The 98,433-nt window shown below is 64.9% G+C and carries 95 protein-coding genes, 1 tRNA gene and 1 pseudogene; 36 read left to right on the forward strand and 61 right to left on the reverse strand.

Translation table 11 applies throughout. From position 1 onward, the window contains the following. Window positions 1–480: 480 nt before the first annotated feature. The gene (locus HMPREF3014_RS28605) at window positions 481–1,077 is read left to right on the forward strand and encodes a hypothetical protein (protein WP_023087044.1); all 597 of its coding nucleotides are present in this window, start codon (window positions 481–483) and stop codon (window positions 1,075–1,077) included. A gap of 97 nt (window positions 1,078–1,174) precedes the next feature. Here HMPREF3014_RS28605 and HMPREF3014_RS28610 read toward each other — a convergent pair whose 3' ends face one another. The 7 genes from HMPREF3014_RS28610 to HMPREF3014_RS28640 form a co-directional block, all read right to left on the reverse strand. Then, window positions 1,175–1,984, reverse strand: coding sequence for a hypothetical protein (locus tag HMPREF3014_RS28610; protein ID WP_033871936.1), 810 nt, complete (start codon window positions 1,982–1,984; stop codon window positions 1,175–1,177). A gap of 83 nt (window positions 1,985–2,067) precedes the next feature. Then, complete coding sequence (locus HMPREF3014_RS28615) at window positions 2,068–4,992, reverse strand: AAA family ATPase (protein WP_023087042.1); 2,925 nt, start codon at window positions 4,990–4,992, stop codon at window positions 2,068–2,070. A gap of 2 nt (window positions 4,993–4,994) precedes the next feature. Then, window positions 4,995–5,744, reverse strand: coding sequence for a condensin complex protein MksE (locus HMPREF3014_RS28620; RefSeq protein WP_023087041.1), 750 nt, complete (start codon window positions 5,742–5,744; stop codon window positions 4,995–4,997). Continuing rightward, window positions 5,737–7,062, reverse strand: a complete 1,326-nt coding sequence (locus HMPREF3014_RS28625) for a hypothetical protein (RefSeq protein WP_023087040.1) — start codon at window positions 7,060–7,062, stop codon at window positions 5,737–5,739. Before HMPREF3014_RS28625 ends, HMPREF3014_RS28620 begins: the two co-directional genes overlap by 8 nt. An 85-nt stretch (window positions 7,063–7,147) precedes the next feature. Beyond that, window positions 7,148–8,218: a ComEC/Rec2 family competence protein gene (locus tag HMPREF3014_RS28630; RefSeq protein ID WP_023087039.1), complete on the reverse strand. Its 1,071-nt coding sequence runs from the start codon at window positions 8,216–8,218 to the stop codon at window positions 7,148–7,150. 45 nt (window positions 8,219–8,263) lie between these two features. Next, window positions 8,264–10,519 (reverse strand): Mov34/MPN/PAD-1 family protein, encoded by a 2,256-nt coding sequence (locus HMPREF3014_RS34130; RefSeq protein WP_086230768.1) that lies wholly within the window; start codon window positions 10,517–10,519, stop codon window positions 8,264–8,266. After that, complete coding sequence (locus HMPREF3014_RS28640; protein WP_023087037.1) at window positions 10,516–11,709, reverse strand: ComEC/Rec2 family competence protein; 1,194 nt, start codon at window positions 11,707–11,709, stop codon at window positions 10,516–10,518. The genes HMPREF3014_RS34130 and HMPREF3014_RS28640 overlap by 4 nt, the downstream gene beginning before the upstream one ends. 81 nt (window positions 11,710–11,790) lie before the next feature. Between HMPREF3014_RS28640 and HMPREF3014_RS28645 the strand changes: the two genes are divergently transcribed. The 3 genes from HMPREF3014_RS28645 (at window position 11,791) to HMPREF3014_RS28655 (ending at window position 14,096) form a co-directional block, all read left to right on the forward strand. After that, a complete protein-coding gene (locus tag HMPREF3014_RS28645; protein ID WP_023087036.1) occupies window positions 11,791–12,702 on the forward strand; it encodes a helix-turn-helix transcriptional regulator in 912 nt (303 codons plus the stop codon). 6 nt (window positions 12,703–12,708) lie between these two features. Next, on the forward strand, window positions 12,709–13,500 hold the full coding sequence (locus HMPREF3014_RS28650; RefSeq protein WP_023087035.1) for a hypothetical protein: 792 nt from the start codon (window positions 12,709–12,711) through the stop codon (window positions 13,498–13,500). A 284-nt stretch (window positions 13,501–13,784) separates the two neighbouring features. Then, window positions 13,785–14,096, forward strand: a complete 312-nt coding sequence (locus HMPREF3014_RS28655; RefSeq protein WP_227343504.1) for a helix-turn-helix transcriptional regulator — start codon at window positions 13,785–13,787, stop codon at window positions 14,094–14,096. A 14-nt stretch (window positions 14,097–14,110) separates the two neighbouring features. Here the strand turns inward: HMPREF3014_RS28655 and HMPREF3014_RS28660 are convergent, their stop codons facing one another. The 5 genes from HMPREF3014_RS28660 to guaB form a co-directional block, all read right to left on the reverse strand. Further along, window positions 14,111–14,635 (reverse strand): helix-turn-helix transcriptional regulator, encoded by a 525-nt coding sequence (locus tag HMPREF3014_RS28660; RefSeq protein ID WP_023087034.1) that lies wholly within the window; start codon window positions 14,633–14,635, stop codon window positions 14,111–14,113. Window positions 14,636–14,639: 4 nt separating this feature from the next. Beyond that, entirely contained in the window at window positions 14,640–14,915 is a 276-nt protein-coding gene (locus HMPREF3014_RS28665; protein WP_023087033.1) for a hypothetical protein, read from the reverse strand. Window positions 14,916–14,975: 60 nt separating this feature from the next. Further along, the gene (locus tag HMPREF3014_RS28670; RefSeq protein WP_009616197.1) at window positions 14,976–16,232 is read right to left on the reverse strand and encodes a tyrosine-type recombinase/integrase; all 1,257 of its coding nucleotides are present in this window, start codon (window positions 16,230–16,232) and stop codon (window positions 14,976–14,978) included. Between the two features lie 301 nt (window positions 16,233–16,533). After that, entirely contained in the window at window positions 16,534–18,111 is a 1,578-nt protein-coding gene (gene guaA, locus HMPREF3014_RS28675; protein ID WP_003105901.1) for a glutamine-hydrolyzing GMP synthase, read from the reverse strand. Window positions 18,112–18,190: 79 nt separating this feature from the next. Further along, window positions 18,191–19,660, reverse strand: coding sequence for an IMP dehydrogenase (gene guaB, locus HMPREF3014_RS28680; protein ID WP_003092702.1), 1,470 nt, complete (start codon window positions 19,658–19,660; stop codon window positions 18,191–18,193). 263 nt (window positions 19,661–19,923) lie between these two features. Between guaB and HMPREF3014_RS28685 the strand changes: the two genes are divergently transcribed. From HMPREF3014_RS28685 to HMPREF3014_RS28700, 4 genes are all read left to right on the forward strand, one after another. Further along, on the forward strand, window positions 19,924–20,901 hold the full coding sequence (locus HMPREF3014_RS28685) for a helix-turn-helix transcriptional regulator (RefSeq protein WP_003119304.1): 978 nt from the start codon (window positions 19,924–19,926) through the stop codon (window positions 20,899–20,901). 134 nt (window positions 20,902–21,035) lie between these two features. Beyond that, window positions 21,036–21,932: a transporter gene (locus HMPREF3014_RS28690; protein ID WP_023087032.1), complete on the forward strand. Its 897-nt coding sequence runs from the start codon at window positions 21,036–21,038 to the stop codon at window positions 21,930–21,932. Window positions 21,933–21,944: 12 nt separating this feature from the next. Next, window positions 21,945–23,102, forward strand: a complete 1,158-nt coding sequence (locus HMPREF3014_RS28695; protein ID WP_019681641.1) for an MFS transporter — start codon at window positions 21,945–21,947, stop codon at window positions 23,100–23,102. A 29-nt stretch (window positions 23,103–23,131) separates the two neighbouring features. Next, entirely contained in the window at window positions 23,132–24,274 is a 1,143-nt protein-coding gene (locus tag HMPREF3014_RS28700; RefSeq protein WP_003113816.1) for a class II histone deacetylase, read from the forward strand. On the opposite strand, the gene HMPREF3014_RS28705 is transcribed toward HMPREF3014_RS28700, so the two are convergent. Beyond that, entirely contained in the window at window positions 24,259–25,041 is a 783-nt protein-coding gene (locus HMPREF3014_RS28705) for a sulfite exporter TauE/SafE family protein (protein WP_003113815.1), read from the reverse strand. The genes HMPREF3014_RS28700 and HMPREF3014_RS28705 overlap by 16 nt on opposite strands. A 107-nt stretch (window positions 25,042–25,148) precedes the next feature. On the opposite strand from HMPREF3014_RS28705, the gene HMPREF3014_RS28710 reads away from it, so the two are divergent. The 7 genes from HMPREF3014_RS28710 to HMPREF3014_RS28740 all read left to right on the forward strand — a co-directional run bounded on the left by HMPREF3014_RS28710 (window position 25,149) and on the right by HMPREF3014_RS28740 (window position 32,219). Next, window positions 25,149–26,057, forward strand: coding sequence for a LysR family transcriptional regulator (locus tag HMPREF3014_RS28710; protein ID WP_023087031.1), 909 nt, complete (start codon window positions 25,149–25,151; stop codon window positions 26,055–26,057). Between the two features lie 36 nt (window positions 26,058–26,093). Continuing rightward, window positions 26,094–27,473 (forward strand): exodeoxyribonuclease VII large subunit, encoded by a 1,380-nt coding sequence (xseA, locus tag HMPREF3014_RS28715; protein WP_003113813.1) that lies wholly within the window; start codon window positions 26,094–26,096, stop codon window positions 27,471–27,473. 6 nt (window positions 27,474–27,479) lie between these two features. Continuing rightward, window positions 27,480–28,415, forward strand: coding sequence for a LysR family transcriptional regulator (locus tag HMPREF3014_RS28720; RefSeq protein ID WP_023087030.1), 936 nt, complete (start codon window positions 27,480–27,482; stop codon window positions 28,413–28,415). A gap of 151 nt (window positions 28,416–28,566) precedes the next feature. Then, a complete protein-coding gene (gene dctP / locus HMPREF3014_RS28725) occupies window positions 28,567–29,607 on the forward strand; it encodes a TRAP transporter substrate-binding protein (RefSeq protein ID WP_003113812.1) in 1,041 nt (346 codons plus the stop codon). A gap of 74 nt (window positions 29,608–29,681) precedes the next feature. Next, window positions 29,682–30,176: a TRAP transporter small permease gene (locus HMPREF3014_RS28730; RefSeq protein ID WP_003113811.1), complete on the forward strand. Its 495-nt coding sequence runs from the start codon at window positions 29,682–29,684 to the stop codon at window positions 30,174–30,176. Further along, entirely contained in the window at window positions 30,173–31,453 is a 1,281-nt protein-coding gene (locus tag HMPREF3014_RS28735; protein ID WP_003113810.1) for a TRAP transporter large permease, read from the forward strand. The genes HMPREF3014_RS28730 and HMPREF3014_RS28735 overlap by 4 nt, the downstream gene beginning before the upstream one ends. Window positions 31,454–31,457: 4 nt before the next feature. Beyond that, the gene (locus HMPREF3014_RS28740; protein ID WP_003105392.1) at window positions 31,458–32,219 is read left to right on the forward strand and encodes a M15 family metallopeptidase; all 762 of its coding nucleotides are present in this window, start codon (window positions 31,458–31,460) and stop codon (window positions 32,217–32,219) included. Here the strand turns inward: HMPREF3014_RS28740 and HMPREF3014_RS28745 are convergent. Continuing rightward, window positions 32,216–33,169: a GlxA family transcriptional regulator gene (locus HMPREF3014_RS28745; RefSeq protein ID WP_003113809.1), complete on the reverse strand. Its 954-nt coding sequence runs from the start codon at window positions 33,167–33,169 to the stop codon at window positions 32,216–32,218. The genes HMPREF3014_RS28740 and HMPREF3014_RS28745 overlap by 4 nt on opposite strands. Before the next feature lie 120 nt (window positions 33,170–33,289). Here HMPREF3014_RS28745 and HMPREF3014_RS28750 point away from each other — a divergent pair, with 120 nt between their 5' ends. Continuing rightward, a complete protein-coding gene (locus HMPREF3014_RS28750; RefSeq protein WP_003113808.1) occupies window positions 33,290–33,919 on the forward strand; it encodes a cysteine hydrolase family protein in 630 nt (209 codons plus the stop codon). A 34-nt stretch (window positions 33,920–33,953) separates the two neighbouring features. Here the strand turns inward: HMPREF3014_RS28750 and HMPREF3014_RS28755 are convergent, their stop codons facing one another. From HMPREF3014_RS28755 to HMPREF3014_RS28765, 3 genes are all read right to left on the reverse strand, one after another. Further along, window positions 33,954–34,526: a putative natural product biosynthesis protein gene (locus HMPREF3014_RS28755; protein WP_023087029.1), complete on the reverse strand. Its 573-nt coding sequence runs from the start codon at window positions 34,524–34,526 to the stop codon at window positions 33,954–33,956. A gap of 56 nt (window positions 34,527–34,582) precedes the next feature. Further along, on the reverse strand, window positions 34,583–35,059 hold the full coding sequence (locus tag HMPREF3014_RS28760; RefSeq protein ID WP_003105385.1) for a copper chaperone PCu(A)C: 477 nt from the start codon (window positions 35,057–35,059) through the stop codon (window positions 34,583–34,585). Between the two features lie 129 nt (window positions 35,060–35,188). Then, entirely contained in the window at window positions 35,189–35,578 is a 390-nt protein-coding gene (locus HMPREF3014_RS28765) for a DUF2946 family protein (protein WP_003105383.1), read from the reverse strand. Window positions 35,579–35,749: 171 nt separating this feature from the next. Here HMPREF3014_RS28765 and HMPREF3014_RS28770 point away from each other — a divergent pair, with 171 nt between their 5' ends. Both HMPREF3014_RS28770 and HMPREF3014_RS28775 read left to right on the forward strand, forming a co-directional pair. Next, a complete protein-coding gene (locus tag HMPREF3014_RS28770) occupies window positions 35,750–36,598 on the forward strand; it encodes a M23 family metallopeptidase (protein WP_003092745.1) in 849 nt (282 codons plus the stop codon). Between the two features lie 85 nt (window positions 36,599–36,683). Further along, window positions 36,684–37,079, forward strand: a complete 396-nt coding sequence (locus HMPREF3014_RS28775; protein WP_003113807.1) for a DUF4345 domain-containing protein — start codon at window positions 36,684–36,686, stop codon at window positions 37,077–37,079. Window positions 37,080–37,096: 17 nt separating this feature from the next. On the opposite strand, the gene HMPREF3014_RS28780 is transcribed toward HMPREF3014_RS28775, so the two are convergent. From HMPREF3014_RS28780 to HMPREF3014_RS28790, 3 genes are all read right to left on the reverse strand, one after another. Further along, on the reverse strand, window positions 37,097–38,512 hold the full coding sequence (locus tag HMPREF3014_RS28780; RefSeq protein ID WP_003113806.1) for a PepSY-associated TM helix domain-containing protein: 1,416 nt from the start codon (window positions 38,510–38,512) through the stop codon (window positions 37,097–37,099). Between the two features lie 64 nt (window positions 38,513–38,576). Beyond that, window positions 38,577–40,748: a TonB-dependent copper receptor gene (locus tag HMPREF3014_RS28785; protein WP_073663887.1), complete on the reverse strand. Its 2,172-nt coding sequence runs from the start codon at window positions 40,746–40,748 to the stop codon at window positions 38,577–38,579. 120 nt (window positions 40,749–40,868) lie between these two features. Continuing rightward, entirely contained in the window at window positions 40,869–41,330 is a 462-nt protein-coding gene (locus HMPREF3014_RS28790) for a DUF2946 domain-containing protein (protein WP_003092760.1), read from the reverse strand. Between the two features lie 479 nt (window positions 41,331–41,809). Here HMPREF3014_RS28790 and leuA point away from each other — a divergent pair, with 479 nt between their 5' ends. Beyond that, window positions 41,810–43,480, forward strand: a complete 1,671-nt coding sequence (gene leuA, locus HMPREF3014_RS28795; protein ID WP_003113805.1) for a 2-isopropylmalate synthase — start codon at window positions 41,810–41,812, stop codon at window positions 43,478–43,480. 68 nt (window positions 43,481–43,548) lie between these two features. Here leuA and HMPREF3014_RS28800 read toward each other — a convergent pair whose 3' ends face one another. Continuing rightward, entirely contained in the window at window positions 43,549–43,881 is a 333-nt protein-coding gene (locus HMPREF3014_RS28800) for a DUF5629 family protein (protein WP_003092770.1), read from the reverse strand. Window positions 43,882–43,934: 53 nt separating this feature from the next. Beyond that, the gene (locus HMPREF3014_RS28805; protein WP_003143130.1) at window positions 43,935–44,390 is read right to left on the reverse strand and encodes a hypothetical protein; all 456 of its coding nucleotides are present in this window, start codon (window positions 44,388–44,390) and stop codon (window positions 43,935–43,937) included. Window positions 44,391–44,570: 180 nt separating this feature from the next. On the opposite strand from HMPREF3014_RS28805, the gene HMPREF3014_RS28810 reads away from it, so the two are divergent. Next, window positions 44,571–45,521, forward strand: a complete 951-nt coding sequence (locus HMPREF3014_RS28810) for an aldo/keto reductase (RefSeq protein ID WP_003107361.1) — start codon at window positions 44,571–44,573, stop codon at window positions 45,519–45,521. Between the two features lie 87 nt (window positions 45,522–45,608). On the opposite strand, the gene HMPREF3014_RS28815 is transcribed toward HMPREF3014_RS28810, so the two are convergent. The 22 genes from HMPREF3014_RS28815 to trmJ all read right to left on the reverse strand — a co-directional run bounded on the left by HMPREF3014_RS28815 (window position 45,609) and on the right by trmJ (window position 65,222). Further along, window positions 45,609–46,196, reverse strand: coding sequence for a YidB family protein (locus HMPREF3014_RS28815; RefSeq protein WP_003113804.1), 588 nt, complete (start codon window positions 46,194–46,196; stop codon window positions 45,609–45,611). Between the two features lie 133 nt (window positions 46,197–46,329). Then, a complete protein-coding gene (locus tag HMPREF3014_RS28820) occupies window positions 46,330–47,124 on the reverse strand; it encodes an amidohydrolase (protein WP_023087027.1) in 795 nt (264 codons plus the stop codon). Next, entirely contained in the window at window positions 47,112–48,260 is a 1,149-nt protein-coding gene (locus HMPREF3014_RS28825; protein WP_003106648.1) for a pyridoxal phosphate-dependent aminotransferase, read from the reverse strand. Before HMPREF3014_RS28825 ends, HMPREF3014_RS28820 begins: the two co-directional genes overlap by 13 nt. A gap of 307 nt (window positions 48,261–48,567) precedes the next feature. Further along, the gene (gene der, locus HMPREF3014_RS28830; protein ID WP_003092786.1) at window positions 48,568–50,049 is read right to left on the reverse strand and encodes a ribosome biogenesis GTPase Der; all 1,482 of its coding nucleotides are present in this window, start codon (window positions 50,047–50,049) and stop codon (window positions 48,568–48,570) included. A 77-nt stretch (window positions 50,050–50,126) separates the two neighbouring features. Beyond that, a complete protein-coding gene (gene bamB / locus HMPREF3014_RS28835; protein WP_003092789.1) occupies window positions 50,127–51,269 on the reverse strand; it encodes an outer membrane protein assembly factor BamB in 1,143 nt (380 codons plus the stop codon). Between the two features lies 1 nt (window position 51,270). After that, on the reverse strand, window positions 51,271–51,915 hold the full coding sequence (locus tag HMPREF3014_RS28840; RefSeq protein ID WP_003106650.1) for a YfgM family protein: 645 nt from the start codon (window positions 51,913–51,915) through the stop codon (window positions 51,271–51,273). Between the two features lie 26 nt (window positions 51,916–51,941). Further along, complete coding sequence (gene hisS, locus HMPREF3014_RS28845) at window positions 51,942–53,231, reverse strand: histidine--tRNA ligase (RefSeq protein ID WP_003092797.1); 1,290 nt, start codon at window positions 53,229–53,231, stop codon at window positions 51,942–51,944. A gap of 18 nt (window positions 53,232–53,249) precedes the next feature. Then, entirely contained in the window at window positions 53,250–54,365 is a 1,116-nt protein-coding gene (ispG, locus tag HMPREF3014_RS28850) for a flavodoxin-dependent (E)-4-hydroxy-3-methylbut-2-enyl-diphosphate synthase (RefSeq protein ID WP_003092800.1), read from the reverse strand. Beyond that, entirely contained in the window at window positions 54,362–55,405 is a 1,044-nt protein-coding gene (locus HMPREF3014_RS28855; RefSeq protein WP_003115257.1) for a RodZ domain-containing protein, read from the reverse strand. The genes ispG and HMPREF3014_RS28855 overlap by 4 nt, the downstream gene beginning before the upstream one ends. Beyond that, window positions 55,402–56,160 carry a type 4a pilus biogenesis protein PilF gene (gene pilF / locus HMPREF3014_RS28860; RefSeq protein ID WP_003092804.1) on the reverse strand — a complete coding sequence of 253 codons (759 nt, stop codon included), beginning with the start codon at window positions 56,158–56,160 and terminating at the stop codon, window positions 55,402–55,404. The genes HMPREF3014_RS28855 and pilF overlap by 4 nt, the downstream gene beginning before the upstream one ends. Before the next feature lie 17 nt (window positions 56,161–56,177). Continuing rightward, entirely contained in the window at window positions 56,178–57,317 is a 1,140-nt protein-coding gene (gene rlmN / locus HMPREF3014_RS28865; protein WP_023087026.1) for a dual-specificity RNA methyltransferase RlmN, read from the reverse strand. Window positions 57,318–57,341: 24 nt separating this feature from the next. Next, window positions 57,342–57,773 (reverse strand): nucleoside-diphosphate kinase, encoded by a 432-nt coding sequence (gene ndk, locus HMPREF3014_RS28870; protein WP_003092811.1) that lies wholly within the window; start codon window positions 57,771–57,773, stop codon window positions 57,342–57,344. 243 nt (window positions 57,774–58,016) lie between these two features. After that, window positions 58,017–58,217, reverse strand: coding sequence for a Fe-S cluster assembly protein IscX (gene iscX, locus HMPREF3014_RS28875; RefSeq protein WP_003092814.1), 201 nt, complete (start codon window positions 58,215–58,217; stop codon window positions 58,017–58,019). A 26-nt stretch (window positions 58,218–58,243) separates the two neighbouring features. Then, window positions 58,244–58,582, reverse strand: coding sequence for an ISC system 2Fe-2S type ferredoxin (gene fdx, locus HMPREF3014_RS28880; RefSeq protein ID WP_003092818.1), 339 nt, complete (start codon window positions 58,580–58,582; stop codon window positions 58,244–58,246). 6 nt (window positions 58,583–58,588) lie between these two features. Beyond that, on the reverse strand, window positions 58,589–60,448 hold the full coding sequence (hscA, locus tag HMPREF3014_RS28885; protein ID WP_003100622.1) for a Fe-S protein assembly chaperone HscA: 1,860 nt from the start codon (window positions 60,446–60,448) through the stop codon (window positions 58,589–58,591). A gap of 42 nt (window positions 60,449–60,490) precedes the next feature. Then, entirely contained in the window at window positions 60,491–61,012 is a 522-nt protein-coding gene (gene hscB / locus HMPREF3014_RS28890) for a co-chaperone HscB (protein WP_003092824.1), read from the reverse strand. Between the two features lie 7 nt (window positions 61,013–61,019). Beyond that, window positions 61,020–61,343, reverse strand: coding sequence for an iron-sulfur cluster assembly protein IscA (gene iscA, locus HMPREF3014_RS28895; RefSeq protein WP_003100617.1), 324 nt, complete (start codon window positions 61,341–61,343; stop codon window positions 61,020–61,022). A gap of 27 nt (window positions 61,344–61,370) precedes the next feature. Then, entirely contained in the window at window positions 61,371–61,757 is a 387-nt protein-coding gene (gene iscU, locus HMPREF3014_RS28900) for a Fe-S cluster assembly scaffold IscU (protein ID WP_003092829.1), read from the reverse strand. 35 nt (window positions 61,758–61,792) lie between these two features. Further along, window positions 61,793–63,007 (reverse strand): IscS subfamily cysteine desulfurase, encoded by a 1,215-nt coding sequence (locus tag HMPREF3014_RS28905; protein ID WP_003092832.1) that lies wholly within the window; start codon window positions 63,005–63,007, stop codon window positions 61,793–61,795. 29 nt (window positions 63,008–63,036) lie between these two features. Next, window positions 63,037–63,528, reverse strand: coding sequence for a Fe-S cluster assembly transcriptional regulator IscR (gene iscR / locus HMPREF3014_RS28910; protein ID WP_003092836.1), 492 nt, complete (start codon window positions 63,526–63,528; stop codon window positions 63,037–63,039). Window positions 63,529–63,672: 144 nt separating this feature from the next. Continuing rightward, window positions 63,673–64,449 carry a serine O-acetyltransferase gene (cysE, locus tag HMPREF3014_RS28915; protein WP_003100615.1) on the reverse strand — a complete coding sequence of 259 codons (777 nt, stop codon included), beginning with the start codon at window positions 64,447–64,449 and terminating at the stop codon, window positions 63,673–63,675. Continuing rightward, on the reverse strand, window positions 64,449–65,222 hold the full coding sequence (trmJ, locus tag HMPREF3014_RS28920) for a tRNA (cytosine(32)/uridine(32)-2'-O)-methyltransferase TrmJ (protein ID WP_003092842.1): 774 nt from the start codon (window positions 65,220–65,222) through the stop codon (window positions 64,449–64,451). Before trmJ ends, cysE begins: the two co-directional genes overlap by 1 nt. 151 nt (window positions 65,223–65,373) lie before the next feature. Here trmJ and suhB point away from each other — a divergent pair, with 151 nt between their 5' ends. Then, window positions 65,374–66,189: a type III secretion system regulator SuhB gene (gene suhB / locus HMPREF3014_RS28925; RefSeq protein WP_003092845.1), complete on the forward strand. Its 816-nt coding sequence runs from the start codon at window positions 65,374–65,376 to the stop codon at window positions 66,187–66,189. 104 nt (window positions 66,190–66,293) lie between these two features. On the opposite strand, the gene HMPREF3014_RS28930 is transcribed toward suhB, so the two are convergent. The 6 genes from HMPREF3014_RS28930 to queA form a co-directional block, all read right to left on the reverse strand. Further along, window positions 66,294–66,842, reverse strand: coding sequence for a glycine zipper 2TM domain-containing protein (locus HMPREF3014_RS28930; protein ID WP_003092848.1), 549 nt, complete (start codon window positions 66,840–66,842; stop codon window positions 66,294–66,296). Between the two features lie 183 nt (window positions 66,843–67,025). Then, the gene (secF, locus tag HMPREF3014_RS28935; protein ID WP_003100612.1) at window positions 67,026–67,946 is read right to left on the reverse strand and encodes a protein translocase subunit SecF; all 921 of its coding nucleotides are present in this window, start codon (window positions 67,944–67,946) and stop codon (window positions 67,026–67,028) included. A gap of 10 nt (window positions 67,947–67,956) precedes the next feature. Beyond that, window positions 67,957–69,819, reverse strand: coding sequence for a protein translocase subunit SecD (gene secD / locus HMPREF3014_RS28940; protein WP_003100609.1), 1,863 nt, complete (start codon window positions 69,817–69,819; stop codon window positions 67,957–67,959). Window positions 69,820–69,878: 59 nt separating this feature from the next. Further along, window positions 69,879–70,217, reverse strand: coding sequence for a preprotein translocase subunit YajC (gene yajC, locus HMPREF3014_RS28945; protein WP_003092856.1), 339 nt, complete (start codon window positions 70,215–70,217; stop codon window positions 69,879–69,881). A 43-nt stretch (window positions 70,218–70,260) separates the two neighbouring features. Beyond that, a complete protein-coding gene (gene tgt, locus HMPREF3014_RS28950; RefSeq protein WP_003100607.1) occupies window positions 70,261–71,379 on the reverse strand; it encodes a tRNA guanosine(34) transglycosylase Tgt in 1,119 nt (372 codons plus the stop codon). 12 nt (window positions 71,380–71,391) lie between these two features. Beyond that, a complete protein-coding gene (gene queA, locus HMPREF3014_RS28955) occupies window positions 71,392–72,435 on the reverse strand; it encodes a tRNA preQ1(34) S-adenosylmethionine ribosyltransferase-isomerase QueA (protein WP_003110922.1) in 1,044 nt (347 codons plus the stop codon). A gap of 102 nt (window positions 72,436–72,537) precedes the next feature. On the opposite strand from queA, the gene HMPREF3014_RS28960 reads away from it, so the two are divergent. Next, a tRNA-Leu gene (locus tag HMPREF3014_RS28960) sits at window positions 72,538–72,624 on the forward strand. Window positions 72,625–72,801: 177 nt separating this feature from the next. Here the strand turns inward: HMPREF3014_RS28960 and HMPREF3014_RS35475 are convergent. Next, on the reverse strand, window positions 72,802–73,014 hold the full coding sequence (locus HMPREF3014_RS35475) for a cold shock domain-containing protein (protein ID WP_078451327.1): 213 nt from the start codon (window positions 73,012–73,014) through the stop codon (window positions 72,802–72,804). Next, window positions 72,959–74,539 carry an EAL domain-containing protein gene (locus HMPREF3014_RS28965; protein ID WP_023087025.1) on the reverse strand — a complete coding sequence of 527 codons (1,581 nt, stop codon included), beginning with the start codon at window positions 74,537–74,539 and terminating at the stop codon, window positions 72,959–72,961. Before HMPREF3014_RS28965 ends, HMPREF3014_RS35475 begins: the two co-directional genes overlap by 56 nt. A 129-nt stretch (window positions 74,540–74,668) precedes the next feature. Between HMPREF3014_RS28965 and HMPREF3014_RS28970 the strand changes: the two genes are divergently transcribed. Further along, complete coding sequence (locus HMPREF3014_RS28970; RefSeq protein WP_023085545.1) at window positions 74,669–75,166, forward strand: RDD family protein; 498 nt, start codon at window positions 74,669–74,671, stop codon at window positions 75,164–75,166. 131 nt (window positions 75,167–75,297) lie between these two features. Here the strand turns inward: HMPREF3014_RS28970 and lptG are convergent, their stop codons facing one another. From lptG to HMPREF3014_RS28990, 4 genes are all read right to left on the reverse strand, one after another. Then, window positions 75,298–76,365 carry an LPS export ABC transporter permease LptG gene (gene lptG, locus HMPREF3014_RS28975; RefSeq protein ID WP_023087024.1) on the reverse strand — a complete coding sequence of 356 codons (1,068 nt, stop codon included), beginning with the start codon at window positions 76,363–76,365 and terminating at the stop codon, window positions 75,298–75,300. Further along, on the reverse strand, window positions 76,358–77,476 hold the full coding sequence (gene lptF / locus HMPREF3014_RS28980; RefSeq protein ID WP_003092864.1) for an LPS export ABC transporter permease LptF: 1,119 nt from the start codon (window positions 77,474–77,476) through the stop codon (window positions 76,358–76,360). Before lptF ends, lptG begins: the two co-directional genes overlap by 8 nt. A gap of 191 nt (window positions 77,477–77,667) precedes the next feature. Beyond that, entirely contained in the window at window positions 77,668–78,591 is a 924-nt protein-coding gene (locus HMPREF3014_RS28985) for an alpha/beta hydrolase (RefSeq protein WP_003129598.1), read from the reverse strand. An 83-nt stretch (window positions 78,592–78,674) separates the two neighbouring features. Then, the gene (locus HMPREF3014_RS28990) at window positions 78,675–79,487 is read right to left on the reverse strand and encodes an AraC family transcriptional regulator (protein WP_003100594.1); all 813 of its coding nucleotides are present in this window, start codon (window positions 79,485–79,487) and stop codon (window positions 78,675–78,677) included. A gap of 336 nt (window positions 79,488–79,823) precedes the next feature. On the opposite strand from HMPREF3014_RS28990, the gene HMPREF3014_RS28995 reads away from it, so the two are divergent. From HMPREF3014_RS28995 to HMPREF3014_RS29010, 4 genes are all read left to right on the forward strand, one after another. Continuing rightward, entirely contained in the window at window positions 79,824–81,311 is a 1,488-nt protein-coding gene (locus tag HMPREF3014_RS28995; protein ID WP_003092867.1) for a leucyl aminopeptidase, read from the forward strand. Beyond that, on the forward strand, window positions 81,308–81,736 hold the full coding sequence (holC, locus tag HMPREF3014_RS29000) for a DNA polymerase III subunit chi (RefSeq protein ID WP_003100593.1): 429 nt from the start codon (window positions 81,308–81,310) through the stop codon (window positions 81,734–81,736). The genes HMPREF3014_RS28995 and holC overlap by 4 nt, the downstream gene beginning before the upstream one ends. A gap of 11 nt (window positions 81,737–81,747) precedes the next feature. Next, window positions 81,748–82,116 (forward strand): hypothetical protein, encoded by a 369-nt coding sequence (locus tag HMPREF3014_RS29005; protein WP_023085547.1) that lies wholly within the window; start codon window positions 81,748–81,750, stop codon window positions 82,114–82,116. Between the two features lie 120 nt (window positions 82,117–82,236). Beyond that, window positions 82,237–85,089 carry a valine--tRNA ligase gene (locus HMPREF3014_RS29010; protein WP_003092872.1) on the forward strand — a complete coding sequence of 951 codons (2,853 nt, stop codon included), beginning with the start codon at window positions 82,237–82,239 and terminating at the stop codon, window positions 85,087–85,089. 37 nt (window positions 85,090–85,126) lie between these two features. Here HMPREF3014_RS29010 and HMPREF3014_RS29015 read toward each other — a convergent pair whose 3' ends face one another. Continuing rightward, the gene (locus HMPREF3014_RS29015; protein ID WP_009876983.1) at window positions 85,127–85,540 is read right to left on the reverse strand and encodes a putative signal transducing protein; all 414 of its coding nucleotides are present in this window, start codon (window positions 85,538–85,540) and stop codon (window positions 85,127–85,129) included. A gap of 194 nt (window positions 85,541–85,734) precedes the next feature. Here HMPREF3014_RS29015 and HMPREF3014_RS29020 point away from each other — a divergent pair, with 194 nt between their 5' ends. The 5 genes from HMPREF3014_RS29020 (at window position 85,735) to rlmF (ending at window position 91,536) form a co-directional block, all read left to right on the forward strand. Next, window positions 85,735–86,712 carry an ABC transporter substrate-binding protein gene (locus tag HMPREF3014_RS29020; protein WP_003100588.1) on the forward strand — a complete coding sequence of 326 codons (978 nt, stop codon included), beginning with the start codon at window positions 85,735–85,737 and terminating at the stop codon, window positions 86,710–86,712. 83 nt (window positions 86,713–86,795) lie between these two features. After that, complete coding sequence (locus HMPREF3014_RS29025) at window positions 86,796–87,686, forward strand: ABC transporter permease (RefSeq protein WP_003092881.1); 891 nt, start codon at window positions 86,796–86,798, stop codon at window positions 87,684–87,686. Window positions 87,687–87,688: 2 nt separating this feature from the next. Next, window positions 87,689–88,483, forward strand: coding sequence for an ABC transporter ATP-binding protein (locus tag HMPREF3014_RS29030; RefSeq protein ID WP_003092883.1), 795 nt, complete (start codon window positions 87,689–87,691; stop codon window positions 88,481–88,483). Between the two features lie 118 nt (window positions 88,484–88,601). Further along, the gene (locus tag HMPREF3014_RS29035) at window positions 88,602–90,434 is read left to right on the forward strand and encodes an SLC13 family permease (RefSeq protein WP_003100585.1); all 1,833 of its coding nucleotides are present in this window, start codon (window positions 88,602–88,604) and stop codon (window positions 90,432–90,434) included. 91 nt (window positions 90,435–90,525) lie between these two features. Beyond that, window positions 90,526–91,536, forward strand: coding sequence for a 23S rRNA (adenine(1618)-N(6))-methyltransferase RlmF (gene rlmF, locus HMPREF3014_RS29040; RefSeq protein WP_023087023.1), 1,011 nt, complete (start codon window positions 90,526–90,528; stop codon window positions 91,534–91,536). Window positions 91,537–91,625: 89 nt separating this feature from the next. Here rlmF and exoS read toward each other — a convergent pair whose 3' ends face one another. Further along, window positions 91,626–92,987, reverse strand: a complete 1,362-nt coding sequence (gene exoS / locus HMPREF3014_RS29045) for a T3SS effector bifunctional cytotoxin exoenzyme S (RefSeq protein ID WP_003113791.1) — start codon at window positions 92,985–92,987, stop codon at window positions 91,626–91,628. Between the two features lie 187 nt (window positions 92,988–93,174). Between exoS and HMPREF3014_RS29050 the strand changes: the two genes are divergently transcribed. Then, window positions 93,175–93,525 (forward strand): CesT family type III secretion system chaperone, encoded by a 351-nt coding sequence (locus tag HMPREF3014_RS29050; RefSeq protein ID WP_003111148.1) that lies wholly within the window; start codon window positions 93,175–93,177, stop codon window positions 93,523–93,525. Window positions 93,526–93,815: 290 nt separating this feature from the next. On the opposite strand, the pseudogene HMPREF3014_RS35480 reads toward HMPREF3014_RS29050, so the two are convergent. Continuing rightward, a pseudogene (locus HMPREF3014_RS35480) lies at window positions 93,816–94,055 on the reverse strand (DUF2165 family protein); the annotation flags it as partial. Between the two features lie 75 nt (window positions 94,056–94,130). Beyond that, entirely contained in the window at window positions 94,131–94,742 is a 612-nt protein-coding gene (locus HMPREF3014_RS29060) for a glutathione S-transferase (RefSeq protein ID WP_019485971.1), read from the reverse strand. 123 nt (window positions 94,743–94,865) lie between these two features. Here HMPREF3014_RS29060 and HMPREF3014_RS29065 point away from each other — a divergent pair, with 123 nt between their 5' ends. Next, the gene (locus HMPREF3014_RS29065; protein ID WP_003100573.1) at window positions 94,866–95,762 is read left to right on the forward strand and encodes a LysR substrate-binding domain-containing protein; all 897 of its coding nucleotides are present in this window, start codon (window positions 94,866–94,868) and stop codon (window positions 95,760–95,762) included. Here the strand turns inward: HMPREF3014_RS29065 and HMPREF3014_RS29070 are convergent. Then, complete coding sequence (locus tag HMPREF3014_RS29070) at window positions 95,752–96,294, reverse strand: hydrolase (protein WP_003100571.1); 543 nt, start codon at window positions 96,292–96,294, stop codon at window positions 95,752–95,754. The two genes, HMPREF3014_RS29065 and HMPREF3014_RS29070, sit on opposite strands and share 11 nt — an antisense overlap. Before the next feature lie 103 nt (window positions 96,295–96,397). Between HMPREF3014_RS29070 and HMPREF3014_RS29075 the strand changes: the two genes are divergently transcribed. Continuing rightward, window positions 96,398–96,868 carry an SRPBCC family protein gene (locus HMPREF3014_RS29075; protein ID WP_003100569.1) on the forward strand — a complete coding sequence of 157 codons (471 nt, stop codon included), beginning with the start codon at window positions 96,398–96,400 and terminating at the stop codon, window positions 96,866–96,868. A 73-nt stretch (window positions 96,869–96,941) separates the two neighbouring features. Further along, window positions 96,942–98,297 carry a TAXI family TRAP transporter solute-binding subunit gene (locus HMPREF3014_RS29080; protein WP_003111143.1) on the forward strand — a complete coding sequence of 452 codons (1,356 nt, stop codon included), beginning with the start codon at window positions 96,942–96,944 and terminating at the stop codon, window positions 98,295–98,297. Window positions 98,298–98,433: the final 136 nt, after the last annotated feature.

Below are 98,433 nucleotides of genomic sequence, written 5' to 3' on the forward strand. Positions count from 1 at the left end.
GTGATACGGTGAAGGGAACAGCAAGACCGCCCCCACTCCACCCATGCCACGGATCGGCAAGCGGAGCGCGCAGGCCCGCAAGGGCCGGAGGTATCAGGGATCAAAGCCGAATGGCCGCGACTCGGCACGAGGCGCGGGGCGCCGCCCGCGAGCCCGACGGCGGAACGCCGAGGCACACCGATGCATAGCGAACACACGAACTTGCAACTTCAAGTCAAAAAGAATGAAGTGATAAAACTCAGCGGCGAAAGATGAACAGTGGCCCATTGAAGGTTTCTCATAAGCACAAGCTGCACGAAGATATTGATCCGTTATAGGGCCGCTGCTAGGATCGAGTCTGGTTCTGGTATCCGCCTTGCTGCCTCGAGGAAAACCAGCTCAAATCGAAGCCCATATTTTTCCCCTTGTGGCCCGCCCGGCAAGCAGCATGCTCAGCAAAGCGAAAGCTTTAACGGCTGCATTTTGTCGAGGAAATTTGTGATGTTCGATTTCGAATGTGTAGCTAACGCGGTTCGAGCCATGGAGCTGGACAGCGTGCCCGCCGACCTTTCCCGCTGTCGTCAGCTGGAGCTCAAAGCAAAGCACCTGGGTTACCAAAACTGGAACCATCTGCTGGACACTTTGAAGAACGAGCCCGCAAAAGATCGCCTTCAAAAAAGCACAATGCGCCTGATGCAGCGGATTTGCCAGATGCGCTTGCCGCTCCGCAACAAAGCTTACGTTCAACTGACTGTCCTGCCTGGTGGCGGAGTTGGCCATTATAGCTACTGGATAGGCTGGGACAAGAAAGGCAATGAGGTTCGCGTACCACGCCCAATTGACGGCAGGGAGCAGGCGCGAAAACTCCGCAAGCTCCAGCCCTCACCAGTTTTTGCTATTGAAACAGAAAGAGAGTTTATAGCTTGGAATCACTTGTGGTTTTCGACTGCCATAGTGCCACCAGACTTAGCCAGAGAATTTTTCCCGGCGCTGTTCAACAAGAAGCACCTTGTGGCAAAAAATCCCCCCATTGATCTCATCAAAGCAAAGTACGAGGCAATGGGTGACATCTACGCTAACAACCTCGAAGAAAACTAAATAAAGCTTCAGCGGCTCTCCTCGGAGCCGCTGAAGCAGCTCATCGAATCGCACCGGACTAATCGGATTGGCCACTGCGACTGGGTAAGTCAGGCGATCAGCCCCTTCTTAGTTCTATGGGTTCAAGTACGGTCGAGGGCACTGCCAGGCAATACTCCTGCTCAACACCTCTACCCTTGCATTTGAGCAGGGCGAACAGATCCCGCAGGGGTGGGTCCTGCTGCTCTAGCCAAGGAAGCAGCGCCGGGACCAGGGCAAAACTCTCCCGCCAGATGGTTTCGTCTCCATACTGATCGACTATTTCGGGACTCAGAAGTGGTACCAGCATACCCGCACAGGGCAAGGCTTCGGCTATGCGCCGGGCGTTGGCTAGGCCAACTGGATCAAGGTCAGGCAGCAGCCAGATCTTCGCGCTCTCCCAAGACACCAACAGCGCCAGCAGCCGCTCAGATAGCCAACCTTCGTAATGAGCCACCAGCGCGCCGCTCAATACTGCCGGCAGCCGTGTCGGCAGATGCAGCAGGGTGTCACGGTTTTCCACTAGCACCACATGGCCGGTTGGCTTGGGGGTCGCGTCGGGTCTGCGCTCGTCGTGCCATAGCAACTTCAGAAACGCCGGTGAAGGCGATTCCCACTGCAGGATATTACCCTGTGCATCCTCCCACCTGACGGCCTCGCCAGCGCTACAACTGATCATGAGCGAGGGCAGTCGCCCCCCGCGCTTGCTCGAGCCGCCGTGGATAATGTTCAAGCCGCGCACCGAACAGCTTTCCAAATCCTTGGGCGGCTGCAACCGGGCAATACGCTGCCCCAGAGAATCGGCATGCTGCACAATCACATGCGGCGATATTCGCCCGGGCACACGGCCCACCGTGACGATGCCGGAGACTCTGAGCTGATCGAGCACAGCCTCAAGTGCCTTCGGCCAACTGCGCACAGGGACAGGCCCTTTGCGCAACCGCTGTAGTATTTCCAGCTCTCTCGACCGACTCATGACTGAGCTACCGTGTCAGCTTTCGCGGTCGCCACCTGCAAGCTATCACTGAACTGCTCGACGTCTACCTCGGACTTCTCGTCTCTCTCACTTCGCTGCGGAGCCTGCCCCAGCTTGACGTCTTCGTGGTGATCGAAGTGCTGCCAGTCCGCCTGGGTCACATAGATACGATTGTCGGCGTTGATACACTCACTGATATTGATGCAATAGCGCACCGTGGTAGTCGGGTCGACGGATGCAAACACAGGGGTGAAACCAAGGTTTTCGCTGAATGCCAAGATAGTGCGCTGGTTGTTCGGATCAACCGAAGCAATCTCGTCCAAGTAGAACGGCAGGAACGGTTCGACCCGAGCGCCACGGTCGGTCAGGTGGCGAATCAGAGAGAAATACAACAAAGGTTTGAGCGTCATGGTCGAGCCATTAGAAGCCAGCTCGTCGAGCGTGTTGCAGACAACGACCTTGCCGTTGACCTCTTCCACGGTGAATCCGATGTCGAATAGGTCGCCGAGCTCGAGGGTACCGTCACGACCATCTTCAACCAGACGAGATAGCCGATCCATAGCGCGCACCAACCCGGCCTGGGATGCGCCCCCGCCTTGCTGACCGAACAGGTCGGTCTCGTTTTCGTCAGCCTGGGCGATATATGAGGACAGGATATTAATGGCTTCAAGTATCGGTTCGTTCCTCTTCAGATCTAACCTGAAGCCACGAAGGTTCGAGACTTTGCGCGCATTGATCCGGCGGTTGAATAGCGATATCTCGTGTTCCAGCGTCACGTAGTTCTCGGAAAGATCGCGCAGAGCTCCCGAGAGCTGGGCAATGCCCTCCTGATGGTAGCGCTTGAGCATCTCACGCATCTGCGGCAGCGTTTCCAACCGCTCGCGTGCATGCTGCACCAGATCGCTCAGATTCGCGTGTCGGGCAAGATCAGGTAGGTCGCCAACGATCGAGTGCTGGTAGTTCTTCATGGTCAGGGATATGCGGTCGAGCGCGTTGCTGATCCACTCCAGCCGATTCAACGTGTCACCGAAGTTGTACCCGGTGAGATCGCGCTCGAAGTCCTCGTTCGGCCCTTCAGCGAGAATGAAAGGACTGTTCTGGATCTGGCGGTGTTGCTGCACGACCTTGAGCTGGCGGGCCTGCTCGAGGGCATCGTTGAGCTTCTGCTCGATAACACTGATGGCCCGGGTGGCCTCCTCGATCCGCTCCTGGTGCCCTTGCAGCCATTCGTCGATCTGGGCGAGACACATCATTACACCCTCGAGCACATGGCGATCAGCGGTCTCGGTGGTTTCCAGAGCCGCGAGCTCGGTCAGTTCCTGCAGGTAGCCCTGCTGGTTGCTCAGCTGCTTTGCCAGCGACTCCAATTCGTTACGCTTGAGCGTCTGGTTCTGGGCAACCTCGAGTTGCCCCTGAAGCTTGGCCAGGTCCTCTTGGTACATGGCGATTGACTGTTGTAGCTGTGCCGGATCATCGCCATGAAAATCCATTGGAGGCAGATCGGTCAGGTCTAACTCGAAACCCTGTAAATTGAGCAGCCCTCCCTTCGACATGAGTTGGGTGCGTACCCAATTGTTGAAACTGCCCGGGTGGATTTCAGTCAGTGCTGCGGCCTCAAGGCTGAACATGTCGCTGCGAAGCAGCCGCGACAGCTCGGCCTTTTCCGCATCGACAAAGCCTTGGGTATCCAACAGTCCGTCTCCATTGCGGACCTGCTCCAGTCGCTTGTTGAGCTTGAGAATTTCATGTTCAGTGTGGCGCAGTCTGCTACTGACGGTTGCCACATCGTAGATGTCAGCCTGGCGCAACTGATCGCTGAGCGTGGCGTGCTGGGCTGCCAGTGTGCGAATCGATTTCTCGACCGTCTCGCGGCAGGTCATCGCATTGCGCTCACGTAACTCGTCGAGGCGGGTCAGCCGGCCGGCCAAGGTGATGCGCTGCTCGACCGCTCGATCGCGTTCTTGCATGCGGCTATTAAGCTGTTCGTTGAGCTTGGCGCGCTTTTCGATTTCTTCCTTGTGAAGCGCGTTGAGCTCCTCAATGCATAGCGGTGCCCGCTCCACCGCCAGGGTCAGGTTTACCCTCAGCTCGCGCGCCAACCAGCCGCCTTCTTCTGAAAGTGCGGCGTATTCGTCGTATTCCTTGCCGAGGGCGAGGATGTCCTCGCGACGGTACGCAAGTCGCTCCACTTCCCGCTCGGCAAGACGGAAGCGCTGGAACGCGCGCTCGCGCACCTCGAGGAAGTTCAAATTGGCATTGCTCAGCTTTTCACTGAAGACGTTGAGGATGAGCTCCTTGATCTCGCGGCTCTTGAGTAGCTGCTGAGTGAGCAGGTTGCGATAGATCTGGCGGAACACCTGGTAGCGCCTTTCGTTGGCGTTCGCCAGAGGCACTATGGTCACATCCCAGTCACCACCTTTGACCCGCCCGCTCTCTCCGTAGAGCATTTGGCGCATCTGTTCGCGGGTCAGGTTACGCACCTCGATGCCCCGTTCGTACCAGTGCCGGAACAGCTCCTTGTAGGGGCGTATGCGGTTGATCGGGTCGACGAAATCACCCATGTCCAGCTCACCTTTAGCCACGAACAGTTCATATTCGTTGCCAGCGGTAGGACCCTTGCCGTGAGCACCGACGATGAACACGCCGTCGGGGGTCAGCACCTCCATCAGTAGGTAGCTGTGGTCGCTGGGAAAGAAGAATGCGCGGCTGGTGTTGGCCTGGTGGGCGCCGAAGTGCATGTGTGCAAGGTGGGTGAAGAAGAGAAACTGCATGCTTTGCAGCGCCTGGGTCTTACCCAAGTTGTTGTGTCCGCAGATGCTCAGCGGCCCGTCCATGGGAAAAACCGACATGATGTGGTTGCCAGAGTTGACCATGGCGTAATGGCGCACGCCCCAGCGGGTCTTGAGTGCTTTGCTGCGCATCGTTACTCCGGGGTCTCGTCGTCTTCGTTGGGCTGGGTATTCAGAAAGTCGTCTGCCAGCTCGTCCACCGAGCGGTCGCTGTAGGAATAGCCTTCCCCGCGCTCTTGGGCCTCGAGCTGTTGCTGATGCTGTTCAGCCAGGTTCCGGCAGATGTCGAGGTAGAAGTAGGCTGGCAGGCCCAAGGTGTAGGCGACCTTGTCTTGGGAGAGACGGCGTTCATTCATCACCCCGACGTCGACCAGCCGGCGAATGCCGTTGTCGATGAATGACTCCACACTGCCCAGTCCAAGGCGGGTGAGCCGGTCGTGGCACTGGCTGAACATCGCTCCCAGGTCGTCGAGGAGGATGGGTTCTTCATGGGTGATCATCGATTCGATCGGCAATCCCTTGTCGCACAGGTGCTCGATCAGGGAGAAGATCGCCGCGGCTGCCATGCGCTCGCGCTGGGGCAACTGGGCCTGACTCATCTCGCGCGGCTGCAGATAGTAAAACCCTGCGGTGTGATGTCGAAGCTCATGCCCCATCATGCGCAACAACACCTCGTAGGTGTCCTGAAAGCGCGACAGCTCGCGATATTCCTTGATCCGGTCGGTGCTGCTGATAAAGCGCCCCGCCTCGAGCGCCTCGACAATCCGGGAGAACAGTCGGAGCTCTCGCTCGAGGCGCTGGGCATAGTGTCTGGCATCGCGCACTCGATCTTCGAGCGACAGCTCGAGATCCTCGGCAGACTCGTCCTGAGGCAGATCATCCATCGGCGGGTTCCCGGGTAGGCAGGGGTTCGTAATGGCTGTAGAAGGCGATCGGGGCCAATCGCCGCGGGGCCGGTTCGGCATTGTATGAGCGCCGGTTCATACGGATTTCGAGGTCCTCGAATCGGTAGTGCTGCATGTCGTCGTGGCGTTGGATGAAAGGCGCAGTCTTATCTTCCATCGTCAAGCGGGTCAGCACGCGCAACACCGAGTCAGGCCGGGCCTTGGGGTACTGAACCATCAGCTTCGCGACGACATCCTCGACAGGCTGCTGACTCTTCAGCCACACGAGCATCTGCGGGGACATCTCCCGCCGCTCGCGGGCCTCGAGCGCTGCGGCCGAGGGGACGCGCACGAGGATCGCGTCGGGAGCAATCGACTGTAGCTCCTTGAGCTGCGCCCACCAGGCCTGCAGCGAATCCTGGTCAGGCTTATGGACGCGTCGCTTGCGCGGCGGCAGGGCCAGAGTGTCGCTGCGCGCCAATTGGCTGTTGTGGTGGCCAAGGTCCTGAAGGCCCAGCGCAGCTCCCTGGGCAATGCGCGCATTAATTTGCGCCTGGCGCACCAGCGGCGCCAGATGGCTCGCCATGTTCTCGATCGAATGATTGAGACTCTCGCGAAAATCGAGCATGCGAAACAGGATGCTGTCGATTTCGTAGCGTGCATCATCCATGCTCAGCAGGTGCAGCGCCGGGTCCTGCTGCCACTCCTGCAGAGTGCGCTTGATGCGCATGAGCGAAAGATCGAACGGCCCACCCATGCTCTTCATCTGTAGTGCCGGTGTTACGTACTCGTCCCAGGCCTTGATCACCTGCTCATAACGCTCGGCCAGCGGCTGGCTCTGATCCGAGCGCTTGGCCTTGTCCACCAGCGCGTAGATAGCACGCGTATTAGATTCGACCATGCGGCGCAACGTCTGAAAGCGCGACTGCATCTCCTGGGACTTGGCGAAAAAACCCGTGCGCCGACCGCTGAGCAGGGCCGCAGCCAGCTCTTCAAGGTGCCCCTCGAGCCTGTTGGCGTTAGCACTGATCTCCTCGATCAAGCCCAGACTCTGCTCATCAAGCAAAAACTGCACAAAGGGCACGATCTGCAGGTTCAGCGAATAGCCCTGCCCACCGCGGGAGAACTCCGAAAGGATACCGATATCGACCATGCGCTTGACTGCAACCTGCTCAGGCTGGTCGGTACCGATAGTGAACGGGCGTACGATATGCAGCAGTTCACGCTCGGTCAGGGTGCGGGTTTCGTATCGAGACCAGATGGTACTTACGATGTCCCAGCAGTCACCAAGCGCACGAATGAAAGACCGTGGTTTCATTGAGCCTCGGACCTACTACAGATAAATGGGCCATAGACTGCCCATGCTCTGGGGCCTAAAAAGCAGGGCCGCGCCTCTACTAGACTCAACTTTCTTGCTCTTCGGGATACGCTGCTTGGGGAATTGATACCCAGCCATCACGGGTAATACCCGCCCCGATGCGTATGTTCTTGCTTTCGGTTGCTGCCCAGTGCCCACCCCTGTGCAGTACAGCGCGAATCACCGACTTCCGTGGATGATCCTCATCCGCCTTAGCGGAGCTGCATATGGCATTCCAGGTATGTTTGTCTGGCATGCTGTCCAACCTTGGGCCAACCAACTGATCCAGAATCTCAGTCGAAACATTGTGTCGCCCGCCATGATGCGGCACCTGGAAATACCGAATGCCGGGCAACGTAAGTCCCGCAAAAGGTGCGTAGTCAATCACCTCTTGCAGCGCTTCACGCCCGGCGTCGCCAGTAAGCATGACGCGATGACCATTCAGGACAGCTGACTGGACTACACTCATTTCATTTTCACGACTAGTTGGCGCAGAGGGAAAATACTCGTCGCCCCACAAGGATTTGATGTAGGAAGTCGCAGCCTTAACTGCCCGAAAAATGCTGCTCAGAGCACTATCCATGGCACCCTCTTCAACAGCCTCAGGTGTCTTCGTGGAATCCACGATTAAGTCCATGTAGCGACCTAGCGTCGGTGCCATCACCGTGAAGGGGCCGATGCTCTGCCCCTGAAGCGGGGCATGAATGGGGATTCCCTTCTCAAGCGCAATGCCCTCAAGCGCTGCAGTGGCATCGTAGACAGAACGTAATTTCCGTCTCAGCGCTTCCACTGACTCATAGGTCTCGAATCGATCTATCAACTGCTCTGCATATATCCACGGCCTATTGATCCAGAGATTCCTGACCGTACATTGCTCCAAGACTTTTCGAAGCCCATTGGCGTGATCGCGATCCGGATGCGTGAGGATCACGTGATCGATAACCGTTGTGCCATAGTAGGTTTTCAGGTGTTCAACGATCTGATCACCGGTATCCAGATACCCACCGTCAACCACGTGTATGCCTTCGGTGCCATTTACCGAGTAGCGCAGCGTGATTGCATCCCCGCTCTTCGCTGTTTCGACGCCAAGAAAATCGATCTCAAAGTAGTCAGCCATACATCCCTCTTGCCTAATACCAACGAAGTGCCGGTGGATCTCCACCTACCAGCGATCCACCGCACATGTGAGTCCTGTCGGAGTCCATACCAACGACACAGCAGGAAGACCACCAGCATCCTCGGCGATGCCGCGCAACGTATGTCGGTCTATACCCGAATGAGCACCGCCTTTCGGGTGGCTGTGCCAAGTGCCGATAAAGGCGAGATATCCCAAAGAGGTCGAATTCGCAGTACGCAAATTTTGAACAAGCCCATCGGTGCCCAAAACAAAGCGTGCGGCCTCTCGAACGCTGTCTGGCGGTGCGTCAACAAGCCCCGCAATGATGATGGTTCGATTTTCAAACGAGATGCGGCCGACCAAGGCACCGCCTGTTTCCAACGCACCCCAGCGCAGCGCATCAGCATGGATCGCTTGCGCGACCGGGTGCAGAATCCGAATGCTCCAACCACCATCGTCCGCCACATCGAGCACAGTGGTAGGACCAAGGCTGGTGCGAGTCCATGCTATGCCGAGGCCTTCGGCATCCGAGATCCCAGCGCAAAGAGTCGCTTCCTTAGGAAGCCCGTCAATGAGCCAGCGTTCCAGTTGCAGCCCAGCCAGTGAAGCAGACCGCGAAACGACGGCATCAGACATTGGCATGGTCAGTGAGCGGCAGTTGTCACCCACAAAGATACGCGTCGGCTCAGAAGTATCACCGGCAATCGACGCACGCAGTTCCGGCACAAATCGGCAGCACTCGAACAAAAATGCCGTGAGGTCATCAACCCGACCGTCGCGGCCAAGTCCTTCGAGCAAAACTGCAACACAGCGGCCCTGACCGTACATCGTGATCCGTACCAGCCGAGCAGGTGATTGATCCAGCGCTGTCGACTGTGTTTCTGCGGCTAACACCTTAAGTGAAGCTGTTGCGTCCACGATAAGCGCTGCATCCTGCGGAACAGCTGTGGCGAACTGTGCTGGATCGACTAGTAGGCTCACTGCGTCGGCGTCGAACGCGCGCGATTGAAGATGTGACAGCTCCTCAAAGGCCGTCTTCATCAGAGAAGCCTTTCGAGGTGGGACCAGCACTGATGCCCGCTCAATGAGTGCATGCCGTGCTGCGTTGTGAGGCGACATGGATTCGTTGTCGACGAAAGCCATTGAACCGAAACCGGCTCGCCCCAGATGCATCGCGATTTTCGACCCTACACTTCCGCAGCCGAGTATGACCAGCGGCTGAGATGTGGTCGCCGCTGGAATGCCGGACGTCCTTGCCAACAGTTCGGGAGACAATGCATGCGCATGAAAGGCTGGGTGAACCGTGGCGCTTCGCTCTAGGAGCGATTGAGCGTTGAGCTCATAGCGCACCACATAGGGCAGTACCTCAATACTTCGCCCTGGTGAGCCCACAAGCGATACAGGCCTTTGCACAGTCAGAATCACAACCGCGTACAAACCATGCACCCAGCCGCGCGAGTCCTGTTGCATATCCAGGATCGAGTGTCCGTAAAAACCATCCAGACTTTTGGCCAAAGCGTCGCGATCAATGCCGAGCTCCGCAGCTCGATCAAGCAACGTCGCGAGATCGAAAACCGTCTCCGGTTGATAACGTTCGATCACATGATGAAGGCCGTCGGTTGTTGGAGCGCGTGCGATGAAGGCCGCCGTATGACCGTTTCCCCATTTACCCAGCTTGTCGTTGTGAGCGTCCTGATAGAACACAGGATCGACTTGGGCGGTCAGTTCGGTATTGATGATGGCGTATAGGCCATCATCAATCGTCACATAGCTTACGGGAACGATCAAAATCGAGCCGTCAGCGGGAGCAGCGGACGCGACCTTCTCGGCGCTGAATACAATGGTCGAAGGACAACTGTCTCGACGCGTCGGCTCCCACCCCTGCTCAAGATTCAGCAACGCCCCAGCTGCAGCCTTGTGCAGCCAATCGATTAATTGATCGATAATCGCGTCCAGACCAAACCGATGCAGCAGCTCGTCCAATGCCCCCTCGAACAGGCAAGGTGAGACCAACTCGCCTTCGCGATGGGGGTTGATGTGCGGCAAGCTGAGTGGAAAGTCCGTACGCAAGAAAGGCTTGGGCGCGGATAGAGGCCAGTCATTGTCGAAGACAAGAATGCATGTCTCGACCGAACGTACGCCGGTCTCAGATACACCATAGCGCCGAGACCGGCTCGGCAGCTCAACAGCAACATCGACTTCGATCTGCGTTAATTCACCGCTTACACTTGGCTCCCCAACGCGGACCAGGCCTCGATGCCGCTGAAGCTGATGCAGTGCATCCGCAATCCTGTCCATCACGATGCGCCGTGCGGCATGGGGGTACGCGCAGAGGTGATCACGGCTGCGGCCTTCGATCCAGCTTCTTTCTTCGAGGGAGGCTGCACCCCCTGAGTAGTGACGGTAAACACGAGAGGCTCAACAGATTTTTCGCTCGGGTATTCGCCCGTGCAGTAAAACTCGCCTTTTGCTTCACCCACGATTGCGACGTACTCACGCTTTGCACGGATGCAGGGAGGATCACTGTCATCGTCTGCAATAGGCTTACAACTAGCAACGATGACGGCACCGTCACGAGTCTGCGAAAGCGCCTTACGAGCGTCGGCGTCGAGCCTGGCCTTTTCGCGATGGGTAGACCAGCTGTCTTCGGACAGCGAATGCCAAGAGCAATGATGCGGCGCCTGCATAATGTCGTACTCAAGCACATCGGCTTCAGCCTTATGGCGCTGCCATTGGCGGTTCCAGATGAACACCTCAGCATCGCCACCTGTAAGAAACTTCGCGCCATCTGGCGTATTTGCGTCAGCGGCCAATGTGATGTTCAAGATCACGCTTGACTGGTTTTTGATCAGATTCTGCTCCTCTTCCTCGTCGTCTTGGGCATCCAGGGGCGCCAGAACAAACGCGGAGAAGTACGCAGAACTCTTGCCATTGATCGACGAGAAGCTCGTGTCCACTCTTCGCACAATCGGAGTGAGATCGTCAGTTTTTCCGTCGATGTCCTCGCCCATGATCTGAATACGATCACCGCTCCCGACAGCGAAATTTTTATCGCGATTAACCTGCACCCGCCGACGCGCCTCCGTGTTGAATGCCTTGGCATCGTCACTCAGGTTGTGCGTCTTGCTGGCGCGTCGAAACACGATGGGGGACGACCACACCTCGCGAATCACGATTTTCTTGTCCTTATCGTCCTTTTTGTCATCCGGGTACTTGTCCAGCGGTCCCAGATAGAAATGCCGCGTCAGCCCCCGGCAATGATCGTGATCCGGGTGGCTCAGCAAGAATGCATCGACATAAGGCCTTCCGTTCTCATCCCGCTTCAAACGATCTCGCAGATCCTTGGCGACATCACGCGACACCCCATCCGGGTCTTCAGCGTCCTGCCTAATGTTTATGTCGATCAGCAGGGTGGTTGCGTCCACATCGCCAAACTTGATGAGGGCCATATCCCCGTTGTCTACGGGAAAGAATGTGATGGTTGTAGGCATCTGGGTCTCCAGGTAGACGACCAAAGCAGCAGTCACGTACACTTAATGTACGGATATTTTTTATATCCGTCTACTTTTTAGATGGTGCCTATGAAAAAAGCCTCGAATACTAATGTCGAACCCTCTGAGCCCAAGAGCTTGAGCTGGGGCCTGGAGAGCAGGTTGCAATTCATCGATTTTCGTCTGCGCTGGGAGCGACGCATCAATCGGATGGATCTCACCGAGCATTTCGCCATATCGGTTCCTCAGGCATCACTGGACATTGCCAAGTACACAGAGCTGGCGCCGAACAATCTGACCTATGACCGTCGCTCCAAGACCTACACCGCCACCTCACACTTTCAACCGCTTTACCAACGAAGCTCGGCTCAACGCTATCTAGCGGAACTACTGGCAACCAAGATGGGCGTTGTCGAACCGAGAGCCAGCTTTATTGGCTCAGCCCCCGAAACAGATTGGGCTCCATCTCCCTGGCGCTCGATCAATGAAGAGACCGTAGAAGCAGTGGTCCGGGCTATTCGCCAGCAGGAAGCTATTCGAGTGAGCTACCAATCCATGACGTCTCTAGACGAATCAATCCGACTGCTTTCGCCGCACGCTCTCGGCAATGATGGTTTTCGCTGGCACGTGCGAGCGTATTGCCATAAGCGTCAGCGCTTCAGCGATTTTGTCCTCGCTCGAATTTTGCACATCGAAGGTTTCGAACCGAGTCATGTGGACTCCAGCCAGGATGCTCATTGGCACACAGTGCTGACGCTAGTACTTGCACCGCATCCCGATTTGCCTGCAGCCAAAAAACGAGTACTGGAACTGGATTACGGCATGGAAGAAGGGCAGGTCAAGCTTCCCTGCCGTCAAGCGTTTCTGTACTACACGCTAAGGCGTTTGGGCTTGCATACCAAGGAAGCGCCAGACCCTCTCGCGCAACAGATCACGCTGAGAAATCGTGATGAAATCCAACCCTACATCGATGCTTTGACAGCCCAGGCCTGACCCCCAATGACAACAATTTTCGAACTAGTTAAAGACCCGTACGAGCGCAAGGCTCGCGTGGTTCCAGGTCTTCTCGTGGCGTTGCCATTGCTCGTCCCTTTGCTATGCGTATACGGAGCAAAGCATCCTGTTCTCACAGGTGTTATCGGTTTACTTGGCGGCTGCGGCGCCATTTACGCGCTTGCGAGCGTGGCACGTGGGCGCGGCAAAAAGCTTGAAGAGCTTTTAGTCAAAAAATGGGGCGGCATGCCTACAACCATAGCCCTGCGGCATCGCGACAATTTTCTCGATAGCGTCAGCAAGCAGAGGTACCACTCTGCGATCACAACTAAACTGGGTATTGACATACCAACGGCAGAAGAAGAATCAGCGAACCCTGACAAAGCGGACGACATCTACATCGGAGCAACCAAGCGACTTCGCGAACTCACGCGTACCAATAAGCAACTCCTACTGAAAGAGAATATTGCCTACGGATTCCACCGCAATATGCTGGCGATGAAGCCCGTCGGCATCCTGTCGAGCCTCCTGGGAATCCTCTACGGATTGCTGATTGCAAAGGTTCTGCAGATAACGCCTCCCCATTTTTACCCCGTGCATTTTGCAGACCCGGGGCTCGCCGCTGGCTTGACGCTGCTTATTTCGATGGCGTTACTCGCGGCCTGGCTGCTGTATTTCGATCAAAGTGCCGTCAGACGTATGGGGTTTGTGTATGCGGAACGTCTGTTTGAGTGCCTGCCGTCGCTGACTTCTTCAGCATCACGAAAAAAGGCACCAAAATCGACACCTACAGAATGATCCCCTCCGGCTGCACTCCCGTGCAGCCGGCTGAGCTGCTGGGATAAGGGAGCAGGATCGAATTAACTGGAGAACTGCCACAACCTCAGCGATGAAATAACATCACTGAGAGCTATCTAGCAGCCAATAATCGCACCAAGTCTGCCCCTGTACGCCGCAGCGGGTTGTCCCGATAAGCACTGAACCGCACGATGCCCCATCCAACCAGACTCACGGAGTCCGAGATGGAACATCTATCGCCTACGCCCGGCGCGTCAATCCCCGAGTCCGTCCAGTCTCTTCCGATGCCTGACACGGAATCCTACGAGACACTGCCGCAGTTTCCGAAGCGAAGCCCCCTTCCCTTCCGGCGCACCATTCGGCGACAAGAGCTGAGGCAGATCATCCCGCTATCTGAGACGACCATCTACGAGATGGAGCGTCGTGGCGAGTTCCCTCGACGTTTCAACCTGACACCGCGTTGTGTAGTGTGGGACTTGGCCGAGGTGGAAGCTTGGATTGAGGAGCGCAAGCAGGCGCCTCGCACGGAGATCAGCAAGCCGGATGTCCACCTACGGAAAACCCGCCCTGTCCGGGCGGGTTCAGATCAGGAATGAGACTGGCTGCCGCCTCAACCAACAAGAGCCCCCAGTTCCTCAGAAGTCGAACGTGGTAGACGCCGACTTTCCTTGGCCAGATTGACCTGCAAAGCCACTCGCGCCACCTCCAGAACATCCCTGGCCAGCGAGTAACTGCCTCTGGTCTGCAACCAGGTCAGCACGTCAGCCAGGTGCCAGATCGACGCACTGCCCTCGTGCACCGGCGCCGGGAAGCTGCCTGGGTTGGCCAGCATCAGCTTGCGCATGTTCTGCCGCGATACCCCGAGCATTTCAGCCACATCGGTAAGACCGACCAGATCCGGGGCGACCTCGATCAGCCTGGCCGAGGGCACGGCACTACGCACATCAGCCAGTGCGCTACGCACAGCCGCATCTGCGCTCTCCGCCTCGCGAATGAACTCCAGCGCCAGCCGCCCCGGCTGACCGATGCCAACCAGGGCATCGTCGCAACCAGCTTCGCCAAGGCGTTCGACCAGCACATCCGGGTTCCGGTCATCATCGGCGAGTTGGTATTTCAGGGTGAAGGTGTATTCCATCGTGCTACTCCTCTGCGCCGTCGGCAGCCTCTTGCGGCTTACGGTGCGTGGTGCAGTTATCCACGACGCGTCGCAAGGCGCGTGCGTGGTTACCAGGGCTCTTCGGCGTGCTCCACACGCTGGTGATGCAGAACTCGCCGCAACGACACTCCTCGTCGTTGTAGGGACAGTAGATCCGTCCCCAGGCGTGACTGCCGCCAACTTCGATGCGCCACCCCTGCCCTTCGGCATGCTTGAGCGCTTCTTCGACCTCTTTCTTCGGATGTGAGGGACGGGCCATTAATGATCTCCAGTATTCCCATGACTCGACAGGTTGTCAACTGACAACCTGTCCATTCCTCTAAACGGCGGCACTCAACACCGGCACGGTCACATTGTCGGGCAGCAGCTTAGGCACATGAGTCCGACCATCGACCCAGGCATCAACCATATCGGCCCACTCTTGCAGCATGTGGCGGCGTTGCTCAGCGTACTCGGCCTTGTTGTAGACCGAGCGCGAGGAACGCCCGTCCTCATGCGCCAAGCACTTCTCGATCCAGTCACCATTGAAGCCCACTTCGTTGAGGAGCGTGGAGCCAGTCCTGCGCAGGTCGTGAACCGTGAACGGCTCCAACGGCAGCCCCGCTTCCTTAGCACGTGATGCAATGAGTTGGGTGATCCGGTTCAAGGTGGCGTGTGACATGCAGCGGTGGATGTCATAGCGCGAGGGCAGCACGAACCTCGAGCCAGCAGCACAAGTGTGCAGCGCCACGAAGATGTCCAGAGCCTGGCGCGACAGGTAAACCACATGGGGATTACGTCCCTTCATCCGCTGTTTGGAGATCGTCCAGGTGGCGTTCTCAAAATCCACTTCATTCCAGGTCGCCTCAATCAGCTCGCTCTTTCGCACCAGGGTCAGAAGCACCAGGCGCAAGGCCAGCCGAATGGTGGGATATGCAGCAATCGACTCCAACTGGTGAAAAGCCAGGCGAATCTCGGTCGGGGTCAGCGCTCGATCCTTCGGCACGAAGGTGGCGATCGACGCAGCCTTCACATCGTCGGCCGGATTCTCGACCTTCTCGCCATGCAGGATTGCGAACGCAAAAACTTGCTTCACGATGTCGCGAATGTGGACGGCCGTGGCCGGCGCACCACGGCCCTTCACCTTGGCACAGAGCGCGCGTAGATCGTCAGGGGTGATTTCGGTCAGGAGCCGGTTCTCGAAGACCGGCAGGATGTCGCGGTCGATGATGCTCTTGCGCATGGACCGCGTGCTGTCGGCCATACGCGCATCAGCCAGCCAACTTTTCAGCATGTCACCAAACGATTTGGCAGCGGTCAGACGGCGCTTGGCTCGTTGCTTCTCCAAGGAAGGGGATATGCCCTGGGCAACCATTCGCTTGGCATCCAGAAGCTTTTCGCGAGCCATGGCCAGCGAAATACCTGCTGGGCCATACCGCCCGATAGTCAGCGTTTCCCGGCGTCCATTGAGACGGTAATCATAGCGAAAGGTGACGGTACCGCCTGGCGATACCGTCACGTACATCCCATCACGATCGGAAGCCTTGTAGGGCTTGGCTTTGGGCTTGAGATTGCGCAGTGCGGTGTCGGTAAGCATCGAGGTTTTTCCTCCTGTTCATGACGGCTTTTACCGTCAAGGGTCAGGAGACCTGCTGATGCCGGGAAAGCCGCATAACAGAAGCTTTCCCAAGGAGAGATTTACCGTCAAAGACCGGTTTGGTCTCGATAGTAAATGAGAGGGTCTTAATCCGGCCTCCGATTCCTACCGTCACCCTTACCGCCAGTCCGTTCTGCTGCCCGGCGATAGTCACCGATAGATGCTGTGACGTATTTTCTTCTAAATCAACACGTTACAACATCTTATCGATAGGTACCGATAGTCCCCGAAGGACCTGATTTCACTCCCACTCGATAGTCGCCGGTGGCTTGCTCGACACGTCGTAGGTGACCCGGGAGATACCGGCGATCTCGTTGATGATGCGGTTCGAGACCTTCTCCAGCAGTTCATAGGGCAGGTGAGCCCAGCGCGCGGTCATGAAGTCGATGGTCTCCACCGCGCGCAGGGCGACGACCCAGGCGTAGCGACGGCCGTCGCCGACCACGCCGACCGATTTCACCGGCTGGAACACCACGAACGCCTGGCTGGTCTTGTGGTACCAGTCGAAGGCGCGCAGTTCCTCGATGAAGATGTGGTCGGCCTGGCGCAGCAGGTCGGCGTACTCCTTCTTCACCTCGCCGAGGATGCGCACGCCCAGGCCCGGGCCGGGGAACGGGTGGCGGTAGACCATGTCGTAGGGCAGGCCCAGCTCCAGGCCGATCTTGCGCACTTCGTCCTTGAACAGTTCGCGCAGCGGCTCGACCAGTTCGAACTGCATGTCCTCCGGCAGGCCGCCGACGTTGTGGTGCGACTTGATCACGTGGGCCTTGCCGGTCTTGGCGCCGGCCGACTCGATCACGTCGGGGTAGATGGTGCCCTGGGCGAGGAACTTCACGTCCTGCAGCTTGGTGGCTTCTTCGTCGAAGACTTCGATGAAGGTGCGGCCGATGATCTTGCGCTTCTCTTCCGGGTCGGCGACGCCGGCCAGGCGGCCGAGGAACTTGTCCTCGGCGTTGGCGCGGATCACCTTCACGCCCATGTTCTCGGCGAACATGGCCATCACCTGGTCGCCTTCGTGCAGGCGCAGCAGGCCGTTGTCGACGAACACGCAGGTCAGTTGGTCGCCGATGGCCTTGTGCAACAGCGCGGCGACCACCGAGGAGTCCACGCCGCCGGAGAGGCCTAGCAGGACCTTGGAGGAACCGACCTGGGCGCGCACGGTGGCGATGGCGTCGTCGACGATGTTCGAGGGGGTCCACAGCGCGGCGCAACCGCAGATGTCGAGGACGAAGCGCGAGAGAATGCGCAGGCCCTGCTTGGTGTGGGTGACTTCCGGGTGGAATTGCACGCCGTAGTAGGCGCGGGCATCGTCGGCCATGGCGGCGATCGGGCAGCTCGGGGTGCTGGCCAGGATGTGGAAGCCGGCCGGCATCTCGGTGACCTTGTCGCCGTGGCTCATCCACACGTCGAGGCCGAGCACGCCGTCGTCGTCCACGTGGTCCTCGATGCCGTCCAGCAGGCGCGCCTTGCCGACCACGTCGACGCGGGCGTAGCCGAACTCGCGCAGGTCGGAGCCCTGCACCTTGCCGCCCATCTGCTCGGCCATGGTCTGCATGCCGTAGCAGATGCCGAACAGCGGCACCTTCAGGTCGAACACCGCCTGCGGCGCGCGCGGGCTGTCGGCTTCGTGTACCGACTCGGGGCCACCGGCGAGGATGATGCCGCGCGGCGCGAAGGCGATGATCGCCTCGTTGCTCATGTCGAAGGGATGGATTTCGCAATACACGCCGATCTCGCGCACGCGGCGGGCGATCAGTTGGGTGTACTGGGAGCCGAAATCGAGGATCAGGATACGGTGGGCGTGAATGTCTTGGGACATGGCCATCTCTCGCTACGGAATTCGAAAACGACACGGGGCTGAATCGAACAGCCCCGTGCAGCACTCATTTCAATCAGCCTCAACCAACCCGGTAGTTGGGGGCTTCCTTGGTGATCTGGACGTCGTGGACATGGGACTCGGCCATGCCCGCGCCGGTGATCCGGACGAACTGCGGCTGCGTGCGCATCTGCTGGATGTCGGCGCTGCCGGTGTAGCCCATGGCGGCGCGCAGGCCGCCCATCAGCTGGTGGACGATGGCGGACAGGGCGCCCTTGTACGGCACGCGACCCTCGATGCCTTCCGGCACCAGCTTCTCGGCGCCGGCGGAGGCGTCCTGGAAGTAGCGGTCGGACGAGCCCTGGGAGCCGGACATGGCGCCCAGCGAACCCATGCCGCGGTAGGACTTGTAGGAACGGCCCTGGAACAGCTCGATCTCGCCCGGCGCTTCCTCGGTACCGGCGAACATCGAGCCCATCATCACACAGTAGGCGCCGGCGACCATGGCCTTGGCCAGGTCGCCGGAGAAGCGGATGCCGCCGTCGGCGATCAGCGGTACGCCGGTGCCTTCGAGGGCGGCGGCAACGTTGGCGATGGCGGAGATCTGCGGCACGCCGACACCGGCGACGATGCGGGTGGTGCAGATCGAGCCCGGGCCGATGCCGACCTTGACCGCGTCGGCGCCAGCCTCGGCGAGGGCCTTGGCGGCCTCGGCGGTGGCGATGTTGCCGCCGATCACCTGGACGTCCGGGAAGGTCTGCTTGACCCAGCGCACACGCTCGATCACGCCCTTGGAGTGGCCGTGGGCGGTGTCCACCACCACCACGTCGACCCCGGCGGCGACCAGCGCGGCAACGCGCTCGCCGGTATCAGCGCCGGTGCCGACGGCGGCGCCGACGCGCAGGCGGCCCTGCTCGTCCTTGGACGCCAGCGGGTAGGTCTTGGCCTTCTCGATGTCACGGAAGGTCACCAGGCCACGCAGGTAGAAGTTCTCGTCGACTACCAGCATCTTCTCGATGCGGTTCTCGTAGAGCTTGGCCTTCATCTCTTCCAGCGGGGTGCCTTCGCGGGCGGTGACCAGCTTGTCCTTCGGGGTCATGATCGCGGCGACGGTATCGCCGGCGTTCGGCTTCACCCGCAGGTCGCGACCGGTGACGATACCGACCAGCTCGCCCTGCTCCACCACCGGGAAACCGGAGAAGCCGTACTCGCGGGCCATCTGCAGCAGTTCGATGATCTTGGTCGAGGGGGTCACGGTGACCGGGTCGCGGACGATGGCCGTTTCGTGCTTCTTGACCTTGCGGACTTCCGCGGCCTGCTGCTCGATGCCCATGTTCTTGTGGATGATGCCGATGCCGCCTTCCTGGGCCATGGCGATGGCCAGGCGGGCTTCGGTCACGGTATCCATCGCGGCGGATACCAGCGGGATGTTCAGTTCGATGCCGCGGGTCAGGCGAGTTTTCAAACTCACGTCCTTGGGCAGGACTTCGGAATAACCGGGGATCAGAAGGACGTCGTCGAAAGTCAGGGCTTCTTGACTGATTCGCAGCATGGCGGGCGCTCCCAGACGGGAAAAATGGAAGCGCGACATTATACCCAGCCACGCGCTTCCGCTCAACGCAGTTGATCGCCGAAAACGGCGAATGGGCAAATATCTTGCAAGGCGCCCGCCAGGCCCCGTTCCGCCTGTCCTATCCCGCATTTGCAGGATGGCAGCGCGGCGGCGGATGGCCGGATACTGCGTACGTCACCCAGCGACCGCCCAGGCGGCGGGACGCCGATTCCAAGAATTATAAAAGTGGGACGGGGGAGAGAATGAAAGGGAGCACTGACCCGCATTCGTCATCCGCAGCCTTGCTCGCGGCGTTCGGCGCCGCCGTGCTGGATATCAACCGGCTGGCGCGCGACAAGACCCTGGAGCGTTTCCATCGCACCGCGCTGGAACGTCTGCAGCAACTGGTGCCGTTCCAGCGTGCCTGGTGGGGCCGCGCGGCGCTGATCGACGGCGTGCCGGTGGAGCACAGCGCACACCTGTTCAACCTCGAAGAGCACTATGTCGAGGACTGGAAATCGATCAGCCACGACGACATCACCGTCGGACTGGTACACGCCCGCCCGGGCACCGCCGTGGCCGTCGACATGCAGGCCACCGCCGGGCTGCGCTGGCTTGGCGCACGTCACGACATCGGTGAGCTGCTCTGCGTGATCCACGTCGATCCGATCACCCGCCTCAGCGACCATGTCGCCCTCTATCGCACGCCTGGCGGCCCGCCCTTCGCGGACCAGGAGAAGCTGCTCCTCGGGCAACTCTCGGCGCACCTGGCCGCGGCCGTCTCGGCCAACCAGATCCGTACCCTGGTGGCCCTGCGCGAATCCCTCGAACGCCAGGCTCTGGCCATGGCGGTATGCGACCGCTACGGCGTGCTGCATTGCGCCGAACGCGGCTTCGTCGACCTGCTGCTCGGCGCCTGGCCGGGCTGGACCGGTCCGCAGTTGCCGGAGGAAACCAGCCCGCAGGGCTATCGCGATGCGCGTCTGGTGATCGACTCGCGGCAGGTCGGCGACCTCTACCTGCTCACCGCGCGGCAACCGAGCGCGATCGAACAGTTGAGCAATCGCGAAGGCGACGTCGCCCTGCTGTTCAGCGAAGGCAAGACCTACAAGCAGATCGCCCGCGACCTCGGCCTGGCGCCGAACACCGTGCGCCATCACATACGCACCATCTATTCCAAGCTCGGCGTCAACGACAAGGCGAGCATCGCCCACCTGCTGCATCAGTTCCCGCCTGGCTGACAGCCCTCCACCCCTGCCATCACCGCTTCGCCCGCCCCGCCATGGGCGGCATGGGCGCCCTTTCGCCTGCGAAAAGGCGCAACCACCACCGGCGCGACGAACGCCGGGCACACAACGACCGGGGAGACCGACACATGACCCACCGCACCGCCTCGATGGCCGCACCGACCGCCAGCGCCCTCGCGCTGCTCGGCATCCCGCTCCTGCTGGGCGCCGAGGCCGGCGCCGCCGACCTCAACGCCCGCGACTTCTTCGGCGCCCCGGCGGGCACCACGCTCGGCGTGCTCTACCTGCCGGCGACCCGCGCCCATGAGTTCCACGGACCGGCCGATCGCAACGGCAAGGCCGAACTCAAGACCAACGCGATGGCCTACCGCCAGGTGTTCTTCAGCGACATCTGCGGCACTCTCTGCACGCCGCAGTTCATCATTCCCTTCGTCGACATCGATGCGCGCCTGCCCGGCAGCGCCGGGCATACCGGCGAGACCGGTTTCGGCGATCCCCAGGTCGGCGGCACCCTGTTCTTCATCAACGACCCGGAACGGCGCCGCTACAGCGGCCTGCTGACCCTGATCACCCTGCCGCTGGGCGAGTACCACGCGAAGAACCCCGATGTCTCGCCCGGCGCCAACCGCTGGGGCGCCACCTTCGTCTACAACTACACCCAGGGCATCGGCCGCGACTGGGTGCTGGAAGCCAACCTGGAAGCGCAGTTCTACGCGAAGAACGACGACTACTTCGGCAGCGACCTGGAACAGAAACCGCTCTATCGCCTGCAAGCCTTCGCCTCCTACGACTTCAGCCAGAGCACCTACGGCGCCCTCAAGCTGGTGCACGCCGATGGCGGCGAACTGAAGCTGCAGGACCATACCCTCGACGACACCCACCAGCGCTACACCCAACTCGGCTTCGAGCTAGGCCACTGGCTGGACCGGCGCAACAGCCTGATGTTCGGTCTCTCGCGCAACGTCGCCACCGACAATGCTTTCCATGGCAGCCAGGCCCTGTTGCGCCTGGTCCATGTGTTCTGAGGAGGCGCAGCCATGAGCGCTTCCGACAAGACTCTCGCCAGCGCCTCTCCGGCGTCCGGCAACCTCGCGCTGCTCGCGGCCATCGTGGTGTTCGCCGCGATCACCCCGACCATCCTGATGACCGCCCCCGCCGTCGCCGCGCAACTGGCGACCCAGTGGCAACTGAGCCCGGCGCGGGTCGGCGACCTGTTTTCGGTGGAGCTGGGCGCCATGAGCCTGGCGACGCTGCCGGCCTTCCATTGGCTGAAACGCGTCGATTGGCGCCACGCGGCGCTGCTCGCCGGCCTGCTGTTCATCGCCGCCAACCTGGCCTCGGCGCTGGCCGGCAGCTACCCGCTGCTGCTCGCCCTGCGTTTCTGCAGCGCCCTCGCCGGCGGCTCGCTGATGATCCTCTGCCTGTCCAGCGCCGCCAGCACCGCCACCCCGAGCCGGGTCTACGGGCTCTGGGTGATGGGCCAACTGGTGGTCGGCGCCGTCGGCCTGGCACTGCTGCCGGCGCTGTTCGAACGCTTCGGCCTGGCCGCCTGCTACCTGTTGCTGGCCGGCCTGATGGGCCTCGCCCTGCCGTTGTCGCGGGCCTTCCCCAGTGGCAGCCCGCCAGCGGAAGCCCGCGCCAGTACCGGCGCGGTTCACTCGCGACTGCGGGTCGGGCTGGGTATCCTCGCCGTGCTCACCTTCTATATCAGCCTCAGCGGCGTCTGGACCTTCATCGGCGCCATCGCCGAAGGCGCGGGGATCGGTGCCGGCGCCAGCGGCGAGGTACTCGCCGTCGCCACCCTGATGGGCATCGCCGGGGCGGCCTGCGCCTCCTTCATCGGCAACCGCCTGCCGCGCGACCTGATGCTGCTCGGCGGCTACATGGCGATGGCCGCGGCGATCCTCCTGCTGATCGGCCAGCCGCCGCTGGCGCGCTTCGCCCTGGCCGCGCTGCTGTTCAAGTTCACCTGGACCTTCGCCCTGCCGTTCATCCTCGCCTGCCTCGCCGACCTGGACCGCTCCGGCCGCCTGATGAACGCCTCCAACCTGGTCATCGGCGGCGGGCTGGCCATCGGCCCGGCGCTGGCAGGACGACTCATCGAAGGCAGCGGCGGTTTCCTCCCGCTGCTGCCGATCGCCGCCGGCCTGGCCGCCCTCTCGCTGCTGCTGGCCCTGGCCTGCCGGCCACGCTGAAACCCTTTCCCGAACCACGGATACCCGCCATGACCCGACGTACCGCTTTCTTCTTCGACGAACTCTGCCTCTGGCACGCCGCCGGCCCGCACGCGCTGACCCTGCCGGTCGGCGGCTGGGTGCAACCGCCTGCCGCCGCCGGACACGCCGAATCACCGGAAACCAAGCGCCGGCTGAAAAGCCTGCTCGACGTGTCCGGCCTGACCGCCCGCCTGCAACTGCGCAGCGCACCGCCGGCGAGCGACGAGGACCTGCTGCGCGTGCATCCGGCGCACTATCTGGAACGCTTCAAGGCGTTGAGCGACGCCGGCGGCGGCAGCCTCGGCCAGGACGCGCCGATCGGCCCGGGCAGCTACGAGATCGCCCGGCTCTCCGCCGGCCTGGCCATCGCCGCGCTGGACGCGGTGCTCGCCGGCGAGGCGGACAACGCCTACTCGCTGTCGCGGCCGCCAGGTCATCACTGCCTGCCGGACCAGGCGATGGGCTTCTGTTTCTTCGCCAACATCGCCGTGGCCATCGAGGCGGCCAAGGCGCGCCACGGCGTCGAGCGGGTCGCGGTGCTGGACTGGGACGTGCACCACGGCAACGGCACCCAGGCGATCTACTACCGGCGCGACGACGTGTTGAGCATTTCCCTGCACCAGGACGGCTGCTTCCCGCCTGGCTACAGCGGCGCCGAAGACATCGGCGAGGATCGCGGTCGTGGCTTCAACCTCAACGTGCCGCTGCTTCCCGGCGGCGGTCACGACGCCTACATGCAGGCCATGCAACGCATCGTGTTGCCGGCGCTGGAGCGCTTCCGCCCGCAATTGATCGTGGTCGCCAGTGGCTTCGACGCCAACGCGGTGGACCCGCTGGCACGCATGCAACTGCACAGCGACAGCTTCCGGGCGATGACCGCGATGGTCCGCGACGCGGCCGAGCGGCATGCCGGCGGACGCCTGGTGGTGGTCCACGAAGGCGGCTACTCGGAAGCCTACGTGCCGTTCTGCGGCTTGGCTGTGATCGAAGAACTCAGCGGCGTGCGCAGCGCGGTGCGCGACCCGCTGCGCGACTTCATCGAGTTGCAGCAGCCCAACGCGGCGTTCCGCGACTTCCAGCGCCAGCGCCTCGAAGAGCTGGCCGCACAGTTCGGCCTGTGCCCGGCGCAGCCGCTTCAAGCGGCCAGGTAGCGCCCGACCAGCGCCAGGCCGCTGCACAGCACCAGCCAGGTGACCAGGCGGACGAAGGCTTCACGCGACAGACGCAGGGTCACCCGACGGCCGATCCACAGGCCCAGCGCCATGCCCGGCAGCAGGCAGGCGGCGAGCAGCCAGGGCTCGCGCGCGGCATACAGCCCGGCGAGCAGGAACAGCCCCAGGCGGACGAAGGTGCTACAACCGATCAGCGCGCTCTGGGTGGCACGCATCTGCTCCTTGCTCGCCAGGCGTCCGTTCAGGTACAGCGAATAAAGGAAGCCGCCGCTGCCGAACAACGCGCCGAACAGCCCGCCGAAGACACCGAAGGGCAACGCCCAGGTCGCCCGCCAGCGCGGCTGGCCGCGTGGCTGGAGGAACAGCGCGTAGAGCGCATAGAGACTGACGAACACGCCGAGGGCCAGCATCAGCAGCTCCGCGCGTAGCGCCAGAAGTCCGTACGCCCCGAGCGCACAGCCCAGCAGCATGCAGGGCAGCAGACGCTTGAGCTCAGTGACGGCGATCTGCCGCCGCGCCGGCAGCCAGTTGCCGAACGACGCGCTGAAATCCAGCAGGACCAGCAGCGGAATGATCTGCGACAGCGGCAGCACCCCGGCCAGCAACGGGCCGGCGACCAGCGCGGTGCCGAAGCCGGCGATGCCGAACACCACATAGGCGAGGACGATGGCCAGTTCGACCAGCAGCCATTGCCATAGGCTGAACGGCAGGGCGGCGAACAGGACTGACGGATCGAGCGAGGACATGGCGACTCCCGGAACGACGACCTGCGCACTCTAGCGAGCGCAACGGCGCGCCAGCCAATACAATCCGAGCCCTGTAGCCATCTCGAAAAGGCATGGGGAATCTTCCGATGATCTCTTTGCGGCAACTCCATTACTTCGTCGAAATCGTCGAGTCCGGCGGCTTCAGCCGTGCCGCCGAACGCCTGTTCGTCGCCCAGTCGGCGCTCAGCCGGCAGGTGCGCGAACTGGAGGACAGCATCGGCACCCCACTGCTCCGCCGCGGTCCGCGCCAGGTAGAGCTGACGCCGGCCGGTCGCGCCTTCCTGCCACGCGCGCAGCGCCTGCTCGGCGACCTGGAGGCCGCCCGGCGCCTGGCTCGCGAGGTCGGCGAAGGCGGCCATGGCCTGCTGCGCCTGGGGCACTCCAGCTCGGTGCCGCTGGTGGGCGGCCTGCAAGCGGCGCTGCGCGGCTACCTCGCGGCGCAGAGCGGCGTCCGCCTGGAACTGACCCAGCAATCCTCCGAGCAGCAACTCGCCGATCTCGCCGAAGGACGCCTGGACCTTGGCCTGCTGCGCCTGCCGGTGCTGCGCCAGCATCCCCGGCTGCACCTGCGCGCCCTGTACCGCGAGCCGTTGCTCCTGGCTCTCGCCGCCGACCATCCGCTGGCCCGCCGTGAAGCCCCCGTGGCCCTGGCCGCCCTGGCCGGAGAAACCTTCGTCTCCATTCCCCACCTGCAACGCGGCGGCCTCAGCTATCGCGCCGCCGAACTCTGCCTCGGCGCCGGTTTCTACCCACGCCCGGCGCGCGCGCTGTCGCGCAAGACCAGCCAGTTGCAACTGATCGAGGCCGGCTTCGGCGTCGCCCTGGTGCCCGCCTCGATGCGCGCCATCGCACCGCCCGCCGTGCGCTTCATGTCTCTGACCGAGGCCGAGGCATACAGCGAGGTGGCGCTGGCCTGGCGACGCGACGATAGCCCCCTGGTGGAAGGCTTCGTCGAATATTTCCTGGAGAATCTGCCGAACGAAGCCAAGGATTGATCGCACATCCCGGTGCGCCGCCTTATCATGCCGCCCATGCGTAACGATCCCTTCCAACGGCTCGGCCTCGATCGCGAGGTGCTGACCGTCAGCCAACTGAACCAGCGCGCCCGCCTGCTGCTGGAAGACGTGTTCCCGCAGGTCTGGGTCGAGGGCGAGCTGTCCAACCTCGCCCGGCCGGCCTCCGGCCATGTCTACTTCACCCTCAAGGACAGCAACGCGCAGATCCGCTGCGCGCTGTTCCGGCAGAACGCCCTGCGCGTACGCCAGGCCTTGCGCGACGGGCTGGCGGTAAAGGTGCGCGGGAAGATCTCGCTGTTCGAGGGACGCGGCGACTACCAGTTGATTGCCGATACCGTCGAGCCGGCCGGCGACGGCGCCCTGCGCCTGGCCTTCGAGGCATTGAAGGAAAAACTCGCCGGCGAAGGCCTGTTCGCCAGCGAACGCAAGCGTCCGCTGCCCGCCCATCCGCGCCGCATCGGTATCGTCAGTTCGCCCAGCGGGGCGGTGATCCGCGACATCATCAGCGTGTTTCGCCGCCGCGCACCGCAGGTCGAGCTGACCCTGGTGCCCACCGCAGTGCAGGGCCGCGAGGCCGTCGCACAGATCGTCCGCGCGCTGCAACTGGCCGACCGGCAAGGCTTCGACGCGCTGATCCTGGCCCGTGGCGGCGGTTCCCTGGAAGACCTCTGGTGCTTCAACGAAGAAGCGGTGGCGCGCGCCGTGGCGGCCTGCGCCACGCCGATCGTCAGCGCGGTCGGCCACGAGACCGACGTATCGATCAGCGACTTCGTCGCCGACGTGCGCGCGCCGACGCCTTCGGCCGCCGCCGAACTGCTGGCGCCCAACGCCGGCGACCTGCAGCAGCGTCTCGACGGCCTGCGCCGGCGCCTGGTGCTGCGCATGCGCGACCAGTTGCTGCGCGAACGCCTGCGCCTGGAAGGCGTCGCCCGCCGCCTGCGCCATCCCGGCGAACGCCTGCGCCAGCAGGCGCAGCGCCTGGACGACCTGGACATGCGCCTGCGCCGTGCCTTCGAGCGCCAGCTGGCGGTCCGCCACGAACGCCTGGTCCGCCTGGAGACACGTCTCGCCGCACAGCATCCGGGCCGCACCCTGGCGCTGCTCCGGCAGAAGCTCGACAGCCTCGCCGCGCGCCTGCCGCGCGCCGCCCGTGAGGTACTGAAGGATCGTCGTCAGCGCCTCGAAGGACTGGCGCAGACGCTCAACGTGGTCAGCCCGCTGGCGACCCTGGGCCGCGGCTACAGCATCCTCCTCGACGAGCGTGGCCGGGCGATCCGCGATGCCGGCCAGACCCAGCCGGGACAGCGCCTGAAGGCGCGCCTCGCGGAAGGCGAACTGGAGGTGCGGGTCGAGGACAACCACCGGACGCCGGTGACCCTGTCGCTGCTGGACTGAGCCGCGATGATCCGCCTCAGCCAGCGCGCCCTGGCCTACCTCAACGAGGTGATCCACCACGGTTCTCTTCGCCGCGCCGCCCAGCACCTGAACATCGACCCCTCGGCCATCAGCCGGCAGCTCGCCAGCCTGGAGGAACATCTCGGCGTGCGCCTCCTGCAACGCACCCCGCAAGGCGTGGCGCCTACCGAGGCCGGCGAGCTGCTGGTGGCGCACTACCGCCAGCAACGGGCCAACGAAGAGGGCGTGCTGTCGCGTCTGTCGGCCCTGCAGGGGCTGCGCCAGGGCAAGGTGCGCCTGGCGGTCGGCGAGGGCTTCATCGCCGACCTGATCTCCCAGCCATTGCAGAGTTTCATCCTGCGCTACCCCGGCATCGAGCTGGAGGTCCGCATGGCCGGGGCCAACGAAGGCGTGGCGCTGGTCAAGGAAGACGCCGTCGACCTGGCCCTGGTCTACGCCCCGGTCGAGGACGGCGAACTGGACGTGCACGTCGACACCTGCCAGCCCCTCGACCTGATCATCCCCGCCAACCATGCCCTCGCCGGACACCGCGGCGCGGTGCCGATGCGCGCGCTGCGCAACGAGTCGCTGGCGTTGATTCACAACAGCACCGGCATGGGCCAACTGGCGGTGATCGCCGCCCAACTGGAGCGCATCGAGCTAAGGCCGAAGCTGCGCACCAACTCGGTGGCGGTGCTGACCAATTTCGTCAAGTCCGGCATCGGCGTGGCCTTCATGCCGGAGTTGACGGTCAGCCACGAGATCGAGGCCGGGCATATCCGTTGCCTGCCGCTGGCCCACCCGGCGCTGCGTGACGCCCGCGCGCGGATCGTCAGCCACAAGGGCCGCGAGCTGACCGTGGCGGCGATCGCCTGCCTGGAACACCTGCGCCGCGGCATGCGCTTCTTCAGTGGCGACGCGCCCGGGCTCTCGCAGCGCTGAGGCGTTGCCTTTTTCGCATCACGTCCGGACTTGAATAGTCAACGAGACAACGGCTAGCGTTGCTTCGCTTTCGTGCGAGCACCCGGCCCCGCGCCCCGACAAGAAGTGCCGCCGATCCCTCGACCGTTCGGACTGCCATAAGGAAAACAACATGCACACGAATCCGCGCCGCGGCCTCGCCCGCCGCTTCGCCGCCGGACTGCTGGCCGCCGCCCTGGGCCTGGGCGGCAGCCTCGCCCAGGCCGCCACCACCCTCAACCTGAGCTATAACGGCGCCGCCGACAGTGAGAAGAACCTGGTGCACCTGTTCGCCAGCAACCTCAAGCGCCTGGCCGAGGAAAAGAGCGGCGGCGAACTGCAGTTCAAGCTCTACCCCAACAGCATGCTCGGCGAAGAGGAGCAGCGCATGGAACAGGTGATGACCGGCCCCGGCCTGAACATCGCCTCCTTCGCCGGGATCGCCCCGCTGTTCCCGGAGATCTACGTCAGCGCCACGCCCTTCATGTTCAAGGACGCCGCCGCGGCCCACGCCTTCTTCGACAGCGGCAGCTACTGGCAGGCCGCCCGCGAGGCCTTCCGCGAGCGCACCGGCACCGAGCTGCTGGCGGTGGTCGAGGAAGGCGGCTTCCTCAACTTCACCAACGGCAAGAAGCCGATCCACGGCCCGGCGGACTTCCAGGGCCTGCGCTTCCGCGCCATGGATCCCAGCCAGGTGGCGCTCTACGAAGCCTTCGGCGCCTCCGGCACGCCGATCCCCTGGACCGAGTTGTACATGGGCCTGCGCACCGGCGTCGCCGACGGCCAGATGAACCCGACCTCCTACATCATCCTCGGCAGCCTCTACCAGGTGCAGAAGTACCTGACCCTGGCCAACATCCAGTACTCCGACCAGTTCCTGGTGGCCAACGGCGATCTGCTCGCCAGCCTCCCGGCAAAGGAGCGCCAGGCCCTGCTCGACGCCGCCGCCGAAGCCTCCCGGCTGAACCGCGAGGCGGTCGCTGCCCAGCAGGAGCGCGACCTGGCGTTCCTCAAGGAAAAGGGCATGCAGATCATCCAGCCGTCCGCCGATGACCTCGCCGCCTTCCGCGAGAAAGGCCAGCCGTCCTACCTGGCCTGGCTGAAGACCCAGGACATCGAGCCGCGCTGGACCGAGATGGCCTTCCGCGACGCCGGTCTCGCCACCGCCCCCTGACCTTCGCGCGTTGCCCCCCCGACGGCCGCTGCCGTCGGCCGGGCGCGCCTGTCCGACTTTCCGGAGTACCTCCCATGCCGTCATTGCTCAAGGGCATGCGCGCCGCGTTGCTGAACCTCGCCACGCTGCTGTTGCTGCTCGACCTGGTCCTGCTCATCTACGGCGTGTTCGCCCGCTACCTGCTCGGCAGCTCGCCGATCTGGATGGACGAACTGGCCCGCTACCTCATCATCGGCGCAGTAATGCTGGCGCTCGGCGCGGTATGGATGGAAGGCGGGCACATGCGCGTCAACCTGCTGGAACAACGCCTGTCGCCGCGCCTGGCGCAGGCCCTCAGGCTCTACCAGTGGCTGCTGGCGCTGGCCTTCTTCGCCTTCGCCGCCTGGGTCAGCACCCGCTACGCGCTGAACGCCGGGCGCTTCCGCAGCCTCGGCCTGGGCGTCAGCCGCACCTGGCCGTTGCTCAGCCTGCCGCTCGGCTTCGGCCTGCTGACCCTCATGCTGTTGCTCCAGGGGCCCTGGCCGCGGCAGCCGGCCAGCACCACCGTCGAGGGAGGGTCGCAGGCATGATGGCCATCGCCATGATCGCAGCCTTCGTGGTCAACCTCCTGCTCGGCCTGCCGCTGTTCCTCTGCCTGCTGCTCACCGCGCTGGTGGGGTTCCTCTTCGTCGACCCGGCGCTGTTCGCCAACACCCTGCCGCAGCGCTTCTTCGGCGGCATGGACATCTTCTCGCTGATGGCGATCCCGCTGTTCGTGCTGGCCGGCAACCTGATGAACCATTCCGGCATGACCCCGCGCCTGATGCGCCTGGCCAACGCCCTGGTCGGCCACTTCCGCGGCGGCCTCGGCCACGTCAACGTGGTCGCCGGGGTGTTCTTCGCCGGGGTCAACGGGTCCGCCGCGGCCGACGCTTCGGCACTCAGCACCCTGCTGGTGCCGGCCATGGAAAAGGAAGGCTACTCGCGGCGCTTCGCCGCCGGGCTGACCGCGGGCAGCTCGCTGATCGGTCCGATCATCCCGCCGAGCATCTTCATGATCCTCTACTCCTCGCTGACCAACACCTCGGTGGGCGAGCTGTTCCTCGCCGGGGTGATTCCCGGCCTGCTGCTGGCCGCCGCCTTCATGCTGCTGAACGCGGTGTACGCCTACCGCAACGGGCTGCAGGCGCGCCATGCGGCTCCGGCCTGGGGCGAGATCCTGGCGGCGCTGTCCGGCGCCCTGACCGCGCTGATCGCGCCGGTGATCATCGTCGCCGGAATCGTCCTGGGACTGGTCACGCCCACCGAGTCGGGCGCCCTGATCGCTCTCTACGTGGCGCTGGTCGGTATGCTGCAGCGCCAACTGAACCTGGTCGGGCTGTGGAACTCGCTGCGCGAGACGGTACGCCTGACCGCCAGCATCTACGTGATCATCGCCGCCGCTTCGGTGGTCAACTGGTTGCTCAACTACGCCCAGGTCGCCAGCGAGTTCGCCCAGTTGCTGGAGCCGTTCGGCCACTCGCCGACCCTGATGCTGTTCATCATCAGCGCAGTGATCTTCGTCTGCGGCATGCTCATGGAAGAAGTCTCGGTACTGATGCTGCTGACGCCGATAGTCGCTCCGGTGGCGCTGGCCGCCGGCGTGGATCCGGTGCACCTGGGGCTGATCTTCACCCTGAACATCACCATCGCCCTGATCACCCCGCCAATGGGCGCCTGCCTGTTCATCGTGGCGACCATCAGCCGCCTCGATATCCTGGAAATGTTCAAGGGTATCTGGCCGTTCATCCTCGTGGCCCTGGGGGTGCTGTCGCTGCTGATCCTGTTCCCGTCCCTGACCCTGTGGCTGCCACGCCTGCTCAATTGACGCCATGACCGACTTCACCCAAGCCATCCCCGTTCTCCCGGAGCCCGACTGGCACGCCGTGGCCGGCATCCCCATCGTCGATGCCGGCACGCCGCTGGAGGCGCTCGGGCTGAGCCGCGAGTTCAGCGTCTGGCCGGCCTACCACAAGCTCGGCATTCCTCACGCGATCCCGGAGTGCCACGCTCGCGGCGAGGTCTTCGAGCGTCTCCTGCGGGTCGCCGCCGCCCTCCCCGGCGGCGTGCGCCTGGTGGTGCTGGACGCCTGGCGGCCGTTCGCCGTGCAGCAGTATCTCTACGACAGCCTGTCCAGCGCCCTGGCCGCGCACTACCCACGGGCCGGCGAGGCCGAGCTGGAACGGCTCACCCGCCAGTTCGTCTCGCCGCCGAGCAGCAGCCGCGAGGCGCCCAGCCCGCATCTCACCGGCGGCGCGGTGGACGTCACCCTGTGCGACGCCCAGGGCCGCTGGCTGGACATGGGCAGCGCCTTCGACGAAGCTGTGCCGGCCTCCTACACCGCCTACTTCGAACGCCTGGCGGAGCCCGACACGCGCCAGCGACGCGTCCGCGATCACCGTCGTCTGCTCTATCACGCGATGCTCGACGCCGGTTTCAGCAACCTGCCCAGCGAATGGTGGCACTACGATTTCGGCGACCAGCTCTGGGCCTGGCACACCGGCGCGACGCAGGCGCTGTTCGGCCCGGTGCAGTTGCAGGCGATGGACGCGCTCTGGCGCCAGCAGTTGCAGAAGCGCCCTCCGGCGGACTAGGAGGCGAAGGCGCGCCGGTAGCCCAGCGGCGGCAGGCCGAACGCGGCGGAGAACTGCTGGCGCAACGACACCGCCGAACCGAAGCCGGCCAGCCCGGCGATCGCCTGCACCGAATGCTCGGTGGTTTCCAGCAGGCGCTGGGCCAGGGCCAGGCGTTCGGCCTGCAGCCACTGGCTGACGGTGGTGCCGGTGAGCTGGCGGAAATGCCGGGTGAAGGTCCGCCGGCTCATCAGCACCCGCTGTGCCAGGCTGTCCAGGCTGTGCGCCTGGTCGAGGTTCTGCCGCAGCCACACCAGCAGCTCGCCGAGACGGCCGTCCTGGGCACTGTCCGGCAGCGGCTGCTCGATGAACTGGGCCTGGCCGCCCTGTCGATGCGGCGCCACCACCAGGCGCCGGGCCAGGTGATTGGTAGTCTGCGCACCGAGCCGCTGGCGGACCAGGTGCAGACAGCAGTCGATGCCGGCGACGGTGCCTGCCGAGGTCAGCAGGCCGTCGTCCTCGATGTACAGCACGTCGGGCTCCACCCGCACCGCAGGGAAGCGCCCGGCGAAATCCTCCGCCCACATCCAGTGGGTGGTGGCGCGGCGACCGTCGAGCAACCCGGCCTCGGCCAGCACGAAGGCCCCCAGGCACAAGCCCACCAGTTGCGCACCGCGTGCACGGGCCGCGATCAACGCATCCAGCAGCGCTTGTGGCGGACGCTCGTGTGGATCGCGCCAGCTCGGCACGATCACGGTCTGCGCCTCGGCCAGCGCTTCCAGCCCGGCCTCGGCCTCGATGGTGAACCCCACCGTGGTTCGCAGCCGGCCCGGCTCGGCGGTGCAGACACGCAGGTCGAAGGCCTGCGCGCAGGGGTCGTAGCACTCCTGGCCGAACACCAGGCAGGGCACCGACAGGTGGAACGGACTGATGCGGTCGAAGGCCACCACGGCCACGGACTGGCGGGACATGCACACCTCGGTGGGTATGAGCGGGTTGGCCCGATTCTAGCGAAAGTTGTCTCTCAGGCCACTCACTCGCTACGCCGCGCCGGGACCAGAATCTGCCTCACCCACTCAGGAGGAAACGCCATGTCCGCACGTCAACCCAAACGCGCCTTGCTGGTCATCGACGTACAGAACGAATACGTCAGCGGCAACCTGCGTATCGAATTTCCCGCCATCCAATCGTCGCTGGAACGCATCGGCGCCGCCATGGATGCCGCCCACGCGGCGGGCATCCCGATCGTCGTGGTGCAGCACCTGGCACCGGCGGACTCGCCGTTGTTCGCGCGCGGCAGCCGGCAGGCCGAGCTGCACGAGGTGGTCGCCTCGCGGCCCTACCAGCACAAGGTGGAAAAGCAACTGGCCAGTTCCTTCGTCGGCACCGGGCTGGCCGACTGGCTGCGCGAGCGCGGTATCGACACCCTCGCCGTGGTCGGCTACATGACCCAGCACTGCGACGACTCGACCATCCGCCAGGCGATCCACGAAGGCTGGCAGGTGGAATACCTGCACGACGCCAGCGGCTCGGTGCCCTACCGCAACCGCGCCGGCCAGGCCAGCGCGGAAGAGATCCACCGGATCTTCGGCATCGTCCTGCAGTCCTCCTTCGCCGCCGTGCTCAGCACCGAGGAGTGGCTGGAAAGCCTCGCCGGCCGGCACGTTCCGGAACGCGACAACATCTACGACTCCAACCAGCGAGCCCTGGCCAACCGCTGAAACGGCGCCGCCCCCCACGCGGGGCGGCGAGCGCTCAGCCGACCAGCGAGCCGCGCGCCGGCAACGGCTTCCAGCCCGGGAACTCGCGCAGCCGCGGGTCGGGCACCGCGCAATAGGCGAATGTCCAGTTCGGCGCCGGCAGGTCCAGGCGCTCCAGCGGCACACGCGTGCCGGCGCCGGCCTGCGGCGCCTTCCAGTCCTGGGTGATGTGCGCACCGCCCTGGCTGGCCAGGAGGATGCCGCGGTTGGCGCTGGTGTCGTCCACCGTCCAGCGCGCGGCGGAGGCGTCCATCAGCACCTCCAGATGCTCGTCGGTCACCTTGGTGCCGAACGGCGACTGCAACAGCCAGCAGTACAGGCGCAGGTGCATCGCCCAGTTCCAGGCGGCCTTCTGCTCGGCCGCCCATTGCAGGAAACCACGGAGGATGGTCAGGCCATCCGGCGGATCGATCTTCAGCAGTTCCGGGCAAAGGTCGTAGAGATGGTGCCAGGCGCTGCTCAGGCGCTTGTTGAGCTGGTCCGGACGCAGGGTGGAGTTCTTCGGCGGCAGGCCGGGAGCCACCACCAGGCCGGTCTGCGCCGGCAAGGGATATCTGTTGCTGTTCATGCTCTGAACCTCGCACGCAAAGGCGGGGCGCCGGGCGCCCCTGCTCGACACGGCGCTCAGTGGCCGTGCTGCTCGTGCCCGCCCTGTTCGGCCGGCGCCTTGGACTCGACGACGATTTCCACCGGCACGTCGCCGGCCTTGCGGAAATGCAGCGTCAGCGGGAAGCGCTCGCCGGCCACCAGTGGCTGCTTCAGGCCCATCAGCATCAGGTGGTAGCCGCCGGGAGCGAAGCGCAGGTCCTTGCCTGGTGCGACGTCGACGCTGTCGACTTTCTGCATGCTCATCATGCCGTTCTTGTGCACATGCTCGTGCACCTCGGCGGAAGCCGCGCGCGGCGTGTCGGCGCCAAGCAGGGTGTCGTTTTCCTTGCCGTGGTTCTGCACCACGAAGTAGGCCGCGCCGTTCGGCGAGGTCGGCGGCAGGGCCAGCGCCCAGGGATGCTCGATGTGCAGTTGGCCGGCGTTGTACTCGTGGGCCTGGGCGAAAGCGGAAACGGCCAGCAGGGCCGCGGCAGCGAAGAAGGATGTGCGCATGGTGACTCTCCAGTAGCGTATGACCGGTCTTTTTCCGTCGGACCGGCGATTCCAGGGGGGAAGCTAGGGTATTGCGCCGCGACCTGCCCCGACCCGAAGGTCCAGGTTGTCGAAGGCGCGGGGGAGGAGTCAGGCGACAGGAGAAGCGCGCGGATTGGCGAGGCGCCAATAGCGCAGGGGAGGCAGGTCGGTGGCGGAGAAGGCGTTACGGGCAGGGCTGGCCAGCGGCGCCAGCGGCAATGCCGGCCAGGAGGCGACCAGTCCGGGCGTGCCGGCGGCGCCGGCGCAGCAGCAGAGGTGCGGGGCCAGGCTCTCGTGGTCGTCGGGAAGATCGATGTCCTTGAGCGCGGCACCCAGCTTCAGGCGCAGCAGCGAATCGGACGAGGTGCTGCAGAAGCCACCGAGCAGCAACGAGGCGCGCTCCTGCGTCGTCAGCGCCTGCGAAAGCGGCACCACGAACAGGTTCATCAGCACGGCCAGGCTGGCCAGCCAGGCCACGGGGCGCCGTGACAGGGGCATCGTCGGTTCTCCGGAGAATGGGCCCTTTATGCCTGAGCGCGGGGCAAAAGTAAAAACGCCGGGCGCGACAGAGTGCCGCAGGTGAAAACGTTTGCAACCCTTGCGGGCTTTCCCCCGCCGCGCTCTTCCGCCAGCATAGACGGCTTTGACGCCCGACGAGTCGAGAAGCCGATGCCCCGCACCCTAGCCTTCGTTTCCACGCTGTTGCTCGCCGCTTTCTGCGCCCTGCCCGCCCAGGCCGACAGCTTCATCATGCGCCTGCTGAACAAGCCGGTGCCCGGCGGGGTGGCGGTGGTCGACCTCGGCGAGGAAGGCCCGCCGCCGCGGGCCTTCTACCAGGGCAAGCCGGTGCTGGTGGTGCGCGAGGAAGGCCGCCGCTGGATCGCCGTGGTCGGCATCCCGCTGAGCACCAAGCCCGGCCCGCAGAAGCTGGAAGTGCGGGCGGCAACCGGCAACCACGAGGAACGCTTCAGCGTCGGCAGCAAGCACTACCGCGAGCAGCGCATCACCCTGAAGAACAAGCGCCAGGTCAATCCGCTGCCGGAAGACCTCAAGCGCATCGAACGCGAACTCGCCGAGCAGACCGCCGCCTACCGCCGCTTCAGTCCCGGCCTGCCCAGCAACCTGATGCTCGACAAGCCGGTCGACGGTCCGCTCTCCAGCCCCTTCGGCCTGCGCCGCTTCTTCAACGGCGAAGAGCGCAACCCGCATTCCGGTCTAGACTTCGCGGTACCGGCCGGTACGCCGATCAAGGCGCCGGCGGCCGGCAAGGTGATCCTCATCGGCGACTACTTCTTCAATGGCAAGACGGTGTTCGTCGACCATGGCCAGGGCTTCATCAGCATGTTCTGCCACCTGTCGAAGATCGACGTGAAGCTCGGCCAGCAGGTGCCGCGCGGCGGCGTACTCGGCAAGGTCGGCGCCACCGGCAGGGCCACCGGACCGCACATGCACTGGAACGTCAGCCTGAACGACGCGCGAGTCGACCCGGCGATCTTCATCGGTGCCTTCCAGCCCTGAGAAGTGAGCAACGCGGCGCCGGCTGAGGTCAGAAGGAACAGGGGGCGCGTCGATGCGCCCCTTTCATGACCAAGGGAGACACCGCATGACTCACCCGCTTCGCCTGCTCTGGCTGTGCTCGACACTGTTCGTGGTCCTCGGCCTGGGCTTCGTCTTCTTCCCCGGCCCGCTCGCCTCCCTGCTCACCAGCGGCGAACCGCTCACCCCCGCCGCCCTCACCGACCTGCGCGCCAGCTACGGCGGCACCAGCTTCGGCATCGGCCTGCTGCTCGGCTATGCCGCCCTGCGCCCCCGCTACCTGGTGCTCGGCCTGCTCGCCGCCCTGGCGGTGATCGCCAGCGGCGGCGCGGCGCGCCTCTACGGTGTGCTGATCGACGCCTCGCCGGCGCTAACCACCTTCCTCTGGCTCGGCGCCGAGGCGCTGCTCTGCGTGCTGTTGCTGGCGGCACTCTGGAAGACCCGCCAGCTCGACCTCGACTGAGCGCCGGGCAGCAGGTCTCAAGCCAGGACCCGGCGAACCGCCGGCAGCCGCGACAGCACCAGCCAGTCCAGCGCCCAGACCAGCAGGAGCGAGGCCCCCACCAACGGGAAGGCCACGCCCAGCGCCAGCATGATGGCGATGCCGGTCTTCCAGCGCGGCAGCTCGTGGCGCAGCGGCGGCACGCCAAGGCGTCCGGCCGGCTTGCGCTTCCACCAGATCCACAGGCCGCTCGCCGAGCTGAGCAGGATCGCCAGGCAGACCGCGAGCATCAGCAACTGGTTGCCGAGGCCGAAGAGCTTGCCTTCGTGCAGCACGACGCCCATCTGCACGCTCCTCGCCACCGCGTTGTAGTCCTGCCAACGCACGTCGGCGAGAACCTTGCCGCTGTACTGGTCGATGTGCAGGGTGGCGTCGTGGCGCGGATCGTCGGGGAACACGGAAATCGTGTAGACCCCCTCCATCCCGCTCGGCAGGGCGATCCCGTAGCCCGCCGCCACGCCGCGCTCGCGGGCGATATCCACCACCCTTTGCAGAGGGATGCCCGCCGGCATCGGCATGTCCATCGGCATCGCGTGCCCGGCCTGGGCGGAATGCCCGCGATGCTCGGCATGGGCGTCGGCCGCCGGCGGCTGCGAGCGCGGCAGCGGAGTGTTCTCCAGCGGCCAGGGCACCTGCTGGCGCGACGCGCTGTTGAGGCTACCGGCCTGCATGTCGGAGGTCGGCACATCGTTCCACATCGCCGCCGGGAAACGGTTCCAGACATCGGCGAACTGCTTGCCCCAGTAGCCGGTCCAGGTCATCCCGCTGAGCAGCATGAAGAGCAACAGCAGGCTGCCCCAGAAACCGGCGAGCACATGTAGCTCGCGCCACAGCGGTCGTCCGCGCAGGTGCAGGCGCGGCCAGAACAGCGCGCTCGCCGCCCGCCCGCGCGGCCACCATAGGTAGAGACCGGAGACCACCAGGACGATGCCCCAGCCGGCGGCCAGCTCGATCAGTCGGTCGCCGACGGTCCCGACCATCAGCTCGCCATGCAGTGCCCGGGCCACCGCCTGGAGATTCAGCTGCGCATCCTGGCGGCCGAGTTCGCGCCCGCTGTAGGGATCGACGAAGAGGTTCCATTGCCTGCCCTCTTCGCCAATCACGAATTGCGCGCTGCGCCCCGCCTCGCTCGGCGGCAGGTACTGGCTGACGGCGGCCTGCGGGTGCGCCTGGCGCACCCCGACGAGCAACTGGTCGGCGCTGCGCATCTGCGCACCGGCCTCGACCCGCAGCAGTTGCGGATAGAGCAGCGCATCCAGTTGCGGCTTGAACAGGTAGACGATTCCGGTCAGCGCCAGCAGGATCATGAAGGGCGCGACGAACAGGCCAGCGTAGAAATGCCAGCGCCAGGCCAGCGCGTAGAAGTCACGGCCGTTCTTTTCGTTCGATTGCATGGATCACCTCATCGGAGCGCACACAGGCAAGGCGGGCCCCGCTGGACGGGGCCTCGTTGAAGGTTCAGAAGCTGAAGTCGACCTTGGTCCAGAAGGTCCGGCCCGGCTCTGGAACCGTTTCGTTGGCGGAGAAACCGAAGCCGGCGTCGCCGGCCTTGTTCAGGTGCTCGGTGTAATCCTTGTCGAACAGGTTATCGACACCGGCGCTCAGCTTGACGTTGCGAGTCACCCGGTAGGCGCCGTTGAGCGAGAAGACGCCGAAGCCGGCGCTCTTGTCGAAGTCCTTGCCGACCACGTTGCCCTGGTCCCTGGCGATGCGATTCTGCGGCGCGACCACCCGCCACAGGCTGCCGGCACTCCAGTCGCCTTCCTCGTAGGTCAGGCCGAAGCGCGCTTCCAGCGGCGGGATCTGCGGCAGCGCGCGGTCGTCCGAGCTGTTCTTGCCCCAGGCATAGGCCAGGCTGGCGTCGGTCTTCCAGTTGCCGGTGAGCTGGTAGGAAGCGCCCAGCTCGCCGCCCATGATCCGCGCGTCGACGTTGGTCGCCTGGGTCGAGGAACCCATCATGCCCTCGCGATAGCTGAACAGGATGAAGTCCTGGACCACCCCGACGTAGCCGGAGGCCCAGGCCTGCAGCTTGTCGCCGTTGTACTGGAGGCCGAAGTCGAGCTGGGTGGTCTTTTCCGGCTTGATCTTGTCGAAGGCGTTGACCGACCCGTTCGGCCCGCGCTTGGGCGAGAACAGCTCCCAGTAGTCGGGGAAGCGCTCGACATGGCCGAGGCCGGCGTAGAGGGTGGTCGGCGAGTCGGCGAGGTCGTGCTCGTAGCGCACGAAGCCGCTGGGCAGGGTATCGGCGCGGGTGTCGTTGGCCGTCGGGTTGGCCATGGCGTGGCCCATGTGCCCGGACTTCAGGGTCTGCCGGTAGTCCTTGACCGAGGCGCGGTCCAGGCGCAACCCGCCGATCAGCCGGTCGCGCTCGGCGGCGAACCAGGTCAGTTCGCCGAAGGCCCCGTAGTTGTGGAACACCGCGTCCTTGCTCCAGGGGAACTGGTCGGCGTCGGTGTAGTAGTCGGTCATCATGTCGTACTTGGAGCCGCGCGCGCGGTGCTCGTTGCGCATGGCGTCGACCCCGGTGACCAGCTTGAAGTCGTCCCAGCGCCAGGTGGCCGCCAGGCGACCGCCGAGGGTGCGTCGGTCCACCTGGGACGCCATCGGCATGGGCATCATGCTGGATGGGTCGGGAGTGCGCAGGCGGAAGTTGTCCATGATGTGGTCGGCGTAGTTGTAGTAGACCTGTGCCTCGACCTTCTCCAGCACATCGCTGACGTTCGATTTGACGAAGCGCAGGCCCAGGCTCTCGCGCTTGAACTGCGAGCCGTCCATGCCGCGCCCGGCGTAGCGTGCCTCGCCGTCGCCCTTGCCGGCGGTGAGTTCGATCAGGGTGTCCTCGTCGGGGGTCCAGCCGACCGCGACGTCGCCGTTCCACTTCTTCCAGCGCGACGGCACGGTATTCCCGGCGCCGTCCTCGTAATCGTCGGACTGCGCGTGGTTGCCGGTGAAGCGCAGGTAGCCGAGCCGGTTGCCGGCGGCGGCGTCCAGCACCTTGTCGAAGCGGCCATTGGAGCCGGCCAGCAGGCTGGCGTTGACCCGCGAGCCGAGTTCGCCGAAGCGCTCCGGCTCACGCTGGAAGAGGATCGTCCCGGCCGACGCGCCCGGCCCCCAGAGCACCGTCTGCGGGCCCTTGATCACGGTGAGCTTGTCGTAGGTTTCCGGCGAGATGTAGGAGGTCGGCGCGTCCATCCGGTTCGGACAGGCACCGAGCATCATGCCGCCGTTGGTGAGGATGTTCAGGCGCGAACCGAACATCCCGCGCAGCACCGGGTCGCCGTTGCTGCCGCCGTTGCGGATCACCGCGAAGCCGGGAATGGTCTTCAGGTAGTCGGCCCCATCGCTGGCCGGCACCGGTTGGCGCGGCTCCTTGGGATTGGTGACGATGGTCAGCGGCGAACTCTGGGCGACTCCGGTGACCACGCTCGGCGCCAGCTCCACGGCGTGATCCTGGTGCTGTGAGTGTTCCTCGGCCAGGAGCGCCGACGGAGACAGGGCCAGGCCGCACAGTGCGGCGAAGGCTCCCGCCCAGCGGCGGCGTTGTGCGAGACGGGCAGGGTCGAAGCTGAAAGCGGCGGTCGGGCAGGCGTTGCCGGCCGCTCGTTGTTGAGTAGACATACGTTTTTCCATGATCTATGTGACTTCCGCCCCGCCCCCACGGCGAGCAGGCACCCGGCCAGGCTCGCGTCACCGGCGCGGCGAAGACGCGCCGGTGCCCCCAGGAAGCGGCGGCTATCGGATTGAAAGAGGTCAGGCGATCAGGAACGGCGGCGCACGGGTACGGGCGCCGGGAAACACCGGCGAGGCGACGAACGCCTCGTTCAGGAAAGCGACGGCGGGCGCCGTCGCGAAGGGAACGGAGAACAGCGCCAGGCAGGCGTCTTCGGTGAGCGGCGGGCTGTGGAACAACAGGCTGCAATAACCGCACTTCTCCCAGAGCACGTCGCTGGCCAGGCGATTGCCTTCCTCGCCGCCCATCCCCGGCATGCCGGCATGGACGACGGAGCGCTGGGCATCGGAACAGCCGGCATGGGCCATGTCGCCATGGTCCATGTTCTCGTGGGACATGCCTTCGTGGCCCATCCCCACGCCCATCGGCATCGGGTGGTCCATCGGCATCGACTGGGAGATCAGCGGCCCGACGAAGATCATCAGCATGGCGAACAGAGCCAGCCATGCACCGATGCCTTGTCGTTTCAGAGTGGTCGCCACCTGCGACTCCCGCCGTCTTGAATGAAGACCACCGCGTAGCGGGCCGGATGGCCGCTCGCGCCGGGTCATGCCGAAAAGAAGAATGCGCCTGTCGTTATACGCCCCAGGCACGGGGAACGAAATGATCGCACAAGGGCGGCTGGCTCTTCTGCGGCATGGGGCCGCAGAATTTTCCGTTGCGGAGAGCGTGCCGGCGGCGCAATCGAGGACAAGCTTTCACCGCAGAGAAAGAATAAAAACCCACAAAAGCCGCACAAATGGGAAATTCTACTAATTTTCCTTTAATGCTTGCCATTCAAATGCAGTCTCACTAGTGTGGTACGCATGAAAACACCACACACCCTCATCCTGCTCCGCCAACACGCCTGCCTGTGCCTGGTCAGCCCGCGACTGCGTGGCTGAGCGACGCTTCTCTTCATCTCGTCACTGCGTTCGCCTGGCCCCGCCGGCCCAGGAACCGACTCCAAAGGATTAGCCCCATGAGCATGTTGAAAGACCCTTCGCAGAAATACCGCCCATTCTCGGCCATCAATCTGCCCGACCGCACCTGGCCGTCGAAGACCATCACCGAGGTGCCGATCTGGTGCAGTTCCGACCTGCGCGACGGCAACCAGTCGCTGATCGAACCGATGGACGCGGCGAAGAAGATGCGATTCTTCAAGACCCTGGTGCAGGTCGGCCTGAAGCAGATCGAAGTGGCCTTCCCGTCGGCTTCCGATACCGACTTCAACTTCGTCCGCGAGTTGATCGAAGGCAACCACATCCCGGACGACGTCACCATCCAGGTGCTGACCCAGGCCCGCGAAGACCTGATCACCCGCACCTTCGAATCCCTGCGCGGGGCGAAGAAGGCCATCGTCCACGTCTACAACGCCACCGCCCCGTCGTTCCGCCGCATCGTCTTCAACCAGGACAAGCAGGGCGTCGTGGACATCGCCACCAACGCCGCGAAACTGATCAAGAAGCTGGCCGCCGAGCAACCGGAGACCCAGTGGTCGTTCCAGTACTCGCCGGAAATCTTCAGCTCTACCGAGCTGGAGTTCTCGGTGGAGGTCTGCAACGCGGTGATCGACGTCTGGCAACCGACCCCGGACAACAAGATCATCCTCAACCTGCCGGCCACCGTGGAGTGCGCCACGCCGAACGTCTACGCCGACCAGATCGAATGGTTCGGCCGCCACGTCGACAAGCGTGACAGCGTGATCATCAGCCTGCACACCCACAACGACCGTGGCACCGGCGTGGCCGCCACCGAGCTGGGCCTGATGGCCGGCGCCGACCGCGTCGAAGGTTGCCTGTTCGGCAACGGCGAGCGCACCGGCAACGTCGACCTGGTGACCCTGGCCTTGAACATGTACACCCAGGGCCTGCATCCGCAACTGGACTTCTCCGACATCGACGCGGTGCGCAAGGTGGTCGAAGAGTGCAACCAGTTGCCGGTCCACCCGCGCCATCCATATGTCGGCGACCTGGTCCATACCGCTTTCTCCGGCTCGCACCAGGATGCCATTCGCAAGGGCTTCGCCCAGCAAAAGGAAGACGCGATCTGGGAAGTGCCGTACCTGCCGATCGATCCGGCCGACATCGGCCGCGACTACGAAGCGGTGATCCGGGTCAACAGCCAGTCCGGCAAGGGCGGCATCACCTTCCTGCTCGAACAGGAGTACGGCATCAGCCTGCCGCGGCGCATGCAGATCGAGTTCAGCCAGGTAGTGCAAGGCGAGACCGACCGTCTCGGCCTGGAAATGACCGCACAACAGATCTACTCGCTGCTGGAAAACGAATACCTCAAGGCGACCTCGCCCTACGTCCTCGCCAGCCATCGCCTGCAGGAAGAGAACGGCACCAGCGCCGTCGACCTGGAAGTCTCCTTCGACGGCGAGAAGCAGCACTGGCGCGGGATCGGCAAGGGACCGCTGGAAGCCTTGGTGGCCGCCCTGCCGGTCAAGGCGGAAATCATGGACTACCATGAGCACGCCATCGGCGCCGGCGCCAATGCCAAGGCCGCGGCCTATATCGAGATCCGCCTGGAGGGCCAGCGCCCGCTGCACGGCATCGGCATCGACGAGAACATCACCACCGCCAGCTTCCGCGCCCTGTTCAGCGCGCTGAACCGCGCGGTGACCCAGGCCGAGGCCAAGGCGGCCTGACCGGCACGGAAGGGAAAAAGGGAGCCAGGCGGCTCCCTTTTTTCATGGGATCTTTCAGCTGAGTCGCTTCACTCATCCTCGCCGCTGGCGCTGACCGCTCCCAGGCAACGGAGCTGGTACGCCCCCTCCCCTGTGGTCAGGCGCCAGGACTCGCCATCGGCCTGGGGCTCGGCTTCCATCACCGCGTTGTAGGAAAAACGCCACTCGCGACGGGTGCGTCCATCCAGGCTTTCCACCGCCAGCACCCAGTCTTCGCTGGCGAACGGCTGGTCGGCTTCCGCCGCCAGGTCCGCCTGGTCCAGCAGGTTCTCGTTGAGTTCGAAGCGCCAGGCGTGCAGACCGTCGATCTCGAGCATGTCGGCGGTTTCCAGTTCATCGAGCAGGTAGCGTTGTGTAGTCATGGCCAGTCATCGCGGATAAAGAACTCATGATAAGGCAAAGCGCGGGCTGCCCCTCACACCATCAGCATCACCACCGGGATCGCTACCGACAGGACCACCAACATGAACAGCAGGCCGATCCCCGCCGCCCGCCAGTTGGAAATGAACGCTCCGCCCGCTGCCTTGTGGCTGTCCAGGGCCGGACCGAAGGCTGATTTGGCGTAGTAGACCATGCCGAATATCTGCGCCACCGTGAAGCCGATCGAGGGGATGTTCTCCGGCAGTATCGCGCCCAGAACTGGCAGCAGGACAAACAGGCAGAGGCCGACCAGCCAGGTTTTCCCGACTTCCTGCGCCCGTCCCAGGCGACGGAGATTCACCGCCGCGAGGAAGGCACCGGCCAGGGGCGTGCCGATGAAGGTACCCAGACCGATCGCGGAAAGCCTGTACAGCGGCTCGCCATGGGTGGCGTCAGGCTCGTCCAGGCGGGCCTCCGGTGGGCGGAACGGATTCTCGGTGTCGCTGTTCATGCGTGTGCTCCCTGCGGATATTTACTGAAGCTTTACCAGGGCCGGCATTGGAAAATCCCGGCAACCGGCAGAGTCTATAGGACGCTGCGCGCCGGCTGAACATTCCGCGCCCGCCGGGAGTCACAGCAAGACGTGCGAACGAAAGCGCCCACACAGGACCGCACTCAGGAGGGATGACGCATGACCACACGCAAACTCGGCAACTCCGGCCTGGAGATACCGGCACTGGTATTCGGCGGCAACGTCTTCGGCTGGACTGCCGACGAAAGCACCTCCTTCAGGCTGCTGGACGCCCTGCTCGACGCCGGCCTGAACTGCATCGACACCGCCGACGTCTATTCGCGCTGGGTTCCCGGGCACCAGGGCGGCGAGTCGGAAACCCTCATCGGCAAGTGGCTGAAACGCACCGGCAAACGCGACCGCATGGTGATCGCCAGCAAGGTCGGGATGGACATGGGCAATGGCCACAAAGGTCTCTCCGCCGCCTATATCGAGCAGGCCCTGGAGCGCTCGCTACGACGCCTGCAGACCGACTACCTGGACCTCTACCAGTCGCACACCGACGATCCCCACACCGACCTGGAGGAAACCCTTTCCACCTATGGCGAACTGATCAAGAAAGGCAAGGTACGGGTCATCGGCGCCTCCAACTACGACGCCCGGCGCCTCCTCGAAGCGCGCCAGGTCAGCGCCCGGCTTAACCTGCCGAGCTACCAGAGCCTGCAACCCGAATACAACCTGTACGATCGCGCCGACTACGAGACCAACCTGGAGCCGACGGTGGAAGAACTCGGTATCGGGGTGATCAGCTACTACTCGCTGGCCAGCGGCTTCCTCAGCGGCAAGTACCGCAACCAGGCCGACACCGCCGGGCGAGCCCGGGGAGAGAAGGTGAAGGGTTATCTCAACGAGCGCGGCGTGGCCATCCTCGCGGCGCTCGACGAAGTGGCCGAGCAGTACAACGCCAACCCGACCCAGGTCGCCCTGGCCTGGCTCATCGCTCGTCCGACGGTGACCGCGCCGATCGCCAGCGCCACCAGCCTGGAACAGCTCGACGACCTGATCGCCGCCACCCACCTGAAGCTCGACGAACAGGCGATCCACCGCCTGGACAGCGCCAGCGCCTATTGACCGACCTGCCGTCGAGGGCGGCCTCGCCCCGTTGAGTGGAGCGGATAACCGTATCGCGGCTATCCGCTCCGCATCGACGGGAAAGCCTTAGCTGAAGCGCGCCAGCAGCGAACCGATGTCCAGGTCGCCCTGCGGCGCCTGGCCGTCCGGCGTCAGCTTGTTGACCAATTCCGGCAGCAGGCTGCTCAGGTGTTCGGCCGCCTCGCCCTGGCTGACTCCGGCGGAGTCCGCCAGTTGCTGCAATTGACCGTCGCCGAAGACCCGGGAAATGTCCGCCGCCGACACCGACTGGTTCGGCCCACCGCCGATCCAGGAATTCAGGGCATCGCCCAAGCCTGCGTTCTGGAGCATCTGGAACAACCCGCCGAGTCCGCCCAGTGAGCCGGCCTCCACGCCCGGCGCCGCCTGCCCGGCACCGCCCGCGGCGCCACCGAGCAGATCGCCGAGGACGCCACCCAGCCCGCCGCTCGCGGCCCCGCCGCCGGCACCACCAAGGATGCTGCCCAGCGAACCGAGCAGACCACCGCCATCGCCACCGCCCTGTGCCGCACCGCCCTGGCGCGACATCAGCATGGTCACCAGCCCGATCAACAGGGCCACTTTCGGATCGCGAGCACCTCCCTGTCCTTCAGAGCCACCCAGCGCCGAACCGAGAATCGAATCGAGCAGTCCCATTGGTCTTCCTCCTGATCTGATGCCCACGGCGCGGCGCCGCGGGATACGGGTAACTCCATTCCCGGCACTGCGCCATCATGCGCAGCGCCGGGTCATGGCCTCGGACATCGACCGGAAGCGGACGTTCCGGCACTCAAGGATGGATTTCGAAGCGATCCGCGTCCATGTAGGCCGGGAAACGCTGGCGATAGGCCGCCAGTGCCGCCGCGTCCAGCCGGACGCGGAACACGCCGTCGGCGTCCGCCGCGTTGAACAGGTTGTCGCCCTGGAAGTCCAGGACCTGGCTATCCCCAGCGTAGCGCAAGGCGTTGCCGTCTTCGCCGATACGGTTCACCGCCACCACGTAGCAAAGGTTCTCGATCGCCCGCGCCGGCAGCAGGCGGTTCCAGTGCTGTCGACGAGGCGCGGGCCAGTTGGCGGTGTAGAGCAACAGGTCGGTGTCGTGCGGGTCGCGGCTCCACACCGGGAAACGCAGGTCGTAGCAGATCAGCGGGCGCACCCGCCAGCCCTTGAGTTCGAACAGTTCCTGGCGTTCGCCGGGACTGTAGTGCTCGTGTTCGCCGGCCATGCGGAACAGATGGCGCTTGTCGTAGTGCAGCATCTCGCCGTCCGGACGCGCCCAGAGCAGGCGGTTGCGATGGCTGCCGTCGGCGAGCTGGACGATCAGGCTGCCGGTGACCACCGCGCCAAGGCGCCGGGCCTGCTCCAGCAGCCAGGCATGGGTCGGCCCCAGTTCGGGCTCGGCCTGCTCGGCCGAAGCCATGCTGAAACCCGTGGTGAACATCTCCGGGAGGACCACCAGGTCGGCACCGGCGGCGCTCTCCAGCAGGGCGGCGAAATGCTCGCGGTTGGCCTGGGCGTCGTGCCAGACCAGGGAGGATTGGACCAGGGCGATGTCCAGGTCCGGCAGAACCGTCAGATCGCGCATAGCTTTTCCGCTGCCTGACGCAGCGTCTCCTCGCGTTTGGCGTAACAGAACCGGACCAGCCGCATGGCGTCCGGAGCCTTTTCATAAAACACCGAAACCGGGATCGCCGCCACTCCGTGTTCGCGGGTCAGCCACTCGGCCATGGCCACGTCGTCCAGGTCCGGACGGATGGCCGAATAGTCCACGCACTGGAAGTAGGTGCCCGGCGCACGGGTAAAACGGAAGCGAGAGTCCAGCAGCAGGTCGCAGAACAGGTCGCGCTTGGCCTGGTAGAAGCCGGGCAATTGCCGCAAGTGCTCCGGATGGCCGGCCATGTAGTCCGCCAATGCCCATTGCAGCGGCGTGACGCCACAGAAGTTGACGTACTGGTGAACCTTGCGCAGCTCCGCGCTGAGCGCCGGCGGCGCGACCACGTAGCCGGTCTTCCAGCCGGTGACGTGGTAGGTCTTGCCGAACGAACTGACCACGAAGGAACGCGGATACAACTCGTCGTGGGACAGCACGCTGGTATGGGCGACACCGTCGAACACCAGGTGCTCGTAGACCTCGTCGCTGATCAGATAGATATCCCGGTCGCGGATCAGCGCGGCCAGGCGGTCCAGTTCCTCGCGGCTGATCAGCGCGCCGCTGGGGTTGTGCGGGGTATTGATGATGACCAGCCGGGTACGCGGCCCGATGGCCTCGGCCATGCGCTGCCAGTCGATGGAGAAGTCCGGCAGCGCCAGCGGCACGTGCACGCAACGCCCGCCGGCGAGTTGCACGGAGGGTTCGTAGCTGTCGTAGGACGGGTCGAGCACCACCACTTCGTCGCCCGGATGGACCAGCGCCTGGATCGCGCTGAAGATCGCCTCGGTCGCCCCCGGCGTGATGGTCACCTCGCTGTCGGCGCTCACCCGGCGTCCATAGAACTGCTCGATCTTCTTCGCCACCTGCTCGCGCAGGGCCGGCAAGCCGGTCATCGGCGCGTACTGGTTGTGCCCGGCGGCGATATGCCTACCTACCGCCTCGCGCAACTCCGGCGGGCCGTCGAAATCGGGAAAGCCCTGGGAGAGGTTGATCGCGCCACACTCGGCGGCCAGTTGCGACATGCGGGTGAAGATGGTGGTGCCGACATTCGGCAGCTTGCTCTGAATCATCGGGACTTCCTGCAGAGACTCGCCGGACGACAGCCCGGCCAGACGGGTGGCAGGGCAGGATAGCCGATCCGGGAGCGACGCTGCAGGGGCACGCCTTAGAAAAAACCGTGACCGCCTCAGGTCAGAGGGGAATATGCGCCAGGCGATGGCGCAGGACGAATAACCACCTCGCGATCATTCGTCGCCACGACAGGGAATCGGCGGTCAACGCCGGCGGCCTGGTTCGTCCCGCGGGCTACAGCCGCGGCCAATGAAAAAGGCCCGACAAGGATCCCTGCCGGGCCTTTCGACGAAGGAAACGCCACCCTCAGCGGCGCTTGTCCTTCTTCTTCTTCTCGGCTTTCTTGTGGTGCGACATCAGCCGGCGCTTCTTGTTGACCTGGCGCGCGGTGAGCGAGTTCTTCTTGCCCTCGTAGGGGTTCTCGCCGCCCTTGTACTCGATGCGGATCGGCGTACCGACCAGCTTCAATACCCGCCGGTAGGTCTTCTCCAGGTAGCGGGTATAGGCCTTCGGCACCGCGTCCACCTGGTTGCCGTGGATCACGATCAGCGGCGGATTGGCGCCGCCCAGGTGGGCGTAGCGCAGCTTGATCCGGCGACCGTTGACCATCGGCGGCTGGTGCACCTGCACGGCGTCCTCGAGGATGCTGGTCAGGCGGCTGGTCGGCCAGCGGGTCACCGCCGAACGGAAGGACTCCTGGACCGACTTGTAGAGATGGCCGACGCCGGTGCCATGCAGGGCCGAAATGAAATGGATGTCGGCGAAGTCGACGAACAGCAGGCGCCGCTCCAGTTCGGTCTTCACGTAGTCACGCTCGGCCGCCTCCATGCCATCCCACTTGTTCAGGGCGATGACCAGGGCACGGCCGGTCTCGAGGACGAAGCCGAGCAGGTTGAGGTCGTGCTCGACCACCCCTTCGCGGGCGTCCATGACGAAGATCACCACGTTGGCGTCCTGGATCGCCTGGAGGGTCTTCACCACCGAGAACTTTTCCACCGCCTCGAAGATCTTGCCGCGACGCCGCACGCCAGCGGTGTCGATCAGGGTGTACTTCTCCTCGTTGCGCTCGAACGGGATGTAGATGCTGTCGCGGGTGGTGCCGGCCTGGTCGTAGACGATCACCCGCTCTTCGCCGAGCATGCGGTTGACCAGGGTCGACTTGCCCACGTTGGGCCGGCCGATGATGGCAATCTTGATCCCGTCCTTCTCGCTGGGACCGGGAATCCGGGTCGGTTCCTCGCCTTCGGCGACCTCTTCGCTCGCCGGCTCGCCCTCGCCCTCTTCCTCCGCGTTGTCCTTGGGGAAGATCCCCAGGGCTTCCTGCAGCATATGGTTGATGCCGCGACCGTGGGCGGCGGCGATCGGCAGCGCATCGCCCAGGCCCAGCGGGCTGAACTCGGCGCGAGCGAGATCGGGATCGATGGTGTCGACCTTGTTGGCGATCAGGAAGCTGCGCTTGTTCCGCTTGCGCAGGTGCTCGGCGATCATCTGGTCGGCGGCGGTCATGCCGGCGCGCGAATCGACCAGGAACAGGACGGCATCCGCCTCCTCGATGGCCTGCAACGATTGCTCGGCCATTTTCGCATCAATGCCTTCCTCATCGCCGGAGATGCCTCCGGTATCGATGACGATATAGGTGCGGCCCTGCCAGCGCGCCTCGCCGTACTGGCGATCGCGAGTCAGGCCTGCGTACTCCGCCACGATGGCGTCGCGCGACTTGGTCAGGCGGTTGAACAGAGTGGACTTGCCGACGTTCGGGCGACCCACCAGGGCAATAACGGGAACCATGCGGCTCTCCACGAGAATTCAGAAAACACAAAGGCCGCTGACGTCGGACGGCAGCGGCCGGACACTTGAAACCCAGTCTAGCGGATGGTGTAGGCGACGAGCTTGCCACCGTTGCCGAACACGTACATCCAGCTCCCGACCACCAGCGGACGAACCCGCACGCCATCGCTGTCGACCCGCTCGCGACCGACGAAGCGACCGTCCACCTGGCTCAGCAGATGCACGTAGCCTTCCAGGTCGCCGACCACCACGTTGCTGGAGAACACCGCCGGAGCCGACAGTTGGCGACGCGCCAGGGCGTCGTTGTTCCACAGCGAAGAAGCGCCGCGCGAATCCAGGCCTTCCACCGAACCGCTGGCCTGGCTGACGTAGATATTGCCGAAGCCTTCGGCGACGCCGACGTAGCTCGACGCTTCGCGCTGCCAGAGCAGGCGGCCGCTGTTCACGTCCAGCGCCGCGGCACGGCCCTGGTAGCTGACCACGTAGAGGGTGTCGCCGGACAGCAGGAGGCCGCCGTCGATGTCCACCACGCGATCCAGTTCGGAACGCCCCTGGGGAATCGCTACCCGCTGCTCCCAGATCGGCAGGCCGCGCTGTACGTCGACCGCCACCACCTTGCCGCTGGCCAGGCCAGCCAGGGCCATGTTGCCGGCGATCAGCGGCGCGCCGGTGCCGCGCAGGGTCAGCACCGGCACGGTGCTTTCGTAGATCCAGCGCTGGTCGCCGCTGGCCGCATCGAGGCCGATCAGCTTGTCGTCCTGGGTCTGCACCACCACCACGTCGCCATTGGTGGCCGGCGCCGACAGCACTTCGCTGTTGACTCGCTTGGTCCACTTCTTCTTGCCGGTGGCTTCGTCGAGGGCGATCACGTCACCGCGCAGGGTACCCACCAGCACCAGGCCGTAGCCAACGCCGACACCGCCGGAAACCGGACGTTCCAGGTCCTTCTTCCAGAGCACGTCGCCGGTCTCGCGCTGGATCGCCATCACCCGCCCTTCGGCGGACGCGGCGTAGATGGTGGAACCATCGACGGCCGGTTCGAGCAGGTTGTACAGGTCACCCTGGCCATCACCGACCGAGCGGCTCCACTGCTTGCTCAACACGACTTCCTCTTTGAAGTCGGTCAGTTCGGCGGGCGGGAGTTCCTTCTTGCTGTTGCTGCTGCAACCCACGACCGCCAGGGCCAGGGCGAGCAGCGCCGCGTGTTTCCATTGCACCATCTCAGGCCTCTCCCTTGGACAGGTCGTCGAGCTTGATCTGCAGGGCATCGCCGGCACCGTCTTCGGGCAGCGACTGCTTGGCTTTCTCGTAGGCCGCGCGCGCCTCGTCGGTGCGCTTGAGCTGCACCAGCAGGTCGCCCCTGAGCTCCTCGCGGGTCGAGACGTAGGCCTTGTCGGCATCGCCATCGAGCAGCTTCAGGCCTTCCTCGACCTTGCCCTGGGCCGCCAGGACCCGGGCCAGGCGCTGCCGCGCCAGTTCGCCGAGGGTGGCGTCGGCCGGCTTGTCCATGACCGCCTTCAGCTCGGCAACGGCGTCATCCAGCTTGCCGCTGTCGACCGCGACCTTGGCCACGAACAGGCTGCCGTACTGGGCATAATGGGTGCCGCCGAACTCGCTCTTCAGCTTGCCAGCCAGCTCCGCCACCTTCGCCGGATCCGGCTGGCCGGCCGGATTCAGCGCGGTTTCGATCAGTTGCTGGTAGACGATCGAGGCGCCCTGCGCCTGGTTGGTCTGGTACTTCTGCCAGGCCTGCCAGCCGAATACCACTGCCAGCGCGAGGATGCCGCCGGTGACCAGGGGCTTGCCGTTGCGCTGCCACCAGTCCTTGATCTGCGCCAGGTCTTCGTCTTCGGTACGCGATGTCACCCCAATCACTCCTATTCTTTATGTTCTCAAGCCTGTGCCAGACAGGCTGCCAGGTGCTCGGGCAGAGCATCCCAGGCAATGCTTTGTTGCTCGCCCTCGTCACGCAGGGGCTTGAAACCTACCACGCGATTGGCCACCTCGTCCTCCCCGAGGATCAGGGCAAAGCGCGCGCCGCTCTTGTCGGCCTTCTTGAACTGGCTCTTGAAGCTACCGGCGCCGGCGTTGACCAGCAGGCGTATGCCGGGAATGGCGCTGCGCAACTGTTCGGCCAGGGTCAGGGCGGCCAGCTCGGCCGGTTCGCCGAAGGCGCAGACGTAGAGGTCGGCCGGACGGTTCAGTTCGGCGGGGATCACCCCCAAGGTTTCCAGCAGCAGCACCAGGCGTTCCACGCCCATGGCGAAACCGACGCCCGGGGTCGGCTTGCCGCCGAACTGGCTGACCAGCCCGTCGTAGCGGCCACCGCCGCAAACGGTGCCCTGGGCGCCAAGCTTGTCGGTGACCCATTCGAAAGCCGTGCGGCAGTAATAGTCCAGGCCGCGCACCAGCTTCTGGTTGATTTCGTAGCGCAGTCCGACAGCATCCAGGCGGGCCTTGAGACCCTCGAAGTGGGCGATCGATTCTTCGTCGAGATAGTCGTGCAGGGTCGGCGCGCCAACCAGCAACGCCTGGGTGCTCTCCACCTTGCTGTCGAGGATTCGCAGCGGATTGGTGGTCATGCGCCGCTGGCTGTCTTCGTCGAGTTGCTCGAAGCGCTCCTGCAGATAGGCCACCAGGGCCTCGCGATAGCGTGCGCGGGCCTCGCTGGAGCCGAGGGTGTTGAGCTGCAGGGTCACCGCGTCGGCCATGCCGAGCTTCTGCCACAGGCGCCAGGTGAGGATGATCAACTCGGCGTCGATGTCCGGACCGGGCAGGTTGAAGACTTCCACGCCGATCTGGTGGAACTGCCGGTAGCGACCTTTCTGCGGTTTCTCGTAACGGAACATCGGCCCGGTGTACCAGAGCTTCTGCACCTGGCCACCGCCGCTCAGGCCGTGCTCCAGCACGGCGCGCACGCAACCGGCGGTACCTTCCGGACGCATGGTCAGGGATTCGCCGTTGCGGTCGAGGAAGGTGTACATCTCCTTGTCGACCACATCGGTGCCTTCGCCGATGCCGCGGGCGAAGAGTTCGGTGAACTCAAGGATGGGCAGGCGGATCTCGCTGTAGCCGTAGCCGTCCAGCAGGCCGGCGAAGGTGCGTTCCAGATAGCGCCAGGCCGGAGTCTGCTCCGGCAGGATGTCGTTCATGCCACGAATGGCTTGCAGGGACTTGCTCACGTAGGGTCCTTAAACGGGTCAGCCGCGGGCGATCAGGCTCGCATCGGCCTCGGCCTTCTCGGCCGCCTTCTGGCGGATCAGCCGTTCCAGCTCGTCCACCAGGTTGTCGTTGGTCAGTTTCTGCGACGGCTTGCCGTCGATATACACCAGGTTCGGAGTGCCGCCGGTGAGGCCGACATGGGCCTCCTTGGCTTCGCCCGGACCGTTGACGACGCAACCGATCACGGCCACGTCCATCGGCACCAGCAGGTCCTCCAGGCGCCCTTCCAGCTCGTTCATGGTCTTCACCACGTCGAAGTTCTGCCGCGAACAGCTCGGGCAGGCGATGAAGTTGATGCCACGGGAGCGCAGGTGCAGGGACTTGAGGATGTCGAAACCGACCTTGATCTCCTCGACCGGATCGGCAGCCAGGGAAATCCGGATGGTGTCGCCGATTCCCTCGGCCAGGAGCATGCCCAGCCCCACCGCCGACTTCACCGTGCCGGAGCGCAGGCCGCCGGCCTCGGTGATGCCCAGGTGCAGGGGCTGCTCGATCTGCCTGGCCAGCAGGCGATAGGCGGCGACGGCCATGAAGACGTCGGAGGCCTTGACGCTGACCTTGAAGTTCTGGAAGTCCAGCTTGTCGAGATGATCGACGTGGCGCATGGCCGATTCGAGCAGGGCTTCCGGGGTCGGTTCGCCGTATTTCTTCTGCAGGTCCTTTTCCAGCGAACCGGCATTGACGCCGATACGGATCGGGATGTTGCGCTCGCGCGCGGCATCGACCACGGCCTTGACCCGGTCCTCGCGACCGATGTTGCCCGGATTGATGCGCAGGCAGTCCACTCCCAGCTCGGCGACGCGCAGGGCTATGCGATAGTCGAAGTGGATGTCGGCGACCAGCGGCACGTTGACCTGCTGCTTGATCTTGCCGAATGCCTCGGCGGCGTCCATGTCGGGGACGGAAACCCGCACGATGTCCGCGCCGGCATCTTCCAGGCGGCGGATCTGCGCGACGGTGGCAGCGACGTCGCAGGTCTCGGTGTTGGTCATGCTCTGCACGGCGATCGGCGCGTCGCCGCCCACCGGGACGTTGCCGACCCAGATTTTCCGAGACTTGCGGCGAATGATCGGAGAAGCGCTATGAATGCTCATTGTCCTACCTTCAGACGGGCCGTTTCGCCGCGGACGAAGGGGGTCACGTCCACCGGCTGGCCGTTGTAGCTGACCTGGGCGCCGCGAGCGAAACCGAGGCGCAGCTCCAGCGGGGCCTTGCCGGCCAGTTCCAGGCTGTCGCCCTTGCGCTTCAGCGCGCTGACCAGGACCTTGCCGTTGGCGTCGGTGACCTGGGTCCAGCAATCGGCGACGAACTGTACCTTGACCACCCCCTGGCCCTCGCCGGCCACCACGGGCGCGGCGGCAGGTTCGCTCGGCGCTGGCGGGGCGGCCGGACTGGCCGTCGCTGGAACGGCTGGAGCAGTACCGGGAGCGGGAGCCGTGCCGGCAGGCGCGGCGGTAACGGGCTGCTGGGGTGCGGCGGGGGTGCCCTGGGCCGGAGCGGCGGGAACCTGCGCGCCCTCGCTCGCCACCGGCGGCGCTCCCTCGGCCTGGGCAGCGACTTCCGGAGAAACCTCGGCGGGCGCTTGCTCGCCTTCCTTCTGCGCTTCGATCACCGCCTGGTCTTCAGGCTCGTCCAGGGTATGGATCTCGGTGGTGCCGTCGGCGCTTTCCACTTCGACATGCTCAAGGCTCAGACCGGCGGTTTCCGGCGTGCGCGCGGAATGCTCCTGCCACCAGAAGTAGCCGAAGCCGATCAGCAGGGCGAGCAGCAACAGGCTGACGATACGCAGCACGTTGCGCGACAGGCGCACCGGCTCGGCGACCCGTCCCAGGCTCTGTACGGTGCTACCGCTGGCATTGGTGCCGGTGAAATGGTCGAAGCTGTTGACCAGCTCGGCCTGGTCGAGGCCCATGAGCTTGGCGTAGGCGCGGATGTAACCGCGCGAGAAGGTGTGTCCCGGCAGCTTGTCGAACGCGCCGTTTTCCAGCTGACGCAGCGAATTCTCGGTCAGGTTCAGTTGCCCGGCCACCTGCGACAGCGACAGGCCCTTCTGCTCGCGCGCCTGGCGCAGGGTTTCCCCGGGGTTCTGACGGGAAGCGGTGGCTACGACTTCGGGCTGCGGCGCTTTCATCATTTTTCCGCCTGGAATTCCTGATATTCGGGAGAGCCTGGGTACAGGCGTTTCAACTGCAGGCCATAGCTGGCGGCCGTGTCGCGGTCTTCGAAGACCTTCGCGAGACGAATGCCCAGCAACAGACTGCGGGCGTTCTGCCCGCCGCCCTGGGCAAAGAGATCATAGTACTGGCGAGCCGGCACGTACTCGCGCTCCTTGTAGAGCAGGTCGGCCATCTCCAGCGCGACGCTGGGCTGGTTACGGTTCAGACGCAGGGATTTCTCGAAGTACTCCTTGGCCTGGGCCGGTTTCTTCATTTGCAGCGAAACCAGGCCGAGGTTCTCGAAGACCCGCGAGCGCTCGGGATAGAGGGTGTCCTGGCTGGCCTCCAGGAGACGCTGGTAGGCCTCCTCGTAGCGCTTCTGCTCGTAGAGGAAACCGCCGTAGTTGTTCAGTACCCGGGCATTGCGGCTATCGCTGGCGAGCGCCTTGCGGTACTCCTCGTCGGCCAGCTTGGGCTCCATCTCGGTCTGGAACACCACCGCCAGCGCGGCATGCGCGTCGGCGCTGGAAGGGTCGATCTCGAGGGCCTTGCGCAGCGGCACCTTGGCCTGCTCGGTGTTCCCCCGCTGGAGATAGCCGAGGCCGAGCTGGATATAGGCATCGCGCGCCTCGTCACGGCCCTTGTCGGTTTTCAGGGGATTCTGATCTCCGCTCGTCACGCAGCCTGTCAGCCCAACTGCCAACAGGAACACCAGCGCGGCGCGTACAGTCATCGGAACCCTCCTCTCACTCAATTTCGATTCGCCGCCGACTCGGACTCGGCCAGTTGGCGCACGGCAATATAACGTTCGCTCCGGCGGGTACGATCCATGACCTGGCCGACCAGCTGGCCACAGGCTGCGTCGATGTCGTCGCCGCGGGTGGTACGCACGGTCACGTTGAAGCCGCCCTTGTGCAACATGTCCTGGAAACGCCGGATGGCATTGTTGCTCGGGCGCTCGTAGCCGGAGTGCGGGAATGGATTAAACGGAATCAGGTTGATCTTGCAAGGCGTGTCTTTCAGCAATGCGATCATCTGCTCAGCATGCTCGGGCTGATCGTTGACATCCTTGAGCAGGGTGTACTCGACGGTCAGCACGCGCTTCTCGCCGAGCAGGGAAATATACCGGCGGCAGGCATCCAGCAGCATGCCCAGCGGATACTTCTTGTTGATCGGCACCAGCTTGTTGCGCAACTCGTCGTTCGGTGCGTGCAGCGACAGGGCCAGGGACACGTCGATCACCTCGCCGAGCTTGTCGATCATCGGCACCACGCCGGAGGTGGACAGGGTCACCTTGCGCTTGGAAATACCGTAGCCGAGGTCGTCCATCATGATGTTCATGGCGGCGACCACGTTGTCGAAGTTCAGCAGCGGCTCGCCCATGCCCATCATCACGACATTGGTGATGGCGCGGTCGATCTTGGCCGGAACGGTACCGAACGACTTGTTGGCGATCCACACCTGGCCGATCACCTCGGCGGCGGTGAGGTCGCTGTTGAAACCCTGCTTGCCGGTGGAGCAGAAACTGCAATCCAGGGCGCAGCCCGCCTGGGAGGACACGCACAGGGTGCCGCGTCCGCCCTGGGGGATGTACACGGTCTCGACGCAACTGCCGGACGCCACCCGGACCACCCACTTGCGGGTGCCGTCGGCGGAAATATCCTGGCTGACGATCTCGGGACCGCGTATCTCGGCTGAGGCCTTGAGCTTTTCGCGCAAGGCCTTGCCGACGTTGGTCATGGCGTCGAAATCGTCGACGCCAAAGTGGTGAATCCACTTCATGACCTGGCCGGCCCGGAAACGCTTCTCGCCGATGGACTCGAAGAACTGTTCCAGCTGCGGCTGGGTCAGGCCCAGCAGGTTCACCTTGCCGGCGGTGGTCGTTGTCATGGTTTCACCCTCACCCACGCTCGATCAGCGAATGCGCTCGCAGACTTCGGTAGCCGCGAAGAAGTAGGCGATCTCGCGAGCGGCGGAAGCTTCGGAATCGGAACCGTGGACGGCGTTCTCGTCGATGGAGACGGCGAAGTCGGCGCGGATGGTACCGGCGTCGGCTTTCTTCGGATCGGTGGCGCCCATCAGCTCGCGGTTCTTGGCGATGGCGTCCTCGCCTTCCAGGACCTGGACTACAACCGGACCGGAAGTCATGAAGGAAACCAGGTCCTTGAAGAACGGACGCTCTTTGTGCTCAGCATAGAAGCCACCGGCTTCACGCTCGGACAGCTGAACCATTTTAGCGGCGACGACGCGCAGGCCGGCTTTCTCGAAGCGGGTCAGGATTTCGCCGATCACGTTCTTGGAAACGGCGTCCGGCTTGATGATGGACAGGGTGCGTTGCAGTGCCATTGGTAAAACTCCGAAACAAGGTTGTCTAGCATGGGCGGCCCCGCCAGCGGGGCGGGACGCCGTGATTCGTTCAGGACGCTGACGAAAACGGCCCGAAAGGGCCGGAATCAGCGTGGCTGCGCCTGGCATCGGGCCCGGCGCGCCTAGCCTGGAATGCGCCCGCGGGCGATTTCAGGCCTTACCTAAAATAAAACCCGCGAATTATACGCGGGTTCCCGGCAAATGCGTAGGGCGGGCCTATGGCTAGTCCCGTTCCTCGATCCAGGCGGCCTGGATGGCCTCCAGGACTTTCTCCCCGCTACGCTGAGGATCGTCGGAGAACTCTGGAAGTTCCACCACCCAGCGCCGCAGATCGACGAAGTTGACGTATCGCGGATCGACCTCCGGCTTGCTTTCGTCGAGCTGGATGGCGATTTCCAGCACATCGGTCCATTTCAGGCTCATTGCACGCTCCTCTACTACCGCCGGGCTCAGTGGCCTTCCGACACCTGGTTGATGGTGTACTTGGGAATCTCGACCACCAGGTCTTCGTCGGCCACCACTGCCTGGCAGGATAGCCGCGAATCGGGCTCCAGGCCCCAGGCCTTGTCCAGCATGTCGTCTTCGAGTTCGTCGGACGGCTCCATGGAGTCGAGGCCTTCGCGGACGATTACGTGGCAGGTCGTGCAGGCGCAGGATTTCTCACAGGCATGCTCGATCTCGATGCCATTGCGCAACGCGGCATCCAGGATGGTTTCGCCGGGCTTCGCCTCGAATACCGCCCCCTCGGGGCAGTGATCGGCATGGGGCAGAATCACGATCTGCGGCATCTTCGCTTATTCCTCGATTTCGTTGAGCCGGCGGCCGGAGAGCGCGGCCTTGACGGTCGCGTCCATCCGCCGTGCGGCGAAAGCGTCGGTCACCTGGGACAGGCGCTTGATCTGGTTCTCGATGGCCGCGGTGTCGCTACCACCGGCCAGTTCACGCAAAGTGTCCATCTGCGCCGCGATGGCCAGGCGCTCCTCTTCGTCCAGGAGCCGCTCGCCGTCGACGTCCAGCGCCGACTGCACGGCCTCCAGCAGCCGCTGCGCCTCGACCTGCTGTTCGCGCAGGGCGCGGGCAGCCTTGTCGTCGCCGGCGTAGTCGAAGGAGTCCTTGAGCATCCGCGCGATCTCGCCGTCGGTCAGCCCATAGGACGGCTTGACCTGGATGCTGGCCTCGACGCCGGAACTCAGTTCGCGTGCGGACACGCCGAGCAAGCCGTCGGCGTCGACCTGGAAGGTCACCCGGATTTTCGCCGCGCCCGCCACCATCGGCGGAATGCCGCGCAGCTCGAAGCGCGCCAGCGAACGACAATCCTTCACCAGCTCGCGCTCGCCCTGCAGCACGTGGATCATCATGGCCGTCTGGCCGTCCTTGTAGGTGGTGAACTCCTGGGCGCGCGCCACCGGGATGGTGGTATTGCGCGGAATCACCTTCTCCATCAGCCCGCCCATGGTTTCCAGGCCGAGCGACAGCGGAATGACGTCCAGCAGCAGCAATTCCTCGCCGCGCTTGTTGCCGGCCAGGGCATCGGCCTGGATGGCCGCGCCGATGGCGACCACCTGGTCCGGATCGATATCGGTCAGCGGCTCGCAGCCGAACAACTCGCCAACCGCCGTGCGCACACGGGGCACGCGGGTCGAGCCACCGACCATCACCACCGAGCGGATTTCTTCCAGATCGACACCGGAGTCGCGCACCGCTCGGCGGCAGGACTTCAGGCTGCGAGCGACGAACGGCTCGATCAACTCGTCGAGCGTCGCCCGGCTCAGCTCGCCGCTCCAGTCGCCGTAGGCGACCCGGACCGACGCCTCGTCGGTAAGACGCTCCTTGGCCGCACAGGCGATTTGCAGCAACTGCCGCTGGCTGCCCGGGTCCAGATCGGCAGAAAGGCCAGCCTGCTCGATCACCCAGCCAGCGATGGCATGGTCGAAGTCGTCGCCGCCCAGGGCCGTATCGCCGCCGGTGGCCAGGACTTCGAAGACACCGCGGGTCAGGCGCAGGATGGAAATGTCGAAGGTTCCGCCACCCAGGTCGTAGATGGCCACCAGGCCTTCCGCGCCCTTGTCCAGGCCGTAGGCCACGGCGGCGGCGGTCGGCTCGTTGAGCAGGCGCAGGACGTTCAGTCCGGCCAGGCGCGCGGCATCCTTGGTAGCCTGGCGCTGGGCGTCGTCGAAATAGGCCGGCACAGTGATCACCGCACCCACCAGCTCGCCACCGAGGGTGGTTTCGGCGCGCTGGCGCAGCTCACGCAGGATGTCCGCCGAGACTTCCACAGGACTCTTCAACCCCTGTACGGTCTCGATGAAGGGCATGTGCGACTCGCCCTGGCGGAAGCGGTAGGGCAATTGCTCGCCCAGTTGCTTGACGTCCTCCAGGCCGCGCCCCATCAGGCGCTTGACCGAAATGACGGTATTGAAGGGATCCTCCGCGGCGGCCGCGCGGGCGCTCTCGCCCACTTCCGCCCGCTCGGCGTGATAACGCACCGCGGAAGGCAGGATCAGGCGTCCCTGCGCATCCGGCAAGGGCTCGGCGACGCCGCTACGCACCGCGGCGACCAGCGAATTGGTGGTACCCAGGTCGATCCCAACCGCCAAGCGACGCTCATGGGGCTTGGGACTCTGACCGGGCTCGGCGATCTGCAGTAGGGCCATGCTCTGTCTTAACTATGGGGTGCGGCCCGGGGGCCGCAGGGATTAATCGTCGAGTCGCTCTTCCAGCTGGCGCACTTCCTGCGCGAGCTTGTCGAGGAACTGCATGCGACGGACCAGGCGTTCGGCCTCTTCGCGGCGCTGCGCATCGTCCCAGCACGCGGCGAACTCACGCTCCAGCTCGGCCTGGGCGGCCTTGAGCCGACGCTTGAAAGTCGCCACGCCGGCCAGGTCGGCGCTGTCCTGCAACTCCTCCAGCTCCTCGCGCAGCTGCATCTGCTGCAGGAGAAACTCCGGATCCTGCACCGTAGCCTCCAAGGGCAACTCGTGACCACTCAGGGTCAACAGGTACAGGGCCCGGCGCGGAGCGCTCTTCAGGGTCTGGTAGGCCTCGTTCAGTTGCGCCGCGCGTTCCAGGGCGAGACGCTGCTCGCGCTCGGGAGCGTCGGCGAAACGGTCAGGATGGACGCTGCGCACCAACTCGCGATAGCGCTGGCCGAGCTCGTCGAGATCGACCAGGAAAGCCGGTTGCAGGTCGAACTGGGCGAAATGACAGGGTTTACCCACGCCGGCCTCAGACGTTGAAGCTTTCGCCGCAGCCGCATTCGCCACGAACGTTGGGATTGTTGAACTTGAAGCCTTCGTTGAGCCCTTCGCGAGTGAAGTCCAGCTCGGTGCCATCGAGATAGACCAGGCTTTTCGGGTCGATGATGACCTTCACGCCATGGCTCTCGAAGACCAGGTCCTCGGCCGCCAGTTCATCGACGAATTCGAGGACATAGGCAAGCCCGGAACAGCCAGTGGTGCGCACGCCAAGACGGATACCCTCGCCCTTGCCGCGCCCCTCGAGGGAGCGCTGCACGTGTTTGGCGGCGGCTTCGGTCATGCTGATGGCCATTGCAACTCCTTACTCGTCACGAGCGGCTTAGAGCAAACCCTTCTTCTGCTTGTAGTCGCGAACGGCGGCCTTGATGGCGTCTTCGGCGAGAACGGAGCAGTGGATCTTCACCGGCGGCAGGGCCAGCTCTTCGGCGATGGTGGTGTTCTTGATGGTTTCCGCCTCGTCCAGGGTCTTGCCCTTCATCCACTCGGTGGCGAGGGAGCTGGAGGCGATCGCGGAACCGCAACCGTAGGTCTTGAACTTGGCGTCTTCGATCACGCCCTGCTCGTTGACCTTGATCTGCAGGCGCATCACGTCGCCGCAGGCCGGCGCGCCGACCATGCCGGTGCCGACGTTGGGATCGGCAGCGTCGAGCTTGCCGACGTTGCGCGGGTTTTCGTAGTGGTCGATGACCTTTTCGCTATATGCCATGGCTAATCCTCACGTTTTTCCGGGGCACGAGGCGCTCAGTGCGCCTGCCATTCGACCTGGGACAGGTCGACGCCCTCTTTGTACATATCCCACAGCGGCGACAGTTCGCGCAGCTTGGAAACGGCCTCGACCACCTTCTTCGCGGCATAGTCGATCTCTTCCTCGGTGGTGAAGCGACCGAAGGTGAAGCGGATGGAGCTATGCGCCAGTTCGTCGTTGCGGCCCAGGGCGCGCAATACGTAGGACGGTTCCAGGGACGCCGAGGTACAGGCCGAACCGGAGGAGACCGCGAGGTCCTTGAGCGCCATGATCAGCGACTCGCCCTCGACGTAGTTGAAGCTGACGTTGAGGTTGTGCGGGACGCGGGAGGTCATGCTGCCGTTGATGTAGAGCTCTTCCAGGCCGTCGATCTGCGCGAAGAAGCGGTCGCGGAGCGCCAGCACGCGGGCGTTCTCCTGGGCCATTTCTTCCTTGGCGATGCGGAACGCCTCGCCCATGCCGACGATCTGGTGGGTGGCCAGGGTGCCGGAACGCATGCCGCGCTCATGGCCGCCACCGTGCATCTGACCCTCGATGCGGACGCGCGGCTTGCGCCGGACGTAGAGCGCGCCAATGCCTTTCGGGCCGTAGGTCTTGTGCGCGGAGAAGGACATCAGGTCGACCTTGAGCTTGTCCAGGTCGATCTCGACCTTGCCGGTCGACTGTGCGGCGTCGACGTGGAACAGCACGCCGCGGGAGCGGGTCAGCTCGCCGATGGCGGCGATGTCGTTGACGGTGCCGATCTCGTTGTTCACGTGCATGACCGAGACCAGGATGGTGTCGTCACGCAGCGCCGCCTCGACCAGAGCCGGAGTGATCAGACCATCTTCTCCCGGCTCCAGGTAGGTCACTTCGAAACCTTCGCGCTCCAGCTGGCGACAGGTGTCGAGGACCGCCTTGTGCTCGATCTTCGAGGTGATGATGTGCTTGCCCTTGCCCGAGTAGAAGTGCGCGACGCCCTTGATCGCCAGGTTGTCGGACTCGGTGGCGCCGGAGGTCCAGACGATCTCGCGGGGATCGGCGTTGACCAGTTCGGCCACCTGGCGACGGGCGTTCTCCACGGCTTCTTCGGCTTTCCAGCCGAACACGTGGGAACGCGAAGCCGGGTTGCCGAAGTTACCGTCCATCAGCAGGCATTCGCTCATTTTCTGGGCGACGCGGGGATCGACGGGAGTGGTCGCGGAGTAATCGAGGTAGATCGGCAATTTCATCAGGTAACTCCTACAGGCTGGCGCCCTGCTCAGTCGATGGCGGACGCTTCAATCTTGTCGAGACGAGGCGTCTTGCCTGAGCAACGGCGTTCGTCCTGGCGCAGCGCGACCTCCTGGACCTCCTGGCGGCTGACCAGATCGGCCAGGCTGATGCCGCTGAGGAACTCATGGATCTGCAAACTGAGGTCGCACCACAGGTGGTGGGTCAGACAGGTATCGCCGGAGTGGCAATCGCCCTGCCCCTGGCAGCGGGTCGCGTCGACGGATTCGTTGACCGCGTCGATCACCTGCGCCACATGGATGCCCGACATATGGCGGGACAGCTGGTAGCCGCCGCCCGGGCCGCGCACGCTGGTCACCAGGTTGCCACGGCGCAACTTGGCGAACAGCTGTTCGAGATAGGACAGGGAAATGCCTTGGCGTTCGGAGATATCGGCCAGCGAGACCGGACCTTGCTGAGCATGCAGCGCCAGGTCGAGCATGGCGGTTACGGCGTAGCGGCCTTTGGTGGTCAGACGCATGGGCTTTTCCCATCGGGATCATTCGGGGTTGACGCGGATTATGCTCTTATCCGAGTAATTAGGTCAACTATAAGACCGATCAAATTACTCAGGATTAGGCAAATTCAGGGCGCTACATGCTAGCAGAAAGCCGCCGGCCGCGCATTACGCGGCCGGATTGCCGTCCTCGTCCTTGACTCCGGCGAAATCTTCCTCGCGCAATACCGGCAGGTCCTTCGCGCAGTAGTCGCTACCCAGGGCGGTGAGCGCCTGGCACATGCCCTCGAGCCGGCCGTCGACGGCCTGCAGGTGATCGAGCAACTGACCAATGGCACGCGCCACCGGGTCCGGCATGTCCTGGCTGACCCCATAGGCATCGAAGCCGAGCTTCTCCGCCATCGCCTGGCGCTTGGCCTGCTGCTCGGAGTCCTCGCGCATGATGATCCGCCCGGGAATGCCGACCACGGTGGCACCCGGCGGGACTTCCTTGGTCACCACGGCGTTGGAGCCGACCTTGGCGCCCTCGCCGACGGTGAACGGGCCGAGCACCTTGGCACCGGCACCGACCACTACGTTGTTGCCGAGGGTGGGGTGGCGCTTGCCCTTGTTCCAGGTGGTGCCGCCCAGGGTAACGCCCTGATAGAGGGTGACGTCGTCGCCGATCTCGGCGGTTTCGCCGATGACGATGCCCATGCCGTGGTCGATGAAGAAGCGCCGGCCGATCCTGGCCCCCGGGTGGATCTCGATGCCGGTCATCCAGCGGCCGAAATTGGACACCAGGCGCGCCAGCCACTTCCAGCCGGACGTCCACAAGCCGTGGGCCAGCCGATGCAGCCAGACGGCGTGCAGGCCCGGATAACAGGTGAGGACCTCGAGTGCGTTGCGAGCCGCCGGATCACGGTGGAATACGCTTTGGATATCTTCACGCACACGTTCGAACATCAGTCGTCACTCCGCTTGTAGGACAGGCCTCGGGCCACCTTCTGGGTTTCGGTCAGGATCCCGCGCAGGATATTCATTTCCAGCTTGCTGATCGCGCTGCGCCCATACAGGCGCCGCAACCGCGACATCAGGTGGCGCGGCTTCTCCGGATCGAGGAAGCCGATATCGATCAGCGTCCTCTCCAGATGCGCGTAATAGAGTTCCAGCTCGTCGGCCGTCACCAGCTCGGTGTTGAGCATCGAGGTGGACTCGAACTTTTCCATCTTGGTCGGCTTGCCCTGGGCCGCCAGCCACGCCATGCGCACCTCGTAGGTGAGCACCTGGACCGCGGCCGCCAGGTTCAGCGAGCCGAACTCGGGATCGGAGGGGATATGCACATGGAACTGGCAGCGCTGCAATTCTTCGTTGGTCAAACCCGCATATTCGCGCCCGAATACCAGGGCCACCTCGCCATTCGCCTCCAGGTGCTCCAGGCAGGTCGTCGCGCACTCGCGCGGATCCAGCAGCGGCCAGGGAATCCGCCGGTCGCGGGCGCTGGTGCCGAGCACCACGCTGCAGCCGCTCAGGGCCTCTTCCAGGGTGTCCACCACCCTTGCGGCGTCGAGGATGTCGGTGGCGCCGGAAGCCCGCGCCACCGCGTCGCCGTGGGGAAAGCTTTCCGGCTGCACCAGCACCAGTTGCGACAGGCCCATGTTCTTCATGGCACGGGCCGCCCCGCCGATGTTGCCGGGATGACTGGTGTTGACCAACACCACACGAATACGGTCGAGCAACGCCGATGCTCTCCAACGCCAAGTTACTGAAGGGTGTGAAATCCTACAGCAGAGGTCAGCTTTATACCATGCGGCCGACAGGTCGCCCTTCAAACGCCATCGGTTTCTGCTAGAATGGCCGGCTTTCTTTAACGACCCAGGTGACCTCTCCATGCAGCCTATGCTGAATATCGCCCTGCGCGCCGCTCGCAGCGCCGGTGAACTGATTTTCCGCTCCATCGAACGCCTGGATGTCATCTCGGTCAACGAGAAGGATGCCAAGGACTACGTGACCGAAGTCGATCGCGCCGCCGAGCAGACCATCGTCGCCGCGCTGCGCAAGGCCTATCCGACTCACGCGATCATGGGCGAGGAAGGCGGCTTCATCGAAGGCAGCGGCGAGGGCGCCGATTACCTCTGGGTGATCGATCCGCTGGACGGCACCACCAACTTCATCCATGGCGTACCGCACTTCGCCGTGAGCATCGCCTGCAAGTACAAGGGCCGCCTGGAGCACGCCGTGGTCCTCGACCCGGTACGCCAGGAAGAATTCACCGCCAGCCGCGGTCGCGGCGCCGCCCTCAACGGTCGCCGCCTGCGCGTCAGCGGCCGCAAGAGCCTGGAAGGCGCCCTGCTCGGCACCGGGTTCCCGTTCCGCGACAACCAGATCGACAATCTCGACAACTACCTGAACATGTTCCGCAGCCTGGTCGGCCAGACCGCCGGCATCCGCCGCGCCGGCGCCGCCAGTCTGGACCTGGCCTACGTCGCCGCCGGACGCTACGACGCCTTCTGGGAATTCGGCCTGTCCGAATGGGACATGGCGGCAGGCGCCCTGCTGGTACAGGAAGCCGGCGGCCTGGTGAGCGACTTCACCGGCAGCCACGAATTCCTCGAGAAGGGTCACATCGTCGCCGGCAACACCAAATGCTTCAAGGCACTGCTGACCACCATCCAGCCGCACCTGCCGCCGTCGCTGAAGCGCTGATCCGCCGCTGACGAAGAACCCGGCCTGGCGCCGGGTTTTTCATCTCCATGAAAATGCACAAGGGCGCCCGCGGGCGCCCTTGTGCATCATTGCGACAGCCAGGCTCAGCGCAGCGTTTCGCCCTGGCTGAGGATCAGCCGGCCATTCTTGTCGACCGGGATCTGGCTGCCCGGATCGCGCTCCATGCGGATCTGCCCGGCCTTGCCGTCGAGCATGTACTTCACGTCATAGCCGACGACCTTCTCGCTGCTGTCGTGCACGGTGCTGCAGCGGGTTTCGGTTGTGGTGTAGGTGTCACGCTCCTGCATGCCTTCCTGCACCTTGTTGCCGGCGTAGCCGCCGCCGACGGCGCCGGCCACGGTGGCGATCTTCTTGCCGGTACCGCCGCCGATCTGGTTGCCCAGCAAGCCGCCGACCACCGCACCGATGGCGGTACCGGCGATCTGGTGCTGGTCCTTGACCGGACGCTGGCGGGTCACGGCCACGTCCTTGCAGACCTGGCGCGGCGTCTTGATGGTTTCCTTGACCGGCTGGACAGCGACGACCTCGGCGTAGTCGGGACCGCGATCCACCAGGCTATAGGTGGCTACCGCGCCACCTGCGGTCACGCCTACGGCACCCAGAACGGCCCCGACGAGCATCGACTTGTTCACATGTACCTCCTGGCTTTCATCCAATGCGGGCTATGTTCGCCCTTTGCCTTGCCTAGGACTGGGCAAAAACCACCAAGTTCCAGGCTCCCGACAAACGTTTCGTTGGCGCAGATACGAAAACTCCCGCCAAAAGCGGGAGTCCTCGAGTGACCGGCAGGCGCCGGAGTGCCGAACCAGAGCGCCTCAGGGGCGATCGTCGACGGTGTCCTTGGCCTGCGGCGGGATCAGGTCCTCGCTGGTCAGGTTCAGCCAGATCAATACCACGTTGGCGATGTAGATCGACGAGTAGGTACCCGCCATTACACCGACGAACAGGGCGATGGAGAAACCGAACAGGTTGTCGCCGCCGAAGAACAGCAGCGCGGCGATAGCCAGCAGCGTGGAAACCGAGGTGGCGATGGTACGCAACAGGGTCTGGCTGGTGGAGATGTTCAGGTTCTCGACCAGATCGGCCTTGCGCAGCACGCGGAAGTTCTCGCGCACCCGGTCGAAGATCACGATGGTGTCGTTCAGCGAGTAACCGACCACCGCCAGCACAGCGGCGAGGACGGTCAGGTCGAAGGTCACCTGGAAGAACGACAGCACGCCCATCACGATGATCGCATCGTGCACCAGCGAGAGGATCGCACCGAGGGCGAACTTCCACTGGAAGCGGAAGCCGACGTACAGCAGGATGCCGCCCAGCGCCAGGAGCATGCCGAGGCCGCCCTGGTCGCGCAGTTCTTCACCCACCTGCGGGCCGACGTACTCGACCCGCTTCAGGTTCGCCGGGTTGCCGGCATCGGCCTGCTGCAAGGCGGTAGCGACCTTCTTGCCCAGTTCCGGGTCCTCGCTGGGCATCCGCACCAGCACGTCGCGGGCGTCGCCGAAGCTCTGCACCACGGCGTCCTCGTAGCCGGCGCCGACCAGTTGACCACGCACCTTGCCGAGATCGGCCGGTTGTTCGTAGGTCAGCTCGATCAGCGTACCGCCGGTGAAGTCGAGGCCGAAGTTGATGCCCTTGGTGAACCAGCTGCCCAGGGCGATGACGGTCAGGATCAGGGTGACGGCAAACGCGACGTTGCGGATGCCCATGAAGTTGATGGTACCGATCTTGATATTCATCTCAGTCCCCTTAGATCCACAGCTTCTTGAAGTCACGCCCGCCGAAGATCAGGTTGACCATTGCGCGGGTGACCATGATGGCCGTGAACATCGAGGTGATGATGCCGAGCGACATGGTCACGGCAAATCCTTTCACCGGGCCGGTGCCCATGGCGTAGAGGATGCCGCCGACCAGCAGCGAGGTCAGGTTGGCGTCGAGGATCGCGGTGAAGGCACGGTTGAAGCCTTCGTGGATCGCCCTCTGGACCGACATGCCATTGGCCAGTTCCTCGCGTATCCGCGAGAAGATCAGCACGTTGGCGTCCACCGCCATGCCCATGGTCAGCACGATACCGGCGATGCCCGGCAGGGTCAGGGTCGCGCCGAGGATCGACATCAGCGCCACCAGCATGACCATGTTGAAGGCCAGCGCAACGGTGGCGATCACGCCGAAGAAACGGTAGATGACGATGATGAACAGCGATACGAAGAGCATGCCCCAGAGCGACGCATCGATACCCTTGGCGATGTTGTCCGCCCCCAGGCTCGGGCCGATGGTGCGTTCTTCGGCGAAGTACATCGGCGCAGCCAGGCCGCCGGCACGCAGCAGCAGGGCCAGCTCGGAGGACTCGCCCGGGCCATCGAGGCCGGTGATACGGAACTGGTTGCCCAGCGGCGACTGGATGGTCGCCAGGCTGATGATCTGCTTCTCTTCCTTGAACGCCGGAACCGCGACCTCCTTCTCGACGCCATCGACCATCTGCTTGGTGTAGCGGGTCACCGGCTTCTGCTCGATGAACACCACCGCCATGCTGCGGCCGACGTTGTTGCGGGTGGCGCGGTTCATCAGCTCGCCGCCATGGCCATCCAGGCGGATGTTCACCTGCGGGCGGCCGTTCTCGTCGAAACTGGCGCTGGCGTCGGTGACCTGGTCGCCGGTGATGATCACCCCGCGCTCCAGCGGCACCGGCGGCCGGCGCGGCTCGCGGAACTCGAAGGTCTCGGTGGCGGACTTCAGGGCGTCCGGCTCGGCGGCCAGGCGGAATTCTAGGTTGGCGGTCTTGCCGAGGATCCGCTTGGCTTCCGCGGTGTCCTGCACGCCCGGCAGCTCGACCACGATGCGATTGGCGCCCTGGCGTTGAACCAGCGGCTCGGATACGCCCAGCTCGTTGACCCGGTTGCGGACGGTGGTGAGGTTCTGCTTGATGGAGTATTCGCGGATTTCCGCCAGTTTGGCCTGGGTCAGGGCGACGCGCAGGACCTGCAGGCCGTTGCGCTCTTCGGGCACGACCTCGAAATCGCGGAAGTCCTTGGCGATCAGGCTGCGCGCCTTGTCCAGGGATTCGCTGTCGGTGAAACCGAGCTGGATCGCGCGATCCTGGATCGGCAGGCTGCGGTAGCGCACGCGCTCCTTGCGCAGCAGGCTCTTCACTTCGCTTTCATAGACCTTCAGGCGGGCATCGACCGCCTTGTCCATGTCCACTTCCAGCAGGAAGTGCACACCGCCGGACAGATCCAGGCCGAGCTTCATCGGGCTGCCGCCCAGCTTGCGCAGCCACTCGGGAGTGGTCTGGGCCAGGTTCAGCGCCACCACGTAGTCGTCGCCCAGGGTCCGGCGCACCACTTCCTTGGCGGGAAGCTGGTCGTCCTGCTTGACCAGGCGGATCAGGCCGCCCTTCTTCGACAGGCTGTCGGCCTTCACCGCGATACCGGCGTCGGTCAGCGCCTTGGCAGCGCGGTCGACATCGGCCTGGGTGACCTGCAGCGCCGTGCTGGCGCCGCTGATCTGCACCGCCGGGTCGTCCGGGTAGAGGTTGGGTGCGGAATAGATGAACCCGACGGCGAGGACCGCCAGGATCAGCAGATATTTCCACAGAGGATACTTGTTGAGCATGACACCGCCCGTTATGACGCGGGGCGCCTTGCGCGCCCCGTCATGTGTTTAGGTGAAAATCAGATCGCTTTCAGGGTGCCTTTCGGCAGGGTCGCGGCAATCGCGGCCTTCTGGAACTTCAGCTCGACGTTGTCGGAAACCTCGACGACGACGAAATCGTCGGCGACCTTGGTCACCTTGCCGGCGATACCACCGGAAGTGACGACTTCGTCACCTTTTTGCAGGTTGCCCAGCAGGTTCTTGTGTTCCTTGGCGCGCTTGGCCTGGGGACGCCAGATCATCAGGTAGAAGATGACCAGGAAACCAACCAGGAAGACCCACTCGAAACCGGTGCCGGCCGGGCCAGCGGCTGCCGGAGCGGCTGCGTCGGCGTAGGCAGCGGGAATTAGAAAGCTCATGTAGCACTCCTGTCACAAAGCAATAGAGTTGGATAAAGGAAAGTCAGGCATCCAGCGGCGGCGTGGGAAGGCCGCGCTTGGCATAGAAGGCATCGACAAAGGCGGCCAATGTACCCTGTTGGATTGCCTCGCGCAAACCAGCCATAACCCGCTGATAATGCCGCAAGTTGTGGATGGTATTGAGCATGCTACCGAGCATTTCCCCGCACTTGTCCAAGTGGTGCAGATAGGCGCGGGAAAAATGTTTGCAGGTGTAACAGTCGCAGGTCGGGTCGAGCGTGGAGTCGTCGTGCTTGTGTACCGAGTTGCGGATCTTGATCACCCCGCTGTCGACGAACAGGTGGCCGTTGCGCGCATTGCGCGTCGGCATCACGCAGTCGAACATGTCCACGCCGCGGCGCACGCCTTCCACCAGGTCTTCCGGCTTGCCCACGCCCATCAGGTAGCGCGGCTTGTCGGCCGGCATCTGCGGCGGCAGGAAATCGAGCACGCGGATCATCTCTTCCTTCGGCTCGCCCACCGACAAACCACCGATGGCCAGGCCGTCGAAGCCGATCTCCTGCAAGCCATCCAGCGAGCGCAGGCGCAGGTCCTCGTGCATACCGCCCTGGACGATGCCGAACAGCGCCGACGGGCTATCGCCATGGGCGATCTTCGAGCGCTTGGCCCAGCGCAGCGACAGCTCCATGGAGCGCTTGGCGACGTCATGGTCGGCCGGGTACGGCGTGCATTCGTCGAAGATCATCACGATGTCCGAGCCCAGGGCGCGTTGCACCGCCATGGACTCCTCCGGCCCCATGAAGACCTTGGCGCCGTCCACCGGCGAGGCGAAGGTCACGCCCTCCTCCTTGATCTTGCGCATGGCTCCCAGGCTGAACACCTGGAAACCGCCGGAATCGGTGAGGATCGGGCCTTTCCACTGCATGAAGTCGTGCAGGTCGCCGTGGCGCTGGATCACCTCGGTGCCCGGGCGCAACCAGAGATGGAAGGTGTTGCCGAGGATGATCTGAGCGCCGATGTCCTCGATGTCGCGCGGCAACATGCCCTTCACCGTGCCGTAGGTGCCCACCGGCATGAAGGCCGGGGTCTCGACCACGCCGCGGGGGAAGGTCAGGCGGCCGCGACGGGCCTTGCCGTCGGTCGCCAGCAGCTCGAAGTTCATGAAGCTCATGGATCAGTCCTCGGGTCCGCGGGGCGCGGGATTGCGGGTGATGAACATGGCATCACCGTAACTGAAGAAGCGATAGCCCTGCGCCACCGCCGCGTCGTAGGCGGCCATGGTCTCCGGGTAGCCGGCGAAGGCCGAGACCAGCATCAGCAGGGTGGATTCGGGCAGGTGGAAGTTGGTGACCAGGGCATCGACCACATGGAACGGCCGGCCCGGGTAGATGAAGATGTCGGTGTCGCCGCTGAAGGGCTTCAGCTCACCGTCGCGTGCCGCGCTTTCCAGCGAGCGCACGCTGGTGGTGCCGACGGCGACTACCCGGCCGCCGCGGGCCCGGCAGGCGGAAACCGCGTCCACCACGTCCTGGCCGACCTCCAGCCATTCGCGGTGCATCACATGGTCCTCGATACGCTCGACACGCACCGGCTGGAAGGTACCGGCGCCGACATGCAGGGTAACGAAGGCGGTATCCACCCCCTTCGCGCGGATCGCCTCGAGCAGCGCCTCATCGAAGTGCAGGCCGGCGGTCGGGGCCGCCACCGCACCGGCGCGCTGGGCGTAGACGGTCTGGTAGCGCTCGCGGTCGGCCGCATCGTCCGGTCGGTCGATATAGGGAGGCAACGGCATGTGCCCGACCCGCTCCAGCAAAGGCAGCACAGGCTCGGCGAAAGCGAGTTCGAACAGAGCGTCGTGGCGTTGCAGCATCTCCGCGCTGCCACCGCCTTCGACGAGGATCCGCGTACCGGGCTTGGGCGCCTTGCTGGCGCGTATGTGGGCAAGCACCCGGTGCTGGTCGAGCACGCGCTCGACCAGGACTTCCAGCTTGCCACCGGACTCCTTCTGGCCGAACAGGCGCGCCGGGATCACCCGGGTATTGTTGAACACCATCAGGTCGCCCGGACGCAGGTAGTCCAGGAGATCGGCGAATTGTCTGTGGGCGAGGGTTCCCGTCGGGCCATCCAGCGCCAACAGGCGGCTTGCGCGGCGTTCAGGCAGGGGATGACGGGCGATCAGGGCCTCGGGCAAGTCGAAATGAAAATCGGCGACACGCATGGGGAGACTCTCGAAAGGCCGCGTAGCTTACCGGAAATGTGTTTTCCCCGCCACGAACCCGATTGACCAACGGTAGGCGCCTCCCTATACTGCGCCGCCATTGCCTCGGTGGCGGAATCGGTAGACGCGGCGGATTCAAAATCCGTTTCTGGCGACAGAGTGAGAGTTCGAGTCTCTCCCGAGGCACCATCCTGACTTCCCAAGCGTTTCCAGGGGGGCCCAGGACAGCAGAGAAACCGGCCTTCGCGCCGGTTTTTTGTTGTCCGCGATCTGGCTGGTCCGGCCTGCAAATAAAAAAAGGCAGCGCTGGAGTCGAGACGCTGCCTTTTACCCGAGCTGCTGTCTTCCCAGCTCGGCGAAAAAAATCTACCACAGCCGAAGCAAAAAAATAGCCCCGCGGATGCGAGGCATTTTGTCGTGCCAGAGGCGATGCAGGGCTTGCACCTGCTCGACCTGCGGGCCTTTTGTCCCATCCGTAACGAAGAAGCTGAGAGGCTGCCCCTCGCCGAGGGACTGGTAGCCGCTAGCCTCGATCTGCCGGCAGTGCGACGACGGAAGCCCCCTGCCCTTCCTGCACAGTCAGGCTGGAAAGCAGACTCTCCAGCGGCATCGGCCGGCCGATCAGGTAGCCCTGCAGGTAATCCACCCCGCGGGCGGCCAGGTAGTCACGCTGCTCGGGGGTCTCCACGCCTTCGGCGACGATATCCAGGTCGAGCTTGGCGGACAGCTCGACGATGCTGTCGAGAATATGCCCGGAAAGGGTATCGATGCCGATGCGGGCGACGAAGCTCTGGTCGATCTTCAGGCAGTCCACCTGGAACTTGCGCAGGTAGGCCAGGCTGGAATGTCCGGTGCCGAAATCGTCGATGGCGATCTTCACTCCCAGGGCATGCAATTCGTCGAACAGGCGGTCGGTGACTTCGCTCGACTCGATCAGCTCGCGCTCGGTCAGTTCCAGGACCAGGGTGATGTGCCCGGGCGGAAACGCCGCCAACAGCTCGCGACAGTCGTCCACCAAGGCCAGATCGTGGCAATGGGTGGCGCTGATGTTGAAACCGATGTGGAAGCCCGGCTCCAGCTTCCCGGCATGCCCGCCGAGGTCTTCCGCGACCTGGCGCATCAGCGCGCGCGTCATCGGTACGATCAGTCCCGAGCGCTCGGCGAAAGGTATGAACAGGTCGGGCCGGATCAGTCCCTCGCGCGGATGACGCCAGCGCATGAGCACCTCGACGCCTATCCAGCGTCCACCCTGGCCGGGACTCAGCGGCTGGTAGTAGGGAATGAACTCGTTGGCCTCCAGGGCCCGGCGCAGTTCGCTGCTGGGCGAGGCGACCCGCCTGGATAGCCAGTAGCACAGAGTGCCGGCCAGCAGTCCGAAGAACAGTAGCAGGCCGAACATCGCCGGGTTCTGCGAGCGGATCGATCGCCATTCCTCGCCCTCGGGGAAGCCCGACAGCACCCGCAACGGATAACGCTGCGAAGCGAGCGATACGGCGGCGACCTCATAGGTGGGCGGCGCGTCGCGGTGAGTGTGGCCCTCGGCATCCAGCCAATTGGGACCGACCACCAGCACCTGGCGGCTGCGTCGGTCAACGAGGTCCAGCACGTAGCTCAAGTAGCGCCCGTCGATCGCCGCCAATACCCCGCGCTTGCCGTCGAAGTCCCGCAGGACCAGCAGCGCGGCGTCCGGCGTGACCTGGTTGCCGGGCATCAGCAGGAGGCGTCCGTCGACATAGTTCTCGATCCGCACCGGCTCGTCGAAGCCGCCGAACAACGACGTGCAATAGATCGTATTGTCGCGCGTCAAATTGACCGAGCGCACGAACGGCATGATCGCCACTTGCTCGCGCAGCGCCAGCTCGGCCTCGGGACAAGGACGCCCCGCCACCGGCATGACCTTGCGCGCCGCCAACGCAGCGTTGTCGAGCATCCGTTCGAACTGCCGCACCGCATTCCCGGCTGCCTGCTCGGACGTCTCCTGGAGGCTTCGCTCGGCCTGCCAGTAGAGGATGAGCAGCCCCAGGACGATCGGCATCACCCCGACCAGCACGGACAACGACAGCCGGAGCGCCTTTCTCCTGGCTCGCTTCACCGGAATCGGCATAGAAAAGACTCGTAATGATTGGGGTCTGCGCAAAGACTAGAACAGCCGGGGAAAAGCGTTGCCCGGGTGGGCGGCGCAAGCTGCGGATGGACGTATAATCCCCGGCTTTGCCCCGCACGGAACACGCCGATGCCGAAACACATGCTTTCTCCCCAGGGCGTCTATGCCCCTGCCGGTCTGATCCGCCGCCTGGCGGCGATGTTCTATGACTTCCTGCTCTGCGTGGCGCTGATGATGGTGGTCACCCTGGTCTACCAGCAAGGCATCCTTCGACTGATCTACGGCAGCGACCATCTGCGCGAACTGGCCGACCGCGGCGCGCTGATCGGCGACCCGCTGCTCTCGACCTTGCTGGTGTTCACCCTGTTCGGCTTCTTCGCCAAATTCTGGACCCACAACGGCCAGACCCTGGGCATGCAGGTCTGGGGACTGCGCGTGCAGAACCGCGACGGCAGCGCCATCAGCCTGCTCCAGGCGCTGCTGCGCTTCATGATCGCCATCGCCTCCTGGCTGTGCCTCGGCCTCGGCTTCCTCTGGATGCTCTGGGACAAGGACAAGCGTACCTGGCACGACCGCTATTCGGAGAGCCAGGTGGTCAGGCTGCCGAAGAACACTCACAAGAAGTGAGCGAAACAGGTCCGCAGAACGCGCTGTTTTGGCCTTTGTCGCGCCGGCGGCCAGGCTCCAGCCCGACGCGACAAGGAAGCACAAAGGCCACCCGTGGGTGGCCTTTTTTCATACCCGGCCTGCCGGGCCTGTCAGCCCGCCCGGCGTAGCAGCCAGACACCCGCCAGTGCGCAGATCGAGGCGGGGATCACCACCGCCAGCAGCGGCGGGAAGTCGAACACCAGGCTGGAGGGTCCGAGCAGGTCCTGGGCGATGCGGAAGACGAAGCCCACCAGCACGCCGGTGAAGATCCGCTGGCCCAGGGTCACCGAGCGCAACGGACCGAAGATGAAGGAAATCGCCATCAGCACCAGCGCGGCGGTCACCAGCGGTTGCAGGACCTTGGTCCAGAACGCCAGCCAGTAGCGGTTGTTGTTCAGGCCCTGGTCGGCGAGATAGTGGATGTACTGCCAGAGACCGCTGATAGACAGCGCCTCGGGCTCCATCACCACAGTGTTCAGCAGTTGCGGGCTGAGCTGGGCATCCCAGCGTTCGGTCGGTAGCTTGATCACCTCGGAACGCTTTTCCCTCGGATGCAGCAAGGTGGTGGTGACCTCTTCCAGTTGCCAGTGATCGGTCTCGAAGCGCGCGCGCTTGGCGAAACTGGCCGATTCCAGGCCACGCTGCTCGTCGAAGCGGTAGCGGGTCACGCCGTACAGCACGCCATTGGGCTGCACCGCGTTGATGTGGATGTACTCGCGCCCCTGGCGATGCCACAGACCGCGCTTGGAGCTTTGCGAATCGCCGCCGCCCTGGGCCAGGGCGCGGCCGCTCTGGGCGATGTTCTCGGTCCAGGGCGCGACGTACTCGCCAACCAGGATGCCGGCCACCATCAGCACCAGCATCGGTTTCATCACCGCCCAGACGATCCGCGACAGGGATACCCCGGCCGCGCGCATGATGGTCAGTTCGCTGTTGCTGGCCAGGGTGCCGAGGCCGACCAGGCAGCCGATCAGCGCCGCCATCGGCAGCATGTCGTAGGCGCGCCGTGGCGCGGTGAGGAAGATGAAGCGCAGGGCGTCGCCGATGCCGTAGCTGGCGCTGATGTCGTTGAGTTCGTCGATGAAGGCGAACAGCAGCGCCAGGCCGAGGATCACCCCGAGCACCGCGAGGATCGCGACGAAGACGGTGACACCGATGTAACGATCGAGCTTAACCATGCGCCACCTCGCGACCGGCACGGGAGGACGCCAGCTTCAGGCGCAAGGGTTCCCAATAGAACAGAAGAAGACCGATCGCCAGGAATAGTCCGTGGACCCACCACAGGCCGATGGCCATGGGGATCTTGCCTTTGTCCAACTGGCCACGGACAGCGATCAGCAGAGCCAGGTAGCCCATATAAAGGAGGATCGCCGGCAGCAGCTTGAGGAAGCGCCCCTGGCGTGGGTTGACCCGCGACAGCGGCACCGCCAGCAGGGTCACCACGAATACCAGCAGCGGTGTCGACAGGCGCCACTGCAATTCGGCCTGGTAGCGTGGGTTGTCGCTGCCGAACAGGTCGGCGGTGGGCACCGCGTCGCGCTCGCTCACCTCGCTGCTGGCCTCGGGCTTGGGCAGCATCACGCCATAGGTGTCGTACTGGATCGCCCGGTAGTTGGCCTGCCCGGGATTACCGTCGTAGCGGTAGCCGTTGTGCAGGATCAGGTAACGGCTGCCATCCGCCTGGATGTTCTGGGTGCCCTTCTCCGCCACCAGGATGGAGATGCCGCGTTCCTGGTTGCTGCTGTTGAGGTCCTTCTGCGAGATGAAGATGCCGGCCAGTTCGCCGCGATCCTTCGACAGTTCCTCGGTATAGGTCACCCGGGTACCGTCGCGCATTGCCTGGAAACGGCCCGGGACCAGGGTGTCGAACTCGGTCAGGGTATCCTGCTTGTTCAACAGCAGGGCGAACTGGTTGATGCCCTGGGGCGCCAGGAACAGGCTCAGCCAGGCCACCAGGATCGCCACCAGCAGCGCCGGGGCCATGGTATAGCCGAGCAGGCGCTTCTGGCTCATGCCGGTCGCCGAGAGCACGGTCATCTCGCTTTCCAGATAGAGCCGCCCGTAGGCCAGCAGGATGCCGAGGAACAGGCCAAGCGGCAGGATCAGCTGCAGGAAGCCGGGAATCCGGAACGCCATGATCAGGAACAGCGAACCGGGGTCGAGCAACCCCTGCGCCGCTTGCGCCAGGTACTTGATGAAACGGCCACTCATGATGATCACCAGCAGCACGGCGCTGACGGCGCTCATGGTGACCAGCACTTCACGGGACAAATAACGGAAAACGATCAATCCGGACACTCCTGGGTTGCCAGGCTCTGACGGGGCCCGTCGGCCCCGTCATCACGCGTTTCCGGCCATGGCGGCATGGCGCGGAGAAAATAGCCGGCATTATCCTGCGATTCGGCGGGCCTGTCACTGCGCAGGCCGAACCAAGAGCCCGATAGACCGTCGAGGCGAACGCTCGTTCAGCGCTTGCCGATTTATTCGACGACCGTCGCTGACTGCTCGCCGCCCTCTCCGAGATGACGGACGAACCAGTCTGCCGCGGCCTGGCTGGTGGCGTCGAAATGCTCGATGTACGGCGTGAAATGGCCGCCGGCGAGCATCAGCAGCCGCTTGGGCGGCAATGCCCGCTGGTAGGCCTCCAGGCAAAGGTCCGTGGGCGTGAGCAGGTCCCGGTCGGCGACGATCATCAGCAGCGGCGTGGGGCTGATCCGCGCCATGTGAATGCCTGGCTCGTTCTCCCGCGCCAGCTCGGCGCTACGCAGGGTCACCCGGTTGCACCAGTTCGGCGCCAGCGCCGCGCTGTCGGTGAAGAACCGGTGGGCGTCCGCGCCGGCCATCGCGCAAGGCTCGTCGGGGCCCGCGGCGACCGCCGGCAACAGCGCCGGCGGCAAGTCCTCGAAGCGCCGCTGGCGGTCCGCGTCGAAGCTTGCCAGCAATGCCGGCAACTGCTCGGCGCGGGTCCGGCGCAACGCCGAGGCGTGGCCGCTGACGGTCGGCACCTGCGCCACCACGCATTTCACCCGCCGATCCAGTGCGGCCACTTCCAGCACATGTCCGCCGCTGTAGCTGGTTCCCCAGATGCCGATGCGCCTCGCGTCGACCCGTGCCTGGGCGCCCAACCAGGTGATCGCGTCGCGATAGCCGCGACGCTGCATCACCGGATCGATTTCCTGGCGCGGCTCGCCGTCGCTGTCGCCGAAGTTCGGATGATCGTAGAGGAGCACGACGAAGCCGGCGGCGGCGAATACCTCGGCGTAACGGTCCAGGTACTGCTCCTTCACCCCGGAAAAACCGTGCGTCATGACGATCGCCGGCCGCTCGGCACGCGCCTCCGGCAAATACAGCCAGCCGCGCAGGGCGACACCCTCGGAGCGGAATTCCACGTTCAGTCGTTGCATGCTTGCCTCCCGGGGCGGTCGTCTGGAAACGGGCCCAGCATAGGAATCCTGCCGCGTCGGCGCCGTCCGCCAACGGACGAAGGCTACGCCGAATCGGACAAGGCGAAGTAGCGGCTCGGCGTGCTCCCGGTCAGGCGTCGGAACATGGCACTGAATGCGCTGGGCGTCTGGTAGCCGAGATCCACGGCGATCCGCGCCACCGCTTCGCCAGCCGCCAGGCGTGGCAGGGCGGCGGCCAGGCGCACCTGGTGGCGCCAATGGACGAAGGTCACTCCCAGTTCGGAGAGAAACAGCCGTGCCAGGGTCCGCGAGGACGCCCCCACGTAGCGCGCCCACTCCTCCAGCCCGCGAGGGTCGGCCGGGTTCTCCAGCAGCGCCTGGCAGACTCTTCCCAGGCGTCGGTCCGCGGGGTCGGGCAAGGCCAGGGGCTGTTCCCGCGACCACTCCAGTTCGTCCAGCAGCACCGCCATCAACCGCCCCTCCCGGCCGCGCTCGTCGTACAACAACGGCAGGCCGGCGGCGCGCACGATCAACTCGCGCAACAATGGGCTGACCATCACTCCGCGCGGCACCCGGGGGAATTCCGGCGGGCAGGACTGCGGCCGGACATAGACAGTGTGCAAGCGGACCTCGCCGCGCGCCAGCATCGCGTGCGCCATCCCCGCCGGCATCCATACCGCGCGCTGCGGCGGGACCAGCCATAGCGTGCGACCGACATGCAGTTCGATCACGCCCGACAGGGCATGGATCAACTGCGCCCGCTCGTGCCGGTGCTCGGCGACCACGAACCCCGCCGGGAAGGTCTTGGCCATGACCCCGAGCGGCCGGCCGACTCGCTGGTAATCGCGCGGATCGGTACTCCGGGCGGGATCCGCGACTGGTTTGCTGGCGGGCACGGTGCGACTCCTGCGGAACGAAACGTTCATTATAGGGACGCGGCATGGCCGCGGGTTCCCATGCGTACACAGTCGTGCCAGACACGCCGCAGTTGTGCGACCATGTGCGGCAACGGCCGGGAGGCACCGCCAACCCGGCTCCGGCGCTGTAGAACCTCGGTTGCCATCCTCGGCATGGAACGACCCCCGCCGCAACGACTAAGCTGTCGCTGCCTGCGTCACCGCCCCGGCGGCGACCGTCAGTCCTCGGGACGAATCGTGCTCGGAACAATCGCTTACCGCTAACGGATGCCGCCCCTTGCGCCATCCCGACTGTCTGTATTGGGGACCTCTTCCATGGAATTCCTTGTTAAAAGCGTACGCCCGGAAACCCTGAAAACCGCCACCCTGGTGCTCGCCGTAGGCGAAGGCCGCAAGCTCGGCGCCAGCGCCAAGGCGGTCGACGACGCCACCGGCGGCGCCATCAGCGCAGTGCTCAAGCGTGGCGACCTGGCCGGCAAGGTCGGCCAGACCCTGCTCCTGCAGAGCCTGCCCAATCTCAAGGCCGAGCGCGTGCTGCTGGTCGGCGCCGGCAAGGAGCGCGAACTGGGCGACCGCCAGTACCGCAAGCTGGCCTCCGCCGTGCTGTCGACCCTCAAGGGCCTGGCCGGCGCCGATGCCGCGCTGGCCCTCGGCGATCTCGCGGTGAAAGGCCGCGATGCCCACGCGAAGGCGCGTCTGCTGGTGGAAACCCTGGCCGATGGCCTGTACGTGTTCGATCGCTACAAGAGCCAGAAAGCCGAGCCGCTGAAACTGAAGAAGCTGACCCTGCTCGCCGACAAGGCCGACAGCGCCGCCGTCGAGCAAGGCAGCAAGGAAGCTCAGGCCATCGCCAATGGCATGGCCCTGACCCGCGATCTCGGCAACCTGCCGCCGAACGTCTGCCATCCGACGTTCCTCGGCGAGCAGGCCAAGGGCCTGGCCAAGGAGTTCAAGGGCCTGAAGGTCGAGGTCCTCGACGAGAAGAAACTGCGCGAGCTGGGCATGGGCTCGTTCCTCGCCGTCGCCCAGGGCAGCGACCAGCCGCCGCGGCTGATCGTCCTGCAATACAACGGCGCGAAGAAGGACCAGGCCCCGCACGTGCTGGTCGGCAAGGGCATCACCTTCGACACCGGCGGCATCAGCCTCAAGCCGGGCCTGGGCATGGACGAGATGAAGTTCGACATGTGCGGCGCCGCCAGCGTCTTCGGCACCTTCCGCGCGGTGCTCGAACTGCAGTTGCCGATCAACCTGGTCGGCCTGCTGGCCTGCGCCGAGAACATGCCCAGCGGCGGAGCCACCCGTCCGGGCGACATCGTCACCACCATGAGCGGGCAGACCGTCGAGATCCTCAACACCGACGCCGAAGGGCGCCTGGTGCTGTGCGATGCACTGACCTACGCCGAGCGCTTCAAGCCTCAGTCGGTGATCGACATCGCCACCCTCACCGGCGCCTGCATCGTCGCCCTGGGCAGCAACACCTCGGGCCTTATGGGCAACAACGAAGCGCTGGTCAGGCAACTGCTCAAGGCCGGCGAGTTCGCCGACGACCGCGCCTGGCAATTGCCGCTGTTCGACGAATACCAGGAACAGCTGGACAGCCCGTTCGCCGACATCGCCAACATCGGCGGGCCGAAGGCCGGCACCATCACCGCCGGCTGCTTCCTCTCGCGCTTCGCCAAGAAATACCACTGGGCGCACCTGGACATCGCCGGCACCGCCTGGATCAGCGGCGGCAAGGACAAAGGCGCCACCGGCCGCCCGGTTCCGTTGTTGACCCAGTACCTGCTGGAACGGGCCAAGTGACCCGGGTCGATTTCTACGTGATCCCCAGCGCCGATCCGTCGGCGCGCCTGCAGGTCGCCTGCCGCCTGGCCGAGAAGGCCTGGCGGCAGGGCATGCAGGTCTACCTGCATTGCGCCGACGAGGCGCAGCGCAGCGAGTTGGACGGCCGCCTGTGGAGCTTCCGCGGCGAGGCCTTCATTCCTCACAGCCTGGCCGAGGAAGACGCCGAGGCGCCCGTCGCCCTGGGCCTGGGCGAGCCCCCGGGGAACCATCGCGACCTGCTGATCAACCTGACCCTCGAGGCCCCCGGCTTCGTCCCGAACTTTTCGCGGGTGGCCGAACTGGTGGTCGAGGAGCCGGCGATCCGCCAGGCGGCACGGGATAAATTCCGCTTCTACCGGGAGCAGGGCTATCCTCTACAGGACCATCGCCTGCCGCGTATCTGAAGTGCACGACCATGGACAGCCACAAACCGACACACCCCCCGGAGCAGTTGCTCGATGACCTGGAGTCGATCCACGACCTGCTCTACGAACGGAACGAGCCGCCCTTGCTGACCGAATCCTTCGAGCCGGACAACATTCCCCTGCTCTCCGACGTCGTCTCCCCCGGTACCGCCCCGCGCGCGCCAGAGCCGCAGACCGCGGCAGCCACCACGGCAGGGCTGGCGCCCGCCGAACAGGAGCGCCTGGACGACGAGTTGCGAGCGTCCGCCGAACTGATCCTGCAGGAAGTCATCGACGACTTCGCCCCGCAGATCGAAGCCGAACTGCGCCGCCGCCTGCAAGCCCGCCTGGGTCGCCTGCTCGGCCAACGCAACAGCTGATCCGGACGCGGCGGGCGCCCGCCGCGGCCCGCGGCCTTACCCCCGGGCTGCCATCCCCGCTATACTCCCGGACTTTCTTCGCATTTTCCCCAGCCATATTCAGCTTTGGTCCCCTTTCGCATGGACAAGACTTACCAGCCGCACGCCATCGAGACTTCCTGGTACGAGACCTGGGAGTCCAACGACTACTTCGCTCCGAGCGGCGAAGGCCAGCCCTACACCATCATGATCCCGCCGCCGAACGTGACCGGCAGCCTGCACATGGGCCATGGCTTCAACAACGCGATCATGGACGCGCTGATCCGCTACCGCCGCATGCAGGGCCGCAACACCCTGTGGCAGCCGGGCACCGATCACGCCGGCATCGCCACCCAGATGGTGGTCGAGCGCCAGCTCGGCGCCCAGGGCGTGAGCCGCCACGACCTCGGCCGGGAGAAGTTCCTGGAGAAAGTCTGGGAATGGAAGGAACAGTCCGGCGGCAACATCACCCGGCAGATTCGTCGCCTGGGCTCCTCGGTGGACTGGTCGCGCGAGCGCTTCACCATGGACGACGGCCTCTCCGAAGCGGTCAAGGAAGCCTTCGTGCGCCTGCATGAAGACGGCCTGATCTACCGCGGCAAACGCCTGGTGAACTGGGACACCAAGCTGCACACCGCGATTTCCGACCTGGAAGTGGAAAACCACGACGAGAAGGGCCACCTCTGGCACCTGCGCTACCCGCTGGTGAACGGCGCGAAGACCAGCGAAGGCCTGGATTACCTGGTGGTCGCCACCACCCGTCCGGAAACCCTGCTGGGCGACGCCGCGGTCGCGGTGCACCCGGAAGACGAGCGCTACGCCAAGCTGATCGGCCAGTTCGCCGAACTGCCGATCGTCGGCCGGCACATCCCGATCATCGCCGACGAGTACGTCGACCGCGAATTCGGCACCGGCTGCGTGAAGATCACCCCGGCCCACGACTTCAACGACTACGAAGTGGGCAAGCGCCACGACCTGCCGCTGATCAACATCTTCGACAAGAACGCCGCGGTGCTGGCCCAGGCCCAGGTGTTCCACCTCGACGGCAGCGTCAACCCGAACCTCGACCCCAGCCTGCCGCAGAGCTACGCCGGCATGGACCGCTTCGCCGCGCGCAAGGCCATCGTCGCCGAGTTCGAGGCCATGGGCTTGCTCGAGAAGGTCGACGACCACGCGCTGAAAGTACCGAAGGGCGACCGCTCCGGCACCGTCATCGAGCCCTGGCTGACCGACCAGTGGTACGTCAGCACCAAGCCGCTGGCCGAAGACGCCATCGCCGCCGTGGAAGACGGCCGTATCCAGTTCGTGCCCAAGCAGTACGAGAACATGTACTTCTCCTGGATGCGCGACATCCAGGACTGGTGCATCAGCCGCCAGCTCTGGTGGGGCCACCGCATCCCGGCCTGGTACGACGAGGCCGGCAACGTCTACGTCGGCCGCGACGAGGTCGAGGTGCGCACCAAGCACAAGCTCGGCAACGAGGTCGAGTTGCGCCAGGACGAAGACGTTCTCGACACCTGGTTCAGCTCCGGCCTGTGGACCTTCTCCACCCTCGGCTGGCCGCAGCAGACCGAGTTCCTCAAGACCTTCCACCCCACCGACGTACTGGTCACCGGCTTCGACATCATCTTCTTCTGGGTCGCGCGGATGATCATGCTCACCATGCACCTGGTGAAGAACCCCGACGGCACCCCGCAGATCCCGTTCAAGACCGTCTATGTCCACGGCCTGGTGCGCGACGGCCAGGGCCAGAAGATGTCCAAGTCCAAGGGCAACGTACTCGACCCGCTGGACATCGTCGACGGCATCGACCTCGATACCCTGCTGCAAAAGCGCACCAGCGGCATGATGCAGCCGAAGCTGGCGGAGAAAATCGCCAAGCAGACCCGCGCCGAATTCCCCGAAGGCATCGCCAGCTACGGCACCGACGCCCTGCGCTTCACCTTCTGCTCGCTGGCCTCCACCGGCCGCGACATCAAGTTCGACATGGGCCGCGTCGAAGGCTTCCGCAACTTCTGCAACAAGATCTGGAACGCCGCCAACTTCGTCATCGAGAACACCGATGGCCAGGACACCGGGGTCAACGGCGAGCCGGTCGAGCTGTCCTCGGTCGACCGCTGGATCATCTCCCAGTTGCAGCGCACCGAGCAGGAAGTCACCCGCCAGCTCGACGCCTTCCGCTTCGACCTGGCCGCCCAGGCCCTCTATGAGTTCATCTGGGACGAGTACTGCGCCTGGTACCTGGAGCTGGTCAAGCCGGTGCTGTGGGACGAGAACGCCCCCATCGAGCGCCAGCGCGGCACTCGTCGCACCCTGATCCGCGTGCTGGAGACGGCCCTGCGCCTAGCGCACCCGTTCATGCCGTTCATCACCGAGGAAATCTGGCAACGCATCAAGGGCCAGGCCGGCAAGGAAGGCCCGACCCTGATGCTGCAACCCTGGCCGGTGGCCGACGAAGGCAGGATCGACGCCGCCGCCGAAGGCGACATCGAGTGGGTCAAGGCGCTGATGCTCGGCGTACGGCAGATCCGCGGCGAGATGAACATCTCCATGGCCAAGCGCATCGACATCATCCTCAGGAACGCCTCGCCCAGCGACCACCGCCGCCTGGCCGACAACGAGCCGCTGCTGATGAAACTGGCCAAGCTGGAAAGCATCCGCGTGCTGGAAGCCGGCGAGGAAGCGCCGATGTCCGCCACCGCCCTGGTCGGCGACATGGAAGTATTGGTGCCGATGGCCGGCCTGATCGACAAGAGCGCCGAACTGGGGCGCCTGGACAAGGAGATCCAGCGCCTGGAAGGCGAGGTCAAGCGCGTCGGCGGCAAGCTGTCCAACGAAGGCTTCGTCGCCAAGGCCCCGGCCGACGTGATCGAGAAGGAACGCGCCAAGCTCGCCGAGGCCGAACAGGCCCTGGCCAAGCTGGCCGAGCAACGGCAGAAGATCGCCGCGCTCTAACTCCAGCGCCCGCCTCCCAGAGGCGGGCGTTTTGCTTTCACTCGCTTAGAGGCATCGGTACTTCGCTGCGGAAACCGCAGACCTCGCACACCAACCGACGCCGGATCGGCCACAGCGGTACGTTGAGCAGCAGGATCCCAAGGAAGGCCAGGCGGCGGCCGTCCACCTTCCAGGCCACCTGGTCGCCGCCACAACGCAAGCACTGGAACTCGCTGCTGCCCTGCTCGGCCCGCAGCGCCTCGCTTTCATCGGTGGCCAGCAGCGCCACCGCGTCTTCGCGACAGACCATGGGCACTTGCAGGCGCACGCCGCCCAGTGCGTTGGAGTACAGCCACTGCATGTTGATGGTGTGCTCGTCGGCGACGAACGCCGGAATTCCAGCGGCCTCCAGGCGGGCGCGAGCGATCTGCGCCTCCAGGGGATGGGAAAAACGGCCGATGGTCGTGAGCATGTCGCCTCCTTTCGGTCACGGTCCGACGCCGACACCTTACCCGGATCACCCCCAGCGGTAATCCCACCGCAAGAAAAAACATCAAACCTGCTGACGACTTGCGCGAAAAATGCGATGTTTCGGCCACGCTGTACCCGCACCGCCCAATCAGAACAATTCGCTACAGCGCGCCAATACAATCAGGAGATCGCCGCATGATGCAGGCCTATAAGAATAAATGGTTGCCCCTCAGTGCCCTGGCCCTTGGCATGGCCCTGTCCTTCGGCGCCAACGCCGACGAGCAGAAGTCGGTGGCGGTGACCGCCATCGTCGAGCACCCGGCGCTGGACGCCGCTCGCGACGGGGTCAAGGAGGCCCTCCAGGAGGCCGGCTACGAAGACGGCAAGAACCTCAAGTGGCAGTACCAGAGCGCCCAGGGCAACACCGGCACCGCCGCGCAGATCGCCCGCAAGTTCATCGGCGACAAGCCCGACGTGATCGTCGGCATCGCCACTCCGTCGGCCCAGGCGCTGGTGGCCGCGACCAAGAGCATCCCGATCGTCTTCAGCACCGTCACCGACCCGGTCGGCGCGCACCTGACGCCGAGCTGGGAAGCCTCCGGCACCAACGTCACCGGGGTTTCCGACATGCTCGCGCTGGACAAGCAGATCGAGCTGATCAAGAAAGTGGTGCCGGGCGCCAAGCGCATCGGCATGGTCTACAACCCGGGCGAAGCCAACTCCGTGGTGGTGGTCAAGGAGCTGAAGGAACTGCTGCCGAAGATGGGCCTGAGCCTGGTCGAAGCCTCGGCACCGCGTTCGGTGGACGTCAGCTCGGCGGCGCGCAGCCTGGTCGGCAAGGTCGACGCGATCTACACCAACACCGACAACAACGTGGTGTCCGCCTACGAGGCGCTGGTCAAGGTCGGCAACGACGCGAAGATCCCGCTGATCGCCTCCGACACCGACAGCGTCAAGCGCGGCGCCATCGCCGCCCTCGGCATCAACTACAAGGAGATGGGCAAGCAGACCGGCCGCATGGTGGTGCGCATCCTCAAGGGCGAGAAGCCGGGCGAGATCAAGCCGGAGACCAGCGACAACCTGCAGCTGTTCGTCAATCCCGGGGCCGCGCAGAAGCAAGGCGTGACCCTGTCCGACGAACTGCTCAAGTCGGCCGCGGAAGTCATCAAGTAAAAAAAGCGGCCGCCGGCCGCGGGCGTTCCGCCCGTGGCCGGACGGCACGATAATCCTGCCTTCACGCACTCGGTTACGAAGTCATGTCTCTGTTTTCCCTGTTCGGTGCCCTGGAGATCGGCCTGATCTTCAGCCTCGTGGCACTCGGCGTGTTCATCTCCTTCCGCCTGCTGCGCTTCCCCGACCTCACGGTGGACGGCAGCTTCCCGCTCGGCGGCGCGGTCTGCGCGACCCTCATCGCCCTTGGCTGGGACCCGTACAGCGCGACCCTGGCGGCCACCGCCGCCGGTGCACTGGCCGGGCTGGCCACCGGCCTGCTCAACGTCAAGCTGAAGATCATGGACCTGCTCGCCAGCATCCTGATGATGATCGCGCTCTACTCGATCAACCTGCGCATCATGGGCAAGCCCAACGTACCGCTGATCGCCGAGCCGACATTGTTCACCCTGCTGCAGCCGGAATGGCTCAGCGACTACGTGTTCCGGCCGCTGCTGCTGGTGTTCATCGTGATCGCCGCGAAGCTGCTGCTGGACTGGTTCTTCACCACCCAGAAAGGCCTGGCGATCCGCGCCACCGGCTCCAACCCGCGGATGGCCCGTGCCCAGGGGGTCAACACCGGCGGCATGATCCTGCTCGGCATGGCCATCTCCAACGCGCTGGTGGCGTTGGCCGGCGCGCTGTTCGCGCAGACCCAGGGCGGCGCCGATATCTCCATGGGTATCGGCACCATCGTCATCGGCCTGGCGGCGGTGATCGTCGGCGAGAGCATCCTGCCCTCGCGCCGGCTGATCCTGGCGACCCTCGCGGTGATCCTCGGTGCCATCGTCTACCGCTTCTTCATCGCCCTGGCGCTGAACAGCGATTTCATCGGCTTGCAGGCCCAGGACCTGAACCTGGTCACCGCGGTGCTGGTCACCGTCGCCCTGGTGATTCCGATGATGAAGAAACGCCTGCTCGGCAAGAAGGGAGCCTGACCATGCTCAGCGCGAAGAACCTGAAGATCACCTTCAACCCCGGCACCCCCATCGAGACCCGCGCCCTGCGCGGCCTGTCGCTGGACATCCCGGCCGGCCAGTTCGTCACCGTGATCGGCTCCAACGGCGCCGGCAAGTCGACCTTCCTCAACGCAGTCTCCGGCGACCTGCCGATCGACAGCGGGCAGATCCTGATCGACGACGAAGACGTCACCCGCAAGCCGGTCTGGGCCCGCGCCAACCGCGTCGCGCGGGTGTTCCAGGACCCCATGGCGGGTACCTGCGAGGACCTCACCATCGAGGAGAACATGGCCCTGGCGCAGCGTCGCGGTGCCGGTCGCGGCCTCGGCAGGGCGGTGCAGGCATCGATGCGCGACGGTTTCCGGGAAAGCCTGGCGACCCTCGGCCTCGGCCTGGAGAACCGCCTCGGCGACCGCATCGGCCTGCTCTCCGGCGGCCAGCGCCAGGCCGTCAGCCTGCTGATGGCGGCGCTGCAGCCGTCGCGTATCCTGTTGCTCGACGAACACACCGCGGCGCTCGACCCGCGCACCGCCGACTTCGTCCTGCATCTCACCGCACGGATCGTCGCCGAGAAGAAACTCACCACCATGATGGTCACCCACAGCATGCGCCAGGCGCTGGACGTGGGCGAGCGCACGGTGATGCTGCACCAGGGCCAGGTGGTGCTGGACGTCTCCGGCGAGCAACGCAAGGGCCTCGACGTACCGGACCTGCTGGCGATGTTCGAGAAGGTGCGCGGCGAGAAGCTCGCCGACGACGCCCTCCTCCTCGGCTGACAGGGCCGCGGCGCCTCTCCGCGGCGAAGCGGGGAGGCGCCGTCGACCTGCAGCAGATCAAGGCGCGATCCGCGTCCGTCTGCCACACTCGCAGGCATCCTCCCGCTCAGATGCCCGCATGAACCTCGAACTGCTCTGGGTGGTCGGCCTGCTCGCCACCACCGTCGCCCTCTTCATCCACAACCGCCTGCGCCTGGACGTGATCGCCCTGCTGGTGATCATGGCCTTCAGCGTCAGCGGAACCCTTACCCTCAACGAAGCCCTGGCCGGCTTCAGCGATCCCAGCGTGATACTGATCGCCGCGCTGTTCGTGATCGGCGAAGGCCTGGTGCGTACCGGGGTGGCCTACCAGGTCGGCGACTGGCTGATCGCCCGCGCCGGCAGCAGCGAAGCGCGCCTGCTGGTACTGCTGATGCTGGCGGTGGCCGGGTTGGGCTCGGTGATGAGTTCCACCGGGGTGGTGGCGATCTTCATCCCGGTGGTCCTGAGCATCGCCGCCAAGCTGAAGATCCCTCCGGGCCGGCTGATGATGCCGCTGGCCTTCGCCGGACTGATCAGCGGCATGATGACCCTGGTCGCCACGCCACCGAACATGGTGGTCAACAGCGAGCTGGCGCGCGAGGGTCATGCCGGCTTCGGCTTCTTCGCCTTCACCCCGATAGGCCTCATGGTGCTCGCCATCGGCGTGGCCTACATGCTGCTCACGCGCAACTGGCTGAACGCCGCCAGCCCGGCGGAAGTCGGCGCGCCGAAGGCACGGCGGACCCTGCGCGACCTGATCCGCGACTATCGCCTGGCCGGCCGCGAACGGCGCCTGCAGGTCCAGCTCGGCTCGCCGTTGATCGGCAGCACCCTGGAAGAACTGCAACTGCGCACCCGCCTGGGCGCCAACGTGGTCGGCCTGGAGCGGGTACGCAAGTTCCACAGCGAGGTGGTCAAGGTCGGCGGCAGCACCGAGCTGAAGGCGGGCGACGTGTTGCTGCTGGACGTCTTCGCCCCTCCGGAGGACATGGACCGGCGCTGCGCCGAGCTGAACCTGGTGCGCCTGCCGTTCCGCGCCAGCTACTTCATCGACCAGTCGCGGGAGGTCGGCATGGCCGAGGTGACTCTGCCGCCGGACTCCACCCTGCTCGGCAAGAGCGTCCTGGAACTGGGCTTCCGTTCGCAGTACGGGCTCAACGTGGTCGGCCTGCGTCGCGACCACGAAGCGCTCACCGACGGCATGCTGGAAGAGAAGCTGCGCCTGGGCGATACCCTGCTGGTGATCGGCGCCTGGAAGGCGATCCGCCAGTTGCAGGGACGCAACCGCGATTTCCTGGTGCTCAGCCTGCCGGCGGAGATCGACGAGGTGGCGCCGGCCCTGAGCAAGGCGCCGCACGCCCTGCTCAGCCTGGCCGTGATGGTGGCGCTGATGGTCAGCGGGGTGGTGCCCAACGTGGTCGCGGCACTGGTCGGCTGCCTGTTGATGGGCCTGTTCCGTTGCATCGACATGGACGGCGCCTACCGCGCCATCCATTGGCAAAGCCTGGTCCTGATCGTCGGCATGCTGCCCTTCGCCCTGGCCCTGCAGAAGACCGGCGGTATCGACCTGGTGGTCTCGCTGCTGGTCGACGCCCTCGGCGACGCCGGCCCGCGCGTGCTGCTGGCCAGCCTGTTCCTGCTCACCGCGGCCATCGGCCTGTTCATCTCCAACACCGCTACCGCGGTGCTGATGGCGCCGATCGCCATCGCCACCGCCAAGCAGATCGGCGCCTCGCCCTACCCCTTCGCCATGGTGGTGGCGGTGGCGGCCTCGGCAGCCTTCATGACGCCGATTTCCTCGCCGGTGAACACCCTGGTGCTGGGCCCTGGCCAATACCGCTTCGGCGACTTCGTCCGGATCGGCGTGCCATTTACCCTGCTGGTGATGTTCGTCTGCGTGCTGGTGATTCCGTGGCTGTTTCCATTGTGACCGGGCCAGGAGCGCGCCGCTCGGCAGAAACACTGGCCAGCCTCCGGCGGATGTGAATAATGCCCGCCTCGCCGTCACGGAAACCGAGAACATGCCCCGCCCGACCAGCCCGCATCCCGACGCCGAGCGCAAGAGCGCCAGCCCGCTGCACCCGCGCAATCGCCACCTGGGACGCTACGACTTTCCGCGCCTGATCGCCGGCAGCCCGGAACTGGAGCGCTTCGTCATCCTCAATCCGTACGGCAGGCAGAGCATCGACTTCGCCGATCCGGCGGCGGTGAAAGCCTTCAACCGCGCGCTGCTGCAACAGTTCTACGACGTACGCGAGTGGGATATACCCGATGGTTACCTGTGCCCGCCCATCCCCGGTCGCGCCGACTACCTGCACTACCTGGCCGACCTGCTCGGCGCCAGCCACGATGGCCTGATTCCACGCGGTCCCGGCCTGCGTGCGCTGGACGTCGGAACCGGAGCCAACTGCATCTACCCGCTGCTCGGCCACCACGAATACGGCTGGCGCTTCGTCGGCGCCGACATCGACCCGCAATCGCTGGCCTCGGCCGCTGCGATCCTCGCCGCCAACCCACGCTTCGCCGCTGCCATCGAGTTGCGCCGGCAGCCTGATCGCAGGCAGATATTCCAGGGCCTGATCGGCTTCGATGAGCGCTTCGACATGACCCTCTGCAACCCGCCCTTCCACGCCTCGCTGGACGAAGCCACGCGCGGCAGCCGGCGCAAGTGGAAGAACCTCGGCAAGCTCGACCCGACCCGTACCCTGCCGCTACTGAACTTTGGCGGCCAGGGCGCCGAGCTGTACTGCGAGGGCGGCGAAGCGGCCTTCCTGGCCGGCATGGCCGAGGAAAGCCGGGCGTTCGCCACGCAGGTGTTCTGGTTCACCACCCTGGTATCCAAGGCGAGCAACCTGCCGAACCTCCAGGAGCGCCTGAAGACGTTGGGCGCCAGCGATATCCGCGTGGTGGACATGGCCCAGGGACAGAAGCAGAGCCGCTTCGTCGCCTGGACCTACCTCGACAAGAAGCAGCGCCGGGCCTGGCGCAAGGAGCGTTGGACAGCAGCCCTCCTGGAACCACTGGGCGAATAGCCAGCACGCCTCTCCACCCGGATCCGCTGCCGAGCCAAGAATCGGACACCCCAAGGTGTCCGTTCGTGACGTCTTTCTTTTACGACCGGTCAGGCCAGATCAAGGCCACGCATCCTCAGGCGTACATCCTGTTCCTGGACCTCGCCTGAACGTTCCGGTTTGCTTGCCAGGTCGAGAGCATCGAGCAGTCCCTGGCTATGGCCACTCTGCTCCCCCAGGGCCGCCTCTTCGAGGACCCGGCGGGTCACTCCCTGCTCATCGCTGGCGCTCAGCAGCACGCGCATGTCGGTCTCTTTGTTATAGAGAATCTCTTTTTCATTCTTGTAGTTCGATATCCCGCTGACATCGATTCCGGACCTGCCGAACACGGTGGATATCGTGCCCTGCCCGAAGCTCCTCGCGACACCGGGGTTCAGGGAGGTGGAGAGATAGCCGTCGTCGTGGCCAACCTTGCCCTCTTCCACCGCGTTGAAGGCATCCCCGCCACGGGTGCCACGGAAAGTCTTCACTACCTGTTCAGCCTGTCCGCTCTTCTCGAAGGCCGCGGACATACCTTGGTCGATCAGCTTTTGTCCCGCATCCAGCTCCTGCCCCTGACGCAGAGCGCGATTCAGGTCCGCGTAGTGAATGCCGGTGTAGAGACCAAGCGCCATCACTTCGGCGTCACTGTGGATGCCACCAGGCTGTCTGCCCAGGTACTTTTCCGCATCCGCCCCGAACCGCTTCACCAGGCCATCCGCCAGCGCCTTGTCGGCCGATACTCTGCTGACCTCGCTCTCTACCGCTTGGCGCAACAGTGCGACCTCGCTCATTACCTGATGCAACTGGTCGGTGATTTCGCGCCGCAGTTCCGGGCTTGCGTCGAGCACCAGTTGACTCGCGGCACCGCCGGTGGTGCCCCACTGCTGCAGCGCGATCCCGCCGATGCTCCGTTCGAGCAGGCGGCCAGCCTGGATACGGGACTCCTCGACCTGGCTGCCGGCACGAATGCCGGCCAAGGCGGTGCTCAGCGAACGCAGCGCCCCATCTCCGCTGGCCAGGCGGGAGTGCTCCCGGGCCAGTCCTTCCGGTGTCAGGGTCGCCAGCTCGCTCGCCTTGTCGAGTCCCTTCAAGGTCATGGGCAATGCCTGCTGCAGCACCATCTGCTTGAACACGACGGCCGAGGACATGACCGCAGGCTGCGCGTCCTGACTGGGCTGCGGCCCGGTGCGGGCGTGGGAGCCCAACAGTTTGCCCAGCCAGTCCATGATCGCCACGAAGGGACGCACGAGCGCCGCGCCCAGGCGAGCGAGCAGCCCCTCACCCTTCGGCGCGTCCTGGCGCTGGGCCAACTGCTGCGCTTCACTGGGGGTGGCGACCTGGCGGGCCTCAATCTGTCCCAAACGCCCACTGGCGGCCTGGTGCAATTCGACGGCGAAAGACGGACTCTGCTGAAGCGATTGAATATGCATGATGGTTGCCTTCTCCTGATGTTTCTCCGCCAGTCTAGGAACGGGAAACCCCATCGCCTATCAGGATTGGCCGCCGTTTTTTCACTGGAATCGGCAGCGGCAAAACCTAAAAAAAGAGAACCACGATTAACAGTCTCTCCGGGCTGGCACTGCTCTAATAGCCGCCTCCAGTGACTCGGAACACGCCATGAATCCACTCTACCGCGCCGCCATCCACCAGCTTTTTCTCGCTCTCGATCTCCCGACGCCCAACGACGAGGAGAGCGTACTCAGCCTGCAGGTGGGCCCGCATCTCTGCCATCTGGCAGAACATCCGACCGATCACCTGTTGATGTTCACCCGCCTGGAAGGACAAGGAGACGCTACGGCCAGCGAGCAGAACCTGTTCAGCCAGGACCCTTGCAAGCCGATCCTGGGCCGCGACCCCGAAAGCGGCGAACGGCTGCTCTGGAACCGCCAGCCCTTGCAGTTGCTGGACAGGGCCCAGATCCACCATCAACTCGAACAACTGGTCGCCGCCGCCGAAGAGCTGCGCTGAGCCCAGTCGGGCGAAAGGAGCCGATGCCGCAGGTTCTGCTTTCCTCGAAGAACCCCGGGGCTGAACTCCAGTGACCATGCCGAGCCAGCCGGAGCACCTGCCCTCGAGGCAGCCGGCTGCCACTGCCCGGGGGCAGTTCCAACTGCGTCAGCCCATGCAGCGCGTGCGAACAGAGGGGAGCCGAGGGACCGGGTGGCAGGAGCGAGATGCGACTTCGCGCTATCGACGGGCGTCCGGCTCGCTCCACTGTCGCCGTCCTCGCGTCCTGCTCCTCGTACCGGCAGTCCCCATCAGTTCCAGCGGACGTTGAGCACGAAGAAGTTCGCCAGCACCCAGACCACCAGCAGCAGGTGGGTCAGTTGCAATCCCTCCTGGCGGATCCAGTAGCCGAACCAGAGCCCGCCCAGCAGCATGCCGAAGAGCAAGCCGAGGGCCGCGCTCAGGACCAGGCTGAGCCAGGGCCGGGCCGCCTCCAGGCCGGCGCCGAACAGCAGTTCGCAACAACCGGTCCGGGCCGTGACGACGGCAGCGACCTACAGCGAACCGAGGCCGGGCGCAGGCGGAAACGAGCCGTTCGAGGGGCGCCAGCCTGGCCCCTCGCGGGCTCAGACCGGCGGCGTCTCGACGAACACCGGCAACCCCTCCGCATAATCCGAATAGCTTGCCAGTTCCGGGTATTCGCTGGCGGCGACCCGCTCCGCGACCACCAGTTGGCTGAAGCGCCAGGCCACCGCGACGGTCACCCCGACCAGGTCGATGCCGCCGTCGCGTGCCAGCGGCTCCTGGCGCAGCGCTGCCTCCAGCCAGTCGTAGGCCGCCAGCAACTGCCCCTCCACCCGCTCCAGCCAGGGGCCGTGGCGGCGTTCCTCGGGACGCAGGTTCAGTTCGTAGTAGATCTGCACGGATTTCTCGCAGGCCACCAGCGCCGCGCCGATCAGGCTCAGCGCCCGTGCACGGGCCTGCGGCCGTTGCGGCAGCAGACTGCGTTCGCGGCCGGCCAGGCACTCCAGGTAATCGAGGATCAGGCTGGAGTCCATCAGCACGGTGCCATCGTCCAGCACCAGCGTGGGCGCCTTGACCATCGGGTTGAACAGGCTGAACGCCTCGAAATTGCGAAACACCGACAGCGGCCGGTGCTCGTAGGGCAGGTCCAGCAGGCGCAGGGCGATGGCGACCCGGCGCACAAAAGGCGAATCCAGCATACCGATCAGTTGCATCGCGGCATCCTTTGTCGATGATTAAGCGCCGCTAAGAGGGTGGCGCCTGGGGAAATCACTCTAGTCGTTGCACAACGCGAAAAATATCGAGATAAATTCAGCGAACTCTTTAGAAAAACTTACATGAGCGACCTCCCTCCCCTCACCGCGCTGCGCAGCTTCGAAGCGGTCGCCCGGCTCGGCAGCATCAGCCAGGCCGCCAGCGAGCTGCACGTCACCCACTCGGCGATCAGCCAGCAGATCAAGCTGCTGGAAAACCTCCTCGGCCTGGCCCTGTTCGTCCGCGAGGGGCGCGGCCTGCGCCTGAGCGAGAACGGCCGGTTCTACGCCCTGCAGGTACGCGCCTCGCTGGGCGAGATCGCCGACGCCACGCGGGTGGTGCGGGCGCGTCCACGGGAGGGTGAGCTGGTGGTCACGGTGATGCCGTCCTTCGGCCTGAACTGGCTGCTGCCGCGCCTGCCGCGCTTTCGCGAGCGCCATCCGCACTGTCGTGTGCGGCTGGTCGCCAGTCTTGACGTGCAGAACCTGCGCCAGGGCCTGGCCGACCTCGGCGTACGCATCGGCAAGGGCGACTGGGAAGGGGTCGGTCGGGAACGCCTGTTCGACGACGAGTTGCTGATGGTCGCCGCGCCCGACTTCAACGGCGGCCGCCTGCCGCGCACGCCGAGCGAGATCGTCGCCTGCCCTACACTGCGCTCCACCGAATCCTGGGCGCTCTGGTGCCAGCGCGCCGGCGTGGCGGAACCGCAGCACGGACTGCTGATCAATGACTCGAACCTGCTGCTGGAAGCCGTGCGCCTGGGCCAGGGCATCGCCCTGGAGCGTCGCAGCCTGGTCGCCGGCGCCCTCGCCGAGGGCCGCCTGGTGCAACTGGGCGACATCCGCGTGCCCTACCCCTATCCCTACTGGCTGGTCTGGCCGCAGCGCGAGCCGCCGAGCGACCGCCACCAGGCCTTCGCCGACTGGCTGCGCGAGGAGGCCCGGCGCTACCAGGCCGAGCAACCGCCGCTCAGCGAATGAAGTTGCGGCTGATCTCGCGGAAGCGGTCGCTGCCGGCGCGTTCCATCCATTCGAAGGCGACCATCTCCCGCGACACGATCATCGCCCCGGCCTGGCGCATCCGCTCCACGGCCAGCGCCTTGTCGCTCGGCCGCCGCGAGCCGATCGCCTCCTCCACGACGAACACTTCGCGACCACGGCCAAGCAGGTCGAGCACGGTCTGCAGCACGCAGACGTGCGCCTCGCTGCCGCAAACCACGAACTGCCGGCGGTCGCCGCCGGGCGCGCGCAGCAGGGCGCCGTCGGCGGCGGCCGAGAAGTCCAGCTTCTCGAGGATCTGCGTGGGCTCCAGCTCATCGCGCAGGGCCGCCACCGTCGGCCCCAGGCCCTTGCTGTACTGCTCGCTGGCCAGCACCGGCACGTCCAGTGCGCGGGCCACGCGCAACAACCACTGGCTGTACTCGACCAGCGCCGGACCGTCGTCGATGGCCGGCAGCAGGCGTTCCTGGATATCGACCACCAGCAGGGTCGAGGTTGCGGCGCGGATCAGCATGGCGTCCTCCTTCGGTTCGACGTCTCGGTTCGTCTGGCTTAGGCTTGCACGGCACGGGCGCCATGGACAGCGCGTCCTCCCACAACCCTAGCAGGAGCCTGCGATGAATATCAGCCTGCATTTCGAATCGCGCCTGCAGGCCAGCCCCGAACAGCTCTGGCGGTGGATCACCTCGGTGGACGGGATACTCCGCGAGATACGCCCGTTGCTGAGCATGAGCGTACCGCCCGGTATCCGCAGCCTCGAAGACCTGGAGGTAGTGCCCCGGCGCCCGCTGTTCCGCAGCCACATGCGCCTGTTCGGCTTGCTGCCGCTGGGCACTTCGCAACTGACCCTGCTGGAGCTGACGCCCGGCCACGGCTTCATCGAACAGTCGCCGATGACCGGCATGCGCCTCTGGCGCCACGAGCGACGCATCCTGCCGACACCGGGCGAGGCCGGGGAATGCCTGCTGGTCGACCAGTTGACCGTGCGCCCGCTATTCGCCGCCGGACTGGTACGCTGGTTCCTCACCCGCATCTTCCGGCATCGCCACCGGGTGCTCTGCCGGCAGTTCCGCACGGACCGCCGGTGACCCTCGGCTACGCTGAGGAGTGCGCCCGCCCGCATCCGTCATACCCTTCTGGAGAGCAGCACAAGGACCGCTCATGAATCGCATCAAGCACCTGCTCAAGGACCTCGCCATCCTGATCCGCGCCAACCTCTGGCTGATCCCGGTGATCGCCGCCCTGGTCGCCGCGGTGTTCTATTTCGTCGCCCCGCCGCCGCCGATGAGCGCGACCATGGCCACCGGCGCCGAGGGCGGCGGCTACGCCGTGTTCGCCGGCAAGCTCCGGGAAAAGCTCAAGGAGCAGGGCTTCGAACTGAAGCTGGTGCCCAGCGCCGGCTCGCGCGACAACCTGGAGCGCCTGCTCGGCACCGGCGAGGTCGACATCGCCCTGGTCCAGAGCGGCCAGGAGCGCCAGCTCGAAGCCGGGCAGGCGCGCCAGTTGCAGACCCTCGGCGCGGTCTACCAGGAACCGCTCTGGCTGTTCCACCGCAGCAACGTGCACATCGACCAGCTCAGCGACCTGCTGCACCTGCGCCTGGCCATCGGCAGCGACGGCAGCGGCACCCGCGCCGCCACCGAGGCGATCCTGCAGGCCAACGACATCGCCCCGGGACACTATCCGATCACCTGGGAAGCCCGCGGCGGCAACGCGGTGGTCGACGACCTGCTGGCCGGCAAGCTGGACGCGGCGTTCATCGTCGGCCCGGCGGAGAACCCGGCGATCCAGAAATTGGCCGACAACGACCAGCTTCGCCTGGTCAACTTCCGCCGCAGCGCCGCCTACGAGGCGCGCCTGCCGTTCCTCAAGCGGGTCGAGGTCGGCGAAGGCCTGCTCAACCTGCCGCGCAACGTGCCGGAACGAAACATCAGCACCCTGTCGCCGGTGGCCACCCTGGTGATCAACGAACGCTTCCACCCGGCGCTGATCCCGCTGGTGCTGGAAGCCGCGCGCGAGGTGATGAAGGACGGCAGCCTGCTCGACAAGCCCGGCGCCTTCCCCAGCGCCGAGCCGCGCACCCTGCGCCTGCACGAGGACGCCGAGCGCTACTACAAGAGCGGCCTGCCGCTGCTGCAGCGCTACCTGCCGTTCCGCATCGCCTCCCTGGCGGACCGCTACATCATCCTGCTGATCCCGTTCATCGCCATCCTCATCCCGCTGATGAAGTCCATCGGCCCGCTGTATCGCTGGCGCATCCGCGCGCGCATCTACCGCTGGTACCGCTACATCCGCGACATCGACCGCAAGCTCGACAGCGGTACCGACGCCGAGCAACTGAGAAGCGAGATCGAGCGGCTGGAGAAACTGGAGAGCGAGCTGAACACCGTGGAGGTGCCGCTCTCCTACTACCACGAGCTGTACGAGCTGCACCTGCACCTGAACTTCGTGATCAAGCGCCTGCACGGTCTGCAGGAACGCCAGGCGACGCAGGCAGAAGCCGGCAACCTCGGGTAAACTGGCCGATCCGCGGGCGCGCCAGCGGCGTGTCCCGCAGCGTCGCGGAAACCTGCGCGGCGCCGCCGATTACCTGAAAGGTCGAACCTGACATGCCGATCCATCACGCCATCGTCCACCTGATCGAGAAGAAGCC

The organism is Pseudomonas sp. HMSC065H01 (assembly GCF_001815235.1).
GTDB classification, from domain to species: domain Bacteria; phylum Pseudomonadota; class Gammaproteobacteria; order Pseudomonadales; family Pseudomonadaceae; genus Pseudomonas; species Pseudomonas aeruginosa.

What these genes read in the sequence shown, in the direction of transcription:
- HMPREF3014_RS28605 (WP_023087044.1), top strand. Translation starts at nt 481, where the DNA reads ATGTTCGATTTCGAATGTGTAGCTAACGCGGTTCGAGCCATGGAGCTG.
- HMPREF3014_RS28615 (WP_023087042.1), bottom strand. Translation starts at nt 4,992, where the DNA reads ATGCGCAGCAAAGCACTCAAGACCCGCTGGGGCGTGCGCCATTACGCC.
- HMPREF3014_RS28620 (WP_023087041.1), bottom strand. Translation starts at nt 5,744, where the DNA reads ATGGATGATCTGCCTCAGGACGAGTCTGCCGAGGATCTCGAGCTGTCG.
- HMPREF3014_RS28625 (WP_023087040.1), bottom strand. Translation starts at nt 7,062, where the DNA reads ATGAAACCACGGTCTTTCATTCGTGCGCTTGGTGACTGCTGGGACATC.
- HMPREF3014_RS28630 (WP_023087039.1), bottom strand. Translation starts at nt 8,218, where the DNA reads ATGGCTGACTACTTTGAGATCGATTTTCTTGGCGTCGAAACAGCGAAG.
- HMPREF3014_RS28640 (WP_023087037.1), bottom strand. Translation starts at nt 11,709, where the DNA reads ATGCCTACAACCATCACATTCTTTCCCGTAGACAACGGGGATATGGCC.
- HMPREF3014_RS28645 (WP_023087036.1), top strand. Translation starts at nt 11,791, where the DNA reads ATGGTGCCTATGAAAAAAGCCTCGAATACTAATGTCGAACCCTCTGAG.
- HMPREF3014_RS28650 (WP_023087035.1), top strand. Translation starts at nt 12,709, where the DNA reads ATGACAACAATTTTCGAACTAGTTAAAGACCCGTACGAGCGCAAGGCT.
- HMPREF3014_RS28655 (WP_227343504.1), top strand. Translation starts at nt 13,785, where the DNA reads ATGCCTGACACGGAATCCTACGAGACACTGCCGCAGTTTCCGAAGCGA.
- HMPREF3014_RS28660 (WP_023087034.1), bottom strand. Translation starts at nt 14,635, where the DNA reads ATGGAATACACCTTCACCCTGAAATACCAACTCGCCGATGATGACCGG.
- HMPREF3014_RS28665 (WP_023087033.1), bottom strand. Translation starts at nt 14,915, where the DNA reads ATGGCCCGTCCCTCACATCCGAAGAAAGAGGTCGAAGAAGCGCTCAAG.
- HMPREF3014_RS28670 (WP_009616197.1), bottom strand. Translation starts at nt 16,232, where the DNA reads ATGCTTACCGACACCGCACTGCGCAATCTCAAGCCCAAAGCCAAGCCC.
- guaA (WP_003105901.1), bottom strand. Translation starts at nt 18,111, where the DNA reads ATGTCCCAAGACATTCACGCCCACCGTATCCTGATCCTCGATTTCGGC.
- guaB (WP_003092702.1), bottom strand. Translation starts at nt 19,660, where the DNA reads ATGCTGCGAATCAGTCAAGAAGCCCTGACTTTCGACGACGTCCTTCTG.
- HMPREF3014_RS28685 (WP_003119304.1), top strand. Translation starts at nt 19,924, where the DNA reads ATGAAAGGGAGCACTGACCCGCATTCGTCATCCGCAGCCTTGCTCGCG.
- HMPREF3014_RS28690 (WP_023087032.1), top strand. Translation starts at nt 21,036, where the DNA reads ATGACCCACCGCACCGCCTCGATGGCCGCACCGACCGCCAGCGCCCTC.
- HMPREF3014_RS28695 (WP_019681641.1), top strand. Translation starts at nt 21,945, where the DNA reads ATGAGCGCTTCCGACAAGACTCTCGCCAGCGCCTCTCCGGCGTCCGGC.
- HMPREF3014_RS28700 (WP_003113816.1), top strand. Translation starts at nt 23,132, where the DNA reads ATGACCCGACGTACCGCTTTCTTCTTCGACGAACTCTGCCTCTGGCAC.
- HMPREF3014_RS28705 (WP_003113815.1), bottom strand. Translation starts at nt 25,041, where the DNA reads ATGTCCTCGCTCGATCCGTCAGTCCTGTTCGCCGCCCTGCCGTTCAGC.
- HMPREF3014_RS28710 (WP_023087031.1), top strand. Translation starts at nt 25,149, where the DNA reads ATGATCTCTTTGCGGCAACTCCATTACTTCGTCGAAATCGTCGAGTCC.
- xseA (WP_003113813.1), top strand. Translation starts at nt 26,094, where the DNA reads ATGCGTAACGATCCCTTCCAACGGCTCGGCCTCGATCGCGAGGTGCTG.
- HMPREF3014_RS28720 (WP_023087030.1), top strand. Translation starts at nt 27,480, where the DNA reads ATGATCCGCCTCAGCCAGCGCGCCCTGGCCTACCTCAACGAGGTGATC.
- dctP (WP_003113812.1), top strand. Translation starts at nt 28,567, where the DNA reads ATGCACACGAATCCGCGCCGCGGCCTCGCCCGCCGCTTCGCCGCCGGA.
- HMPREF3014_RS28730 (WP_003113811.1), top strand. Translation starts at nt 29,682, where the DNA reads ATGCCGTCATTGCTCAAGGGCATGCGCGCCGCGTTGCTGAACCTCGCC.
- HMPREF3014_RS28735 (WP_003113810.1), top strand. Translation starts at nt 30,173, where the DNA reads ATGATGGCCATCGCCATGATCGCAGCCTTCGTGGTCAACCTCCTGCTC.
- HMPREF3014_RS28740 (WP_003105392.1), top strand. Translation starts at nt 31,458, where the DNA reads ATGACCGACTTCACCCAAGCCATCCCCGTTCTCCCGGAGCCCGACTGG.
- HMPREF3014_RS28745 (WP_003113809.1), bottom strand. Translation starts at nt 33,169, where the DNA reads ATGTCCCGCCAGTCCGTGGCCGTGGTGGCCTTCGACCGCATCAGTCCG.
- HMPREF3014_RS28750 (WP_003113808.1), top strand. Translation starts at nt 33,290, where the DNA reads ATGTCCGCACGTCAACCCAAACGCGCCTTGCTGGTCATCGACGTACAG.
- HMPREF3014_RS28755 (WP_023087029.1), bottom strand. Translation starts at nt 34,526, where the DNA reads ATGAACAGCAACAGATATCCCTTGCCGGCGCAGACCGGCCTGGTGGTG.
- HMPREF3014_RS28760 (WP_003105385.1), bottom strand. Translation starts at nt 35,059, where the DNA reads ATGCGCACATCCTTCTTCGCTGCCGCGGCCCTGCTGGCCGTTTCCGCT.
- HMPREF3014_RS28765 (WP_003105383.1), bottom strand. Translation starts at nt 35,578, where the DNA reads ATGCCCCTGTCACGGCGCCCCGTGGCCTGGCTGGCCAGCCTGGCCGTG.
- HMPREF3014_RS28770 (WP_003092745.1), top strand. Translation starts at nt 35,750, where the DNA reads ATGCCCCGCACCCTAGCCTTCGTTTCCACGCTGTTGCTCGCCGCTTTC.
- HMPREF3014_RS28775 (WP_003113807.1), top strand. Translation starts at nt 36,684, where the DNA reads ATGACTCACCCGCTTCGCCTGCTCTGGCTGTGCTCGACACTGTTCGTG.
- HMPREF3014_RS28780 (WP_003113806.1), bottom strand. Translation starts at nt 38,512, where the DNA reads ATGCAATCGAACGAAAAGAACGGCCGTGACTTCTACGCGCTGGCCTGG.
- HMPREF3014_RS28785 (WP_073663887.1), bottom strand. Translation starts at nt 40,748, where the DNA reads ATGGAAAAACGTATGTCTACTCAACAACGAGCGGCCGGCAACGCCTGC.
- leuA (WP_003113805.1), top strand. Translation starts at nt 41,810, where the DNA reads ATGAGCATGTTGAAAGACCCTTCGCAGAAATACCGCCCATTCTCGGCC.
- HMPREF3014_RS28800 (WP_003092770.1), bottom strand. Translation starts at nt 43,881, where the DNA reads ATGACTACACAACGCTACCTGCTCGATGAACTGGAAACCGCCGACATG.
- HMPREF3014_RS28805 (WP_003143130.1), bottom strand. Translation starts at nt 44,390, where the DNA reads ATGAACAGCGACACCGAGAATCCGTTCCGCCCACCGGAGGCCCGCCTG.
- HMPREF3014_RS28810 (WP_003107361.1), top strand. Translation starts at nt 44,571, where the DNA reads ATGACCACACGCAAACTCGGCAACTCCGGCCTGGAGATACCGGCACTG.
- HMPREF3014_RS28815 (WP_003113804.1), bottom strand. Translation starts at nt 46,196, where the DNA reads ATGGGACTGCTCGATTCGATTCTCGGTTCGGCGCTGGGTGGCTCTGAA.
- HMPREF3014_RS28820 (WP_023087027.1), bottom strand. Translation starts at nt 47,124, where the DNA reads ATGCGCGATCTGACGGTTCTGCCGGACCTGGACATCGCCCTGGTCCAA.
- HMPREF3014_RS28825 (WP_003106648.1), bottom strand. Translation starts at nt 48,260, where the DNA reads ATGATTCAGAGCAAGCTGCCGAATGTCGGCACCACCATCTTCACCCGC.
- der (WP_003092786.1), bottom strand. Translation starts at nt 50,049, where the DNA reads ATGGTTCCCGTTATTGCCCTGGTGGGTCGCCCGAACGTCGGCAAGTCC.
- bamB (WP_003092789.1), bottom strand. Translation starts at nt 51,269, where the DNA reads ATGGTGCAATGGAAACACGCGGCGCTGCTCGCCCTGGCCCTGGCGGTC.
- ispG (WP_003092800.1), bottom strand. Translation starts at nt 54,365, where the DNA reads ATGAGCATTCATAGCGCTTCTCCGATCATTCGCCGCAAGTCTCGGAAA.
- HMPREF3014_RS28855 (WP_003115257.1), bottom strand. Translation starts at nt 55,405, where the DNA reads ATGATGAAAGCGCCGCAGCCCGAAGTCGTAGCCACCGCTTCCCGTCAG.
- pilF (WP_003092804.1), bottom strand. Translation starts at nt 56,160, where the DNA reads ATGACTGTACGCGCCGCGCTGGTGTTCCTGTTGGCAGTTGGGCTGACA.
- rlmN (WP_023087026.1), bottom strand. Translation starts at nt 57,317, where the DNA reads ATGACAACGACCACCGCCGGCAAGGTGAACCTGCTGGGCCTGACCCAG.
- ndk (WP_003092811.1), bottom strand. Translation starts at nt 57,773, where the DNA reads ATGGCACTGCAACGCACCCTGTCCATCATCAAGCCGGACGCCGTTTCC.
- iscX (WP_003092814.1), bottom strand. Translation starts at nt 58,217, where the DNA reads ATGAGCCTGAAATGGACCGATGTGCTGGAAATCGCCATCCAGCTCGAC.
- fdx (WP_003092818.1), bottom strand. Translation starts at nt 58,582, where the DNA reads ATGCCGCAGATCGTGATTCTGCCCCATGCCGATCACTGCCCCGAGGGG.
- hscA (WP_003100622.1), bottom strand. Translation starts at nt 60,448, where the DNA reads ATGGCCCTACTGCAGATCGCCGAGCCCGGTCAGAGTCCCAAGCCCCAT.
- iscA (WP_003100617.1), bottom strand. Translation starts at nt 61,343, where the DNA reads ATGGCCATCAGCATGACCGAAGCCGCCGCCAAACACGTGCAGCGCTCC.
- iscU (WP_003092829.1), bottom strand. Translation starts at nt 61,757, where the DNA reads ATGGCATATAGCGAAAAGGTCATCGACCACTACGAAAACCCGCGCAAC.
- HMPREF3014_RS28905 (WP_003092832.1), bottom strand. Translation starts at nt 63,007, where the DNA reads ATGAAATTGCCGATCTACCTCGATTACTCCGCGACCACTCCCGTCGAT.
- iscR (WP_003092836.1), bottom strand. Translation starts at nt 63,528, where the DNA reads ATGCGTCTGACCACCAAAGGCCGCTACGCCGTAACCGCCATGCTCGAC.
- cysE (WP_003100615.1), bottom strand. Translation starts at nt 64,449, where the DNA reads ATGTTCGAACGTGTGCGTGAAGATATCCAAAGCGTATTCCACCGTGAT.
- suhB (WP_003092845.1), top strand. Translation starts at nt 65,374, where the DNA reads ATGCAGCCTATGCTGAATATCGCCCTGCGCGCCGCTCGCAGCGCCGGT.
- secF (WP_003100612.1), bottom strand. Translation starts at nt 67,946, where the DNA reads ATGAATATCAAGATCGGTACCATCAACTTCATGGGCATCCGCAACGTC.
- secD (WP_003100609.1), bottom strand. Translation starts at nt 69,819, where the DNA reads ATGCTCAACAAGTATCCTCTGTGGAAATATCTGCTGATCCTGGCGGTC.
- yajC (WP_003092856.1), bottom strand. Translation starts at nt 70,217, where the DNA reads ATGAGCTTTCTAATTCCCGCTGCCTACGCCGACGCAGCCGCTCCGGCA.
- tgt (WP_003100607.1), bottom strand. Translation starts at nt 71,379, where the DNA reads ATGAACTTCGAGCTGCTGGCGACCGACGGCAAGGCCCGTCGCGGCCGC.
- queA (WP_003110922.1), bottom strand. Translation starts at nt 72,435, where the DNA reads ATGCGTGTCGCCGATTTTCATTTCGACTTGCCCGAGGCCCTGATCGCC.
- HMPREF3014_RS28965 (WP_023087025.1), bottom strand. Translation starts at nt 74,539, where the DNA reads ATGCCGATTCCGGTGAAGCGAGCCAGGAGAAAGGCGCTCCGGCTGTCG.
- HMPREF3014_RS28970 (WP_023085545.1), top strand. Translation starts at nt 74,669, where the DNA reads ATGCCGAAACACATGCTTTCTCCCCAGGGCGTCTATGCCCCTGCCGGT.
- lptG (WP_023087024.1), bottom strand. Translation starts at nt 76,365, where the DNA reads ATGGTTAAGCTCGATCGTTACATCGGTGTCACCGTCTTCGTCGCGATC.
- HMPREF3014_RS28985 (WP_003129598.1), bottom strand. Translation starts at nt 78,591, where the DNA reads ATGCAACGACTGAACGTGGAATTCCGCTCCGAGGGTGTCGCCCTGCGC.
- HMPREF3014_RS28995 (WP_003092867.1), top strand. Translation starts at nt 79,824, where the DNA reads ATGGAATTCCTTGTTAAAAGCGTACGCCCGGAAACCCTGAAAACCGCC.
- HMPREF3014_RS29005 (WP_023085547.1), top strand. Translation starts at nt 81,748, where the DNA reads ATGGACAGCCACAAACCGACACACCCCCCGGAGCAGTTGCTCGATGAC.
- HMPREF3014_RS29010 (WP_003092872.1), top strand. Translation starts at nt 82,237, where the DNA reads ATGGACAAGACTTACCAGCCGCACGCCATCGAGACTTCCTGGTACGAG.
- HMPREF3014_RS29015 (WP_009876983.1), bottom strand. Translation starts at nt 85,540, where the DNA reads ATGCTCACGACCATCGGCCGTTTTTCCCATCCCCTGGAGGCGCAGATC.
- HMPREF3014_RS29020 (WP_003100588.1), top strand. Translation starts at nt 85,735, where the DNA reads ATGATGCAGGCCTATAAGAATAAATGGTTGCCCCTCAGTGCCCTGGCC.
- HMPREF3014_RS29025 (WP_003092881.1), top strand. Translation starts at nt 86,796, where the DNA reads ATGTCTCTGTTTTCCCTGTTCGGTGCCCTGGAGATCGGCCTGATCTTC.
- HMPREF3014_RS29030 (WP_003092883.1), top strand. Translation starts at nt 87,689, where the DNA reads ATGCTCAGCGCGAAGAACCTGAAGATCACCTTCAACCCCGGCACCCCC.
- HMPREF3014_RS29035 (WP_003100585.1), top strand. Translation starts at nt 88,602, where the DNA reads ATGAACCTCGAACTGCTCTGGGTGGTCGGCCTGCTCGCCACCACCGTC.
- rlmF (WP_023087023.1), top strand. Translation starts at nt 90,526, where the DNA reads ATGCCCCGCCCGACCAGCCCGCATCCCGACGCCGAGCGCAAGAGCGCC.
- exoS (WP_003113791.1), bottom strand. Translation starts at nt 92,987, where the DNA reads ATGCATATTCAATCGCTTCAGCAGAGTCCGTCTTTCGCCGTCGAATTG.
- HMPREF3014_RS29050 (WP_003111148.1), top strand. Translation starts at nt 93,175, where the DNA reads ATGAATCCACTCTACCGCGCCGCCATCCACCAGCTTTTTCTCGCTCTC.
- HMPREF3014_RS29060 (WP_019485971.1), bottom strand. Translation starts at nt 94,742, where the DNA reads ATGCAACTGATCGGTATGCTGGATTCGCCTTTTGTGCGCCGGGTCGCC.
- HMPREF3014_RS29065 (WP_003100573.1), top strand. Translation starts at nt 94,866, where the DNA reads ATGAGCGACCTCCCTCCCCTCACCGCGCTGCGCAGCTTCGAAGCGGTC.
- HMPREF3014_RS29070 (WP_003100571.1), bottom strand. Translation starts at nt 96,294, where the DNA reads ATGCTGATCCGCGCCGCAACCTCGACCCTGCTGGTGGTCGATATCCAG.
- HMPREF3014_RS29075 (WP_003100569.1), top strand. Translation starts at nt 96,398, where the DNA reads ATGAATATCAGCCTGCATTTCGAATCGCGCCTGCAGGCCAGCCCCGAA.
- HMPREF3014_RS29080 (WP_003111143.1), top strand. Translation starts at nt 96,942, where the DNA reads ATGAATCGCATCAAGCACCTGCTCAAGGACCTCGCCATCCTGATCCGC.